Source organism: Thalassotalea psychrophila, assembly GCF_031583595.1.
GTDB lineage: Bacteria > Pseudomonadota > Gammaproteobacteria > Enterobacterales > Alteromonadaceae > Thalassotalea_A > Thalassotalea_A psychrophila.
Window position 1 is genome coordinate 403,700 of the sequence record NZ_CP134145.1, and the last position, 115,343, is coordinate 519,042.

Annotated in this window: 80 protein-coding genes, 3 tRNA genes and 6 rRNA genes (2 of these 89 running past the window's edge); 59 read left to right on the forward strand and 30 right to left on the reverse strand. The window is 40.3% G+C overall.

From position 1 onward, the window contains the following. The 7 genes from ggt to purD form a co-directional block, all read left to right on the forward strand. On the forward strand, window positions 1–464 hold the final stretch of the coding sequence (ggt, locus tag RGQ13_RS01820) for a gamma-glutamyltransferase (protein ID WP_348393364.1). The gene continues 1,207 nt to the left of window position 1, outside the view; 464 of the gene's 1,671 nt are visible here — the last part of the coding sequence; its start codon lies beyond the left edge, outside the window; it ends in the stop codon at window positions 462–464. A 147-nt stretch (window positions 465–611) separates the two neighbouring features. Next, window positions 612–1,496, forward strand: coding sequence for a 50S ribosomal protein L11 methyltransferase (gene prmA / locus RGQ13_RS01825; protein ID WP_348391860.1), 885 nt, complete (start codon window positions 612–614; stop codon window positions 1,494–1,496). Window positions 1,497–1,698: 202 nt separating this feature from the next. Continuing rightward, window positions 1,699–2,664 (forward strand): tRNA dihydrouridine synthase DusB, encoded by a 966-nt coding sequence (gene dusB, locus RGQ13_RS01830; RefSeq protein WP_348391861.1) that lies wholly within the window; start codon window positions 1,699–1,701, stop codon window positions 2,662–2,664. A 16-nt stretch (window positions 2,665–2,680) separates the two neighbouring features. Then, entirely contained in the window at window positions 2,681–2,968 is a 288-nt protein-coding gene (gene fis, locus RGQ13_RS01835; RefSeq protein WP_033075879.1) for a DNA-binding transcriptional regulator Fis, read from the forward strand. Between the two features lie 221 nt (window positions 2,969–3,189). Further along, window positions 3,190–4,776, forward strand: coding sequence for a bifunctional phosphoribosylaminoimidazolecarboxamide formyltransferase/IMP cyclohydrolase (gene purH / locus RGQ13_RS01840; RefSeq protein ID WP_348391862.1), 1,587 nt, complete (start codon window positions 3,190–3,192; stop codon window positions 4,774–4,776). A 129-nt stretch (window positions 4,777–4,905) separates the two neighbouring features. After that, a complete protein-coding gene (locus RGQ13_RS01845; protein WP_348393365.1) occupies window positions 4,906–5,715 on the forward strand; it encodes a class I SAM-dependent methyltransferase in 810 nt (269 codons plus the stop codon). A gap of 29 nt (window positions 5,716–5,744) precedes the next feature. Then, on the forward strand, window positions 5,745–7,028 hold the full coding sequence (gene purD, locus RGQ13_RS01850; RefSeq protein WP_348391863.1) for a phosphoribosylamine--glycine ligase: 1,284 nt from the start codon (window positions 5,745–5,747) through the stop codon (window positions 7,026–7,028). Between the two features lie 168 nt (window positions 7,029–7,196). On the opposite strand, the gene RGQ13_RS01855 is transcribed toward purD, so the two are convergent. Further along, window positions 7,197–7,643: an RNA recognition motif domain-containing protein gene (locus tag RGQ13_RS01855; RefSeq protein WP_348391864.1), complete on the reverse strand. Its 447-nt coding sequence runs from the start codon at window positions 7,641–7,643 to the stop codon at window positions 7,197–7,199. 837 nt (window positions 7,644–8,480) lie between these two features. Here RGQ13_RS01855 and RGQ13_RS01860 point away from each other — a divergent pair. The 10 genes from RGQ13_RS01860 to pssA all read left to right on the forward strand — a co-directional run bounded on the left by RGQ13_RS01860 (window position 8,481) and on the right by pssA (window position 22,891). Beyond that, window positions 8,481–10,025, forward strand: a 16S ribosomal RNA gene (locus RGQ13_RS01860). A 119-nt stretch (window positions 10,026–10,144) separates the two neighbouring features. After that, window positions 10,145–10,221 (forward strand) — tRNA-Ile (locus RGQ13_RS01865). Between the two features lie 101 nt (window positions 10,222–10,322). Then, window positions 10,323–10,398: transfer RNA gene (locus tag RGQ13_RS01870), tRNA-Ala, on the forward strand. Window positions 10,399–10,825: 427 nt separating this feature from the next. Next, window positions 10,826–13,716: ribosomal RNA gene (locus tag RGQ13_RS01875) — 23S ribosomal RNA — on the forward strand. Window positions 13,717–13,880: 164 nt separating this feature from the next. Continuing rightward, window positions 13,881–13,995: ribosomal RNA gene (gene rrf / locus RGQ13_RS01880) — 5S ribosomal RNA — on the forward strand. A 35-nt stretch (window positions 13,996–14,030) separates the two neighbouring features. Further along, window positions 14,031–14,115, forward strand: a tRNA-Tyr gene (locus RGQ13_RS01885). A gap of 1,416 nt (window positions 14,116–15,531) precedes the next feature. Next, window positions 15,532–17,076 (forward strand): 16S ribosomal RNA (locus RGQ13_RS01890). A gap of 533 nt (window positions 17,077–17,609) precedes the next feature. Further along, window positions 17,610–20,501, forward strand: a 23S ribosomal RNA gene (locus RGQ13_RS01895). 164 nt (window positions 20,502–20,665) lie between these two features. Next, window positions 20,666–20,780 (forward strand): 5S ribosomal RNA (rrf, locus tag RGQ13_RS01900). The 16S, 23S and 5S rRNA genes sit together here with 3 tRNA genes alongside, the layout of an rRNA operon. A 767-nt stretch (window positions 20,781–21,547) precedes the next feature. Beyond that, a complete protein-coding gene (pssA, locus tag RGQ13_RS01905; RefSeq protein WP_348391865.1) occupies window positions 21,548–22,891 on the forward strand; it encodes a CDP-diacylglycerol--serine O-phosphatidyltransferase in 1,344 nt (447 codons plus the stop codon). A 38-nt stretch (window positions 22,892–22,929) separates the two neighbouring features. Here the strand turns inward: pssA and RGQ13_RS01910 are convergent, their stop codons facing one another. Beyond that, window positions 22,930–24,498 carry an amidohydrolase family protein gene (locus tag RGQ13_RS01910; RefSeq protein ID WP_348391866.1) on the reverse strand — a complete coding sequence of 523 codons (1,569 nt, stop codon included), beginning with the start codon at window positions 24,496–24,498 and terminating at the stop codon, window positions 22,930–22,932. Window positions 24,499–24,511: 13 nt separating this feature from the next. Next, window positions 24,512–25,207 carry a 2OG-Fe(II) oxygenase gene (locus RGQ13_RS01915; protein WP_348391867.1) on the reverse strand — a complete coding sequence of 232 codons (696 nt, stop codon included), beginning with the start codon at window positions 25,205–25,207 and terminating at the stop codon, window positions 24,512–24,514. A 93-nt stretch (window positions 25,208–25,300) separates the two neighbouring features. On the opposite strand from RGQ13_RS01915, the gene RGQ13_RS01920 reads away from it, so the two are divergent. Further along, window positions 25,301–25,696, forward strand: coding sequence for an acyl-CoA thioesterase (locus RGQ13_RS01920; protein ID WP_348391868.1), 396 nt, complete (start codon window positions 25,301–25,303; stop codon window positions 25,694–25,696). A 58-nt stretch (window positions 25,697–25,754) separates the two neighbouring features. Beyond that, window positions 25,755–27,116, forward strand: coding sequence for an MFS transporter (locus tag RGQ13_RS01925; protein WP_348391869.1), 1,362 nt, complete (start codon window positions 25,755–25,757; stop codon window positions 27,114–27,116). A 6-nt stretch (window positions 27,117–27,122) separates the two neighbouring features. Here the strand turns inward: RGQ13_RS01925 and RGQ13_RS01930 are convergent, their stop codons facing one another. Then, a complete protein-coding gene (locus RGQ13_RS01930; RefSeq protein ID WP_348391870.1) occupies window positions 27,123–27,611 on the reverse strand; it encodes a hypothetical protein in 489 nt (162 codons plus the stop codon). A gap of 120 nt (window positions 27,612–27,731) precedes the next feature. On the opposite strand from RGQ13_RS01930, the gene RGQ13_RS01935 reads away from it, so the two are divergent. Genes RGQ13_RS01935 through panP form a run of 4 tightly spaced genes read left to right on the forward strand, consistent with a single transcriptional unit; the run spans window position 27,732 to window position 31,767 of the window. Further along, window positions 27,732–28,667 (forward strand): ABC transporter ATP-binding protein, encoded by a 936-nt coding sequence (locus RGQ13_RS01935; protein ID WP_348391871.1) that lies wholly within the window; start codon window positions 27,732–27,734, stop codon window positions 28,665–28,667. A 5-nt stretch (window positions 28,668–28,672) separates the two neighbouring features. Beyond that, window positions 28,673–29,443, forward strand: coding sequence for an ABC transporter permease (locus tag RGQ13_RS01940; protein WP_348393366.1), 771 nt, complete (start codon window positions 28,673–28,675; stop codon window positions 29,441–29,443). Beyond that, entirely contained in the window at window positions 29,443–30,105 is a 663-nt protein-coding gene (gene trmB, locus RGQ13_RS01945; protein ID WP_348391872.1) for a tRNA (guanine(46)-N(7))-methyltransferase TrmB, read from the forward strand. The genes RGQ13_RS01940 and trmB overlap by 1 nt, the downstream gene beginning before the upstream one ends. A 24-nt stretch (window positions 30,106–30,129) precedes the next feature. After that, the gene (gene panP, locus RGQ13_RS01950; RefSeq protein ID WP_348391873.1) at window positions 30,130–31,767 is read left to right on the forward strand and encodes a pyridoxal-dependent aspartate 1-decarboxylase PanP; all 1,638 of its coding nucleotides are present in this window, start codon (window positions 30,130–30,132) and stop codon (window positions 31,765–31,767) included. A 31-nt stretch (window positions 31,768–31,798) separates the two neighbouring features. Here panP and panC read toward each other — a convergent pair whose 3' ends face one another. The 8 genes from panC to RGQ13_RS01990 form a co-directional block, all read right to left on the reverse strand. After that, window positions 31,799–32,644, reverse strand: a complete 846-nt coding sequence (panC, locus tag RGQ13_RS01955; protein WP_348391874.1) for a pantoate--beta-alanine ligase — start codon at window positions 32,642–32,644, stop codon at window positions 31,799–31,801. 3 nt (window positions 32,645–32,647) lie between these two features. Next, window positions 32,648–33,442 (reverse strand): 3-methyl-2-oxobutanoate hydroxymethyltransferase, encoded by a 795-nt coding sequence (gene panB / locus RGQ13_RS01960; RefSeq protein ID WP_348391875.1) that lies wholly within the window; start codon window positions 33,440–33,442, stop codon window positions 32,648–32,650. Window positions 33,443–33,516: 74 nt separating this feature from the next. After that, entirely contained in the window at window positions 33,517–34,014 is a 498-nt protein-coding gene (folK, locus tag RGQ13_RS01965) for a 2-amino-4-hydroxy-6-hydroxymethyldihydropteridine diphosphokinase (RefSeq protein WP_348391876.1), read from the reverse strand. A gap of 10 nt (window positions 34,015–34,024) precedes the next feature. After that, window positions 34,025–35,479: a polynucleotide adenylyltransferase PcnB gene (gene pcnB / locus RGQ13_RS01970; protein WP_348391877.1), complete on the reverse strand. Its 1,455-nt coding sequence runs from the start codon at window positions 35,477–35,479 to the stop codon at window positions 34,025–34,027. 221 nt (window positions 35,480–35,700) lie between these two features. Beyond that, on the reverse strand, window positions 35,701–36,597 hold the full coding sequence (gluQRS, locus tag RGQ13_RS01975; RefSeq protein WP_348391878.1) for a tRNA glutamyl-Q(34) synthetase GluQRS: 897 nt from the start codon (window positions 36,595–36,597) through the stop codon (window positions 35,701–35,703). A gap of 19 nt (window positions 36,598–36,616) precedes the next feature. Beyond that, window positions 36,617–37,066: an RNA polymerase-binding protein DksA gene (dksA, locus tag RGQ13_RS01980; RefSeq protein WP_348391879.1), complete on the reverse strand. Its 450-nt coding sequence runs from the start codon at window positions 37,064–37,066 to the stop codon at window positions 36,617–36,619. A gap of 177 nt (window positions 37,067–37,243) precedes the next feature. Next, window positions 37,244–37,951 carry a DNA/RNA nuclease SfsA gene (gene sfsA, locus RGQ13_RS01985; protein ID WP_348391880.1) on the reverse strand — a complete coding sequence of 236 codons (708 nt, stop codon included), beginning with the start codon at window positions 37,949–37,951 and terminating at the stop codon, window positions 37,244–37,246. Beyond that, the gene (locus RGQ13_RS01990; RefSeq protein ID WP_348391881.1) at window positions 37,941–38,387 is read right to left on the reverse strand and encodes a MaoC/PaaZ C-terminal domain-containing protein; all 447 of its coding nucleotides are present in this window, start codon (window positions 38,385–38,387) and stop codon (window positions 37,941–37,943) included. The genes sfsA and RGQ13_RS01990 overlap by 11 nt, the downstream gene beginning before the upstream one ends. 122 nt (window positions 38,388–38,509) lie before the next feature. On the opposite strand from RGQ13_RS01990, the gene pepB reads away from it, so the two are divergent. Together pepB and RGQ13_RS02000 are read left to right on the forward strand one after the other, a co-directional pair. Beyond that, window positions 38,510–39,799, forward strand: a complete 1,290-nt coding sequence (gene pepB, locus RGQ13_RS01995; protein WP_348391882.1) for an aminopeptidase PepB — start codon at window positions 38,510–38,512, stop codon at window positions 39,797–39,799. A 209-nt stretch (window positions 39,800–40,008) separates the two neighbouring features. After that, window positions 40,009–41,616, forward strand: coding sequence for a mechanosensitive ion channel family protein (locus RGQ13_RS02000; RefSeq protein WP_348391883.1), 1,608 nt, complete (start codon window positions 40,009–40,011; stop codon window positions 41,614–41,616). An 83-nt stretch (window positions 41,617–41,699) separates the two neighbouring features. On the opposite strand, the gene RGQ13_RS02005 is transcribed toward RGQ13_RS02000, so the two are convergent. Then, window positions 41,700–42,599 carry a hypothetical protein gene (locus RGQ13_RS02005; RefSeq protein WP_348391884.1) on the reverse strand — a complete coding sequence of 300 codons (900 nt, stop codon included), beginning with the start codon at window positions 42,597–42,599 and terminating at the stop codon, window positions 41,700–41,702. A 56-nt stretch (window positions 42,600–42,655) separates the two neighbouring features. After that, complete coding sequence (gene thpR / locus RGQ13_RS02010; protein WP_348391885.1) at window positions 42,656–43,174, reverse strand: RNA 2',3'-cyclic phosphodiesterase; 519 nt, start codon at window positions 43,172–43,174, stop codon at window positions 42,656–42,658. 272 nt (window positions 43,175–43,446) lie between these two features. Between thpR and RGQ13_RS02015 the strand changes: the two genes are divergently transcribed. The 12 genes from RGQ13_RS02015 to RGQ13_RS02070 all read left to right on the forward strand — a co-directional run bounded on the left by RGQ13_RS02015 (window position 43,447) and on the right by RGQ13_RS02070 (window position 56,602). After that, window positions 43,447–44,916 carry a NarK family nitrate/nitrite MFS transporter gene (locus RGQ13_RS02015; RefSeq protein WP_348391886.1) on the forward strand — a complete coding sequence of 490 codons (1,470 nt, stop codon included), beginning with the start codon at window positions 43,447–43,449 and terminating at the stop codon, window positions 44,914–44,916. A gap of 19 nt (window positions 44,917–44,935) precedes the next feature. Further along, window positions 44,936–46,708, forward strand: coding sequence for a bifunctional protein-serine/threonine kinase/phosphatase (locus RGQ13_RS02020; RefSeq protein ID WP_348391887.1), 1,773 nt, complete (start codon window positions 44,936–44,938; stop codon window positions 46,706–46,708). Between the two features lie 308 nt (window positions 46,709–47,016). Then, window positions 47,017–47,316: a UxaA family hydrolase gene (locus RGQ13_RS02025; protein WP_348391888.1), complete on the forward strand. Its 300-nt coding sequence runs from the start codon at window positions 47,017–47,019 to the stop codon at window positions 47,314–47,316. Window positions 47,317–47,318: 2 nt separating this feature from the next. Further along, complete coding sequence (locus RGQ13_RS02030) at window positions 47,319–48,512, forward strand: UxaA family hydrolase (protein ID WP_348391889.1); 1,194 nt, start codon at window positions 47,319–47,321, stop codon at window positions 48,510–48,512. A 13-nt stretch (window positions 48,513–48,525) separates the two neighbouring features. Beyond that, window positions 48,526–49,548, forward strand: coding sequence for an aldo/keto reductase (locus tag RGQ13_RS02035; RefSeq protein WP_348391890.1), 1,023 nt, complete (start codon window positions 48,526–48,528; stop codon window positions 49,546–49,548). 11 nt (window positions 49,549–49,559) lie between these two features. After that, window positions 49,560–50,387 (forward strand): amidohydrolase family protein, encoded by an 828-nt coding sequence (locus RGQ13_RS02040; RefSeq protein WP_348391891.1) that lies wholly within the window; start codon window positions 49,560–49,562, stop codon window positions 50,385–50,387. Window positions 50,388–50,400: 13 nt separating this feature from the next. After that, the gene (locus RGQ13_RS02045) at window positions 50,401–51,177 is read left to right on the forward strand and encodes an SDR family NAD(P)-dependent oxidoreductase (protein ID WP_348391892.1); all 777 of its coding nucleotides are present in this window, start codon (window positions 50,401–50,403) and stop codon (window positions 51,175–51,177) included. 45 nt (window positions 51,178–51,222) lie between these two features. Next, the gene (gene fucP / locus RGQ13_RS02050; protein ID WP_348391893.1) at window positions 51,223–52,608 is read left to right on the forward strand and encodes an L-fucose:H+ symporter permease; all 1,386 of its coding nucleotides are present in this window, start codon (window positions 51,223–51,225) and stop codon (window positions 52,606–52,608) included. Window positions 52,609–52,631: 23 nt separating this feature from the next. Beyond that, window positions 52,632–52,970 carry an L-rhamnose mutarotase gene (locus RGQ13_RS02055; RefSeq protein ID WP_348391894.1) on the forward strand — a complete coding sequence of 113 codons (339 nt, stop codon included), beginning with the start codon at window positions 52,632–52,634 and terminating at the stop codon, window positions 52,968–52,970. Between the two features lie 69 nt (window positions 52,971–53,039). After that, window positions 53,040–53,888, forward strand: a complete 849-nt coding sequence (locus RGQ13_RS02060) for a fumarylacetoacetate hydrolase family protein (protein WP_348391895.1) — start codon at window positions 53,040–53,042, stop codon at window positions 53,886–53,888. A 68-nt stretch (window positions 53,889–53,956) separates the two neighbouring features. Continuing rightward, window positions 53,957–55,096 carry an FMN-dependent L-lactate dehydrogenase LldD gene (lldD, locus tag RGQ13_RS02065; RefSeq protein ID WP_348391896.1) on the forward strand — a complete coding sequence of 380 codons (1,140 nt, stop codon included), beginning with the start codon at window positions 53,957–53,959 and terminating at the stop codon, window positions 55,094–55,096. A 126-nt stretch (window positions 55,097–55,222) separates the two neighbouring features. Beyond that, window positions 55,223–56,602: an ATP-binding cassette domain-containing protein gene (locus RGQ13_RS02070; RefSeq protein WP_348391897.1), complete on the forward strand. Its 1,380-nt coding sequence runs from the start codon at window positions 55,223–55,225 to the stop codon at window positions 56,600–56,602. Between the two features lie 61 nt (window positions 56,603–56,663). Here the strand turns inward: RGQ13_RS02070 and RGQ13_RS02075 are convergent, their stop codons facing one another. Beyond that, complete coding sequence (locus RGQ13_RS02075) at window positions 56,664–57,569, reverse strand: GntR family transcriptional regulator (protein ID WP_348391898.1); 906 nt, start codon at window positions 57,567–57,569, stop codon at window positions 56,664–56,666. A 613-nt stretch (window positions 57,570–58,182) separates the two neighbouring features. On the opposite strand from RGQ13_RS02075, the gene RGQ13_RS02080 reads away from it, so the two are divergent. The 6 genes from RGQ13_RS02080 to RGQ13_RS02105 all read left to right on the forward strand — a co-directional run bounded on the left by RGQ13_RS02080 (window position 58,183) and on the right by RGQ13_RS02105 (window position 70,543). Further along, window positions 58,183–59,658 (forward strand): alkaline phosphatase D family protein, encoded by a 1,476-nt coding sequence (locus RGQ13_RS02080; protein WP_348391899.1) that lies wholly within the window; start codon window positions 58,183–58,185, stop codon window positions 59,656–59,658. A 293-nt stretch (window positions 59,659–59,951) separates the two neighbouring features. Beyond that, on the forward strand, window positions 59,952–61,088 hold the full coding sequence (locus RGQ13_RS02085; RefSeq protein ID WP_348391900.1) for a glycoside hydrolase family protein: 1,137 nt from the start codon (window positions 59,952–59,954) through the stop codon (window positions 61,086–61,088). Between the two features lie 66 nt (window positions 61,089–61,154). Then, entirely contained in the window at window positions 61,155–62,006 is an 852-nt protein-coding gene (locus RGQ13_RS02090; protein ID WP_348391901.1) for a DUF6807 family protein, read from the forward strand. After that, complete coding sequence (locus tag RGQ13_RS02095) at window positions 61,999–64,344, forward strand: PVC-type heme-binding CxxCH protein (RefSeq protein WP_348391902.1); 2,346 nt, start codon at window positions 61,999–62,001, stop codon at window positions 64,342–64,344. Before RGQ13_RS02090 ends, RGQ13_RS02095 begins: the two co-directional genes overlap by 8 nt. Before the next feature lie 96 nt (window positions 64,345–64,440). Next, entirely contained in the window at window positions 64,441–66,594 is a 2,154-nt protein-coding gene (locus RGQ13_RS02100) for a right-handed parallel beta-helix repeat-containing protein (protein ID WP_348391903.1), read from the forward strand. 136 nt (window positions 66,595–66,730) lie between these two features. Continuing rightward, a complete protein-coding gene (locus tag RGQ13_RS02105) occupies window positions 66,731–70,543 on the forward strand; it encodes a CBM96 family carbohydrate-binding protein (RefSeq protein WP_348391904.1) in 3,813 nt (1,270 codons plus the stop codon). Between the two features lie 597 nt (window positions 70,544–71,140). On the opposite strand, the gene RGQ13_RS02110 is transcribed toward RGQ13_RS02105, so the two are convergent. The 7 genes from RGQ13_RS02110 to RGQ13_RS02140 all read right to left on the reverse strand — a co-directional run bounded on the left by RGQ13_RS02110 (window position 71,141) and on the right by RGQ13_RS02140 (window position 81,047). Further along, window positions 71,141–73,645, reverse strand: a complete 2,505-nt coding sequence (locus RGQ13_RS02110) for a Calx-beta domain-containing protein (RefSeq protein WP_348391905.1) — start codon at window positions 73,643–73,645, stop codon at window positions 71,141–71,143. A gap of 9 nt (window positions 73,646–73,654) precedes the next feature. Then, the gene (locus tag RGQ13_RS02115; protein WP_348391906.1) at window positions 73,655–74,632 is read right to left on the reverse strand and encodes a carboxylesterase family protein; all 978 of its coding nucleotides are present in this window, start codon (window positions 74,630–74,632) and stop codon (window positions 73,655–73,657) included. Window positions 74,633–74,778: 146 nt separating this feature from the next. Beyond that, the gene (locus RGQ13_RS02120; RefSeq protein ID WP_348391907.1) at window positions 74,779–76,173 is read right to left on the reverse strand and encodes a hypothetical protein; all 1,395 of its coding nucleotides are present in this window, start codon (window positions 76,171–76,173) and stop codon (window positions 74,779–74,781) included. Between the two features lie 78 nt (window positions 76,174–76,251). Further along, a complete protein-coding gene (locus tag RGQ13_RS02125; RefSeq protein ID WP_348391908.1) occupies window positions 76,252–77,745 on the reverse strand; it encodes a hypothetical protein in 1,494 nt (497 codons plus the stop codon). Between the two features lie 104 nt (window positions 77,746–77,849). Continuing rightward, window positions 77,850–78,689, reverse strand: a complete 840-nt coding sequence (locus tag RGQ13_RS02130) for a sugar phosphate isomerase/epimerase family protein (protein ID WP_348391909.1) — start codon at window positions 78,687–78,689, stop codon at window positions 77,850–77,852. 9 nt (window positions 78,690–78,698) lie between these two features. Next, complete coding sequence (locus tag RGQ13_RS02135; protein WP_348391910.1) at window positions 78,699–79,865, reverse strand: dihydrodipicolinate synthase family protein; 1,167 nt, start codon at window positions 79,863–79,865, stop codon at window positions 78,699–78,701. A 30-nt stretch (window positions 79,866–79,895) separates the two neighbouring features. Next, window positions 79,896–81,047, reverse strand: coding sequence for a Gfo/Idh/MocA family protein (locus RGQ13_RS02140; protein WP_348391911.1), 1,152 nt, complete (start codon window positions 81,045–81,047; stop codon window positions 79,896–79,898). A gap of 536 nt (window positions 81,048–81,583) precedes the next feature. Between RGQ13_RS02140 and RGQ13_RS02145 the strand changes: the two genes are divergently transcribed. Continuing rightward, window positions 81,584–82,732, forward strand: coding sequence for a Gfo/Idh/MocA family protein (locus RGQ13_RS02145; protein WP_348391912.1), 1,149 nt, complete (start codon window positions 81,584–81,586; stop codon window positions 82,730–82,732). A gap of 48 nt (window positions 82,733–82,780) precedes the next feature. Then, entirely contained in the window at window positions 82,781–83,854 is a 1,074-nt protein-coding gene (locus RGQ13_RS02150; protein ID WP_348391913.1) for a Gfo/Idh/MocA family protein, read from the forward strand. A gap of 223 nt (window positions 83,855–84,077) precedes the next feature. Here RGQ13_RS02150 and RGQ13_RS02155 read toward each other — a convergent pair whose 3' ends face one another. From RGQ13_RS02155 to RGQ13_RS02165, 3 genes are all read right to left on the reverse strand, one after another. Next, window positions 84,078–84,290 (reverse strand): hypothetical protein, encoded by a 213-nt coding sequence (locus tag RGQ13_RS02155; protein WP_348391914.1) that lies wholly within the window; start codon window positions 84,288–84,290, stop codon window positions 84,078–84,080. Between the two features lie 544 nt (window positions 84,291–84,834). After that, window positions 84,835–86,523: a divalent metal cation transporter gene (locus tag RGQ13_RS02160; protein ID WP_348391915.1), complete on the reverse strand. Its 1,689-nt coding sequence runs from the start codon at window positions 86,521–86,523 to the stop codon at window positions 84,835–84,837. Window positions 86,524–86,762: 239 nt separating this feature from the next. Then, window positions 86,763–87,392 (reverse strand): TetR/AcrR family transcriptional regulator, encoded by a 630-nt coding sequence (locus RGQ13_RS02165; protein ID WP_348391916.1) that lies wholly within the window; start codon window positions 87,390–87,392, stop codon window positions 86,763–86,765. Between the two features lie 155 nt (window positions 87,393–87,547). Between RGQ13_RS02165 and RGQ13_RS02170 the strand changes: the two genes are divergently transcribed. After that, on the forward strand, window positions 87,548–88,729 hold the full coding sequence (locus RGQ13_RS02170) for a DUF4147 domain-containing protein (RefSeq protein ID WP_348391917.1): 1,182 nt from the start codon (window positions 87,548–87,550) through the stop codon (window positions 88,727–88,729). A 95-nt stretch (window positions 88,730–88,824) separates the two neighbouring features. Then, complete coding sequence (locus RGQ13_RS02175) at window positions 88,825–89,421, forward strand: hypothetical protein (RefSeq protein ID WP_348391918.1); 597 nt, start codon at window positions 88,825–88,827, stop codon at window positions 89,419–89,421. A gap of 103 nt (window positions 89,422–89,524) precedes the next feature. On the opposite strand, the gene RGQ13_RS02180 is transcribed toward RGQ13_RS02175, so the two are convergent. Next, window positions 89,525–91,009, reverse strand: coding sequence for a mannitol dehydrogenase family protein (locus tag RGQ13_RS02180; RefSeq protein ID WP_348391919.1), 1,485 nt, complete (start codon window positions 91,007–91,009; stop codon window positions 89,525–89,527). A 34-nt stretch (window positions 91,010–91,043) separates the two neighbouring features. Continuing rightward, entirely contained in the window at window positions 91,044–91,994 is a 951-nt protein-coding gene (locus RGQ13_RS02185; protein WP_348391920.1) for a sugar kinase, read from the reverse strand. A 426-nt stretch (window positions 91,995–92,420) separates the two neighbouring features. Between RGQ13_RS02185 and uxaC the strand changes: the two genes are divergently transcribed. The 4 genes from uxaC (at window position 92,421) to RGQ13_RS02205 (ending at window position 99,858) form a co-directional block, all read left to right on the forward strand. After that, window positions 92,421–93,836 (forward strand): glucuronate isomerase, encoded by a 1,416-nt coding sequence (uxaC, locus tag RGQ13_RS02190; RefSeq protein ID WP_348391921.1) that lies wholly within the window; start codon window positions 92,421–92,423, stop codon window positions 93,834–93,836. Window positions 93,837–93,866: 30 nt separating this feature from the next. Then, window positions 93,867–95,066: a mannonate dehydratase gene (gene uxuA / locus RGQ13_RS02195; protein WP_348391922.1), complete on the forward strand. Its 1,200-nt coding sequence runs from the start codon at window positions 93,867–93,869 to the stop codon at window positions 95,064–95,066. A 607-nt stretch (window positions 95,067–95,673) separates the two neighbouring features. Continuing rightward, window positions 95,674–99,216 (forward strand): immunoglobulin-like domain-containing protein, encoded by a 3,543-nt coding sequence (locus RGQ13_RS02200; protein WP_348391923.1) that lies wholly within the window; start codon window positions 95,674–95,676, stop codon window positions 99,214–99,216. Window positions 99,217–99,579: 363 nt separating this feature from the next. Then, on the forward strand, window positions 99,580–99,858 hold the full coding sequence (locus RGQ13_RS02205) for a PspC domain-containing protein (protein WP_348391924.1): 279 nt from the start codon (window positions 99,580–99,582) through the stop codon (window positions 99,856–99,858). 313 nt (window positions 99,859–100,171) lie between these two features. On the opposite strand, the gene RGQ13_RS02210 is transcribed toward RGQ13_RS02205, so the two are convergent. The 3 genes from RGQ13_RS02210 to RGQ13_RS02220 form a co-directional block, all read right to left on the reverse strand. Next, window positions 100,172–100,864 (reverse strand): DUF4386 family protein, encoded by a 693-nt coding sequence (locus tag RGQ13_RS02210; RefSeq protein WP_348391925.1) that lies wholly within the window; start codon window positions 100,862–100,864, stop codon window positions 100,172–100,174. A 96-nt stretch (window positions 100,865–100,960) separates the two neighbouring features. Continuing rightward, window positions 100,961–102,883 (reverse strand): TonB-dependent receptor plug domain-containing protein, encoded by a 1,923-nt coding sequence (locus RGQ13_RS02215; protein WP_348391926.1) that lies wholly within the window; start codon window positions 102,881–102,883, stop codon window positions 100,961–100,963. 132 nt (window positions 102,884–103,015) lie between these two features. Continuing rightward, window positions 103,016–103,921 (reverse strand): GntR family transcriptional regulator, encoded by a 906-nt coding sequence (locus tag RGQ13_RS02220; RefSeq protein ID WP_348391927.1) that lies wholly within the window; start codon window positions 103,919–103,921, stop codon window positions 103,016–103,018. Window positions 103,922–104,222: 301 nt separating this feature from the next. On the opposite strand from RGQ13_RS02220, the gene RGQ13_RS02225 reads away from it, so the two are divergent. From RGQ13_RS02225 to RGQ13_RS02260, 8 genes are all read left to right on the forward strand, one after another. Next, complete coding sequence (locus tag RGQ13_RS02225) at window positions 104,223–104,324, forward strand: twin-arginine translocation signal domain-containing protein (protein WP_348391928.1); 102 nt, start codon at window positions 104,223–104,225, stop codon at window positions 104,322–104,324. Window positions 104,325–104,337: 13 nt separating this feature from the next. Beyond that, window positions 104,338–105,813, forward strand: a complete 1,476-nt coding sequence (locus tag RGQ13_RS02230; RefSeq protein WP_348391929.1) for a sulfatase family protein — start codon at window positions 104,338–104,340, stop codon at window positions 105,811–105,813. Continuing rightward, on the forward strand, window positions 105,810–107,333 hold the full coding sequence (locus tag RGQ13_RS02235) for a sulfatase-like hydrolase/transferase (protein WP_348391930.1): 1,524 nt from the start codon (window positions 105,810–105,812) through the stop codon (window positions 107,331–107,333). The genes RGQ13_RS02230 and RGQ13_RS02235 overlap by 4 nt, the downstream gene beginning before the upstream one ends. 70 nt (window positions 107,334–107,403) lie before the next feature. Then, on the forward strand, window positions 107,404–109,080 hold the full coding sequence (locus RGQ13_RS02240) for a sulfatase-like hydrolase/transferase (protein ID WP_348391931.1): 1,677 nt from the start codon (window positions 107,404–107,406) through the stop codon (window positions 109,078–109,080). Window positions 109,081–109,093: 13 nt separating this feature from the next. Continuing rightward, window positions 109,094–111,010: an arylsulfatase gene (locus RGQ13_RS02245; protein WP_348391932.1), complete on the forward strand. Its 1,917-nt coding sequence runs from the start codon at window positions 109,094–109,096 to the stop codon at window positions 111,008–111,010. Window positions 111,011–111,154: 144 nt separating this feature from the next. Then, the gene (locus RGQ13_RS02250) at window positions 111,155–113,050 is read left to right on the forward strand and encodes an arylsulfatase (RefSeq protein WP_348391933.1); all 1,896 of its coding nucleotides are present in this window, start codon (window positions 111,155–111,157) and stop codon (window positions 113,048–113,050) included. A 128-nt stretch (window positions 113,051–113,178) separates the two neighbouring features. Next, on the forward strand, window positions 113,179–114,744 hold the full coding sequence (locus RGQ13_RS02255) for an alpha-L-fucosidase (RefSeq protein ID WP_348391934.1): 1,566 nt from the start codon (window positions 113,179–113,181) through the stop codon (window positions 114,742–114,744). Between the two features lie 360 nt (window positions 114,745–115,104). Beyond that, on the forward strand, window positions 115,105–115,343 hold the beginning of the coding sequence (locus tag RGQ13_RS02260) for a TonB-dependent receptor (RefSeq protein WP_348391935.1). It continues 2,695 nt past the right edge of the window; the window shows 239 of its 2,934 coding nt (coding positions 1–239); the start codon lies at window positions 115,105–115,107; its stop codon lies beyond the right edge, outside the window.

Sequence of the window (115,343 nt, forward strand, 5' to 3'; positions counted from 1 at the left end):
TCTTAAATGATGAAATGGATGATTTTAGCGTAAAAGCTGGTGTTGCTAATGTTTATGGCGCAATTGGTGGACAAGCTAATGAAATACAACCAAATAAACGAATGGTTTCATCAATGACACCAACCATTTTATTAAAAAATAATGAAGTGCAAGTAGTAACTGGCTCACCCGGAGGTACAACAATCATTACTTCGGTTTATCAGTCTATTTTAAATGTTGTAGAGTTTGGTATGAGTGCTGAGCAAGCGGTTAACACACCAAGATTTCACCATCAACTTTGGCCTAAAAACGAAATTCGTTATTACTCAGGAATAAATGCCAGTACATTAGCCGAGTTGCAAAAGTTAGGTTACAACTTTAAGCAAAGTAATTTTGGTGATGTTCAACTTATATCTAGAAAAAATGGTGTATTAGCAGCTGCGTCTGAAACTAACGGTAGAGGTAAATCGATAGTCATTAATTAGTGCCCTAAGTAATAATGTAGGGGGGATATTATTGCTCCGATTTTTCCTACCAACTAATCGTTACTGTTGCTGAAATTTGAATTTCATATAACCGACATTCTGAAGAAGTGATAAACTATACCTAATTAACGATTTTAGAGATAAAAAATGCCTTGGATACAATTGCGCTTAGCCGCAAATGAAGAAACCGCTGAAAAGTACAGTGATTGGTTAATGGCTTGTGGCTCACAAGCAGTAACATTTATAGATGCGCAAGACACACCTATATATGAACCTTTACCAGGTGATGAAGTGATTTATTGGAATAATACTGTAGTTATGGGGCTATTTGATGCCAGCCATGACATGGATAAGGCTATTACTTATTTAAAAAGTATCCATCCAGATAAAGAAGCGATGCAATATAAACTTGAGCAACTCGAAGATAAAGATTGGGAACGAGAATGGATGGATAATTTCCATCCGATGAAATTTGGCCAACGTTTGTGGATCTGCCCAAGCTGGCGTGATGTACCAGAGCCTGATGCTGTAAATGTAATGCTTGACCCTGGTCTAGCATTTGGTACTGGCACCCATCCAACAACAGCATTATGTTTAACTTGGCTAGATTCTTTAGATTTAACCGACAAAGTAGTTGTCGATTTTGGTTGTGGCTCAGGAATATTATCATTAGCGGCATTAAAGCTTGGTGCTAAAAAAGTTATTGGTATCGATATTGACCCACAAGCACTACAAGCAAGTTTAGCCAATGCTCAGCGTAACGGTGTTGAAGACAGGCTAGAGTTATTTTTACCTAAAGACCAACCAACATTAAAAGCTGATGTAGTGGTGGCTAATATTTTAGCTGGACCACTTAGAGAATTAGCGCCTGTTATTATGGGATATGTTGCTAAAGATGGCTTAGTGGCTTTATCTGGAATACTTGAAGAGCAGGGTAATGAGCTGCAAGGTATTTACAGCCAATGGTGCACAATGGATCCAATAACTGTACAAGAGGAATGGGTACGTTTATCTGGTGTTTGTAACAGGTAATTAGCATCTATTTAATTCGTATCAAAAAAGGCGTTGAATAATTCTTATTTAGCGCCTTTTTTTGTGCCATATGTGATTCAAAAAAAAGTCAATATAAAAAAATACGAAAAAATACAAAATTGTTCAATTTATATGCTTTTCTTTATCAGAAAAAACACGTAAACTTAGCGCCCTTTTAAGCAGTAGCTCAAAAAAGCATCACGTGAAAATAGGTTCTTATCAGTTAAACAATAATGTGATCCTTGCTCCAATGGCAGGAATTACAGACCAACCCTTCAGGCAGCTATGTTGTCAACTAGGTGCGGGTATGGCTGTGTCTGAGATGATGTCTTCCAATCCTAAGGTTTGGAATTCAGGTAAATCGAAGTTAAGACTTGAACATAGTGATGAAGCTGGTATTCGTTCGGTACAAATCGCAGGATCTGATCCAGACGAAATGGCTTTTGCAGCTAAGGTTAATGCAGAACACGGCGCTCAAATTATTGATATCAATATGGGCTGTCCTGCAAAAAAAGTAAATAAAAAGCTCGCGGGTTCGGCGTTATTAAAGGTGCCAGAGCAAGTTGAGCAAATAGTAAAATCGGTTGTCGCTGCTGTAGCGATACCGGTAACACTGAAAATTCGAACTGGTTGGTGTGAAAATACCAGAAACGGTATCGAAATAGCAAAAATCGCTGAAGCAAATGGAATTCAGGCGTTAGCTGTACATGGCCGTACTCGATGTGACTTTTATAAAGGTAATGCTGAGTACGATACAATAAAGGCAATTAAAAGTGCTGTAAATATCCCTGTTATTGCTAACGGTGATGTTAATAGCCCAGAAAAAGCTAAGCAGGTATTAGAATATACCAATGCTGATGCAATAATGATTGGCCGTGCAGCACAAGGTCGTCCATGGATTTTTAGAGAGATTAATCACTTTTTAAAAACCGGAGAGCATTTAGCACCTCCAACCGTGGCAGAGATCAGAGCTATATTAATGGCTCATGTGCAAGAACTGCACAAATTTTATGGTGAATTTATGGGCGTAAGGATTGCTCGTAAACACGTATCTTGGTACATGCAAACGCTAGACCAAGGAAAACAATTTCGTTCCATATTTAATGGTCTCGAGCAGCCTTTAGAGCAGCTTGAATCGTTAAATATATTTTTTGATAAATTAACTTAGAAAGAGTCTGAACTTTATGTTTGAACAAAATATTACTTCTCCATTTGTTATCGGTGACCTACAAACTCAGACAAAGGCATCACCTTTACGTACCCAAGCTAAAGTAGCAATTAAAAACTACTTATCACAATTAAACGGCAACGATGTTGATGACATGTATGACCTTGTATTATCAGAAATCGAAGCTCCAATGCTTGAAGAGGTAATGCAATATACTCGTGGTAATCAAACCCGAGCGGCAAACTTATTAGGTATCAATCGTGGTACATTACGTAAGAAGCTTAAAAAATACGGCATGAACTAAAAACACGCAGGTTCGCCTGCTATAAAGCACCTTCGGGTGCTTTTTTTAATTCAGGGAAGAATTAACTTAGAATTGCCATGGATGGATACAGTTTTGTTATAGGGATATAATTATACCCGACAGGCAGGACGCCTTTTAAGGGTACTTGTTTTATGGGCTTATAATTTCACCATAAAATATAACTTTAAATTAAAATTAAGCATACAAGGTAAAGAAAAACTATGGATACTCCACGCCCTATTAGACGCGCTCTACTAAGTGTTTCTGACAAAACCGGCATTGTTGAGTTCGCTCAAGCATTATCGGCACAAGGTGTAGATCTTTTATCTACCGGTGGTACAGCTAAATTATTAGCAGAAAATAACATCCCTGTTACTGAGGTTTCAGATTACACAGGTCATCCAGAAATTATGGACGGACGTGTAAAAACTCTTCACCCTAAAGTACACGGTGGCATTCTGGCTCGTCGTGATATGGATGAAGCAGTAATGGCTGAAAACAATATTCAAGCAATCGATATTGTTGTAGTTAACCTTTACCCATTTGCAAATACTGTTGCCAATGAAGATTGTTCATTAGAAGATGCGATTGAGAATATCGATATTGGCGGACCAACTATGGTTCGTGCCGCGGCAAAAAATCATAAAGATGTAACGATTGTTGTGAACGCATCAGACTATGACCGTGTTCTAGCTGAAATGGCTGATAACAACGGTTCATTAACGTATAAAACTCGTTTTGACTTAGCAATTGCTGCTTATGAACACACTGCTAGTTACGACGGTATGATCGCAAATTACTTTGGTAAAATGCTTCCGGCTTACAATGATAAAGAACAAAGCGTTAGCAAGTTCCCACGCACATTCAACAGCCAGTACATTAAAAAGCAAGATTTACGTTACGGTGAAAACTCTCATCAAGACGCTGCTTTTTATGTTGAAGCACAGCCTGAAGAAGCATCTGTTTCTACTGCTACGCAAATTCAAGGTAAAGCATTATCTTATAACAACATTGCCGATACTGACTCTGCATTAGAATGTGTTAAAGAGTTTAAGCAACCTGCCTGTGTAATCGTTAAACATGCAAACCCTTGTGGCGTTGCTTTAGGCGATAACATTTTAGGCGCTTATGAGAAAGCGTTTAAAACAGATCCTACTTCAGCGTTTGGTGGCATTATTGCTTTTAACCGTGAACTAGATGCTGATACTGCAGAAGCTATTGTTTCTCGTCAGTTCGTTGAAGTAATTATTGCACCAAGTATTTCTGCTGCTGCCGCACAAATTGTTGCCGCTAAGCCAAACGTTCGTTTATTAGAATGTGGCCAATGGTCAACCAAAACTACTGGTTTAGAACAGAAACGTGTTAACGGCGGTCTATTAGTTCAAGATCGTGACAACGGCATGGTTGGTTTAGATGACTTAACAGTTGTAACTAAGCGTCAACCTTCTGAACAAGAAATGAGTGATTTATTATTCTGTTGGAAAGTTGCTAAGTTCGTTAAGTCGAATGCCATTGTTTATGTTAAAAATGATATGACTATTGGTGTTGGCGCAGGTCAAATGAGCCGCGTATATTCTGCTAAAGTTGCAGGTATTAAAGCTGCCGATGAAGGTTTAGAGGTAGCGGGTTCAGTTATGGCATCTGATGCATTCTTCCCATTCCGTGATGGTTTAGATGCAGCTGCTGAAGCAGGTATTACAGCAGTAATCCAACCTGGTGGTTCTATGCGTGATAACGAAGTTATTGCTGCAGCTGATGAACATGGCATTGCTATGGTATTCACTGGCATGCGTCACTTCCGTCACTAATAATCCAAAACAAGAGCAAATTTATTTGCTCTTGTTTTGTTAGAAAATATTTTTACTATCCCTTAATATGATTATTTCTGCTATAACATATCTAGCAAAATAATCTTAAGGGATATAATAATGAAAAATATGAAATCTTTAATCACTACAGCAATTCTAGCTACTTCACTTTTGGCTGCAACCGCGGCTAATGCACATGCACCTACTCAATTAGAGCAAGCAATCGCTGGCGAACATCGCAGTGATAAAAATAAAGCTCGTGATATGTATCGTCACCCTGAAGAAACGCTAATCTTTTTTGGTTTTAAATCTACCATGACAGTTGTTGAAATTGCACCTGGTGGTGGTTGGTATACCGAAATTTTAGCACCGGCTTTAAAAGGTACAGGTAAGCTTTATGGGGCTCATTACCCAGATACTGGTGAAGATAACTATTACAGTAAGTCTCGTCGTAAACTGGAAGCAAAGTTAGCAACAAATGAAGTTTTTAGTGATGTCGAGTTAACTAACTTTACTCCACGCGTAGCGAGTGATATTGCTCCTGCCGGCAGTGCCGATATGGTACTCACATTTCGTAATTTGCATAATTGGAAAGTTGACGGTGTAAAGCAAATTTTTGCCGATAGTTTTAAAGCACTAAAGCCGGGTGGCGTATTAGGTGTTGTTGAACACAGAATGCCAACTGCACAAAGCTTAGAGACAAATGGCAAAAGTGGTTACTTCCCACAGCAATTAACCATTGATTTGGCAACGGCTGCAGGTTTTGAATTGGCAGCAAGCAGTGAAATAAACGCAAACCCTAAAGATACGGCTGATCACGCTAAAGGTGTGTGGACATTACCGCCAGTATTACGATTGGGTGAACAAGATAAAGCGAAATACTTGGCCATTGGCGAAAGTGATCGCATGACATTAAAATTTGTAAAGCCGGCTAAATAGCCACTTTATATTTCAGTTAGGAAAAATAAATGAACGTTTTAGTAATTGGTAGTGGCGGTCGTGAACATGCACTTGCATGGAAAGCTGCACAATCAAGTTCTGTAAGTAAGGTTTTTGTAGCACCAGGTAATGCTGGTACTGCAACTGAACCTAAATTGGAAAACATTGCTGTGTCTAGCGATGATATACAAGGTTTGATCGCTTTCGCGAAAGAAAACAGTGTAGCTCTAACAATTGTTGGTCCAGAGCAACCTTTAGTTGATGGTGTAGTTGATGCATTTCAAGCTCAAGGCCTAACTATTTTTGGTCCAAGCGCAAAGGCAGCGCAACTAGAGGGTTCTAAGTCTTTCACTAAAGATTTCTTAGCGCGCAATAATATCCCTTCGGGGAGTTATGAAAACTTTACTGAAATAGAGCCAGCGATTGCTTATGTACGTAAGCAAGGTGCGCCAATTGTTGTTAAAGCAGATGGTCTAGCTGCAGGTAAAGGTGTAATCGTTGCTTTGACTCTGCAAGAAGCCGAAGATGCAATTAAAGACATGTTGGCAGGGAATGCTTTTGGTGATGCTGGTCATCGCGTTGTTATTGAAGAGTTCTTAGAAGGCGAAGAAGCAAGCTTTATCGTAATGGTTGATGGTAAGAATGTATTGGCTATGGCGACAAGTCAAGATCATAAACGTGCATACAATAATGATGAAGGTCCTAATACTGGTGGTATGGGGGCTTATTCTCCCGCGCCAGTAGTAACTGCAGACATCCATCAAAGAATTATGAATGAAGTTATTCTTCCAACAGTTGAGGGCATGGCAAACGAAGGAGCCCCATACTCTGGTTTCTTATACGCTGGTTTAATGATCGCTGCAGATGGGACTCCAAATGTTATTGAATACAACTGTCGCTTTGGTGATCCAGAAACTCAACCAATGATGATGCGTTTACAGTCAGATTTAGTTGAACTATGTTTACTTGCTTGTAATGGCAAGCTAGATGAAGCGACTATCGACTTTGACCCACGTGCTGCCGTTGGAGTTGTATTAGCTGCGGGTGGTTACCCAGGTTCTTACGGTAAAGGTGAAGTTATTTCTGGTTTAGAATTAAATACATTAACTGATCGTAAAACTTTTCATGCTGGCACAGCTGAAAAAGACGGTAATGTTGTAACTTCAGGCGGCCGAGTACTATGTGCGACTGCTTTAGGTAAAACTGTGACTGAAGCACAAAAAGCTGCCTATGAGTTACTAAACCAAATTACCTGGAAAGATGTTCAATTTAGAACTGATATAGCTTATCGAGCTATTGCTCGTGAAAGTTAAAGGCTGATATAAGCCAACTTTAATAACATCCGTGTTAAGTTGGCATTCCATCATCCCTGATGTGAGCCAACTTTAATAACATCCATGTTAAGTTGGCATTCCATCATCCCTGATGTAAAAAAAGGGGCCATTGTTAATCAATGGCCCCTTTTTGTTTATTAAGTATATCTAGTCTTGATTTGGTTCTGGTCGTTCTTTAGCTTCACGAACTTTCAATGTACGCTGCTGAAATTCAGTATCGTTTAAAGAGTTTATTGCATTCGCCGCGTCCGCCGCTGCGATTTCTACAAATCCAAAGCCTCTTCTTTTGCCTGTTTGCTTATCTTTCATTAACCGTACTGAATGAACTAAGCCGTAGTCAGAAAATAAACTACGTATGGCTGACTCATTTGCACGATATGGAAGGTTACCAACATAGAGAGTTTTAACTTCGCCAGAAGCACTTTCGCTGCCAGACATGAGTTTAATAATTGTTGGGCATAAAATTGCACCAATAAATAAACCGACAGCTGTAGATGTTGCATCTAATTGAGCAATTTGATCTGACACTAAATAACCGACTACGGTTAAAGCGGTTGCAATAAATGCTGAAGTTAGGATAAGTGGAGATTTCATGATTAATACCTGATTTTTTTTATTGTTAATAGTTGTACGAAATTTATCTAATCAAAACCTATGTTAACTAGATTTTAACAAACTGCAATGGGCAAATATTAAAAAGTTCTGAATAACAGCCGATTAGAGCAAATTTATAGAGATTAATTACTGTTTGTTTTAAAAAAGCCGTAAATAAGGACTTTAATTTTTAACTGGCGTGTATTTAATCAAGCTCTTTAATTTTAAGTTAATGATTGAGTATTAATTGAGCGATCAAAAGTTAAATTCAATATTCTTTAAATAAATTGCAAAAAGGTGTTGACGGCAGCTCAAAAATCCCTAAAATGCGCATCCACTTCCACAGGGAATCTCGACAAGTAGCAAGATAGTTACTGACAGAGAAACCAGTGATAAGCAGTGTAGATAGTTTGTAGTGATTGACGTAGAAATTACTGAGTTACAAACGACAACAATTAAATTTAAAATTATTTAAATTAACTGTTGACTTCAACACTGAGTTGCGTAAAATGCGCATCTGCTTCAGGCAAGGCTACTAGCCGGATTGAAGCAAAGAGACTAACGAATGCGATTAGCTCTTCGTTCGAATAGAACGGTTCTTTAACAATTAGTTATCATGCAATTTGTGTGGGCACTCACATTAAGATTGATTTACAACATAGATACCTCGGTATCGAAATCACTTAATGATGAATGAACACACAAACAAATTAATTATCTTTATTTAGCGATGAAGTTAATTAGTACGTTTTAGTTTAACCAGCTTCTGGTTAGACGAAACATTCAGAATTCATTGAGTAGAAACAAGCTTGTCTTGTTTCAAATGTAACAACTTTTTAATTGAAGAGTTTGATCATGGCTCAGATTGAACGCTGGCGGCAGGCTTAACACATGCAAGTCGAGCGGAAACGAGAAGTAGCTTGCTACTTCGGCGTCGAGCGGCGGACGGGTGAGTAATGCTTGGGAATATGCCTTTGAGTGGGGGACAACAGTTGGAAACGACTGCTAATACCGCATAATGTCTACGGACCAAAGGGGGGGACGCTTCGGCACCTCTCGCTCATAGATTAGCCCAAGTGAGATTAGCTAGTTGGTAAGGTAAAGGCTTACCAAGGCGACGATCTCTAGCTGGTTTGAGAGGATGATCAGCCACACTGGGACTGAGACACGGCCCAGACTCCTACGGGAGGCAGCAGTGGGGAATATTGCACAATGGGCGAAAGCCTGATGCAGCCATGCCGCGTGTGTGAAGAAGGCCTTCGGGTTGTAAAGCACTTTCAGTTGTGAGGAAAGGTTAGTAGTTAATAACTGCTAGCTGTGACGTTAGCAACAGAAGAAGCACCGGCTAACTCCGTGCCAGCAGCCGCGGTAATACGGAGGGTGCGAGCGTTAATCGGAATTACTGGGCGTAAAGCGTGCGTAGGCGGTTTGTTAAGCAAGATGTGAAAGCCCAGGGCTCAACCTTGGAACTGCATTTTGAACTGGCAAGCTAGAGTATTGTAGAGGGTGGTGGAATTTCCAGTGTAGCGGTGAAATGCGTAGAGATTGGAAGGAACATCAGTGGCGAAGGCGGCCACCTGGACAAATACTGACGCTGAGGCACGAAAGCGTGGGGAGCAAACAGGATTAGATACCCTGGTAGTCCACGCCGTAAACGATGTCAACTAGCTGTCTGTAGACTTGATCTGTGGGTAGCGCAGCTAACGCGATAAGTTGACCGCCTGGGGAGTACGGCCGCAAGGTTAAAACTCAAATGAATTGACGGGGGCCCGCACAAGCGGTGGAGCATGTGGTTTAATTCGATGCAACGCGAAGAACCTTACCATCCCTTGACATCCAGAGAATTTTCTAGAGATAGATTAGTGCCTTCGGGAACTCTGAGACAGGTGCTGCATGGCTGTCGTCAGCTCGTGTTGTGAAATGTTGGGTTAAGTCCCGCAACGAGCGCAACCCCTATCCTTATTTGCCAGCGAGTAGTGTCGGGAACTTTAAGGAGACTGCCGGTGATAAACCGGAGGAAGGTGGGGACGACGTCAAGTCATCATGGCCCTTACGGGATGGGCTACACACGTGCTACAATGGCAAGTACAGAGGGCAGCAATACCGCGAGGTGGAGCGAATCCCACAAAGCTTGTCGTAGTCCGGATCGGAGTCTGCAACTCGACTCCGTGAAGTCGGAATCGCTAGTAATCGTGGATCAGAATGCCACGGTGAATACGTTCCCGGGCCTTGTACACACCGCCCGTCACACCATGGGAGTGGGTTGCAAAAGAAGTAGCTAGTTTAACCTTCGGGGGGACGGTTACCACTTTGTGATTCATGACTGGGGTGAAGTCGTAACAAGGTAACCCTAGGGGAACCTGGGGTTGGATCACCTCCTTACCTTAAGTAGACAACTTAATGGAAACTAACTTGTTAGTTTCGCGAGTGTTCACACAAATTGTATGATAACGAAAGATGAAGAAAATAGGTCGTAACTTAGGTTGCAGACCCATCATGATAGGTCTGTAGCTCAGCTGGTTAGAGCGCACCCCTGATAAGGGTGAGGTCGGCAGTTCAAGTCTGCCCAGACCTACCAATTTAACGTTTTTAGTGCGTTATTTCATGACTTGTGTAGGTGAACTACACGGCGTCATAAAATGCCTTCTAAAAAGAGTTAAATACCATTGGTAACACAATGGGGCTATAGCTCAGCTGGGAGAGCGCCTGCCTTGCACGCAGGAGGTCAGCAGTTCGATCCTGCTTAGCTCCACCATTTTCTTCTTAACGTAAGAAGCCAAACTTAAAACATCCCCCTTTATGATAAAGGATGATGCGTTAAGTTTGGTTTTTAACCAAAATCTGCACCGAATGCGTGTGTTGATTAACTCTTTAACAATTTGGAAAGCTGATATTAAACCCGATGATTTGTGTTTATGATCTCCAATCATAAACGTCAGCAAATCATCACGATAAACAACTTGTTGTTTATCACTGAGTTGTTTTATACAACAACTCAACATTATAACTAGCAACTCTTATCGTGTTGTTAGTTGTTCTTACTCAAGGCTCACAGTTTACTGTGGGTTTGGCAACGTAGGTTGCCAACATTCTTATTGAATGCGTGAAAATGTCAGACCTATAACTTAGTTCGGATTAGTCTCCGGACATTCTTGAAGTTGCAAGACTTTTTGGGGTTGTATGGTTAAGTGACTAAGCGTATGTGGTGGATGCCTTGGCAGTTAGAGGCGATGAAGGACGTGTTAATCTGCGAAAAGCTGTGTTAAGCCGATAAAAGGCGCTATAGACACAGATGTCCGAATGGGGGAACCCACCTGTCGTAAGGCAGGTATCGTATAGTGAATACATAGCTATGCGAGGCGAACCGGGAGAACTGAAACATCTAAGTACCCCGAGGAAAAGAAATCAACCGAGATTTCGTTAGTAGCGGCGAGCGAACGCGAATCAGCCCTTAAGCTATTTGGGCGTTAGTGGAATGTTCTGGAAAGGACAGCGATACAGGGTGATAGCCCCGTACACAAAAACAACCTAATAGTGAAATCGAGTAGGTCGGGACACGAGAAATCTTGACTGAATATGGGGGGACCATCCTCCAAGGCTAAATACTCCTAACTGACCGATAGTGAACCAGTACCGTGAGGGAAAGGCGAAAAGAACCCCTGTGAGGGGAGTGAAATAGAACCTGAAACCGCATACGTACAAGCAGTGGAAGCCGGATTTAGTCCGGTGCCTGCGTACCTTTTGTATAATGGGTCAGCGACTTATGTTCTGTAGCAAGGTTAACCGAATAGGGGAGCCGTAGCGAAAGCGAGTGTTAACTGCGCGTTTAGTTGCAGGGCATAGACCCGAAACCCGGCGATCTACCCATGGGCAGGTTGAAGGTTGAGTAACATCAACTGGAGGACCGAACACACGTATGTTGAAAAATGCGGTGATGACTTGTGGGTCGGAGTGAAAGGCTAATCAAGCCGGGAGATAGCTGGTTCTCCCCGAAATCTATTTAGGTAGAGCCTCGCACGAACACCATTGGGGGTAGAGCACTGTTAAGGCTAGGGGGTCATCCCGACTTACCAACCCTTTGCAAACTCCGAATACCAATGAGTGATATGCGGGAGACACACTACGGGTGCTAACGTCCGTTGTGGAAAGGGAAACAACCCAGACCGCCAGCTAAGGTCCCAAAGTCATAGTTAAGTGGGAAACGATGTGGAAAGGCATAGACAGCTAGGAGGTTGGCTTAGAAGCAGCCATCCTTTAAAGAAAGCGTAATAGCTCACTAGTCGAGTCGGTCTGCGCGGAAGATGTAACGGGGCTAAACTATGCACCGAAGCTGCGGATTTGAACTTAGGTTCAAGTGGTAGGGGAGCGTTCTGTAAGCCGTTGAAGGTGAATCGTAAGGTTTGCTGGAGGTATCAGAAGTGCGAATGCTGACATGAGTAACGATAAGGGGAGTGAAAAACTCCCCCGCCGAAAGACCAAGGTTTCCTGTCCCATGTTAATCAGGGCAGGGTAAGTCGGCCCCTAAGGCGAGGCGGAAACGCGTAGTCGATGGGAAACAGATTAATATTTCTGTACTTCTATATATTGCGAAGGAGGGACGGAGCAGGCTAAGCAAGCATGGCGATGGTTGTCCATGTGAAAGTATGTAGGCTGAAGAATTAGGTAAATCCGGTTCTTCTTAAGGCTGAGATACGAGACGAGACTCTACGGAGTTGAAGTTGTTGATGCCATACTTCCAGGAAAAGCTTCTAAGCTTCAGATATATAGGAACCGTACCCCAAACCGACACAGGTGGTTAGGTAGAGAATACTAAGGCGCTTGAGAGAACTCGGGTGAAGGAACTAGGCAAAATAGTACCGTAACTTCGGGAGAAGGTACGCTCTCTATTGTGAACTCTTTACGAGGTAAGCAGCGGAGAGTCGAAGTAACCAGGTGGCTGGAACTGTTTATTAAAAACACAGCACTGTGCAAAATCGAAAGATGACGTATACGGTGTGACGCCTGCCCGGTGCCGGAAGGTTAATTGATTCGGTTAGCGTAAGCGAAGCTGATGATCGAAGCCCCGGTAAACGGCGGCCGTAACTATAACGGTCCTAAGGTAGCGAAATTCCTTGTCGGGTAAGTTCCGACCTGCACGAATGGCGTAATCATGGCCACACTGTCTCCACCCGAGACTCAGTGAAATTGAATTTGCGGTTAAGATGCCGTATACCCGCGGCTAGACGGAAAGACCCCGTGAACCTTTACTATAGCTTGACAGTGAACATTGCTCCTACATGTGTAGGATAGGTGGGAGGCATTGAAACCGCGTCGCTAGATGTGGTGGAGCCAATCTTGAAATACCACCCTTGTATGCGTGATGTTCTAACCTAGGGCCCTAATCGGGCTTGGGGACACTGTCTGGTGGGTAGTTTGACTGGGGCGGTCTCCTCCCAAAGAGTAACGGAGGAGCACGAAGGTTGGCTAAGTATGGTCGGACATCATACGGTTAGTGCAATGGCATAAGCCAGCTTAACTGCGAGACAGACACGTCGAGCAGGTACGAAAGTAGGTCATAGTGATCCGGTGGTTCTGTATGGAAGGGCCATCGCTCAACGGATAAAAGGTACTCCGGGGATAACAGGCTGATACCGCCCAAGAGTTCATATCGACGGCGGTGTTTGGCACCTCGATGTCGGCTCATCACATCCTGGGGCTGAAGTCGGTCCCAAGGGTATGGCTGTTCGCCATTTAAAGTGGTACGCGAGCTGGGTTTAGAACGTCGTGAGACAGTTCGGTCCCTATCTGCCGTGGGCGTTTGAGAATTGAAGAGGGCTGCTCCTAGTACGAGAGGACCGGAGTGGACGAACCTCTGGTGTTCGGGTTGTCACGCCAGTGGCATTGCCCGGTAGCTACGTTCGGAACTGATAACCGCTGAAAGCATCTAAGCGGGAAGCAGGCTTTGAGATGAGTTCTCACTGGGACTTTAAGTCCCCTAAAGGGTCGTTGGAGACTACAACGTTGATAGGTCAGGTGTGTAAGTGCTGTGAGGCATTGAGCTAACTGATACTAATTGCCCGTGAGGCTTAACCATACAACACCCAAGCAGTTTTGCTTTGAGTGATTGTATGGTCTGATACTCTTTTAAAGAGATTCACGCATTACAAAGAATACTTGAGATACAGGTTTAATATCGATTTTTCCAAATTCGTTATTCGATACGTCGAATAACAGGTTCGAAAGAACCAACAGTTTTTGTCTGGCGACAATAGCACTGTGGCCCCACCTGATCCCATGCCGAACTCAGAAGTGAAACGCAGTTGCGCCGATGGTAGTGTGGGAGTTCCCATGTGAGAGTAGGTCATCGCCAGGCTTCTAATTTAGATTAACGTAATACGTTATATCTTTGGAGGGGTTCCCGAGTGGCCAAAGGGATCAGATTGTAAATCTGACGGCTCAGCCTTCGGTGGTTCGAATCCACCTCCCTCCACCATCATACTTAAAGCCTGCTTTCGAGCAGGCTTTTTTGTTTCTGTATTATTATTTATTCCAACCCCTGGGATAAGCACATTTCTTTATATGACGTGGTGTAAATGAACTATCAATGCACTTAGAAAAAAACACCGTCATCCCATCATGCTTTTGGATGGGACCTCCTCAATTTACAACGTGATCTTAAACAATAATGCTCTCGTGTAAATTAACGAGCATCTCTTATATTCAACAATATATAAAAACACACCGTCATCCCATCATGCTTTTGGATGCGACTTCCTCAATTTACAACGTGATCTTAAACAATAAAGCTCTCCTGTAAATTAACAAGCAGTGCTTATATTCAACAATATTCAGAATAAATACACCGTCACCGATAGAAAACTCTCATCCATGAACCTAAAGGCGTTTGTATATCCATATACGTCATCCCAATACGATCACTAGTGAGGGTGCGGCCCCTTAAATTGAAAACGTGCTTATAAAAAATCGCTCTTTAAATGCTTAAACATTAATCTAATTGAATGTCAGCCCATCACGAGTATCTACGCAATATAGGATCACTTCATTCAAATGTTCTTGTTAATAAAGTCAGTATCACATTTACTCAAATGCTCTAAGAAAAACAGCAATTAAATTAGTCCAAAAGACATTATTAATTTGAATAAGATTAAAGGTTTTGGGCGTTATAAAATAAATGCTATAATATTCGGTCATTAAAATAGTTTATATCCCTGTAATCATCAGTATTTTTAAGTTGTAAATGTATTTTATTGATAGATCTATCTTTGTTTTTTACCTGCCAAAAAGTAATCAATTGTAATGAATAGATTATGTTTTAATCGTTATTATACAAAGGCTGTAGAAAGAATAGGCAATATAGAATTAATTCAATTAATTTCAAAATAATGCTTGATCTTATTTATAAAGTGTCTAAAATGCGCTTCACTTCTTCGGGACATCCCAACGAAGTGTTTTAATAAGTTAAGTTATCCATTAGATGTCTTAACTACCGATGAAACGTTTAAAAATAAACTTTTAAATAATTCATAAAATCGGTTGACATTAAAACTGGGGCGCTTATAATGCGCATCCACTTCAAGCAAGGCTACTAGCCGGATTGAAGCAAAGAGACTAACGAATGCGATTAGCTCTTCGTTCTAATAAGAACGGTTCTTTAACAATTAGTTATCATGCAATTTGTGTGGGCACTCACATTAAGATTGATTTACAACATAGATACCTCGGTATCGAAATCACTTAATGATGAATGAACACACAAACAAATTAATTATCTTTATTTAGCGATGAAGTTAATTAGTACGTTTTAGTTTAACCAGCTTCTGGTTAGACGAAACATTCAGAATTCATTGAGTAGAAGCAAGCTTGTCTTGTTTCAAATGTAACAACTTTTTAATTGAAGAGTTTGATCATGGCTCAGATTGAACGCTGGCGGCAGGCTTAACACATGCAAGTCGAGCGGAAACGAGAAGTAGCTTGCTACTTCGGCGTCGAGCGGCGGACGGGTGAGTAATGCTTGGGAATATGCCTTTGAGTGGGGGACAACAGTTGGAAACGACTGCTAATACCGCATAATGTCTACGGACCAAAGGGGGGGATGCTTCGGCACCTCTCGCTCATAGATTAGCCCAAGTGAGATTAGCTAGTTGGTAAGGTAAAGGCTTACCAAGGCGACGATCTCTAGCTGGTTTGAGAGGATGATCAGCCACACTGGGACTGAGACACGGCCCAGACTCCTACGGGAGGCAGCAGTGGGGAATATTGCACAATGGGCGAAAGCCTGATGCAGCCATGCCGCGTGTGTGAAGAAGGCCTTCGGGTTGTAAAGCACTTTCAGTTGTGAGGAAAGGTTAGTAGTTAATAACTGCTAGCTGTGACGTTAGCAACAGAAGAAGCACCGGCTAACTCCGTGCCAGCAGCCGCGGTAATACGGAGGGTGCGAGCGTTAATCGGAATTACTGGGCGTAAAGCGTGCGTAGGCGGTTTGTTAAGCAAGATGTGAAAGCCCAGGGCTCAACCTTGGAACTGCATTTTGAACTGGCAAGCTAGAGTATTGTAGAGGGTGGTGGAATTTCCAGTGTAGCGGTGAAATGCGTAGAGATTGGAAGGAACATCAGTGGCGAAGGCGGCCACCTGGACAAATACTGACGCTGAGGCACGAAAGCGTGGGGAGCAAACAGGATTAGATACCCTGGTAGTCCACGCCGTAAACGATGTCAACTAGCTGTCTGTAGACTTGATCTGTGGGTAGCGCAGCTAACGCGATAAGTTGACCGCCTGGGGAGTACGGCCGCAAGGTTAAAACTCAAATGAATTGACGGGGGCCCGCACAAGCGGTGGAGCATGTGGTTTAATTCGATGCAACGCGAAGAACCTTACCATCCCTTGACATCCAGAGAATTTTCTAGAGATAGATTAGTGCCTTCGGGAACTCTGAGACAGGTGCTGCATGGCTGTCGTCAGCTCGTGTTGTGAAATGTTGGGTTAAGTCCCGCAACGAGCGCAACCCCTATCCTTATTTGCCAGCGAGTAGTGTCGGGAACTTTAAGGAGACTGCCGGTGATAAACCGGAGGAAGGTGGGGACGACGTCAAGTCATCATGGCCCTTACGGGATGGGCTACACACGTGCTACAATGGCAAGTACAGAGGGCAGCAATACCGCGAGGTGGAGCGAATCCCACAAAGCTTGTCGTAGTCCGGATCGGAGTCTGCAACTCGACTCCGTGAAGTCGGAATCGCTAGTAATCGTGGATCAGAATGCCACGGTGAATACGTTCCCGGGCCTTGTACACACCGCCCGTCACACCATGGGAGTGGGTTGCAAAAGAAGTAGCTAGTTTAACCTTCGGGGGGACGGTTACCACTTTGTGATTCATGACTGGGGTGAAGTCGTAACAAGGTAACCCTAGGGGAACCTGGGGTTGGATCACCTCCTTACCTTAAGTAGACAACTTAATGGAAGCTAACTTGTTAGTTTCGCGAGTGTTCACACAAATTACATGATAACTGACTGAGCGGTACGCTCTGTCATCCCGTACTTGTTGCGGGATCCAGTGTGCCGAAATAAGAAATCAAAGATAAGCGCCCTTAGCAATAAGAGCAGTTATCTTTGGTTTTTTAACCAACAATGATGCCGAATGCGCGCATTAATGTACTCTTTAACAATTTGGAAAGCTGATATTAAACCCGATGATTTGTGTTTATGATCTCCAATCATAAACGTCAGCAAATCATCACGATAAACAACTTGTTGTTTATCACTGAGTTGTTTTATACAACAACTCAACATTATTAATGGCAACTCTTATCGTGTTGTCATTAGTTCTTACTCAAGGCTCAGCAGTTTACTGTTGAGTTTGGTAGCGAAGCTACCGACATTCTTATTGAATGCGTGAAAATGTCAGACCTATAACTTAGTTCGGATTAGTCTCCGGACATTCTTGAAGTTGCAAGACTTTTTGGGGTTGTATGGTTAAGTGACTAAGCGTATGTGGTGGATGCCTTGGCAGTTAGAGGCGATGAAGGACGTGTTAATCTGCGAAAAGCTGTGTTAAGCCGATAAAAGGCGCTATAGACACAGATGTCCGAATGGGGGAACCCACCCAGCATCAGCTGGGTATCATATAGTGAATACATAGCTATATGAGGCGAACCGGGAGAACTGAAACATCTAAGTACCCCGAGGAAAAGAAATCAACCGAGATTTCGTTAGTAGCGGCGAGCGAACGCGAATCAGCCCTTAAGCTATTTGGGCGTTAGTGGAATGTTCTGGAAAGGACAGCGATACAGGGTGATAGCCCCGTACACAAAAACAACCTAATAGTGAAATCGAGTAGGTCGGGACACGAGAAATCTTGACTGAATATGGGGGGACCATCCTCCAAGGCTAAATACTCCTAACTGACCGATAGTGAACCAGTACCGTGAGGGAAAGGCGAAAAGAACCCCTGTGAGGGGAGTGAAATAGAACCTGAAACCGCATACGTACAAGCAGTGGAAGCCGGATTTAGTCCGGTGCCTGCGTACCTTTTGTATAATGGGTCAGCGACTTATGTTCTGTAGCAAGGTTAACCGAATAGGGGAGCCGTAGCGAAAGCGAGTGTTAACTGCGCGTTTAGTTGCAGGGCATAGACCCGAAACCCGGCGATCTACCCATGGGCAGGTTGAAGGTTGAGTAACATCAACTGGAGGACCGAACACACGTATGTTGAAAAATGCGGTGATGACTTGTGGGTCGGAGTGAAAGGCTAATCAAGCCGGGAGATAGCTGGTTCTCCCCGAAATCTATTTAGGTAGAGCCTCGCACGAACACCATTGGGGGTAGAGCACTGTTAAGGCTAGGGGGTCATCCCGACTTACCAACCCTTTGCAAACTCCGAATACCAATGAGTGATATGCGGGAGACACACTACGGGTGCTAACGTCCGTTGTGGAAAGGGAAACAACCCAGACCGCCAGCTAAGGTCCCAAAGTCATAGTTAAGTGGGAAACGATGTGGAAAGGCATAGACAGCTAGGAGGTTGGCTTAGAAGCAGCCATCCTTTAAAGAAAGCGTAATAGCTCACTAGTCGAGTCGGTCTGCGCGGAAGATGTAACGGGGCTAAACTATGCACCGAAGCTGCGGATTTGAACTTAGGTTCAAGTGGTAGGGGAGCGTTCTGTAAGCCGTTGAAGGTGAATCGTAAGGTTTGCTGGAGGTATCAGAAGTGCGAATGCTGACATGAGTAACGATAAGGGGAGTGAAAAACTCCCCCGCCGAAAGACCAAGGTTTCCTGTCCCATGTTAATCAGGGCAGGGTAAGTCGGCCCCTAAGGCGAGGCGGAAACGCGTAGTCGATGGGAAACAGATTAATATTTCTGTACTTCTATATATTGCGAAGGAGGGACGGAGCAGGCTAAGCAAGCATGGCGATGGTTGTCCATGTGAAAGTATGTAGGTGGGTGACTTAGGTAAATCCGGGTCGCTATTAACACTGAGATACGAGACGAGACTCTACGGAGTTGAAGTTGTTGATGCCATACTTCCAGGAAAAGCTTCTAAGCTTCAGATATATAGGAACCGTACCCCAAACCGACACAGGTGGTTAGGTAGAGAATACTAAGGCGCTTGAGAGAACTCGGGTGAAGGAACTAGGCAAAATAGTACCGTAACTTCGGGAGAAGGTACGCTCTCTAGTGTGAATCCCTTGCGGAGTAAGCACAGGAGAGTCGAAGTAACCAGGTGGCTGGAACTGTTTATTAAAAACACAGCACTGTGCAAAATCGAAAGATGACGTATACGGTGTGACGCCTGCCCGGTGCCGGAAGGTTAATTGATTCGGTTAGCGTAAGCGAAGCTGATGATCGAAGCCCCGGTAAACGGCGGCCGTAACTATAACGGTCCTAAGGTAGCGAAATTCCTTGTCGGGTAAGTTCCGACCTGCACGAATGGCGTAATCATGGCCACACTGTCTCCACCCGAGACTCAGTGAAATTGAATTTGCGGTTAAGATGCCGTATACCCGCGGCTAGACGGAAAGACCCCGTGAACCTTTACTATAGCTTGACAGTGAACATTGCTCCTACATGTGTAGGATAGGTGGGAGGCATTGAAACCGCGTCGCTAGATGTGGTGGAGCCAATCTTGAAATACCACCCTTGTATGCGTGATGTTCTAACCTAGGGCCCTTATCGGGCTTGGGGACACTGTCTGGTGGGTAGTTTGACTGGGGCGGTCTCCTCCCAAAGAGTAACGGAGGAGCACGAAGGTTGGCTAAGTATGGTCGGACATCATACGGTTAGTGCAATGGCATAAGCCAGCTTAACTGCGAGACAGACACGTCGAGCAGGTACGAAAGTAGGTCATAGTGATCCGGTGGTTCTGTATGGAAGGGCCATCGCTCAACGGATAAAAGGTACTCCGGGGATAACAGGCTGATACCGCCCAAGAGTTCATATCGACGGCGGTGTTTGGCACCTCGATGTCGGCTCATCACATCCTGGGGCTGAAGTCGGTCCCAAGGGTATGGCTGTTCGCCATTTAAAGTGGTACGCGAGCTGGGTTTAGAACGTCGTGAGACAGTTCGGTCCCTATCTGCCGTGGGCGTTTGAGAATTGAAGAGGGCTGCTCCTAGTACGAGAGGACCGGAGTGGACGAACCTCTGGTGTTCGGGTTGTCACGCCAGTGGCATTGCCCGGTAGCTACGTTCGGAACTGATAACCGCTGAAAGCATCTAAGCGGGAAGCAGGCTTTGAGATGAGTTCTCACTGGGACTTTAAGTCCCCTAAAGGGTCGTTGGAGACTACAACGTTGATAGGTCAGGTGTGTAAGTGCTGCGAGGCATTGAGCTAACTGATACTAATTGCCCGTGAGGCTTAACCATACAACACCCAAGCAGTTTTGCTTTGAGAGATTGTATGGTCTGATACTCTTTTAAAGAGATTCACGCATTACAAAGAATACTTGAGATACAGGTTTAATATCGATTTTTCCAAATTCGTTATTCGATACGTCGAATAACAGGTTCGTAAGAACCAACAGTTTTTGTCTGGCGACAATAGCACTGTGGCCCCACCTGATCCCATGCCGAACTCAGAAGTGAAACGCAGTTGCGCCGATGGTAGTGTGGGAGTTCCCATGTGAGAGTAGGTCATCGCCAGGCTTCCAATTTAGAAAAGGCCCTTCGCTTACGCGAAGGGCCTTTTTGCATTGGAAACCTGGCTCGACCTACTCCATTGCAGGCAGAGCACTGAGTATCCAATAGATGCACGCTACTTCCGAATGAGGTCCCGGACATCGCTGCTCGGCAATTGCTCCTGCATTGCTCTACCTCCTGCATCCATGCAGTCGTCTTCCGGGATGACGTGGTTAAATTAATTAGCATCGCGGTTACGCAACTATAATAAGAAAAAGTACACCGTCACCGACATAATGCGTTCATCCCTGAACCTGTCGGCATTCGTACTTCCTGTACGTCATTCCGTAATGCTTTTGTACGGAACCTCCTGACGTGTATCGTACTTTGAATATTTAAACTTTTATAACCACTGCACGCTCAATGAGGTCCCGGACATCGCTAAAGCTCTTCCGGGATGACGTGGTTTAAGTTAATTAGCATCGCGGTTACGTAACTATAATAAGAAAAAGTACACCGTCACCGACATAATGCGTTCATCCCTGAACCTGTCGGCATTCGTACTTCCTGTACGTCATTCCGTAATGCTTTTGTGCGGAACCTCTTGACGTGAATTGTGCTTTGAAAACTCACGTCTACTTCTTTGTATGCAAAACTCAACAAATATAACTAAGGTATTAAAGTTCTCGTTACTATACATTTTATAGTCTTAACGCATATTTTTATTGCCATGCTATTACAATCTTCACAAATCCGTTTATAATCAGATTATAGATAATAAATAACATGACTCGATGATTCTATCCCGTAGAAGCAAGCTATCTCTTAAAGATGCTATTCCCTTTAAAGCTGATGACTTTGAAATAATAAATTCAGCTAAACAATTCAGAACTGAATTATTAAATTTGATTAATACGGCAACTACTCGTATATACATCACTGCCTTGTATTTACAAGATGATGAAGCGGGTAGAGAAGTTTTACATGCACTTTTTGCTGCGAAACAAAAAAATCCAGATCTGGATGTATGTGTATTTGTAGACTTCCATCGGGCGCAGCGAGGTTTGATTGGAGCAGAGAAGTCTCTGGGTAATCGGCAATTATATTTAGATCTTACCGAGCAATATGAGCATGATATTAATATTTATGGTGTAGCGGTAAAGCGCAGGGAATTCTTAGGCGTATTGCATTTAAAGGGATTTGTTTTTGATGACATGCTCCTATTTAGTGGAGCCAGCATAAATGACATCTACCTCAATGTTGGAAATAAGTACCGTTGTGACAGATATCACAAATTGCATAACAGCAACCTTGCGGACAGCTTTGTTAGCTTCTTAAAAACGAACTTTGTTCGAAACGGTTGTGCTCCAAAGTTAAATCAAGATGTAGTGCCAGATAAAAAACAAATAAAGCCTTTAATAAGTAGGTTAAAGGCCTCAATTAAACGTACACCATATAAAGTAGAAGGGGCTGCTACTGCTAAAGCTGATTTATTTGTTGCTCCTATGGTTGGTTTAGGTGCACGGGGTAATCAACTTAATATAACTGCTAGAAGAGTATTTAAAGCAGCTTCACAATCTTTAGTGGTTTTTACGCCTTACTTTAACTTTCCTAAATCATTAAGTGCTGATTTACGTAGAGCACTAAAAAGAGGTGTTGAGGTAACAATTGTAGTTGGCGATAAAAAAGCGAACGATTTTTATATTTCAGAGCCAGACAAGTTTTCAACTATCGGTATTGTGCCTTACATTTATGAAATGTTGTTGAGAAACTTCATTAAACGTAATCAGCAATATATAGATAAAGGCCAACTAAATCTGCACCTTTGGCTTGATGGTGCAAACAGCTATCATCTAAAAGGCATCGTTGCTGATGATACTTATCATCTTATTACTGGTAGTAATTTAAATCCTCGGGCGTGGAGTTTAGATCTTGAAAATGGTCTATTAATTTGTGACAGAAATCAACAACTCAAAGCCGGATGGCAGCAAGAATTAGAAGGGGTTTTGGCTAATACTACTCGCGTTACTTCAATAAATAACATTGAATCGGTTCATGATTACCCTGATAAGCCAAGGGAACTATTACGAAAAATTAAACTGACTCAAATAGATCGAATATTAAAGCGATTTCTATAAAACCGCTTTAAATTCTATATCAATTAAGCACATTTACTTTACTGTTGAGTATGGCTAGCAGCTTGTTCTGTTTTAGCCTTCTTCACCAGATTACGTACATCACTTAATAAAGATTCTGCATCATAAACGATACCATCCTTTATCGTATACTTAACTCCGCCGACTCGGCTTGGTTCATTACTTTCATTAAGTCTAAAGTGCTCAGTACCGTAAAGAACCTTGAAATTCGCTAATGGATTTTCCTCAACTATAACTAAATCGGCTTTTTTACCTATGCGGATAGAGCCAATTTCATCTTCCATACCTAAAGCTTGTGCACCGTTGTATGTCGCCGATTTAACTACTTCTAATGCATTAAAGCCAGCTTCTCTAAGTAGTTCTAGTTCGCGGATGTAAGCAAACCCATAAATTTTAAAAATGTAACCTGCATCTGATCCTGTAGTAACTCTACCGCCATTGTTTTTGTAGTCGTTTAAAAAGGTCATCCACAATTGGTAATTTTTTTTCCATGCAATTTCGTTGTCTGTTGTCCAATCGAACCAATAAGAACCATGTGCATATCGACTAGGTTGAAAGAATTTCCAAAGTGTTGGTAAGGTATATTCATCATGCCATTCAGCACGCATTTCTTTCATTAAGTCTCGACTTGCTTCATAGATAGTCATGGTAGGGTTAATAGTAAAATCAAGACTGATTAATTCATCTCGGACAGAGTTCCATTTAGGGGAGTATGGTTTAGCTGCTTGCTGCCATAATTGTCCGGCTTCACCAAAACGGTGTTGTTCATTTTGATAAATGTAATTTGGCGAATAGTTTTGAATTTTTTGCTTTTCAAATAATGCTTCTGGTAGCCCATACCAATGTTCCATGGTTGTTAAGCCTAAACGCGCAGAGTCGATAACATTCATATGAGTAACATCTAATTGCGCGTGATGCATCATACTACCAAGCCCATGTTTTTTAGCTTCGCTCAATGCTGCAGACATTATCTCTGGTCGTGCACCAAAAAATTTAATCCCTTTCGCACCTTTTGCGGCAACTTCTTTAACCCAAGTTTTAGCTTGTTTAGCTGTATTAATTTGGCCTTCTTGGCCCATACCAAACCCCACATAAGGTACAATTCTCGGGGCCGCTATGGAATTTTTATCACTTCTTTTAACGTGATTCATAACCCAATCAATACCGTTAAAACTGCCAGGCTCCCTAACTGTGGTGATCCCGTGGGCCAGCCACAGCTTTAATACATATTCTGCTGGAATACCTTTTGCGCTGCCTCCAATATGTCCATGCATATCGATAAATCCAGGCAAAATGTAGCTGCCATTTAGCTCTATCTCTTTATCTTCTGGATTGGCAACAGGACGTTTTTTACTTTTAATGGGGACACCTGGGTTACCTACCACAACAATGTCACTAATTAGGTCATTTTCAATGACGATATCAACAGGCCCTTGTGCTGGAGCTCCTTCGCCATTAACCATATAGCCATTACGTAAAATTAGCCTTTTATAAGGGCCGTCACCTTGCTCTCTTTCAGGAGCTTTAGGTGGGGCTGCTATTGCATTTAACGATATAAATAAACTTAGTACTAATAATATATGTTTCATATATATTCTCTCTTTATTTGGTATAGATTTTTTCTGCAGGGTTATATAAAACCCAAGATGTTAATACGTACTTATCCGATGAAATAGGAACATTACCTCTGTGGGTATGGGTAAATCCACATGGAGCAATAACAATACTCCCTGCTTTCGGTTTTATACTTTTTTCTTGATAATAAAAGTCAGTCTCGCCGCCATCTTCAACATCGTTTAGATAAATTAAAAATAGCAAAACTCTGTGCAAAGGCTCATTACCATTTAGTTGTGGATAAATTTCAGAATGCCAATAACCATAGTTACCTTTCCCTTGTTGATACTTTTGTGCATTGACGGGCGCTAAGCGGAAAAGATAGCGCATCAAGTTCATTGCTTGGGGCTTTCCAACTTCATCAAAATTATCTGCTGTTAGTAATGTAGGAATACCTGTTTTTGGATGGTTCAGAGTAAGACTGATACCGCTTATTAAACTGAAAAAGTATTTACTCACATAATCACTTACGCATTGTGTTGTAGCTTGTAAAATAGTTTGTAATTGCTGATGAAACTCTGGATGTTCATTTAAGTAAATATCTTCACTTAACTTTTTTCTTGTGTCTACACCACTGCCTGTTCTGCCTGGATTTTTGTGCGGACTTGACTCAAATTGGTTTATAAAGTTTGAGCAAAAATCTTTGCTTAGAGCATTATTGTATACTTCGATAAAATCTGTCATAGGTAATAATTTATTAACAATCGAATAGAATAAAGCTACTATGCATTAATTCTAAAATTTAGCCTATTATTTTATTTATTTACAGGTGTTTGTATGTTTTCAGAGATTATAAAACCTAGATTTAGTGATACCGATGCACTAGGTCACATTGGCAATACTGCTATTCCTGTTTGGTTTGAAGGTGCTAGAGATCCGGTATTTAAAATGTTATCACCTACTTTGGATTTACAAAAGTGGCCAATAATTTTGGCGAAAACAGAAATAGAATTTCATGCGCAATTATTTTATGGACAAGATATTGAAGTAAGGACTTACCTTGCTAAAGTAGGTAATGCATCTTTTCACGTATACCAAGAAGTTTGGCAGCAGGAAATAAAGTGCGCATCAGGTACAGCTACAATGGTTTATTTTTGCTATGACATGCAAAAATCAAAGCCTATACCCGATGATATTCGCAATAAATTAACCGAGCATCTATATCAAGCGTAGTTTGCTCATTATCTTCATGTTAAAATAACGTGTTTTTTATTCCCCAAATGATACAAGTATGAATGTTACCGGTTTAAATAGTATTGAAAAGAAAGCCTCGTTGTCGCTAGCTACAGTTTTTGGCATGCGGATGTTAGGTTTGTTTATGATTTTACCTGTCTTTGCTGTTTATGGAGTTCAACTAGAGGGTTATAGCCCAATCTGGTTAGGCTTAGCAATTGGTGCTTACGGGTTTACCCAAGCAGTACTGCAAATTCCTATGGGCATTCTTTCTGATAAATATGGCCGCAAGCCGGTGATCATTTCTGGTTTAGTGGTATTTTGTATTGGTAGTATTGTGGCGGCAATGGCTGACACTATTTATGGCGTAGTGTTTGGTCGAGCTGTACAAGGCATGGGGGCCATTGCCAGTGCAACGCTAGCCTTAGCTGCAGATCTAAGTAGAGAAGAGCAGCGGCCTAAAGTTATGGCGACAATCGGTATGTTCATTGGCTTATCATTTGCTGTTGCTATGGTGCTAGGGCCAATAGTTGCTGATAGTTTTGGTTTAGCAGGGTTATTTTACCTTACTGCTATATTCGCAGTGGTTGGTATCTTGCTAGTCGTATATGTTGTACCAAACTCAATAAATACTGCACCGAAAGGCGATTTAGTTGCCGCACCAAACAAACTACTCAAGTTGATTAAAGAGCCACAACTATTACGCTTGAACCTTGGTGTGTTTATTCTTCATTTAGCCCTCACCGCGATGTTTGTATCATTACCGTTAATGCTTACCAAAGTTGGCTTTGTTATAAGTGACCATTGGCAATTATATTTGCCGGCATTACTTATTTCTTTTGCGTTAATGGTGCCATTTATGATTTGGGCGATTAAGAAAAACAAAGAAAAATTAGTGTTTTGTAGTGCAATTGTTTTAATGACCCTAAGCCTGCTGTTGCTTTGGCATAAACATGATGACTTTTATTTAATGTTTACCTTTGTGGTGATGTTTTTTATTGCCTTTAATTATTTAGAAGCTACTTTACCGTCAACATTGTCGCGTATTGCTCCTGCAGGAGAAAAAGGCTCGGCAATGGGCGTATATTCAAGCAGTCAGTTTTTTGGAGCATTCATCGGTGGTCTGTTTGGTGGTTTAATTCAAACTTACTTTGACCAAGCTAGTGTATTCTTATTTAGTGCGGGTTTATTATTTCTTTGGTTTATTATTGCCTTAGGAATGACCGAGGCCAAGCGTTCAAAAAGTATCAGCTACAATGTAAAATTTACCGATGAGCTACATGCTCAGCAGGTAGCTCAACAGTTAGCTAAAATGACTGGTGTATTAGAATCAACAATTGTTTATTCAGACGCTGTCGCTTACTTAAAAGTAGACGAGAAGACGATTGATTTTGAAAAGGTAAGAGCTTTACTTAATTAATCTAAATTAAAATATTTCGACAATTTCCAACTCATTTTCTTTAGGACTAGGCAGGGAAATGAAATCAAATTGAGATTTCCCTATTAATTCTTTTGCTACTGGTGCCTGAGGAGTTATTAGCATTACTTTTAAGTTATTGAGTTGTATTTTCAATCCACCGGCACTTGGACCAATAAAATAATATAGTTCAGTATTGTTAAGCGTGTTTTTAAGTTTAACTAAACTGCCAATATTGATCTCGTCATTTCGATCAAAATCTTTAGTTAGCAAATCTTGATATTGCTTTATTTGTTGTTTTATTTGCTCTGCGCGTTCAGATTGTCCATGAGCTAAATAAGATGCCTCTAGTCCCAAAGTATCGTATTGAGTTTCTGCTACGCTTTGATCATCTGTAGCGGCCTGTCTTGCCATATCTGCTGAATTAATTGCATTTATTAATTCTTGTTTAAGTTGAATGATAATGGCATCTATTAGAAGTTTTTTATCGGTCATCATTTAATTATTAAGTTTCAAACATTACTCTATAATACATTGATATTTTGATGTTTGCCCATATATCAGCACTACCTGAAGGATTGATATCCTCCATGAACATTTATTATTAAGGTACTATACATGCAGCCAGCCCTAGAAATTTTCGGTTTAAAAAAAACATATAAAGGCGGCTTTCAAGCAGTAAAAGGTCTTGATTTGCAGGTGTCTCAAGGTGATTTCTTTGCATTACTTGGACCTAACGGTGCGGGCAAGTCAACAACCATAGGTGTGATAACTTCGTTAGTAAACAAAACTGAAGGCCTAGTAAAAGTCTTTGGTCATGACATCGATAAAGAAATTGATCTGGCTAAAAGTTTCATCGGTTTAGTACCGCAAGAGTTTAATTTTAATCAGTTTGAAGCACCCTTAAAAATATTAGTAAACCAAGCTGGTTATTATGGTGTACCACGTAAGATCGCCGTTGAGCGAGCAGAGAAGTACCTTAAGCAGCTTGATCTTTGGCAAAAAAGAAATGAACCATCTCGTAACTTATCGGGCGGCATGAAGCGACGTTTAATGATCGCCAGAGCATTAATGCACGAACCAAAAATGTTAATCTTAGATGAGCCTACTGCTGGTGTAGATATCGAACTTCGTCGCCATATGTGGAACTACTTACGCGAACTAAATGCGAAAGGCATCACCATCATTTTAACCACGCATTATCTGGAAGAGGCTGAAATGCTTTGTCGTAATATTGCGATTATCGATCATGGTCGGATTGTTGAGAACACCAGCATGAAAGCATTGCTGTCAAAATTAAATGTTGAAACTTTTGTATTAGACATAAGCATTTCAGAGCAGCAGCCTAAGTTAAATTGCTATCCATATAGAATAATAGATGAACATACCTTGGAAGTTGATGTAGAAAAATCGCAATCAATTAATGAAGTATTTAGTGAACTAACCGAACAAGGGATAAGCGTTAAAAGTATGCGCAATAAATCAAATCGTCTTGAAGAATTATTTGTTACCTTAGTGGCTAACAAAGAAGAACAATCAGTAGAGGCTAGCTAATTATGATGTCTTTCAGAAACCGCATAGCCTTAACGAGCATCTTGCATAAAGAAGTACATCGTTTTTTACGGATCTGGGTGCAAACGCTTGTACCACCAGCCATTACCATTAGTTTATATTTTGTTATTTTTGGTTCATTAATTGGCTCTCGAATTGGCGAAATGGGCGGCTTTGATTATATGTCGTTTATTGTTCCAGGGCTTATTATGATGTCGGTAATTACCAACTCATATTCTAACGTAGCGTCTTCTTTTTTTAGCGCGAAATGGCAGCGCAACGTTGAAGAAATGCTAGTTGCTCCTGTACCTAATTGGGTTATTGTTGCTGGCTATGTTGGCGGTGGTATGACTCGCGGAATTTTAGTCGGCTTAATTGTAACGTTAATTTCTTTGTTATTTGTCGATATCCAAATTCATAATGTTGCGGTGATTATTATCACTGTTATGTTAACTTCTGCAGTATTTGCATTAGGTGGCTTAATTAACGCCATTTTTGCTAATAGTTTTGATGACATATCAATAATTCCTACTTTTATTTTAACGCCTTTAACTTACCTAGGCGGGGTGTTTTATTCTATATCGTTATTGCCTGAGTTTTGGCAAGGTGTATCCCAAATCAATCCAATAGTTTATATGGTTAATGCTTTTAGGTATGGATTTTTAGGGATTAGTGATGTGTCGTTAACCGTTGCATTTAGCGTTATATCGGCATTCATTATTACTCTTTATACGGTAGCGATGATATTAATTTCTAAAGGTATAGGACTGCGTAGCTAATGTCATTTGGTGATTCGAAAGCAATTATTACTAATCAGCCAGGGATACATGAAAATCTTGCAGCTATTGTAAATACGCATTTAACTACAGAATTTCAAAAGCCAATTTCAGCTCATACTAAGCAAGCATTTGACGAAGTTGATCGTTTGGTTAAGGCATTTGATGGACCAATCATTCTCGATTCTTGCTGCGGTGTTGGGCAAAGCTCACGTATAATCGCTAAGCAAAATCCTGAAGCATTGGTTATTGGCGTGGATAAATCGGATAATCGAATAACACGTAATGTTGAAGAGAAATGGCAAGTAGATAACTTTCATTTAGTGCGCGCCGATCTTAATGATTTTTATCGACTTGTACATGCGGCCAATTGGTCAGTAGAAAAGCATTACATTCTTTACCCTAACCCTTGGCCAAAAGCCAAACATGTAAAACGTCGTTGGCATGGCAGTGCTGTTTTTCCGTATATTTTCAAAATTGGAAAAGAGTTAGAATTAAGAAGCAATTGGCGTTTGTATTTAGAAGAGTTTCAAGCTGCATTAGCCATTGCTAATATAACATCCACATTAGATGAAGTAGATAGCAGTGAAGAAAGTTTAACGCCATTTGAAGCAAAGTACCAAGCCAGTGAGCAACAATGCTGGTCATTAACAGCAACACTATAAAAGTTAGTTTTTCAGGTTTTAATTATGATCCATAAAAAACGCCAAGCACAAGCGACACCTGAGTCGTTGCATCAAATATTTACTATTCCAGAAGCTCCTGATTCAACTCTTGGTCGTATAGAAGCTGAGATCTCGCAAAATTTAAATGGCTTTTTGGCTAATCATATTGTTGCCACAGAAAAGCCATTAGCTGAAATTGAAAAAGACTTTGCCGATTCTAAAATACCAGAGCAACCGCAATACGTCTCGGATCATACCCATCATTTACTTGATAAATTAATCTCTCAATCGGTTCATACTTCAGCACCAAGCTTTATCGGTCATATGACTTCTGCATTACCTTATTTTCAATTGCCACTATCAAAATTGATGACCGGTTTGAATCAGAATTTGGTAAAGATAGAAACATCGAAAGCGTTTACACCATTAGAAAGACAAGTTTTGGGTATGATGCATCGTATGGTATACCAACAGAATGATGGATTTTATCAGCAGTGGATGCACAGTGCAGAGCATTCGTTAGGGGCGTTTTGTTCAGGCGGTACAGTTGCTAACATTACTGCTCTTTGGGTAGCAAGAAATACTTTATTGAAACCTGAAGGTGAATTTACTGGAGTGGCCAAGCAAGGATTAGTGAAAGCACTTAAGCATTATGGCTATGATGATATTGCAATTTTAGTTTCTGAGCGTGGACATTACTCGTTAAAAAAAGCAGCTGATATATTAGGAATCGGTCGAGATAACGTTATTGCCGTTAAAACTGATACGAATAACCGAATAAATTTATCGGCCTTAAAAGCAGAATGTAAACGCCTAAAAGACAATAACATTAAACTAATGGCTATTGTTGGAATTGCCGGTACAACAGAAACTGGAAGTATAGATCCCCTAACTGAAATGGCAGAAATCGCCAAACAATACCAATGTCATTTTCATGTTGATGCAGCGTGGGGCGGGGCCACATTACTTTCTAATAAATATCGATCTTTACTAGCGGGAATTGAACTGGCTGATTCAGTTACTATTGATGCACATAAGCAAATGTATGTACCAATGGGTGCTGGTTTGGTTGTATTTAAAAACCCTGAGTCAGTAGCTGCAATCGAGCATCATGCAGAGTACATATTACGAAAAGGCTCAAAAGACTTGGGAAGTCATACCTTAGAAGGATCGCGACCAGGTATGGCAATGATGGTGTATGCAAGTATGCACATAATCTCACGTCCAGGTTATGAGATGTTGATTAATCAGAGCATTGATAAAGCGAAATATTTCGCCGATTTAATTGATTGTGAAGCCGATTTTGAATTAGTTTCTAAACCAGAGCTTTGCTTATTAACTTATCGATATGTTCCGCAAGTAGTACAGCAATATTTGCAAACCGCTAATTCACAACAAAGATCAGAGATTAATGATTTGCTCGATCAGTTAACTCGTTTTATTCAAAAGCGTCAGCGTGAGTCTGGAAAATCTTTCGTATCTAGAACTCGTATAGAGGTGGAAAAATATGATGGCAGTAAAGTGTCAGTATTCAGAGTTGTACTTGCTAACCCACTAACGACCAATGAAATACTAGATGAAATACTGAAGGAGCAAAAACTTCTTGCTGCAGAGAGTTTACAGTTTTTACCACAAGTTCTTTCTAAGGTATTAAAAAGCTAACCTATTAGATGCCGCTTTATATGGATTAGTATTATAAATTTACTTGGATGTTATCTATTAGCCTAGCTTTACCACAATGTGCCGCAGCTAAAATCACTAACTCTTTATCATCAGTCGTTGCTGGATTTAGTGTACGTGCATGACAGATATGAATGTAATCTGTTCTCATCCCTGAAGAATTTATAGACTTAATAGCTGTTTCAGTTAAAGCATTATAATCTTTACTAATAGGCAATTGTTTAGCTAACCAACTTAATGCTTTATGTAGATTCGCGGCTATATTTTTTTCATCAGCAGTTAGATAATTATTGCGCGAGCTCATTGCTAATCCTGTTTCTTCTCGCATGGTTTCGACAGGAATAATTTCTATTGGTAACGATAAATCTTCAACCATGGTTTGTACCACTTGCACTTGCTGATAATCTTTTAAACCAAAACAAGCAACATCAGGCTGCACTAGGTTAAATAATTTACAAACTATTGTTGATACACCACGAAAATGGCCAGGACGTGACTCCCCGCAATAGCCATCAGATACGTTAGGTACTTCTACATAGGTTTGTTTATCTAAGCCTTTTGGATAGATAATGTCTGGAGTAGGGGTAAATAACAAATCGGTTTTGGCAGCGATAAGTTTTTGCTTATCATCATCCATTGTACGAGGATAATTACCGATATCTTCATTGGCACCAAATTGCATAGGATTCACAAATATACTCGCAACTATTTTGTCGGCGTGTTTATGAGCTTCTTCTACTAAAGAAATGTGACCTGCATGTAAATTACCCATAGTAGGTACAAATGCCACTTTTAAACCATCTCTACGCCAAACGCTTATTTGCTGACGTAATTCGGTAATATCGCTAACAGTATTCATTTATTAATTAAAGCTGTGCTCAGGCCCTGGGAAAGCACCTGTGTTTACGTCATTAATATAAAGCGCTACTGCTTTTTCAATATTACCTGTTTCAGCTAAGAAATTACGCGAGAACTTAGGGATTTTACCAAAAGAGATACCAAGGGCATCATGCATAACTAGTATTTGGCCATCGGTAACATTTCCGGCGCCAATGCCTATAGTAGGAATAGAAACAGCTTCGGTTATAGCTTTAGCTAATTCTGTTGGAATACACTCTAACACCAGTAACTGAATACCAGCTTGCTCTAAGCCTTTAGCGTGCTCAATCATCTGCAGAGCTTTTTCATTATCACGGCCTTGCACTTTAAAGCCGCCAAACACATTTACTGATTGAGGAGTTAATCCTAAATGACCACAAACAGGAACACTTCTGTCAACTAAACCTCGTACGGTCTCATATAGCCATTCACCGCCCTCAAGCTTGACCATATTCGCCCCTGCTTGCATTAACTTGGCTGAATTGGCATAGGTTTGTTCAGGTGTGGCATAAGACATAAATGGTAGATCAGCAATAACTAGAGCGTTATTAACGCCGTTGCGAACGCAGCGGGTGTGGTAACAAATATCTTCAACACTTACGGGTAAAGTATCTGATTGCCCTTGTAATACCATCCCTAATGAATCGCCAATCAACATTGCATGTATTCCTGCAACATCAAATTGATGAGCAAAGCTGGCGTCATAGGCGGTAATAGTGGAAATTTTTTCTCCAGCATCTTTCATTTTTTGTAAGGTGCTAACAGTTACTCTACTCATAATATTTATCTTAAAACTGAAATATAGTTTGTGCGCTTGGCGCATACATAAATTTTTTGTAGATTGTCACAGAATTAATTTAAGTGCAACCGACGGACAACAAATAAGCCGTTATCATCTAGTTGTATCTTTAAATTAGTTACATTTGTTCCGTCAGGAAGAACTAAATTGCTGTTTAATTCAGCTAATGGGTAAATAACAAACTCTCGAACTTTCATTCCGTAATGAGGAATGGTTAGACGCTCATTATTTACTATTTTATCGCCGAATAATAAAATATCGAGATCCAGTACTCTAGCACCCCAACGTTCATCTTTGCGTACTCGCCCAAAACTTAATTCAATGTCTTGTAGCTGATCAAGTAACTCAATAGGTGAAAGTATAGTATCAATACAGGCTACTGCATTCATATAATCAGGCTGATCCTGCGGCCCCATTGGCTTACTAGAGTATAACGAAGAAACAGCAATACATTTAGTTTTTGTTATTTGACCTAACTGAGCAACTGCTTGTTCTATCTGAACATCAGGATTATCTAAATTGCTACCAAGGCCAATATAAACAATTGTCATTATTGTATGGCTATTCTTTGTTAGCAGGTTTACGGCGTTTACGTGTAGTACGTCGTTTACTGGTTTTATTACCTTTAACACTTTTCAGCATTTGTTCTTGCGTATCAGGCGTGGCTTCTTGAAAATGTGTCCACCAATCGGCAAGCTCTGCTAAGTAACCACCTTCAACTTCGCCGCGTAATAATAAGAAATCGTAACCAGCTCTAAAGCGCTGATGTTCTAGTGCTTTAAAAGCACGAGAGCCTTCTCTACGGTCTAGTTTTTGTTGTAAAAACCAGATATCTTTCATCGGTTGTTGAAAACGTTTTGGAATAGCTATACAGCGTTGTTGCTCGCTCATGATCTCACTCATTGCCGCAAAAAATGCATCTTGGTATGCCATTGCAGAGTTATCGAGGATATCTTTAACACTGCCTTCTAATTTATACCAAATGACTGCTGCTAATAAGAATGCAGGCGTAACACGCTTGCCTTCGTTAATACGCTTGTCAGTATTTATTAATACTCGTTCTACAAATTTCAGTGCAATCGAATCAGGTTCATTTTTAACTGTTTCGCTTATGTGCGGGAAAAAGTATTGCAATAAGTCGTATTTAGCCAACATATGGAAATTTTGTTGAGCTTTACCACCAAGGAATAATTTCAAATACTCTTCAAACATACGAGCTGCAGGAATATTTGCCATTAACGGGGCAAGGGCTTTAATAGGTTGTTCCGTTTCAGCTTCAATAGTCATATCAAGCTTGGTAGCAAACCGTATGGCACGTAACATACGAACTGGATCTTCTCGATAACGAGTTTCAGGATCACCAATTAAGCGAATCACTTTATCGTTAATGTCTTGTACGCCATCAGCGAAGTCATATACTTTAAAATCTTTAATCGAATAATATAAAGCGTTAATGGTAAAGTCACGACGTTCAGCGTCTTCATCTATACTGCCATAGATATTGTCACGCAATAACATGCCATGCTCTGATTGTTTTGAAACAATTTTATCTTTGTTTGCTTTAGTATGCTCTATTTTCGGAGCATTATCGTGATGTCCCCTAAACGTTGCAACTTCGATAATATCTCGGCCAAATACGATATGGGCAAGGCGAAACCTTCTACCAATTAAACGACAATTTCTAAACAATGCTTTGATTTGCTCGGGAGTTGCGTTGGTTGCAATGTCAAAATCTTTTGGATGTTCACCCAGTAAAATATCACGTACACCACCGCCAACAAGGTAAGCGTCAAAGCCACCTTTATTTAAGCGATAAAGTACTTTTAAAGCATTCTCACTGAAATCTTTGCGAGAGATATTATGTTCTCCACGAGAGAACACAATTGGAAATTCAATATTTGAGTTTTTTGCTTTATTTTTGTTTGCTTTTTTGTCTTTAGCGAACATCGATTTAATAAGCCTAGTAAATGCGTTAATAGCAGTTTCCTTAATAATTGTAGCTAATACCAAGTCCATTAATTATCTGCTCATTTTTAATGGTTAAAATGAATAACTACTGCGTTATAAAATCTTTAAGTAACATAACTACTTACAAAATTTTATGCCTTGTATTTATCCATTTTTCCTCAATAAAAAGTAGATCAGATAATTAATGGAATTGATATAGGCGTCGAATATGGGCGCAATAATATATTAAAGCGGTTAAAAAGAGAACGAAAACCGTATCTTATCTTGCTTTAAAGCATAATTTCTCGCTGCTTGGGAATATTTCTAAGCTGCCAATGCTGTATAGCCCAATTTATGATCGTTTCTACAGGTTCTAATTCTAAATCTTTAACTGGATTTTGCCCTAAAAACTGTAATGCTTTTATGAGCGCAGGCTGGGGATTTTTATTATTTATTGCAGGCGCCGCATTTTGTTTACTTAGTTTGTAACCCTGTTCAGTAACAGCTAAAGGCACATGCACATAATTTGGAGCGGTTAACCTTAAGGTTTTAAATAGAGAGAGTTGTCTGGCTGTAGGTTCTAGTAAATCACAACCTCGAACAACTTCAGTAATACCCTGCAAAGCATCATCTACAACTACCGCAAGTTGGTAAGCAAACAGTCCATCACGGCGATGAATAATAAAATCTTCAGCGGCGAGTGCTTTATCAACCGCAACGGTTCCTTGTATGCCATCAGAAAATTCAGCAAAAGGAAACTCATTGATTAAGCGAGTTGCGCAGCCTGCAGCATCAAGGTTTAAAGTTTTGCAGGTTCCCAAATAAATGCCACCAGTTTTTTTGATTTGACCGCGGGTACATTGGCAATAATAGCTCTTATTTTGTTCGTTTAAATAGGTGAGTACATCGTAATAAAGTGATGCTTGCTGGCTTTGATAAATAACTTGCTCATCCCAATGCAAGCCGTAAGCATCTAGCGTGGTTAAAATCGCTTCACTGGCGCCAGGCATTTCTCTAGGTTTATCGATATCTTCAATACGAACAAGCCATTTACCTTGTAAACTTTTCGCTTGTAAATAACTCGCTAACGCTGCTACTAAAGAGCCGAAATGAAGTAAGCCTGAAGGGGAGGGAGCAAAACGGCCACGATAGGAACTAGGTGGCCGTTGAGAAATGGGGTTTTGCATAGAATGCATTATTGAGGAATTAACCTGCCATTTGGCGTTCTTTAATTTCTGCTAATGTTTTACATTCAATACATAAATCTGCAGTTGGGCGTGCTTCTAAACGCTTGATACCAATTTCAATACCACAGGTATTACAGAAACCAAAGTCACTCTCTTCAATAAATTGTAGAGTTTTTTCAATTTTCTTAATTAGTTTACGTTCACGATCTCGAGTACGTAATTCTAAACTGAATTCTTCTTCTTGTGCTGCACGATCAACCGGATCAGGGAAGTTTGCCGCCTCATCTTTCATATGAGTCACAGTACGATCTACTTCTTCACGAAGCTGAATGCGCCAAGCTTCAAGAATCTTCTTAAAGTGATCTTCTTGAGCTGGGTTCATGTACTCTTCACCAGCTTTTTCTACGTATGGCTTAACACCGGCTAAGGCCAGAATACCTATTGCTTGACTTGCTTTTTTCGTTGGCATGCCGAATCTCCTAAATACTACTTAATTCGAAAAGCTAAAATTTGATTGAATATCTATAACAGAATGTTTAAATGCTGGCAACGTTTGTATTACATTTACCAATTTTTTCTTCATTAAAAAATAAATATACATCCTACTAGACAGGCTATATAGGGGTTAAAATTTCAATATCAAGGTTTAATTGGAAATAAAATTCAACTTATGATCTATTTCAATACTGTTTTCATTGATTTTACAGCCATAACAGATAACTTCAACACCAACATCAATAGCTTCATTTAACAAGCTAGCATACTTTTTATCAATAAAATCAGCGACTTTAACTTCATTGATACCAGTATGCTGTACACAAAAAAATAACACAGCACGTTTTCCCTCAGAAATTAATGACATTAACTCTCTGATATGTTTTTGGCCGCGAGTAGTGACCGAATCTGGAAAATAGCCACAATCATCTATAAGCAAAGTTGTTGATTTTATCTCTACATAACAATCTGGCTTATTGTCATCACTTAAATATACATCTATGCGAGAGTTTTCTTTGCCATACTTTACTTCGGTTTTACAAAACTGGTAACCGGCAAGCTCAGTTATGACATCATTCTGTATGGCTTCCACCACTAAATGATTTGCCCGGCCAGTGTTAATACCGATTAAATGCCCATGGTTATTCTGCGCTAGTTCAAAAGTTCCTGGGTATTTTCGTTTTGGATTATCAGATAACGAAAACCACACTTTAAAACCTGACTCTGCACAGCCAGTCATAGCACCCGTATTAGGGCAATGAATGGTAGTAATGTCACCGTTAGGTAATTCGATATCAGCTAAAAAGCGTTTATACCGCTTAATTAAAGTCGCGGGATATAAGACTGGTTCAAATTTCATCGGATACATGCACTAAAGCTGAGCTGAGAAATGTCATTTTTAACTCACCATCTTGATTGGTGACAAACATTTTTTTAGTTATCACACCTTTATTGGGCTGACTTTTAGATAAACGTTTATCAATTAACTCAATCTTCAAACTTAGTGTTTCACCTGCAAATACGGGCTTGAGCATTTTTAATTCATCTATGCCTAACCCCGCAACAGCTTCAACCTTAAAGTATAGGTTGTCATGAGCGAGTTTTGTTGCAATTGCAATAGTATGTACTGAGCTGGCAAACAACTTACCTATCTGGTGTTGCTTTGCTGCTTGTATACAAATATGAAAAGGCTGTGGATCCCATTGTCGCGCAAACTCAATTAGTTCTTGCTCGCTTAAGTAATAACTTGAGCTAGATATTAAAGTTTCGCCAATTTGTAACTGATGGTAGTGCAATTTAATTCCTGAGCTATGCTATATAGAAAATTTGGCTTATCATACCTTGGAATTAATGATGACAGATAGGCAATATTTCATCATATAAAAGAATGACAGAATAAAATTTAACAGGATTAGTAATGACACAATCAGCAATTATCAAACTTACCGATAAAAAACCGAGTAACTGGCAAGCATCGTCGAATCTTAGTTTTCATGGTGATGAAATTCATATTTATGTTGAAGAATCAAAGCTTAACTTACGAAAAATTCAACAGGCTGGCCGAAAAATTGAAGGGCTAGGCGTAATCAACGCAAGCTTACAAGGCGACAGCTGGTGCGAGCATAGTCAATGGGCCTTTGCGCAGGGCTTCAGTAAAGTTGGTAAATTGGAAGCGATAGAATTTACCGGAGATGAAGCAACGGTTAAGCGCTTAAATGATAAGCAAAGTGCATATGCATGGGCTCGAGATTTAATAAACCAAACACCATCACAATTAGTACCTGAAACCTTAGCGCAAAGTGCACTAATGTATCTTAAAGATTTGGCACCTGATCATGTTAGTGGTGAAATTATCAGTGGTGATAACTTAGAGCGTGAAGGTTGGACCGGAATTTATAATGTTGGTAAAGGCAGTATCAATGATCCTGGTATGTTGATTGTTGACTACAACCCATCTGGAAACCCAGAAGAGCCTATATTTACCACCTTGGTAGGCAAAGGTATTACATTTGACTCAGGCGGTTATTCAATAAAGCCAAGTGCCGGTATGTTTTCAATGAAATGTGATATGGGCGGCGCTGCAACAGTAACAGCTGCGCTTGGTTTAGCGATTAAAAGCGGATTATCTAAACGGGTAATGTTAATTCTTTGCTGCGCTGAGAATATGATCAGCAGTTATGCTTATAAACTTGGCGATATTTTAAAATATAAAAATGGTGTGAGCGTAGAAATAGCCAATACAGATGCTGAAGGTCGTTTAGTACTCGCTGATGGCTTAATTGCTGCAAGTGAATTCGGTGGTGAAATGATTATCGACGCTGCGACATTAACCGGTGCAGCCATGGGAGCAACTGGTGGCGAATATAACGCTTTATTCGCACTAGACAACGATATAATTGCTAAAGCACAACAAGTTGCTGTCAGTGAGAATGATCCTGCTTGGCATTTACCATTAGAAACATTCCACAACGCTAAATGCCCATCTGCATTTGCCGATACTGCCAACAGTACAACTCAAAAAGGTGGCGGCATGGGCGGCGCAAGTAATGCTGCAGGTTTCTTATCTCGCTTTGTTGCCAATGAAGGTAAAGGTTGGTTACACATGGATTTATCTGCTTGTTATAACGAACATGGTAGTGGTATGTGGGCCGCAGGCGCCACAGGCTCGGGCATTGCAACAATTACCGGATTGCTTTTAGAACAATAACTTAAGCAAGTTAATCTTAACTTGTTCATTTAAAAGGCGAAACTTAGGTTTCGCCTTTTTTAATTCAAGGATGAATTAACTTAGAATTACTAAGGATGGTTTAAATTCTGTTAATTCAAGGATGAATTCTATAGTTAGATTGCAGTTTTGCATTTATACAGTTATGCAACTTTAATTAAGAAAGTGTTTAATCTTAATTGGGTTCGTTTATGCAAAAATCAGTATCAACTCTACTCTTGAAAGGGATAGTTTGTTTATGCTTTTTAATTAACGTACCTGTTGGTGCTCAGGAGCCTACCCTAAAGCAAGTAAAAGAAAGACAAGAGTTGGCTAAGCAAGCCTTAGAAAATGCCCAGTTATCACCACAGAATATAGCCAAAATAGGTAGCACGCCTTTATCTTCATTATTAGCACTTGCTGAAGCAATTAATGCTAATGATTATGTAGAAGCTTCTAAATATGTTGATTTTCGCCATGTATCAGCTGGCGTAACAGCAGAACAAAAAGAGCAACTGATAAAGCAGTTAAATATAGTTTGGTCACAACATCATTCGTTAGATATTACTACTTTAAGTGACGATCCCCTTGGCCATACAGATGATGGCTTGCCTAGCTATCGAGATTTACTTGGTGTAATTAAATCTCAAATAAAAGATATCCCAATATATTTACAGCGGGTAAAACTTGAGAATGGCAAACAAATTTGGAAAGTATCGAGTAACACCGTCGCTAAAATTCCACTCATGTGGCAAGAATTTGGCTATCACCCTTTAGCTGAGTCTGTAGGAGAGTACTTACCTGATTTTACTGTTTTTGAGATGCATAATTGGCAATTTGTGAGTTTTGTCATCATTTTTATTTCATCTTGGTATATCACGGGGCTAATTCGTTTTTTGTTGATAAAACTAGTCGCTTACTCTGAAGTTTATCGAAGAACCATGCGCCGCTTAATTCGTGTGCCTTTGCGATTATTCCTTTTCTTTATTTTGCTGCAGTGGGCGACGGGACATTTAGGATTATCGTTAAGTGCTCGAGTATGGCTAGATACCGGCACATTAAATTATATGGCGACAATTTTTCTTTCGATGGGGATTATTGAATTTTGTTTTGCCTTATATGTAAGCCGCCAGAGTCAAGAGAATAACAGTATTGCCATTTTAAAACCTATGGTTACCACGTTAAAAATTATCACTGTGATAGTGATTGGGTTAAATTGGTTTAAAGATGCTGGCTTTAATATTACCGCAATAATTACCGGCTTAGGTATCGGTAGTTTGGCAATCGCTTTAGCCGCGCAAAAGTCGCTGGAAAATGTATTTGGTGCATTTACCTTATTTATTGCCAGGCCAATAAAACCTGGAGATATGTGTAAATTTGGTAATACCCAAGGCCGGGTTGAAGAGATAGGATTAAGATCAACAAAAATCAGAAAACTCGATAGAAAGGTTGTACATGTTCCAAACTCCACCATAGCATCAATGGAACTTGAAAATATTTCAGAAATAGATAATCGTCGTTATTTAAAGCGTTTTCGCATCCGTTTAAATACACCCACGGATAAACTAAAAGCACTGGTAGAAGCGATACGAAAACTTGTTGACGAACATCCTAATACTATCGATCTTGAAAGGTACGTAAGGTTTGAAGACATTGAGGATGATGCATTTATCGTTGTCGTCAATGCCTATTCAACAGTGCCAGGAAGAGTACAATATAAGGAAATAGAGGAAAAACTTAACTTTCAAATTATGCAGGTAATTGATCAGCATGAAGTCGAACTTGCCATCCCTGAACAGCGTTTATCTATAAAGCCGTAAGAATTCAAAACTTAGGGCTATAATGCCTTGAAGCCTTGAAGCCTTGAAGCCTTGATGCCTTACAGCCTTGAAGCTTTGCAACCTTATAGCATTAAACCAATTACAAATAATATCCAAAAGGCAAAGCCCGTAAATATAATTTTGCTTATTTGAGTTTGTACAACGTCTTCTTCAGGCATATGTTTAACTGTCATAATTGAGCCAATAAATGACGGTAGGGTGAAGATAAATAACCCTGAAAACATCGGTAATTGGCCTAAGTAAATAATGCCTAAAACTGATATAAAAACTATTGCCACTATTATCAATTGAACATTCAATAATAACTTAAATGCTGGCGTTAAATTTTCACTGGTAATGGTAGGGTCCACTTTTATTTGCTGTTTGCTATTGCTGATAAACAACATGGTTAACGTTAATAAACCAGAGCAGAAAGCTAACCCGGCTATATTATAGTTGAGCTGCGAGGTATGTAAGTAATAACTAATTAATGTTGGCAAAAAACCAAGTAACAATACATGAGCCAACATAGCAGTGATCGATATTGCTTTTATATCACCTGGTTGCCTTGTTTTTATACGCAGTATCATCAACATTAAAATTGCCGACAATGTGGTTAAACCATAAGCTATAAAACTGCCATCTGTAGTCATTTTACAAAGAACTATTAACCCTATGGCAAACACTAAGAAACAACCAAGAATTAACTTTAACATTTGATGGCGTACATGCATTTGTTTTTGGCTTGACGGGCTTTGCTGTTTCAATGCTTGCGCATTAGTTATGAATGCTCGTTGGTAATCATCCGCCAAGTTCACAGTAACTTGTGCTAATACAGCAAGAGTTAATAATGAGATAAATAAAGAGCCATCAACCACACCGCTATGCGCTGATAAGCCAGCGCCTAATATAATTGCTGCACAAGGTAGGAAAAATGTAATTGGCCGAATGGCAGATAAAAATAAATTAATGGCTACAGGCATATAGTGTTAAGGGTATCTAGAAAATCAGAGCACTATATTACACAAAAATGAACCACTCAACTACCGTTTAATGGCCAAGTCTGTACAACCTTATATTGAACACCTCTGTCTGTTGAAATTGATTCATATAAGCAAAAGTTATTGAACTCAATTTCAAAATTAGGCTTCGCTAAGATATTTGGCAATGCTTTGGCTTTTCTGCATAAAGTTAAATGTGGAATATAAGGTCTTTGTTGTAGCTTAATGCCGTTGTTGATAACAATATTTGTCAGATTGTTCACTAGAATTGAAAGGGTAACAGCCACATCGTCACTCGCTAAAAACAATACTTTCGGTTTCGGCCAAAACCCAACGCTGTTTAATAAAATTGAAAACCTATTAGCGCTTATATTATTAGTTTCTGTAATGCATCGCTGAATTGTTTCTTGCTCAACCATGCCTAGAAATACCAGAGTGATATGAAAGTTTTCCGCTATTACCGACTTAGTATCATTCGGTAAATGCAACTCACGCCAATTTGTTATTTCTTGTTTAAATGCACTTGCTAAATTCAAGCCAAAAAAATATCTACCCACAGTTTCTCTCTAAAAAATATTGTCTTACTCATTTTGGCGTAAATTAACGGCAAAGCAAGCCTGCATTAGCTTAATTTAGCTGTGATTTTAGTAATGTTTAGGTCGCACTTAAAACGTGCAGAAGTTCATATAGGGTGCAATTAGAGGTTTGATATGATTTTTCATTTATCACTACTTTATTGTTTTTAATAGCTATTTTGTTGTTTTAGTAGTTGGCACTGGCTTTGCAATATTACTGTTAATTGCAGTATTAAAAACATATGGAGTTAACAATGAGTGAGCAGGCAGGTATCAAACTGTGGTCATTTACAGGGAAAATGAAAACCCTACATTTGAGCTGGATGGCTTTTTTTATCACCTTCGTCGTGTGGTTTAACCATGCCCCGTTATTGGCTGTTATTGGCAATAGTTTAGGATTAACTGCAAGTGAAATAAAAACCTTATTGATTTTGAATGTCGCATTAACCATTCCTGCGCGAGTTATCATTGGCATGCTTACCGATCGTTACGGACCAAAATTAACATACACTTGGGTGCTGGCGTTATGTAGTATCCCTTGTTTTATGTTTGCTGCAGCCAGTAATTTTGAACAAGCCGCCATAGCTCGCTTTTTACTTGGCTTTATAGGTGCTGGTTTTGTGATCGGTATCCGCATGGTTAGTGAATGGTTTCCTGTTAATGAACTTGGCACTGCAGAGGGTATTTATGGTGGTTGGGGTAACTTTGGCTCAGCTGCTGCTGCCATGTCACTACCTGCAATCGCTTTGTTATTTGGTGGCGATGATGGCTGGCGCTATGCCGTTGGCTTGTCTGGCTTACTAAGTTTGGTATTCAGCGTTATTTGGTATTTTAATGTGTCAGATACACCAAAAGGTTCAACATATTTTAAACCTAAGCAAACCGGTGCAATGGAAATTACCAGTAAAGGCGATTTTTGGTTATTACTGCTAATGAAGTTACCTATGTATGGGGCTTTATCATTACTTATTTGGAAGCTTTCGCCAAGTGGCGTAAGTTTATTGGCAGAGCAAAGTGCAATTATTGCTTATATTGGTTTAGTGCTGTTATTTATTTTTGAAGTAAAACAAACCTATAAAGTAAATGGTCACGTATTTAAACAGCCAGTTCCAGAAATTCATCAGTATAAATTTAAACAAGTAGCTGTACTTAATATCTTATATTTTGCCACCTTTGGTTCAGAATTAGCTGTTATCTCGATGTTGCCATTATTTTTTGCTGAAGTGTTTTCATTAGATATGGTGTATGCCGGTTTGTTGGCATCACTCTATGCCTTTATGAATTTAATGTCTCGTCCAGGTGGTGGCTGGATCAGTGATAAGTTTGGCCGTAAAAAAACGCTACTTATATTAACGGCTGGTTTGGCTGCAGGTTACTTAACCATGTCGACTATTGATAGTAGCTGGCCTTTAGCCTTGGCGGTATTAGCTGCAATGGCATGTTCGTTTTTCGTACAAGCTGGCGAAGGTGCGGTATTTGCTGCAGTGCCATTAATTAAACGTCGCTTAACAGGTCAAATTGCCGGTATGACGGGTGCATATGGTAACGTTGGTGCTGTTGTATATTTAACGGTATTATCAATGGTCAGTTATCAGCAATTCTTTTTAGTTATTGCGGCAACCGCTGTAGTTGGCTTTATTACTTTGTTGTTTATGGAAGAGCCAAAAGGCTCGATGACAGAAGTACGCGAAGACGGTACGATTGAACTTATTAATGTTACTTAAGTATTAGTAGAGCTATATAATGTCGGCAAATGAAGTAAGAGATATAGAGAAGAACCAAAGTGCAAATAGCCAATTGCAACTGCACTTTGGTGGTTTTTCTTGTGCCGGAAAAAAAGCTGAAAACCAGGATGCATTCGCAGCATTTATCCCCAAAGCTAGTGAACTGTCATCCAAAGGAGCTGTTGCTGCTATTGCCGATGGTGTATCAAGTGCCACCAAAGCGGCAGAAGCTGCACAGCTTGCTGTTACTCAATTTATTGAACAATATTATTCAACCCCACAAACTTGGTCTACTCAAAAATCGGCAGCGAAAGTATTAACCAGTTTGAATCAATGGCTGTATTCTCAAACCGACTCGATAAGTGGCCAGGCACAGCAATGGTTAACTACTTTTTCAGCATTAATAGTTAAGTCATCAACCGGATATCTATTTCATCTGGGTGATACACGGGTGAGTGTTTATAAAAACCAGCAATTAGAAACAATAACCTGTGATCATAATCGTAAACAAGGTGCGAACAATGCTGTACTTACCCGTGCTCTTGGAGCCGATTCAAGGCTACAAGTTGATGTTCATCAAGTGGATATTCAAAACGGTGATATTTATGCCTTAACCTGTGATGGTGTACACGATTATGTATCGGCTAAATATTTAAAACAGCAACTAGCTAGTCTACCTGAACACCCCAGTAATCTGGAACTTGAGCAGCTTAGTAAGCAAATTGTCGAACAAGCAATTGATCAGGGCAGTGATGATAATGTTAGTTGTCTTTTGGTATATATTCACGCTACTCCTAATCGACAAACTGAAGAAATTGAACGTAATTTATTGAGTCGGAGAATTCCTCCTGCCCTTAAAGTAGGTACCAAACTTGATGGCTACAAAATCGCTAAAGTTATTCATGCCAGTATTCGCTCGCACTTATATTTAGCTGAGCATGACGATGAATCTACGCCGGTAGTATTAAAAGTCCCATCGCAAAACTTTGCCGACGACACTGTTTATTTACAAGGATTTATGCGGGAAGCTTGGGTAGGAGAACGCATTAACCATAGTAATGTTATGCGAGTTAAAAGCGATCAAAAAGATAGCCGCTTCCTATATCATGTGTGCGAATATATTGAAGGCCAAACCTTAAGTGAATGGATGCATGACAATCCCAAGCCAAGCATTAATGAGGTAAGAGAGATTGTTAACCAAGTAATTGCAGCATTAAGAATGTTCAAACGCTTAGAGTTGGTGCATCGAGATCTTAAGCCCGACAACATCATGATCGACAAGTTTGGTCATGTAAAATTGATCGATTATGGCACTGCTCTTATCGCCTCTCTTGATGAGAATAACGACACATTAACTGAAACTGTACCGCAAGGGTCTTTAAATTATATTGCGCCAGAAACATTGTTAGAGTTAAGTGCTACCAATGTAAGTGATTTATTTTCATTAGGAGTTATTTGTTATGAAATGCTTTGCGGAGAGTTACCCTACAAGCCCATGCAAAATACTACAATTACCCAAACAAATTACCAACAGTGGCAATATCGCAGTATAAAGCAATTCAGACCTGAACTGCCGCTTTGGATTGACCTAAGCCTGCAGCAATGTACACAGGCTGATCCCAAGGCAAGGTATCAGGCCTTCTCTGAATTAGCCGCAGACTTAACAAAACCCAATTTAGTCGCAGTAGAAGAATATAAAAAACAGCCTATTCTACAGCGCAATCCAGTTAAGTTTTGGCAAGGGGTATCTTTATTTTTATTTGTTGCACTTATCTTGTCAATGACCAACTAACACAAGCAATTCCAACCTTTGAAATCTTGCTCAAAGCAAGTCCTTTTATTATTTTTATACTTTAAAAATGTTCTTTTTTCATTGTCTATATATTTATAGTTGAGTTCATTATTTTGCCCTTATCGGGTGACTTTGCATCATAAAGAATTATTGGTGTATATTTTATATATAAAAATACATAAAATGTATTGACCTTGATAGATGTTAATGTTTAAATAAATTTATGTTTTAAAAGCCCTCATTTTTTGCCTTTTATTGTTATGGCGATAAATAATTGGGTAAATGATTCTTATAGGTTTATTTAATAAATGATTGATCAGCGTTTTGTTTTATTAAGCAAGGAAGATAATGTTTTTGTCTGTTGTGAACAGGTAAAAACTGGTGTTGAAGTATGCTTAGAGGAAAGAGTGCTGACCATTCAGACCGACATTAATGTGGGTCATAAAATTGCCAGATTTGACTTAATTCAAGGTGATAAAGTGATCAAGTATGGTGCTCCAATTGGTTCAACAACTGAAAATATAGCGTTTGGTGAGCATATACATATGCATAATATGAAAAGCGACTATATCGCCAGTCATACTCGTCAAAATCGAGCTGGAGAATAATAATGCAAGGATATTTAAGAGCAGATGGTCGCAAAGGTATTCGTAATATAGTTTTAGTTACCTATTTAGTTGAATGCGCTCATCATGTCGCACGAGAAATTGTAAATCAAAGTGAATCAGAAGATGTGCAATTAATCGGCTTTCCAGGGTGTTACCCTAATGAGTATTCCTTAAATATTATGGAAAACCTTTGTTCTCATCCGAATGTTGCTGGCGTATTGGTTGTTTCATTAGGTTGTGAAGGGTTTAATCGAGAGCAGTTGTCACAAACAATAGCAGCCAGTGATAGACCTGTTGAAACCTTGGTCATTCAAAAATCTGGCGGTACCAAAAGTACAATAGCAGCTGGACTAGATAGAGTTAAAGACCTTGTAAGTGCAGCACAAAAATGTGAAATGGTTGCCATGGATATAAGCGAATTAATCGTTGGTACCATTTGTGGTGGCTCCGATGGCACGAGTGGTATCGGTGCAAACCCTGCCGTTGGACATTGTTTTGACCGATTAATTGAGCAAGGCTCTGCATGTATTTTTGAAGAAACAGGCGAGTTGATTGGTTGTGAACAAATCATGGCTGACCGTGCAATAACGCCAGAGCTTGGTGAAGAAATTATGAAGTCGGTTGAGAAAGCTGAAAACTACTACACCTTAATGGGCTACGGCAGTTTTGCGCCAGGTAATGCTGAAGGGGGCTTAACAACTCAAGAAGAGAAATCCATGGGCGCCTACGCTAAATCGGGTAGTTCTAAAATTCATGGATTAATTAAACCTGGCGATATCCCTAAACAGGGGGGGCTGTATTTAATGGATGTTGTACCAGATGACGCTCCGTTATTTGGTTTTCCTAATATCTCAGACAATGCAGAAATTATGGAAATGATAGCATCTGGCTCTCACCTTATTTTATTTACTACCGGCCGAGGCTCTGTTGTTGGCTCTGCTATATCACCTGTAATAAAAGTGTGTGCAAACCCTGAAACGTATGAAAATTTATCTGAAGACATGGATATTAATGCAGGTAAAGTTATTACTGGTAACGCTACTATTGCTCAAGTGGGCGATGAAATATTTGATTTAGTTGCCCAGGTTGCTGCTGGCAAGCAAACTAAGTCAGAAGAGTTAGGTCACCAAGAGTGTATTATCACCTATAAAAGGTTTGAAGCGATTGGACCTTCATGTTTGCCTACTGTCAGATAATTGAGAAATAAAAATGTTTAAAAAGAGACAAATAGGAAACACTAACTTAATGGTAACTGAGTTAGGGTTTGGTGCAGCAACATTTGGCAATTTATACCGTCCTATGGCTGATGAAGCAGCACAGCTGAGTATTAAAAAAGCCATTGACCTTGGGCTGAATCAATTTGATACCGCGCCTTTTTATGGCTTTGGTTTAAGCGAACGTCGAGTTGGCAATGCCTTAAGAGAATATGATAGCAATGATTTTGTTCTTTCCACCAAAGTTGGTCGAATATTAGAGCCTTGCGCCAAAGCCGAAGACAAATATGGCTTTTGTTCACCAATGCCTTTTGAGCCAAAATATGACTACTCATACGACGGCATTATGCGTTCATTTGAACACAGCATTCAACGACTCGGATTGTCAAAAATTGATATTTTGTACATGCATGATATTGGCCGAGTAACACATGGTGATGACCATGAACGATTATTTAAAATAGCAATGGAAGGTGGCTATAAAGCCATGGATGAGCTTCGCTCGCAAGGCTTGGTCTCTGCTATCGGTTTGGGCGTTAATGAATATGAAGTATGTGAACAGGCAATGGATCACGGTTACTTTGACTGTTTCTTACTTGCCGGTCGTTACACCTTATTAGAGCAAAAATCGATTGAAAGCTTTCTCCCACGCTGTTTGAAAGAAAATAGCTCTATTGTGCTTGGTGGACCATACAATTCAGGTATTCTTGCCACTGGCGTTAAGCATGAAGGTGTTATCCCTCATTATAATTATGAACCGGCGAGTAAAGATATTATTAATACAGTCGCCAAAATTGAAAGTATTTGCCAAGAGTATAATGTACCTCTCGCTGCCGCCGCACTACAGTTTCCTTTAGCTCACCCAAGTGTGGTCAGTGTAATTCCTGGGTTAAGCTCAGCAAACCGAGTTGAAACTACGGTTGCGCAAATGCAATATGATATCCCTAGCGATTTTTGGTCAGCGCTACAAAGTTCAGGTTTATTGTCCACTGATGTGCCAGTGCCTTCGGCTAAATAGAGTAAAAATTTATGCGTATAGATTCTCATCAACATTTTTGGCAAGTATCTCGAGGTGATTATGAGTGGCTAACACCAGAATTAGATAGCTTATACAGAGACTTTCAGCCAATCGATATTAAACCATTATTAAGTGATGCAAAGGTTAGTAAAACCATATTAGTTCAAGCGGCCGAAACAGCTGCAGAAACCGAATATTTGTTAGAACTCGCAGCTGAAAATGATTTTATCGCGGGTGTTGTCGGTTGGGTAAATATGGAAAGTGAGCAAGGCTTACTCGATTTACAACGCTTTAGTCAAAATCCTTTTTTTAAGGGAATAAGACCAATGTTGCAAGATATTGACGATGTTAACTGGATACTCAAGCCTGAGCTTGCACCTGTTTTTGACATGTTAATTGCTAAAGAATTAACTTTTGATGCCTTGGTTTTGCCTAAGCATTTAGATGTTTTGTCTATCTTACTTAAGCGATACCCAAACCTTAAAGTAGTGATAGATCACGGCGCCAAACCTTCTATAGAGAGCGGCTTAACGGCACAGTGGTATGAAAGAATAGCTAGCATTGCGAGTAACCCATCAGTTTACTGTAAATTATCAGGTTTAGTGACTGAAGCCGGACTTAATCCTGAACTTGATAAAGTCAGCCCTTATATGCAGCATCTTTTATTATGCTTTGGCGCTGAACGATTAATGTGGGGAAGTGATTGGCCCGTTGTTTACCTTAGTTCAAATTATTCAAGTTGGACAAAACAAGTAGAGACATTCGTTAAGTCATTAAGCACAGAACAACAAGAAAATATTTGGGCTGCTACGGCGCAAAAATTCTATGCAATTAAATAGTAAAGGTTTTTAGATGAGTAATAAGTTTGATGGAAAATATGCATTAATTACTGGTGCAGGTAGCGGAATTGGTCAAAGCACAGCGATAAAACTTGCTCAGCAGGGGGCATATATAATTATTGTTGATCTAGATATTGATGCTGCCAATTCAACAAAAAAAATGATTGAGGAATTTGGCGGCAACGCTAGTAGCTACCAATGCGACATCGCTAATAATACTCAAGTAAAAGACGTAATTGCCACAATATTAAAGAAAAATGCCATTGATATTCTTATTAACAATGCTGGCATTGCCCATGTTGGAAATTTAGAGAATACTAGCGAAGACGATTTAGACCGTGTTTATAATGTGAACGTGAAAGGTGCATACAATATGATGTCGGCAGTTATAGGCTCAATGAAAGAGCGCAAGTCTGGCGTTATTCTAAACCTGGCATCAATAGCAGCATCGGTTGGCATAGAAGACCGATTTGCCTATTCAATGAGTAAAGGCGCAGTGCTCACCATGACTTACTCTGTTGCCCGAGATTATATTAATGACGGTATCCGTTGTAACTGCATCTCTCCAGGTCGTGTGCATACTCCGTTTGTCGATAATTTTATCGAGAAAAATTACCCAGACAATCAAGAGGAAGTGTTTGCCAAGTTATCTAAAAGCCAGCCTATTGGCCGTATGGGAAAAGTGGAAGAAATAGCCGCTTTAATTAGCTATTTATGTTCTGATGAAGCAGCATTTATCACCGGTAGCAATTTCCCTATTGATGGCGGTTTTGTCACTCTGAATAACTAGTTGTTTAATACAAAATAAAAATAATAATAAAAATAAGGATTTATAATGACAGAGCAAGCTATACCAAGCAGCGACGGAGTTAGCAGTATTCAAGACAGTACTATTGATACAACTCCAACTGAAGTGGTACCAAAGAAGTATTTAATCTCATTTATATTAATCACCTTATGTTTTCCTCTTTGGGGGTTCGCAAATGATATTACCAACCCGTTGGTAAAGGCATTTTCAAAGGTTTTGCAAATGTCAGCGGCTGAAGGCACTTGGGTACAGGTGGCTTTCTACGGTGGTTATGGTGCTATGGCGATTCCTGCGGCTATTTTTATTAAAAAATTCTCCTATAAGGCAGGTTTAATGATGGGGCTCGGTTTTTATGCATTGGGCGCCTTGCTGTTTCTCCCAGCGGCAGGCGCGCAATCATTTACTGCATTTTTATTAGCCTTTTTTGTGATGACATGTGGCTTATCATTTTTAGAAACCAGTGCTAACCCTTATGTATTGTCTATGGGACCGGCGGCTACAGCAACACAACGTTTAAATTTGGCGCAAGCGTTTAATCCGGTAGGTTCGTTACTTGGTATGTTTGTCGCCACGCAGTTTATTATTCAAAAATTAAACCCGGCAACAGATGCTGAGCGCAGAGAGTTAGCAGCGCAAGGCTCACAAAGTGCTGTAGATCAGTTATCGCTAATAACGGCAAACGACTTAGCGGTTATTCGCGACCCTTATTTAGCAATTGGTGCAGTGGTTATTTTAATGCTGGTTATTATAGCGATTAAAAAAATGCCACGCACAGAAGAGAAATCTACAAGTTTAGATATTAAAGGAACCTTCAAACGCCTACTGGCTAATCAAAATTATCGTGAAGGTGTTGTTGCGCAAATGTTCTATGTGGGCGCACAAATAATGTGTTGGACCTTCATCATTCATTACGGTACTGAAGTGTTTATGAAACTTGGCATGAGTGAGCAAGCGGCAGAAGCTAAATCACAAATGTTTAATATTTATGCCATGATCATTTTTTGTTTAAGCCGATTTGTCTGTACGTTTTTATTAAAGTACATCAACCCAGGTAAGTTATTAATGGTCCTTGCTGCAGGTGGTATGTGCTTTACTGGCGCTACTATCTTCCTTGAAGGCATTATGGGCATGTATGCCTTAGTCGGTATTTCTGCTTGTATGTCACTAATGTTCCCAACCATTTATGGCATTGCTTTAACCGGCACTGGGGATGATGCTAAGTTAGGCGCAGCTGGGCTTATTATGGCAATTGTCGGTGGTACATTCTTACCAATGGCACAGGCAACAATTATTGATATGAACGTTGTATTCAATAGTTTTTCAGCAACTAAAGCATCGTTTATATTACCGCTACTTTGTTTTGTAGTGATCGCGATTTACGGTAAACGTTCTCAGCAACATTTACCAAATTAAATCAAATTAAGGTACTAGGTTAAATGACCAAACGACATTGTTTTGCTCTGGATCTAAAGGATGATCCAAACTTAATTGCAGAATATAAAAAGTACCATAGTGCAGAGCATATTTGGCCAGAGATAGTTGCCAGTATCAAAGGCTCAGGCATTGAATCATTAGACATATACCTCATTGGTAACCGTTTATTTATGATCATGGAAGTCAACTCAAGCTTTTCTTTTGAAGATAAACAAACAGCCGATGAAAGTAATCCTAAAGTGGTTGCCTGGGAAGACCTAATGTGGACATTTCAGCAGCAATTACCTTGGGCAAAAGGTGATGAAAAATGGCTGTTGATGGAACAAGTTTTTACGCTGTAACACTAAATTAGAGAGACTAATTTAGTATTAAATGTGAAGTATTATTGACGTTGTAAATAGGATTAAAAAATGAAATTATTACGAGTAGGTGACTTAGGTCAAGAAAAGCCTGCAATTTTAGATGATGCTGGTGTTATTCGCGATTTATCTGCTCATGTTGCTGATATTGATGGAGATTTTTTTGCAAACGGCAACCCTGAAAAAATTGCTGCGCTTGATCTGAACTCATTGCCTGTGCTTGATAATAACTTACGTAAAGGCGCAGTTATTTCCAAGGTAGGCAAGTTCATTTGTGTTGGATTAAATTACGCTGATCATGCTGCAGAGTCCGGAATGGATGTACCTTCAGAGCCGGTATTGTTTATGAAAGCGACGTCATCAATCATTGGTCCAAACGATACTGTATTAATGCCGCCAAAGTCAGAGAAATCTGATTGGGAAGTAGAGCTTGGTGTTGTTATAGGTAAAGAAACAAAATACGTATCTGAGGCTGATGCGTTAGATCATGTTGCCGGTTACTGTGTAGTGAATGATTTGTCTGAACGTGAATTTCAAATAGAAAAAGAAGGTCAATGGTGTAAAGGCAAAGGATGCGATACTTTTGGCCCAATTGGTCCTTATCTGGTAACAACAGACGAAGTAACAGATTCTAATGAATTAGATATTTGGCTAGAGCTAAATGGCGAACGTGTGCAAGATGGAAATACACGCACGATGGTTTACAAAGTACCATTCCTAGTTTCTTATATTAGTCAGTTTATGAGCTTACAACCGGGCGATATCATTAGTACCGGAACACCTCCTGGAGTTGGTTTAGGTTTTAATCCGCCTAAGTACCTTAAAGAAGGTGATGTTATGCGCCTTGGTATTGATGGACTTGGAGAGCAACAACAAAAAGTAGAGCGATACAAAGCTTAGTAATACCAATTCTTATTATTATGAGCCAATAATTATTGGACTTGGTAGAACCATTAGGAAAAGTAAAAATGATTATTTCGTCCCCTAGCGATTACCGTGCTGCTGCTAAGAAAACCCTACCACCATTTTTGTTTCATTACATTGATGGTGGATCTTATGATGAGCATACACTTCGACGTAATGTTGATGATTTAGCTGATGTTGCACTAAAACAGCGTGTGTTAAATAACATGACCGGTTTAGACTTGTCGACAGAGCTATTTGGTGAAAAACTTAACCTTCCTATCGCACTGTCTCCCGTTGGTTTAACGGGTATGTATGCTAGGCGGGGGGAAGTACAAGCAGCAAAGGCAGCTGAAAACAAAGGCATTCCGTTTACCATGTCTACTGTTTCAGTTTGTCCTATAGAAGAAGTGGCGCCAGAAATTCAAAGACCTATGTGGTTTCAGCTTTATGTGCTTAAAGACCGAGGCTTTATGAAGAACGTCTTGGAACGAGCAAAAGCTGCAGGGGTTAAAACACTTATCTTTACCGTTGATATGCCTATTCCAGGAGCGCGTTATCGTGATATGCATTCTGGCATGAGTGGCTCATTTTCTTCTGCTCGCCGCATTTTTCAGGCAATGCGACATCCAAAATGGGCATTTGATGTTGGTGTATTTGGTAAACCCCACGATTTAGGAAATGTTTCAGCTTATCGTGGAGAAGCTACAAATCTTGAAGACTATATTGGTTGGTTAGGTAATAATTTTGACCCGTCAATATCATGGAAAGATTTAGAGTGGATCAGAGAGTTCTGGGATGGCCCAATGGTGATCAAAGGGATCCTTGATGTTGAAGATGCAAAAGATGCAGTGAGGTTTGGTGCTGATGGTATTGTTGTTTCTAATCATGGTGGACGTCAATTAGACGGTGTATTGTCATCAACCAAAGCATTACCAGCCATTGCTGATGCGGTAAAAAACGACCTGAAAATTTTTGCAGACTCTGGTATTCGTTCTGGGCTAGATGTTGTGCGTATGCTTGCTTTAGGGGCAGATTGCGCCATGTTAGGTCGATCATATATCTATGCGTTAGCAGCCCAAGGGCAAGCAGGCGTTGAAAACTTACTTGACCTTTATGAGCAGGAAATGCGAGTAGCAATGACCTTAACTGGCGCGAAAAGTATTGGCGATATAAATCAAAACTCGTTAATGCAATCGCTTTAGTGCAATCGTTGTAATTGAAAATTAATTAGCGCTATAATTGGCTTTATAGCGCTATTTTTTTGTAGTTTTTCAAAGCATTTATACCAATTCCATTAATTATTACCTAGCAACTATGATCAAGCAGTTATGATAACTATTAAGAATTTTCATCATCCTAAACTAAGTATCAATCATTGGCAGGTCACTCATAATGATGCGTGGTGTGTATTGGGGCGAAATGGCTCCGGTAAACAGTATTTAAGCCAATTGTTTACGGGTGAGTTAACTGATGCAACTTCTAAGTTGTGTCAATTACCCCATTTTGACAAAGTGGCGCTAGTGTCATTTGAAACACAACAACAAATTTATGAAAATGAACTTAAAATTGATGCCACCGATTACCTTGATATTAATGATGTAGGCACCAAGGCTAAAGATTTTCTCCCAGAAGACAAACTTACAGATCCACTTATTAGTGAGCTAGGCTTATCACATTGTCTCGACAGTGGTTATCGGCAATTAAGCACTGGAGAAGGGCGCAAATTACTTATTCTGCAAGCCATATTAAATGGCGCTGAGCTTTTAGTTTGTGACAATCCTTTTGATAGCTTAGATGAAGACTCTTGCTTAGCTTTATCTACAGCTTTAAAGCGTTTATCTGCTGGCGGGATTACTGTGTTTTTGATGCTGAGTAACCGCCAAGATATCCCAGACTGGTGTAATAAGGTTGCCTTTATAGAGCGGGGACAGCTTGATGTTATCGGCAGCCTTAACAGCTCTGATACTAAACTGCAGTTAGATGCTTTATTAGCCCCTGCACTTGACGAGCTGGATTGGCCAAAATCTAGCAATCAATTATCAGACTATCAGCATCCTTATTTAGTTAAATTAACGCAGGGAAAGGTGCATTATAACGGTACTAACGTTTTTTCTGGGTTAAATGTAGCTATTAAACCTCTGCAACATACCTTGATAACCGGCGCCAACGGCAGTGGAAAATCTACCTTAATGCAATTGATTACCGGTGATTGTACCCAGTGTTACAGTAATGACATTCAAGTTCTTGGGCATAAGCGAGGCTCTGGCGAAAGTATTTGGGATCTAAAAAAACACATGGGCATTGTTAGTTCGGAATTGCACCGACAATATCGAGTAAACGGGGAGTTGTTAACCGTGGTGACCTCAGGCTTCTATGATTCAATTGGCCTTTATAAGCAACCAGAACATTATCAAATTGATATCGCGCGACAATGGTTAAACAAAGTGGGTTTACTTGATCATCAATACACTAGCTTTAAAGACTTGAGTTATGGTGAGCAACGACTTGCGCTTATCGCCAGAGCCTTGGTTAAATCACCCTATTTATTAATTTTAGATGAACCAACCCAAGGTTTAGACGAATTAAATAGGCATCGAGTGCTGAATTTTATAGAGCATTTAGCCGAGCAAAAACACAGTACTATGATTTTAGTAAGTCATCGAAAAGATGAGCATTTGTCAATATTTAAGCAACATATAAGCTTGTAGCTTATTAGAAATAAAAAAGGCAATTTTAAAAATTGCCTTTTACTCAATTCGTTTATACAAACTAGCTTTCCAAGCCATGAACACAGCGCAGCAGAGTGGTTTCAGCACTGTTTAAATGCTTTTCCATACTCATAATAGCGCCAGCATTATTATGAGTGATCAAATTATTTAATAAATCAATATGCTCATCAATGGCAACGGTAAATCGTTCTAACTCACCTGTTTTATCCCATTGGTAATGATAGTGGCAAACAAATGATACTATGTCGAAAAACTGTTTAGTAAAGCGGTTTTTTGCACAGCTTTGAATAATAAGATGAAGCGCTCTATCTAAATCAGGAAACTCCTGGGAACGATTCTCCATATCAGCCCTAACTTCTTGATGTTTAGTAAGAAGCTCTTTTAGTTCTGGCCAAACAGAATGATCTTTAGGCAGTTTTAATAGCTCAGTAATAGCTTTCATTTCAACCATTTCTCTAAATGAAATCAGCTCTCTGGCAAATTCTTCATCAAAGGTAACCATTACCCAACGGCCACGAGGAATTTTTTCGATTAAACCGTAATTTGAAAATTTTATTAAAAATTCGCGAACCGTAATGGTTGTGCAACCTGAATTTTTCGCTAGGCTTAGTTCTGAAAATCTATCGCCGGGTAATAATTGACCAGTGTTGATCAAATTTAGAAAATACTTTTCTATTTGCTCATCTTTGGTGGAGTTTTTATTTTCAATATCATAATAATCTTTCGTATTAGGCTGGCGTAAAACAACTTTATCTGCCCCATCTCTGGTTACAATACCTGAATCACATAGATGCTCAACGCATGCTCTAACCGTTGTTCGGCTAATACCTAGTAATCGAGTCAATTCAATATCGTTAGGCATAACATTTTTTCCGTCAGTAAGATCAACGATTAATTTAAGCATGCTGTTTATTGATTTTTTGAATAAATAAGTTTTACTATTCACAAATAGGTCCTTTCAATACAGATAATGACGATTAAATAACTAAGGGGTTATTATAAGTAATATTACTAGTATTTGTGCTTATAAGTATAGTTTTACAAGAAAAATATATTCTTTTGGAAAAACTAGTACAGCTGCCTGTTTAGTTTATCGTGATAAATATTTCATAATAATTATAAGTTAGCTGAAAAGAAGATCTTCCCAACAGTAAAATTTAAGCCCATTCAAAGCCTCTCCCGTTATTCTTGCTACTTAAAAATATGTTTTAGGTTTTTTTATATAAAAGTATTGCTTGTATGGCTTTTTTATCTTGATTGTAAAATTTATTGGCTGGCTTTACTTGTTGTATGTTTGTTGCAGGTTATAGTCATTTTTAAATTGATAGTCATTTTTAAATTGATAGGTGTTTTTAATTTTACGTGTATTATTAAATGTAAAGTTTTGTAATTGTTTGGGTTTTGAATTGATAAGTTATGTCAGAGATGTTTAAGTTATTTGCACAGACCAATTACTTTAACAGCTATCATTATTGAACTTTCGACTAGATTTTACCTTAGGTCTAATGAAAGATAAGTTAGGCTGACTGATCATATCAATATCGATAGGAAATTAATTTATGAAGTGCAATATTTTACAGTATCTTAGTATGTCCTTTGTATTAATAGCTAGTTTCTTTTGCTTTAATCTAATGGCAAATGCTGAACAAAATGTACAAATGGCTAATGGCATCAAAATTGGTGAAGTTACCCCAAGCTCTGCGGTAATTTGGACTCGTCTTACACAAAATGCTGAGCGAAATATCAATGGCAAGCCGTTTCCTTATAATGTAAACAGAAAAAAGAAAAAATCCCTTCATTTTGACAACCTAAATATTATGGAAGGTGCCACGCCTGGTGTTAGTGGTGAGGTGCGTATCGCTTATTGGCCTACTTCAAGCAATGACTCGAATTTAAGCAATGGCAAAAGCGAGAAAGTATGGTCAAATTGGCAGCCAGTCAATGCTCAACTAGATTATACCCATCAGTTTACTCTTTCATCTTTAGGCGTTGGAACTGATTATGCTGTTGTCGTAGAAGGGCGTCCTTTAGAAGGTAAAACTGCGACAGTTGAGGTGTTAGGTAGCTTTCATACTGCAGCAAAGTCGCAAACAGCATCAAAGGTTACCTTTGCTGTAGTCACAGGACAAGATTATCCACGTCGAGATGACAAACAAAATGGCCACAAAATTTATCCGCAAATGCAAAAGCTCGGCCTCGACTTTTTTGTTCATACCGGTGATATCGAATATTACGACAAACCGGCACCCTATGCCGATAACTTAGAACTGGCAAGGTTTAAATGGAGCCGTCTCTATGCCATGCCATTCCAACGGGATTTTCATAATCACACCGCCAGCTATTTTATGAAAGATGATCACGACACGCTGAAAAATGATGCCTGGCCGGGACAAACCTACGGTGATTTAACTTGGGACCAAGGTCTTGCGCTTTTTAAGGAGCAGGTACCGATGGGTGAAAAAACGTATCGAACAATCCGTTGGGGCAAAGATCTGCAAATATGGTTGGTAGAAGGGCGAGACTTTCGCAGCCCTAACAATATGAAAGACGGTCCTGATAAAACCATCTGGGGAACAGCACAGAAACAATGGTTTTTTGATACGGTAAAACAGTCTGATGCAACCTTTAAAATATTGATCTCGCCAACTCCCATTGTCGGTCCGGATAGAAAAAAAGGGAAAAATGATAACCACGCTAATTTAGCCTTTAAACATGAAGGAGATGAAATTCGCACATTCATCAGTCAACAAAAAAATATGTTTACTGTAGTAGGTGATCGCCACTGGCAATATGCGTCGGTTGACCCCGCCACTGGTTTGAAAGAATTCTCTTGTGGTCCTACTGCTGATGCACATGCTCAAGGATTTAGCCAGAAAGAGAAATCGAGCATGCATAATTTTTTGCGAATTAAAGGTGGATTTTTGTCAGGTGTTGTTGACCGTATAGAAGGTGTTCCCACCGTAACCATGCGCCACCATGGTGTTGATGGCACGGTTTATTACGAAGATATTATCAAAGTCGAAAATTCAACCTAATGCTTTGATTTCTTATAAAAAAGGCAGTGGAGAATTGGTTGCAGATGAAATTTAAATTTACCGAAAGGTTAGTCGCAGACGCAGAGCAGTTATAGTTTAGTGCTACTCTCGATTGTCAATTTACTCACTGATTTTCTCCTGCTTCCATTAGCCATTTATTTCTTGATTGAGTTACTTGCTTGCAGGTGAATAATGGGATAGTATTTAATAAATAACTATTTGGTTACTTAGTGTGATTTGTTAACCTTTCACACAATAACTTCAACGAAGAATAAAAAATAAAGAAGAGTCTTATGCAACTAGGTAAACTTTTAAATTTTGCTATCATCAGTGCAGCAATCGTAGGTACAAGCGGCTGTGTTGAGTCAGACAATGCCATGTCAGAAAAAGTAAAGGCTGAACTGAAACCTGAATCTAAGCCATTACAGCTAGCGTATGAGTATGTCGGTCTTGCTGTTCAGAAAAAAGATACACATGTCTGGGGCACTTCGCCGGTATTGGGCAGAGATGGCAGGGTACATCTTTATGTTGCCGAGTGGCCGCAGCCAAAAAAGAAGACCATGAGTTTTCGCGGTTATTTTAGCACGTCAGAAATAGCTCATTATGTTGGCGATACACCAGCAGGGCCTTTTGAATTTGTTCGTATGGCTGTTACCGATCAAAACGATAATTTTAACGCGCCTCATAATCCAACTATTCAGTTTATAGATGACCAATATGTATTGACCTTTATCGTTAACGAAAACGACGACCGTGGTAAACAGCGCATTATTATGTATGTCTCTGATGATCTTAATGATCAGTGGCGACCAGCAAAAGGTGCCGAGGCAGATGGCACTATTTTGCGTAAACCTTCAGATAGTAAAATTTGGAACCATACCTCAGTTAGAGGCGTGGCGAATCCGACGTTAGTAAAACATAACGGCGAATATGTCCTTTATTTTAAATCGGCTATCCCTGATCCGAAAAAAGATCTTAATGATTTTAAAAACCGAGAGTTTGGTTATGGCGTAGCAACGGCAAAATCAATAGAGGGGCCTTATACCATTCATCCTGAGCGTTTAACCTCAAAAGAAATGGAATTAGAAGATGCCTATGCATTTTCTTATAATGGCAGCATGCATATCATCAGTCGCGATATTGTTGGCACTTTAGGTGATAAAGAAGGTGGCTTGCTTTGGACATCACAAGATGGTTTTTCATTTTCAGCAGAAGATACCCAAAGATCTTTTGAATCTTTAGTAAGCTATACCGGCAAAGAGGCATTGGCGGGTGCTAACGTTTATCGTGGTAGCGATAAAGGCCAATTAGAAAGACCTCAGTTATTAATTGAGAATGGTCAACCTACTTATATGTATGTCGCCACAGGTATCAATGCTAACCAAGGATATGGCAGCAGCTCGCACGTATTTAAAATAAATGTAAAGTGATTTGAGAAATTCAACATGCTAAAGAAATTGATTCAGCTAAACAAACAGCTCAAGCTAAGCAAGATAATGATATTAGTTTTAGTACTTGTTTGTCCGACAGTATTTTCCGCTATTCACATGGAAAAACAAACGGATGGCGTGTGGATTTTAGAAGATAATCGTAAAATTTTCTTTTATCGTACCGACGGCAGTACCGGACCACTGAAAGAGGCAGGGCGTAATCATTATATTCATCCGTTAATGGCACCCGATGGTGTTACTGAGCTCACTTTGGATGCCCCTAGTGACCATCTGCATCACCGTGGATTATATTGGGGGTGGAGTGAGATTTTTGCTCATGATAAAAAAGTTGCTGATGGTTGGAAATTAAAGGATATCACTTGGCAAATTAAATCAGTTGTTTTCGAGCCTAAATCAAATACTTTAGAGATTAAAGTAAATTGGTTAACAGGCAAAACCAAAGAAGCAATCATCGCTGAGTATATGCGTATTAAGGTGTCAGATAGCAATAACGGTGAGCAGAACATTAGTTTTACTGTTGATTTAACTGCTTTAGTCGATGGCGTATCTATTGCGGGTGTTCAAAATAGCAAAGGATACGGCGGTTTTTCAGCACGTCTGATTAATACCCGAGATCTTAGTTTTGAAAGTGATGGCAAGAGCATAAAAGCGACTAAAGATCACCTTGAAGCCGGCGCATCGTTAACCTTCCAATATAGTGCCGATAGTGGACTTCCTAACTTAAAAGTAAGCTGTGCAGCTCAAGATAAGCCAGTTAACAAATGGATTTTGCGCAACAATAAAAGCATGCAAAATTGCGTATGGCCAGGACGCGAGCACTTGCCGCTGGAGAAGGGAGAGGTAACCTCGATAGCGGCAACGATAACATTATCCCAAGGATCTTATATTAATGACTAAAGTTAAATGGTTTTCACTTCTTTTATGTATTTTTTTGCTTGGCGCTTGTCAACATCATGAAGACGAAAACTCTGATGGAGAGCATGTTCATGGCGCTGGTTATGCTGATTGGATCAACGGCCCAACATCGGATCCTCTATCACCGGCAGATGCGCTAAAATCCTTTAATATTCAAAAAGGTTTAACCATTGAAACTTTTGCGGCAGAGCCTCTGGTACAAGATCCTGTCTTAATCAGCTTTGATGCAAAAGGTCGTGCCTGGGTTGCCGAAATGACCAATTTTATGCTGGATGTGGCTGGTACTGGGCAAACAAATCCCGAGGGCAATATCGTTATTGTTGAAGATACTGATGGCGATAACATTGCCGATAAGCGTACCGTATTTCTTAATAACATCGTTTTACCACGCACTATTGCCCATGTTAAAGGCGGCATATTGTTTGCTGATAATGAGTCGTTATATTTCGCGCCGAATGTAAATGATAAAGCTGGCAAGGTGGTGATGGTTGACCCAACTTTTGCCCAAGGTGGTAACGTTGAACATAAAACCAATGGCTTAGTGCTTGGGCCTGATAACTGGTTATATAACGCTGAAAGTGATAAGCGCTATCGGGTATATCCGCTATCACAAGAACTTCCTATTCACGCTAAAGAACTTTATCGTAACAAATATTGGAAAATTGCCTTAAGTAAAACCGATTATCGTGGTCAATGGGGCATTAGTACCGATGACTATGGCCGCTTATTTTACAACCGAAACTCATTCCCGATGATGACGGATAACTACCGCCCAAATATCGCCGCGAGAAATAAAAACTTCATCATAAAAGAGAAAATTCAAAGTAATGTTTCTGGTCGTGAGGTATACCCAAGTCGAGAAACTCCAGGTATTAACCGCGCTTACTATACTGGAAAGCTTGATGAAAATAACACTATGATGACGGCTGATGCTGCTAGTGGGCCGGTGATATTTAGAGGTACAGCCTTACAGGCATTATATGGACAAGCGATATTTCCTGAGCCTGCCGGACATCTGGTTAGCGCCATTCGTCTAAGCGATAGTGATGGTCAAGTAACGGGTAAGCCTTTTTATCATAAAACTGAACTGTTAACTTCTCAAGATGAACGCTTTAGACCGGTTAATACTCACACAGCGCCAGACGGTAGTCTGTTTATTGTCGATATGTATCGGGGCATAATCCAAGACAGAACCTATTTAACCCGCTATCTGTCGGAATATATTCTAAATAAAAAATTAGATGAAGGGGTTCATATGGGGCGTATCTATCGAGTACGTCAACAAGGATCAAGCTTAACCCCGATACGTGATCTCAGCGAACTTTCATCAAAAGCGCTAGTTGAAACCCTTAATGATGAAAACGGTTTCTATCGTGATACCGCAAGACGATTATTGATTGAACGCCAAGATAAAAGCATTATTACTGCTTTAGAGCAACTCGCGTTAAGCGCCGATAAAGATTATATGCAACTCGGCGCTTTATGGTCCTTAGAAGGCCTTGATGCCATTTCGGTTAATCTCTTAGCTCAACTTATTAAAGACCCATCAAATAAAGTAAAAGTGCATGCGATCCGCCACGGTGAAATGCTTAGCTCACAAGCTCAGCAAACACTGCTTACAGCTATCAAGCGTAACGGCTTATTAGAAAGTCATTCTTATGAGATTGCCGCTGAACTTATTGCTGCTTTACCTTTATATCAAACGCAAGACTCGTTACCACTTTTAGCTAGTTTAGCGGCAAAATGGCAAAAACAGCCGATGACCAATGCTATTGCTTTAAGCGGCTTAGAAGGAAAAGAGCAAGCATTTATCGCAAGTTTAACTGATATTAAAACTCAAGAAAAAATGAAGACCTTATTTGCGAAAAAGCCTAAGAAAGTAAAAGCAATGAAAACCCACTTAACAGGGACAGACCTTGATATTTATAAACGTGGTATGAAAATTTATAAATCTAAAGGTGCTTGTAATGGTTGTCATGGCACAAATGGTGAAGGTATTGCTTTTGCTGGCCCACCACTCGCAGAAAGTGAATGGGTTACCGGTTCGCCTGAGCGGCTTGCGGCTCTACTGTTAAACGGCCTGACAGGGCCAGTTCATGTTAAAGGAAAATTGTATGATCCCGGTATTGCTATGCCAGGCATTAAGGATAGCTTTGGTGTTTCACTTGCAGAAATGACCGCCTTAATGGCTTACTTACGCAATAGTTGGGGCAATAAAGGCAGCTTACTTACTATTACTGAAGTTTATAAAGTCGACGCGCAAACCAAAGACCGCAAAGGCCCTTATACTGAAGCAGAGTTAATAAGTGAGTTTGATTAATGAATTATTGCATTAACTAGCTGTTACAGGGCTGGAAAAATAATGCTTGTAACTTTACTTAAATAAAAAAAACTTATGAAATACGAAACGAAAATAATGAAACCATATTTTAGCATCAGACAGCTAGTGTCTCAGTGTTGTTTAATAGCAATTTGTACACTAATACCTAATGGACAAGTGTTTGCGCAAACCTATTATGTCTCACCATTGGGTGATAATAGTAACAGCGGTACTTCTGAGTTGCAGGCGCTACAATCTGTGCAACAAGGTATTAATAAGATGGAAGCTGGCGATAACTTAGTTGTGCTTGATGGTATTTATACTGGCACGCTCAAGCTTAAGTCGGGCATTACCATCAAGGCGAAAAATCCGAGAAAAGTTGTTTTTAGTGGCATTGAACCGCTCAATGCTCAGTTTGAGCTTTATAAGGGGAACATATACAAGACTGAGATTAACCCTCAAATTAAGGACGAGCTCAAGCAACTGTTCTATCAAGGTATGCCGATGACTTGGGCAAGATGGCCTAATGCCAGTTGGCAAGAAAACAGAATTCATGAGAAAAAATGGGCAACAGTCAAAGATGGCACTGGCCCAGGTGTGGTTAAATCTGATGAATTAGCGCAATTTGCAAATAAAAATTTAACTAATGCACAAATTTTTATTCGTTATGCTAAAGGTAATAGTAGCTATAGTCGCGCGATTAAATCGATTAAAGATGATGCGTTACTTTGGGATGATAAGAAATTTTATAGTAGCAAATTCACCGGCGAAGATGGGCGCAAGGGCTCAGTGGAAGCGCTAAAACATAAAAAGTTTAACAATAAAGATCACATCATTCATCCGAACAGAACGTTATTTTTTCTTGCTGGCTCGTTAGACTTGCTAGATGCGCCCGGTGAATGGTTTGTTAAAGACAATACTTTGTATTTTTATCCTCCTAAAACTGCTGATGGACAAGCACCTGATCTGTCTAAACTGTTTTATAAGACCACCGATTACACTTTTTCAGAGCAGCAAACCATTTCTGATTTGACGATTGAAGGGATAGATTTTTTAGCTACTTCTATTCAATTGCCATCAGAAAATAATCGCAATATAACCTTTAGGAACAGTCAGTTTAAATATATTGGTGCTGAGTTGTTATTTAAAGATCGAATGCATGTTAAAAAAGGTGCCGATAAGCCGCTTTATTTTGCCGGTACAAATATAAACTTTGATCGCTGCCTATTTGCTGGCGCACAAAATTCAGCATTGAAGTTAAGAGGCAGCGATCTAACGGTGAAAAATTCGGTTTTTATGGAAAACAACCGCCATGCTAATTTTGAAAGTAGGGCATTACTTATCGAAAATACTGGGTACTACAATATCACTCGTAATACCTTTTTTAATAACGGCTCTGACTCAATATACCTAAAATCTTGGTATGACCTAGGTAAAGAGAAAGCACCTTACTCGGAAGTATCCTATAACCATATTTTTAATGGCGGCAAATATAATACCGATGTTTCTGGCTTTTATATGCCTTCTAGATCGCAAGGCAATGCGCAAGTTCACCATAACTGGATGCACAATGTTATGTACGCCTATCGATTAGATTTGGCCGGTAAAGATTTGGCGTTACACCACAATGTGTTCTGGTCTTCTAAAAGAGGTATGAGCGTAGAGGGTTATGAAAATTTCAGTATTTATAATAATACCGCAATCCACAATCTTGAACCTAATGAAATTATCCGAAATGTGATGGATCACTCCAATATTAAAGGCAGTCAGGAGCTTGATTTTCCACCGATTGAAGACTGGAATGTGTTGAACAACCTCTTCGCACAATTCGTCGATCGAATTGGACCACGAGAAAGGATCAAGCAATTGGCACAAGGGCGAAAAGGCTTGCTTCACCCTGAACGTGCGAAGAGCTGGTTAATCCCTATTGTCGATAGAGGCGCCATGCAGGGTAATATCACTGGTTTTGATAACAGTATATTTGTTAACAGCGATTTAAATAACCTGAATTTAATGCCTAAAGCGAATGCAAATATTAATGGTGGTGTTAAGCAAAGCAAAGCACTAGCAGAGGCAGGAGTATTACAACTTAGCAGCTATCGAGGTGCATATGATATTAATGGCGAATACTGGTATCCGGGCAGTGATTGGATGCCCAATGGTTTACCTGTTATTAAAACCATGGCCGAGGCTGAGCAGTTTGCTAGAAAGTACAGCACCATTTCCATCGTGCCTGAAACAAATCTATAGGTGGCTGTCTGGAGCGGTCCACAATGTTAATAAACAAGATGTTTACTCGCTATAGCTTGGTTTTTGGATTTATGTGTTGTTTTCTGACACTGTTTTTTTTGATGTTTTAATAATAATTTAATAAATAGAAGACGTTATGAAGAATCTTAGTATTATATTTAGTATTGCCTGTCTAACAACACATATGGGGCTACAGGCAGCCGATTATTTTGTCGCCAGCGATGGACTCGATACCAATTCTGGCACCATTGAATCACCATTTCTTAGCATATCGAAAGCCACCGAGCTTGCTACAGCAGGAGATAATATTTATCTGCGTGGTGGTACCTACACACAAACCATCGATATTAGCGGGCTAACCGGCACCGCACAAGCGCCTATTACCATTAGCGCTTATCAAGATGAACAAGTACAATTTGATGGCACTAAAACAATCACTGAGCTTGGCGGAGGTACTTGGACACTAGCAACAACAGAGTTTCCTGGCACATCCAACATTTATAAAACCACACTAACAGAAGATACTTGGCAACTCTTTGTTGATAAAAAAATACAAATCCCTGCCCGTTGGCCCAATGCTAATACCCATCCAACCGACCCTATAGAGTGGCAACAAGATGGCTATGAGCAAGGAGAAGCAAGTGGCTATCTTGCCGTTGAAGGCAGCTGGTGGCATAAGCCGAGTACATGGGCTAATGCCGATGCTCCAGGTACCATAGGCGATCTTGGTGAAATAGGTTTGGGTTATAATCAGACAGAAAACAACCCAGGTACTAATGATGACCCCCATTTTGACCTTGCTGCTACCGGAAAAAGTTTTGCTGGTGGCACCTTAATATATTCTTTTCTCAGACAAGGCGGCGATGGCAACCAAGAACGACTTATTGAGACGCACGCTGCCAACACCAATATTTTAACTCACGCCGGATATACCGGGCCAGGCAAAAAGAAAGGTCACGCCGTTCAACATAAATATTTCATTATTGAGCATTTAGAAGCCCTAGATAAGGCTGGTGAATGGTATTACCTACCAGAGAGCAAAACCCTTTATTTATGGCCTGAAAATAATCAAAACCCTTCCAGCCTAAATGTTCATGGACGAGTAAAAACGCATCACCTCGTTGGTGCTGGCAAACATGTAACGATAAAAGGCCTTAATTTCTTTGCGGGCACTTTCCAACTAAGTGGTGACAACCTAAGCATACAAGATAGCCACTTTTCCTATCCGGATGCAACGAAACGTATCTTAGGCCTATATGCCGATAGAAGTGAATATGCTATGGACGATTACGGTAGTGTACTTACCTCAGGCGACCACTTCCTTTTTCAAAACAATATCTTTGAACACTCAGAAATGGGTATAGTGCTAGGAACAAATGTTGCCTTAGAAGGGCAATTTATTAACAATTTATTTCAGTATATTTCTATGTGGGGGTTTGGCAATAACGCGCTGATAGAATTTGCACCTAAATACGTTAGAAATACCGTCAGGTATAGTGGCATGCGTAGCCCATTTAAATCAACGGGCGCGGGCTTTGATGCAAGTTTGCGCGATCAAAGTTACAACCGGTTAAATCACTGGGGACTTTTGCAGGTTGATGACGGCTCGGGTTTACAAGTAGCCGGTGATTCCACCCAGCAAACGATTCGTAAGCATAACTGGTTTTTAAGAACCCCTATGTATGGTGCTCGTTGGGATGGTCAACCCGCTAATTTTGATGGGGTCAATCGTCACTCAGTCTCTATGGGCATGCGCGGTGGTTTCCAGGTGAAAGGGGATCGCCAATCCACTTACAATAATACCGCCTTTAATAGTGTCAGGGACATTGGTAAAAATATCAGTCAGCCCATAGAAATAGGCTTGTTCAAAAACGATATTATTGTTGTCTCCAATATCAATTATGGAGGTAATGACAACAGCATCACTCAGAATAATCTGGCCGATAGTATTGCCGGTGAACGTACAGGACATGTGGATGAGTACCCGATTCCGGGTACCCACAACCACAATTGGAACGGCTACCTCGAGTCTGGCTTGGTAGAAAATATGCTGGTTGACCCCGAAAATCTCGATTTTCGACCAAAAGCGGGTAGTCCAATGATAGATGCCGGCTTGATTATTCCTGGCATCACCGATGGTTATTTAGGCGCAGCGCCGGATATAGGGGCTTACGAGTACGGTAGTGATGAATATTGGATTGCTGGTTATCAAGCACCGCAAGCATCAACACCTATTCCTGGCGATGGTGCTGTAAATCAGCCGTTAACTCGTGATTTGATGTATTTACCGGGTTATGAAGCAGATGAGGTGAAAGTGTATTTTGGCACTGACATTGGTAGTTTGAGTTTGATTGCAACACGAAGCAACCCAGATAAAAATATCCTTGTTGCCGGGCAAGATTTCACCCTAAACTTTGAAGAAACTTATTATTGGCGCGTCGATACTATTTTAGCTGACAGCAGTATTATTACAGGAGATGTCTGGACATTTTCTACGTCAGGTACGCTAGCCAATGGGCTAATGCTGGCACCAGTACACGATACATTTGTTAATGGCAGTAATGGCACAGCTAACTACGGATCTGATGGCACAATGCGCATCCAAGGTGCTGGATACCTAGCTTATTTGAAATTTGACGTGTCGGGTATAGGCACTCGCACGGTAAATTCAGCGACCTTGAGACTAACCGCTAATAGCACAGATATTCCGGATACTTCAGTCTATTTGGTAACAGGTAGTTGGGATGAATCAAGCTTAAACTCGGATAACGATACATTAGTATGGGGACAAGAGTTAGACACGGTTTCATCAATCCTTGCAGATTCACCTGTTGATTTTAACGTGCTCAGCGCCATTAACGGCGATGGCACTTATTCGTTTGGTTTGAGTACCACAAGTCAAGTGAATGGATTGAAATATCTCAGTAAAGAAGGCAGTGTTTCACCTAAACTTATTATTCAATATGAAGGGATAGACAATACACCTCCTGTTTGGAACTCGACCTCTTTTTCTGTAGCAGACGGGTCAGAAAATGTGACATACAGTGGCGATATTGGAAGTGAAGTAAGTGATAATGAAGACGATGTTATCACTTATAGTAAAGTTTCTGGCCCTGCTTGGTTAGTGGTTAGTGGTAACGGTATATTAAGTGGTATGCCGGCAACATCAGACATCGGCTCAAATGTCTTTACGATTAGAGCCTCTGATTTTAATAGTGGGTCAAGTGATGTTTTGATGACGATTAACGTACTAGCCACCCCCTCATCGTTTTGGATTGCGGCGTCTTTTGTTGCAACAGACGCCACAGCAACCGAGACATACAGTGGCAATATCTCAGATCAAGCAAGCGATGAAAGAGATGATAATACTTTCAGTAAAGTTTCAGGCCCCGACTGGTTATCTGTAAATAGTGACGGTAGCTTGTTTGGTTCTCCGGCAGAGTTGGACACCGGCGCAAATAGTTTCATTGTCAGGGCCTCTGGTTTAGATGGTGCGGCAAGTGATGCATCGATGACTATTAACGTGCTAGCCAACCCCCCACCGGTTTGGAATTCGGCGTCTTTTGTTGCAGCAGACGCCACAGCAACCCAGACATACAGTGGCAATATCGGGGATCAAGCAAGTGATACCAGCAATGTTATTGCTTTCAGTAAGGTTTCAGGCCCCGACTGGTTATCTGTAGCTAGTGACGGTAGCTTATCTGGCTCTGCACAAACATCAGATACAGGCGAAAATAGTTTCATTGTTAGAGCCACTGATTTATATGGTGCGTCAAGTGATGCATCGATGACGATTAACGTAAAAAGTGTTGATGCAAGCTGTAATGCAGGTGAATGTTCTGATAATAGTTCTAGTGATAGCTCAAGCGGAGGTTCTATGGGAGTATTTGTAATAATGTTCTTAATAATACTATCTGTTCATCGTTTTTATACCAAACGGATTAATTAATCGGCCAACTTAAAGCCCCTAAGGCCGAGTACCTAATAAAAAGTAAAGGCTTATATATTGCGTTTCCCTACATGGATGTAGGGTAGGTGACAGTACAGGAGCACACTGTCTTTATTGATTTTGACAAGGTTGCCATAGGGATGTGGCTCATTAGAACAACGAATTAGTGCTAGGACGCACGTAAGTATAATAATGCAGGAGCAAATATCGGCGACGCAGTTGTCGTGAATAACCATTCTCGGCTTTGTCTCCTGAGTCGCTCTCGGCGTTTGTTCCTGACAGCACTCTACCTCCGATATCCGTATCATCGTAACTCCACCATCCATGGAGTCGTCTTCAATCAATGCCTCGTCTACATGGATGTAAGTGCTTAGGTTTAGTCTGGAACTATGAACCTGTGCCTCTAAGCCTTTTATACCAATTGAATTAAGTATGTGACCTATTTTTCGGTGAAAAAAAATGCATAAATACCAAGCTTGAAATTTTATAGGTAGTTGTTCTACCTATAAATTTTATAACGCAGTAGTTATTCATTTTAGCCAGCGAAAATGATCGGAGAATTAATTCACTTGGTACTACACCCGATCTCCGGATTATTCAGACACCTAACATGCGACGACGAACAATCAAGAGCATAGCTATCATTAACCAATAATCGAACGAGCCACCACTGGATGAATTCGAGTCATCGTCATTACTCGCTGGAACATCATTATCAATAATGGAAACATTTGCCGTTTGATTGTTGCCTAATGTGGCACTTATTGGATTAGATAAAATCACACTAAAAGTTTCAGTATTTTCATCTAAGGTATCATCAGTGATATCGATGTTAATGGTTTGACTCATTTCGCCGTTACTGAAATAAAGGGTGCCATCAGTCACTGAGTAATCATTGCCGTTGATCCCGCTGCCATTGGCCACGGCATAATCCACACTTACATCCCCATAATCACCATCGATTCGTTGAACCGTGATGGTTACACTGCCAGCACTTTCATTAACGGAATAACTTTCACCGCTAAACTGTAAAATACCTGCTGGCGGTACCGCGTCAATATCAATGATGGTGACAGTTGCTGTGGATGGATTTCCAAGTGTCGCATCACCCACTAGATTCGATAAGCTAATGTTAAAGGTTTCATCGCCTTCATAAGTTGAATCATCAACAATATTAATGATGATTTGTTTTGATATCTCACCATCAGTAAAAGTTAAAGTGCCTGCTTGATATTCATAATCTGATGTTGCTGTTGCAGTTCCGTCCTGTAATGAATAGTCAACCTTTAGCTCACCATATTCACCATCAGTTCGAGTGACAGTGATGAGTACTGAATCTTCATTTTCTGACACCAGATAGTCGATTGAGCCAAAGTTTATTTGACCTGCATCAGGTATCTCTCCCTCATTGTTGCTTTCGACTACTTTGTAGATCCATTCTGCCAAGTTCGGCATTCTTACGCCAGTATCAGTACCATCTCTTGAATCTAATTCCCAGTGGCCATCTATCCATACTTGCTCAATTTGATCATACGGGTCTTCGTAACCAATTGCTGATGGATGTTCTTTTATTGCTTTAAAAAATGTCCCTCGGCTTCCGGCCTGCCAATTAGCGCTAGCATGATCAAAAGCGTCCAGGGCACTATGGGAGTTGTCGTTTGGGTAAAGATCGGGATGGCCATGGACAACAGGTATAGCAACGTTTGCAAGAAGTTCCTGATCTTGCAGGTTCACGCTCTGGCCTTCGTTTCGGTATAAATTCCACTGCCATAACCCCTTGATACCAGCTACTTTTTGCTTATACGTAATATCATTCATTATTATGCCGCCAGCAGAGCCGCCCCCTAAAAATATCTGATCAGGGTTAATTTTGTACTTTTCTTTATTTGTTTTAAGGAACTCTAGCAGGGCAACCACATCATTTATCGCGTCAGTTATGCCTTCAGAGGTTCCACCGTGTAAGCGATAGTTTGTATCAACATAAACCACATTATCATTTTGAAGTAGCGGTCCCGAAAGAACCATTCTCCTTTTACTCCCGCCGGTAAAACCTCCACCATGAGCATAAACATATACAGGGAAGGGGCCAACGCCATCTGGAACCCAAACATCAAATAACTGATTATCACCTACGTTTGAGACACCCGAAGGCAATTTGTCGGGATCTACTAAAACCTCAGGACCATATGCTTCGTTGGGGAAGGTAGGCTCTCCGCCTTCCTGCCAAAACCAGTCTATCTGATCTGCTGTAACCCAGTCTTCCGGTTGGTGTGAAAGAGTAAACTCTAGCATAAAATCCACCAACTCCACGGCACTATACACTTCTTGGCCCCCCGCATTATGACCCGCCCCTGAATAGGACCTATAATCTACATTCTCATTCCCCAATGCCTCCAAATGGTCCGCAAAAGCTTTCACTTTTGTCGCACGCTGGGCACTGTCATTATCAGCGCTGCCTACCGCCGTCCAAATCGGTAAATTCTCAAGCATCGTCAAATCGTGGGTTTCTCTATACGAACTAAAGCCCGTAGGAGCCGCCGCCGCAAAACGATCCCCCGATTGACGGATCCAATCATAAGTACCGCCCCCGCCTCTGCTGTAGCCCATCACATACACACGATGCTTATCAATATCAGAAAAATTTTCCAACACATAATCAAGCATCTTATCAAGGGTGTCCGGCTCCCAGCCTTCGTGAATGCTAGGATCAAGAAACATGACTTCCTTATCCACAAGCTCCGCCAAATTCCAGCCCCGCGGCACATCCATCCCAAGCTGCGTTTCCAAATTCAAGTTTTGAAAACTCTCTCCTCCACCATGCAAAGAAATAATCAACGGCAGCTTCCCCGAACTTTGTCTAGGCCGCGTCACAAAAGCAAATTTATCTATTTTTCCAAGTTGATTATGTAAGTCACTAGGCCACTCAAAAAGCTCCAGCTCAACATTCGAAAGCCCCGCATTAATCCCCGCTAGCGTCTCAGCAAGTTCCGCTTCGGAGGCTTGAACAGCATGCACATTAACGCCAAACATAAGTATTCCTATAAACGCTAGCAGTTTATTTATCGTCTTGCGGCTTAACCCGCTTGTTTTAAAAATACTCATAATTATTCTCTATTGTTTATGTCGCTTAAACCCTAGCATCCAATCCACTAGTTCCACTGTACTAAACACTGCTTTGCTTCCCGAGCGATGATCTGCCCCTTCAAACTCCGTATGCTTCACGTTCATATTTCCCGCCGCGTTCAATCGCTTAACCATTTTTCTAATTCCAGCGGGGTTCTTGCCATCATCGCCGCCCGCCATGCCCCAAATCGGCAACTTGGCAAGCTTCTTCACATCGTCCTTAGCACTGCCACCTGTAAAACCAGTAGGTGCTGCCGCAGCAAAACGATCCGCCGATTGATTGATCCATCTCCAAGTCGCGCCACCCCCTGCGCTGTAGCCCATCACATACACACGATCCTTATCAATCTCTGGGAAGGTTTCCAACACATAATCAAGCATGGTATCGAGGGAATCCGCAACCCAACGTTCCGCCGTGTTAGGATCGAGCACAATCAGCCCCTTGCCCGCAAGCTCCGCCAAATCATACCCCCGCTTCATCCCCATCTCAGCCGAAATGTCAAGCTGCTGTTGAAAATTCTTGTCCCACCAACGCTGTCCTCCACCATGCAAATTAATAAGCAACGGCAGCTTGCCTTCAATCTTCTGAACAGGCCGAGTCACAATTGCAAGTTTCGTCATTTTTCCAAGTTTCGCATGTAACTCACTAGGCCATTCAAAAAGCTCCATCTCAACATTCTTAAACCGCGCATTCATGCCTGCCAGCGTCTGGTTAAGTTTCTCATCTCCAGCCTGCGTAGGTTGCGGTGCTGCGGACGGGTGCGTATTCCTCTTCCTGGATTGGCGTAACTGTTGGAGCTCTTTCGTGTCCAGTTTGCCGTCCTTATTTGTGTCCGCGTCAGGAAAGCGTTTGAGTATTTGCGCCAGTTTCTCTTCTGAGGGCTGTTGCGCTTGTGCATTCGAAAAGGGCGCCGTCGCCAATAGAGCTAGGATCACGAAGAGTAGTGTGGTGTGTTGTTTGTTCATGGTTGTATGACTCCTTATTTCAAATATTCATCAAAAAAATATATCGCTTTTTAATGTGTGTGGACTAAACGTTGCCACATGTTTGTCAAACGGTTCTGGTGTATTGGAATCGCACAAACGCTCTGAATCGAGCATTTTGAATTCACTTAATTTGTCAAATTGGTATTAGGTGTCAGTTTGAAAGTGGTTATTTGGCCTTCACTGTCAGCTCCGCCCATGTCTTCGGAATGAAAGCTAACAAAACAGTATAAGGCTCCGTCGACTTCAATAAAGTTTGAAGCACCCATGCTGGTAGGATCTGCATGAGTTAAACCATTAATGTCGCCACCACCATTTGCTGTTTTAACCGCTTGATAAATTTCAGCTGGATCAAGTGCCACATCAAAAATAACTTGGTTGTTAGCACCTCGTACCACGTCCCAATCATCCCAGTTAGCAGATGACGTATCTAACATCACTCGGTAAAGGTGGTTGTAGGGATCATCAATACCGAAAATCTTTTTAGTATCACCTCTAACCCAGAAAAACACTTCGAGTAAGCTATTAGAGCGTTGAAAAATACCAACATGATTTACTCGGTCATTTTTACCGTTTGAGCTAATGACTTTTCCCGGATGTGGGTTGTTTGGATGAGTAGCAAACTCACTGCTGGCAAACCAAGTAGCTATCGCTGAATGGTATATTTTTGCGTTTTTACGGACTTGTTTGTTATATAAATCATTGGCTTTTGTTTGGCTAACCCATTGGTGGCCAAAAGGGGCTCTTTTGTTGATTTGCCACGGAGCACTTTGCGATTTAGGCTGTTGTAATAAACCTTTTCTGCTGATTGTAAACACCTTGTCGTTGATAAAGAAAAAACGTGCATAGGGCTTCATCATATAAACGGTACGGGTTATGTCTCCATGCTGTGCTTCTATAGGGCCATAACCCTTAATACCACCGCCGGTTTCAGCATCATTAAAATTAAGGCCGTTAGGACTAAAAGCGATAGCGTTTCCATGGTAAGCTTCGGCGGTTTTCCCCTTAGATGTTAATTTTTTTTTAAGTTTGCCATGAAATGACATAATAAAACGTTGCTGCTCTTCATCAATAAAAACATCAGGGGAGGCAAGGTGTTTCCAAGTATTATCACCTTGATTACGATCAGTATCTGCAGTGAAATCCAGAACCCCTTTACGTGAATCTGAAACATTATAGGGTGTCCATGGTCCTTCAATATGCTTAGCCCATTTCATTTTGATCGCCATGCCGTGATGCTCTCCATAATATAAGTAATACTTGGCATCGGGGTGGGCTCTATTTTCTTTAGTAACCCATTGGGGTACTTTGATCACACTTGGGAAGGTTTGATCGTCTTCCCCTTCAGATTGAGACACTACCAACTTACCATCACTAACTAACTGCCACTGGTAGCCATCAGCTAAAGCTGAGGCTTCGAGCGAAGCAGCAGCTCTGCTCGCTTGAGGTTTTGATGGCTGAGAATTATCAGTGCTTACACAAGCTGATAAAACGATACTCGATAATAAGATAAGATATTTCATAACTACTGTGGTTACTCGTTATTTTCTGAAAAATGTCCACTGCACAACAGCCAACATAGCCGGCAGCATGCATCCAGTTTACGGGTTAAGGGGAAGTTCCACTCGCGTATAAGGGCTTGAAAGATAATGTTTGTAGCCGTTAACCTTGAGTCCATGATTACTGAAGAAATCAATTCGGGAAAAACCTTGCTGTAATTCAATATCAGCGGTCCAAACACCGGTCTTGGCGTCAAATTCCATCTCCATCGATTGCTCTTCAGGGATTGGCGCGTGCAAGAAGGGGGCAGAGCCTTCAGGAGCGCGGTCATACATCCACCATATACGTCCGTTTATCGGCTGAGTGCCTTGCTCAAAACGCACACTAACATTTAGCTTGTTCTGGTTGACTTTATGGCTCGACGTTGGAGGCTTCAGCAAAGACTCGCCGCCAAAGAAATGCTGCCACAGGAAAGCTTCTTTATTCTGTTCGTCTTTTTCCGAGTCGTCATGCGGCGTTTGATCATGTCCGCCATTGGGTTCGTAATAGACAGGCAACTGAGCATGGTTTTGCGCTCCCCAGAGAATATCATAGGCAACATAGTCGTGTGTTCCTGGCTGGAAAAAGATATCAACGTCGCGCTTCATCAGTTGGTCCCAATGCTTGGTTATGTACAGCTTGGATCCAAAGCAATTCTGCAAATTCTGTAATTCGTCCATGGATTTTCCCGCTTTCTGCGCCCTCTTATACATACTGCGCTTACCTGCCACCATAACGCTCTGATACCATTTCGCGCGTTTTTGCTTCAGCGCTATATCGCCGGCCTTAACAGCCTTGAAGAATGCGTTATTTGCAGCATCCACTTTATCCACTTCTTGCCTATCGCCGCTACGAGTCGGCGAAAAGTAAGCAAACGCATGGTCTGAGTGTGTCGCGGTAAAACGCTCGTCGTTGATCAAGGCGACCGCAGGCGATATGCCGTTCTTAGAGCTACCCGAACCGGCCACTTTACCTTTTTCAAAATACTCGGTTTCCGCATAAGCGGCGGTTGTGGCTCTCATTAACGTCATCGGCCAAATCCAAACCGTTGTGTATCGCGGATTAAGTTCTTTTATAAACAGACGCTCCATTTTTCCTTGCAGGCCCTTTTTACCCGGAATCGCTCTGGGGGCCTTGACATGTGTTTTAACGATACCAACGCCACCTGCCAGCAGTTTTGCCTCAAAGTCGCTAGGTTTCGAACCTTTCATCAATCCTTCATATGGATTTGCGCCTGTAATATGAAAGCCTTTAGCTTTGCCTTTAAGCGGCACTATCATGCGCACGGGGATCCGATAGTCTTGCCCTGGCGCCCATTCGGCGACATTAATTTCGATCAGCTTCTGGCGTGTTGTGCCTGTCAGCTTGTCTACGTGCCAATCTTTCAAGACCTTTATATTCAGTGTGCTTTCGTCAAGGATCTCTGCGCTATTGAACAACTCGCATTGGCCAGCAGAATTTTGTGTATCATTGGCGGCAGATACTGCGATTGTCATAAAGGCCGAGAGCAGGGCCAGTGATGCTGTTATGCCAATTCGATACTTTTTAATTTTCATGATCTTTTCCTTGCAGCACTTGATGTCACTTAGTGCATCGTTGTTATTATTTAAAGGCTAAGTAGTTAAGATATTTCAAATCATATAAACACAAGAAGTTTTGCTTAAACCACACTTTGATGACGTTCAATACAGGTTTGTAAAACGATTTCAGGATCTTTTTTCCACCAGTTATTTTCTGAAAAAATTTCTACTTCACAACAGCCATCATAACCAGCCGCTTCCATCCAGCCGCGAATTTTTTTCAATTCAACAATGCCTTCACCCATCATACCGCGATCAGTGAGCATGTCGTTGGTTGGTACCAGCCAATCACACACATGATAAGCAAGTAGTTGTTTGTTTTTACCCGCTCGAATAATTTGTTGTTCTAAATCTGGATCCCACCACAGGTGGTAAACATCGGCGGCAACGCCAGTGCCTTCGCCAAGACGGTCACAAATATCGAGTGCTTGTTTCATCGTATTGACGCACGCTCTATCGGCAGCATACATAGGATGTAACGGTTCAATGGCCAGTGGCATATTGTTTGAACGGGCATGTTCAAGTATCGCACTCATACCATCAAATACTTGATTGCGAGCACCAGCGATATCACGAGAGCCAGCTGGCATACCGCCAACGACTAGTACTAAACATTCAGCGCCAAGCACAACCGCTTCATCGATTGCTTTGCGATTGTCATCAATATTCGCTTGTAAACCTTTTGCATCGGCAGCAGGAAACATACCGCCACGACAAAGACCAGTTACTCTAAGGCCGGCACCTTTAATTCGTCTGGCCGCTTCATCTAAACCACAAGCGGCAACTTGATCGCGCCAAGGTGAGATAGCACCAATTTGATGGCGTTCACAGCCATCGATTATTTGCTTTAAGTCCCACTGCATTTTCACCGTAGCGGTGTTTAATGAAAGTAGGGCAGTGTCACTTGATAAGTCGCGCATAACTTTATTTTATCCTTGAATACCATGTGTGGCTAAAACTGCTTTCATTCGTGAAACAGCTAACGCTTGATCGGCAAACATGCCAGCTTGATCAGCAAGTTTGAACAACTCTGCTAGATGAACCAGCGAGCGTGTTGATTGCTGACCGGCGATCATAGTGAAATGATCTTGGTGACCATTTAAATAAGCCATAAAGACAACACCGGTTTTGTAAAAACGCGTTGGCGCTTTAAATATATGACGTGAAAGTGGCACTGTCGGTGCTAAAATATCATTAAAAGTGGCGTTGTCACCTCTACCTAATGCTTGTAGTGCAGCACATGCGGCAGGCGCTATGGCATCAAAAATACCCAACAGCGCATGAGAATAACCTTGCTGGTCACCTTCAATTAACTCGGCATAATTAAAATCATCACCGGTGTACATTTTTACGCTTGCTGGTAAGCGTCGACGCATAGAAATTTCTTTTTCCTTATTTAAAAGGGAAATTTTTATTCCATCAACTTTGTCAGCATGCTCTTCTATAATGCCGAGACATACATCCATAGCTGCATCATGGTCTGGCATTCCCCAGTATCCTTTAAGGGCTGGATCAAACATTTCACCAAGCCAATGCAGTATAACTGGCTCTTTAGATTGGGAGAGTATGCGACCATATACTTTGGCATAATCTTCAGGAGATTTTGCTGCCATCGTTAACGCGCGGCTTGCCATCAGAATATGTTTGCCACCCAAGCTTTCGATATATTCCATTTGCTCTTCGTAAGCACGAATTACATCATCTATGGTTACATCAGCACTAGGAACAAGATGATCTGTGCCACAGCCAACCGCAATAATGGCATCTGGATAATCCTTGGCCGCATCAAGGGAGTGACGAATAAGCTCTTGTGCGCCTGCCCAGTCGAGCCCCATACCACGTTGCGCTGTATCCATAGCTTCGGCAACACCGAGGCCAAGATCCCAAAGATAGCGACGAAAATTAATGGTGGTATCCCAATCAATCGCAGGGGTCAGCCATGGGTCAACATCCGCTAATGGATCTGCGACCACATGCACGGCAGAATAAGCGATACGTGGTAAGGCTATACCCTTTTCAATAACAAATGATTTTGCCGGTGATAAGGTATAGTTTTCAATTTTTCCGTTAACATTGGGTAACTTGATCATAGTCATTTTACTAAATCTCTACTCTATATCTGTAATCTATATTTCTAGGTCTGGAACATCTAACCACTTACGCTCAGCAGAGCTTTTATAGCCTAACTCGGCAAGTTGAACGCCTTTAGCGCCAGACGATAAATCAAATTCATAAGGAGCATCTTCCATTACATGGCGAATAAACTCTTCCCATTGCACTTTAAAGCCATTGTCATATTCTGTATTGTTTGGTAATTCTACCCAGTCTTCTTTAAATTCCATTGATTGCGGTGTATCTGGATTCCAAACAGGTTTAGGCGTATTCACTCGTGACTGAACTTTACAGCCATGGAGGCCTGCAACAGCTGATCCTAAGGTGCCATCAACATGGAAAGTAACTAGATCTTCACGATTAACACGGGTACACCAAGAACTGTTCATTTGCACCACTATGTCGCCTTCGAGCTCAAAGGTAGCGTATGCAGCGTCATCTGCATCGGCTTTATATTCAACACCTTGTTCATCAAAGCGCTTGTCGATATGAGTTACACCAAGACAGCTTACTGATTTAACTTTGGCAAATGTATAGTCGAGCACATAACGCCAGTGGCAAAGCATATCAAGGATCATGCCGCCGCCATCGCCCTTACGGTAGTTCCAGCTTGGTCGTTGCGCATCTTGCCAACCGCCTTCAAAAACCCAGTAACCAAACTCACCGCGAACTGAGAGTATTTCGCCAAAAAAGCCACTATCGCGTAATGCTTTAAGCTTCATTAAACCCGGTAAATAAAGTTTGTCGTGTACTACGCCGCTCTTAACACCTTTTTCTTTGGCATAACGTGCAAGATCGATAGCCTCATCAAGTGTCTCTGAAATAGGTTTTTCGCTATAAACATGCTTACCCGCGTCCATGGCTTTTTTAAGAAAGGTTCCGCGCATCTGCGTTGAGCCAGCGTCGAAGAAAATAGTATCATCAGGATTGGCTAAAGCGGCATCCATATCTGTCGTCCAGCGAGCAACATTATGTTTCTTAGCTAACTTTTCAATTTTCTCGGCATTACGGCCAACAATGATAGGGTCAACCACTACCACATCACCATTTGATAGTGATACTCCACCTTGCTCTCTTATCGCAAGGATAGATCGAATTAAATGTTGATTCATGCCCATACGACCAGTTACGCCGTGCATGATGATGCCAAGTCTAATTTCAGCCATTGTTGTTCCTATAATGTTATTTAAAGTGTTAGTTACTTCGAATTTTTATATTTTTGCGTGGTGATTATTGCAAACCACCTTAAGTAACTATTTAGTTATTTATTAAATGTTATCTCATTGTTAACGCGCAAGCAAGTCATTAGAGAGATAATAGTGATAGGTTAATTTTGATGGTCTATTAAGAACCTGAACATCGAGTGATGTCTTTTTGTCATTTTTGAATTTTCTATATTTACACAAAGCCACTAATTTTAGCGGTCTTCGCTATAGTCGACGTGCTTCAGGTACCATTAATTGATTATTCAATTAAAAAGATGTGGTAAAAAATCTTGGATCAAATATCCCTTACACAACTCAAACGATAGAAAAACTTTATCGAAGTAAGCTATAGCAAGTTGATGTCTATTAATAAATAATAGTGATCACTTCTCCATGAGAATAAGCAAACCAGCTTTGACTAGATTGGTTTCACAAAAGCGATATACTGGCTTTAAATTTGGTCAGACAAAATTCGAACTTTTATAGGTTAATAGGATATGACAACAGAAATACGCCTAGGCGTTATAGGTTTAGGTAACATTGCCCAGCAGCACATTAACAATGTAACTACTGGTGCAACCAAAAATTGTAAAATTACCGCATTATGTTCTCGTTCTGCTGGCCCTCAAGCTGCTGAATTAGGTGCAGATCATTTTACCCGCTACCAAAGCCTTATTGACTCAGGCTCTGTTGATACCGTATTAATTGCGACACCCACACTTTCTCACTTTGAAATTGCCAAATATGCCTTAGAAAAAGGTTTACACGTAATGCTTGAAAAACCCATTGGTTTATCAAGTTTTGAAGGTGAAACCCTGGTAAAAATAAAACCGAATAATGTTAAATTTGCTTTAATGTTAAATCAACGTACAGACCCTACCTTTAAAAAAATTAAAGCCGTGGTTGATAGTGGTGTCTTAGGTGAAATACAACGCACCCACTGGACAATGACTAACTGGTTCCGCCCTGACATTTATTTTCAAGTGAGTGACTGGCGTGCTACATGGAAAGGTGAAGGCGGTGGTTTATTGGTAAACCAATGCATTCATAACCTAGATATATTCCAATGGATTTGTGGTGTACCGAGTGAAATAACCGCCTTTTCTGAATTTGGTAAATACCACAATATTGAAGTTGAAGACGAAGTGACGGCTTACTTACGTTATAACAATAAAGCGACTGGCGTATTTGTCGGTTCAACAGGTGAAGCACCCGGTGTTAACCGTTTTGATATTATTGGCGACAAGGGTAGCTTACATTTTGATTCTGGTATTCTAATACAAAAATTAAATGACCAAAGCACGGCGACATTTTGTGCTAATACTGATGAAATGTTTGGCTTGCCTACGGTTAGCCAAAGTGACATCAGCACCACTGAAACAGTGAACCAACATGCAATTATTATGAATAATTTTATTAATGCCATTATTTCTGATGAAGCATTAATTGCACCTGCTCAAGATGGTTTAGCTTCACTTGATATGGCTAATGCGATGTTGCAATCAACATGGAACAAGCAAACAGTGACATTGCCAATGAACAGACAAGCCTATCAAGCACAGTTAAATGAAAAAGCAGCAGGTTCGCAATTACGTTCTAAATCAAGCACTAAAGCAAAAATAGATATGAATGCATCATACCGATAAGTTAATTCCGATAAAACAATGTTAAAAAGAATAATAAAGAGATAACAAATGACAGATATGAAAGACGGCGCTAATTATGCCCCCGTTGGAAAATCGGTGAAGGTGGTTGAGCCCAATGAATTTTTCTTTTCAGTTGCCTATTTAGATCATGGCCATATTAATGGCCAAACTAATGGTTTATTACAAGCGGGTGCCACCTTAAAATATGTATATGAACCTGATAAAGAGCGCTTAGCCGCTTTTTGTGAAAAACATCCACAAGCTATTGTTGCTAGTAGCTTCGAGGAAATATTATCTGACGATGAGACACAATTAATCGCTAGTGCCGCCATTCCTAATCTTCGCGCAGATATTGGTATTAAGGTGATGCAAGCCGGTAAAGATTATTTTACCGATAAATCGCCATTCACTACCCTTAATCAACTTGAACAAGTAAAAGCAGTAGTTAAAGCTACAGGCCGTATTTATGCGGTTTATTATGCTGAACGTTTACATAATGAAGCGGCTTTTCAAGCCGGTGAATTAATCAAACAAGGCGCTATCGGCCGTGTATTACAGGTAATTAACTTAGCACCGCATCGTTTAGCAAAAGCGACACGTCCGGATTGGTTTTTTGACAAAGAGCAATACGGCGGTATTTTAACCGATATTGGTTCACACCAAGTTGAGCAGTTTCTAACTTATACTGGGGCAACTGACGCTAATATTAATTTTGCTCGAGTTGAAAACTTCAATAACAGTGATAAACCTGGCTTAGAAGACTTCGGTGAAATATCATTCACCGGTGATAATGGTGCGTCATTTTATACCCGCGTTGATTGGTTTACCCCTGACGGGCAAGCCACTTGGGGGGATGGTCGCACGATAATTATTGGTACCAAAGGTAACATAGAATGCCGTAAATATAATGATGTAGCACGCCAAGCACCGGCATCAAAACTCTTTATTACTGACAGTGAAAAAGAACAAGAAATTGATTGCTTTGGACAATCAAGTTTTCCCTATTTTGGTGAATTAATATTAGATGTTATCAATCGCACAGAAATCGCGATGAGCCAAACGCACACTTTCAAAGCCGCAGAGCTAAGCATGAAAGCACAAGCTTTAGCTGAGGGTAAATAAAGGTTATTTTTCAGCGATTATTTAATCGGTATAAGTCAGCGATGAGGAGTTGGATTTTAGGAGGAAATGTAATATACCCGCTTCCAATCAAAGTGCACTTTGAAATAGGCATCTTGATTGGTGATGGGTATATATTATACCTATGAGTCAACACCTCTTGCTATTAGTGTCCCTTTTCTATTAGCAAGCTGAGGCAAATTCATCAGCATGTATAAAAAAGCTGTTATAGACCTTTGGCCACACATTTTGCCTTTCTATTTGCGGTTGTTTTTATTTTTTTAGCGTCGCCTGTTTCTTCGGCTTTTTTAATTTGTGTGTCGATTTTACTGCATGTTTTTTCTGTTGGCGCCCATTTGGCTTTCTTTTCCTTGGCTTCAACAATTGATAACGATGAAACGGATAATAACAGGGCAACTAGTGCGATATTTCTATACATATTAAATCTACTTTTATATAAGTTAATTAGGGTCTTTGCAAATTATCATATCTGCTCGTGTTTGATTATATATATATAATCAGGTAACTCCAAAATATCATGATAGACTAATACTTTCAACTTATCATTAATACGCTGTTTTATTTGTTGTTTATCACTTGGTATTTAACTTTTGGTTGGTATTGTTTATGTAAAAATACATGTTATTAAGTGTCAAAGTATTTATTTTTCGATCATACAAAGGCGTTGTGGGAAAATTGGGTGGCCCTTTAAAGGATGCACGAAAATCTTTGCCACAGCAGACACAGATTATGGTGTTGATAATGTGGTTACTATGGTTACTATGGTTACTATGGTTACTATGGTTTCATGTGTGCAAACGGTGCCAGATGATTTAGCAACATTTGTAAAGGGTTGTTTTGTTGTTCTGCATGGAAGTAGAGAAAGGTGACAGTTCAAGGGCACACTGTCTTTATTGATTTATTTAAAGTGTTATTGACCCATATTGCCCAGACCAATAACACCTATCAAATTATTTATAACTTCATAAATTTTCGTTCAACTGCATTAACTTAACTTTCTTATGTTTATTACGCATATACAATTGTCCTGCTATTGCTAATAAAACAAAGGCAATAACAAAGTATTGGCCTATAGGAAAACCACCCAACATTTTACCCCAAGCACCATAAGGCCCTAACGCGGTATAACAGGTAAATATTATCGCGCCACCCATTAATAAATTCCACATGGTACGTGATTTACCCGTGGGGGCATTTTCACCCATGGCTTTTTTAGAGTTTAGTAACATAAAAAATGCGATATAAGCGATAGGGAGAAAAATAAAGCCAATGGTGCCGGTTATTGCTGCCAGGTAGGGCGCAGAGCCCCCAGTCCAAACAACAAACCATAATAACCCGGTTGTGGCGAGTAAGGTTCCTCTTTTATGCTCTTTTCCGCCATGCTTATAACCACCCAGTTCACAGACACAAAATCCGGAAATTAGCATCAACATAACTATAGTAGAAAGTCCCATAGCCAAAACACCTAAACCAAAAACAAAATGCGCCATTTCTGGCCCCATAATCCGCTCTAATGCTTTGATGAAAGAACCCGTATCTCGTTTGATCAAATATGATGCCATTACTTTTTCTTCATCGCTTATGGCTATCTCGCTAATGGCTTGGGAGCGTTGCTTTAAGCTATTCTCCAATCCAGATATCACTTTTTGAGAGGCTTGTTGATTTACTTGATAATGCCCGTTAACCTCAATTAATGAGTCTTGAGATTGACCGTGAAAAGTAGCGGCTGAAGCAATAACAATACAGCTAGTAGCCAGTACAAAAGGAATTAACATACCCGTTGATAAATCAAATATGGCTAAGCCACGAAAATTTTTATTCCAACCTCTAGCCATTAAAGATGATGGCATCATAAAGGTCATGTTAACGCCAACAGCAAAGGCTGCTGCAGCAATTAATACGGTTTGTTGAATATTAAGTATTTGTGCTCGCCAGTAGGGTTGAACACTTGCATCGAGTTTTGCTAGCTGCTCTGCTATAGCCCCTTGTGGACTAGTAAAGTGATCGCTACTTGGCACAAATCCCGCAGCAATATCGCTAAGCGAATAAACCTCGTCAATAAATACTATTTTAAATGCAACGGCCATAAAGGTGAGTACTATTGCTGCAACCACTATCTTAACCGTTAAGTCGAAGAATTTTTGACCTTTAGAGCCTTGTCCATAGGTCATGACTATAGCGGTACAAATAGCAAATATTACTAAAGAAATAATCGCTTTTTCAGCTATTCCTCCACCTAAACTCAAACCAAGGTTTTCAGTAATGGCTGAATAAGATAAAGCATATTGAGGCATTACCCAGATCATATTTGCCAGCAGTGCGGAAATTAACCATCCCCATGCCATAACAGGGTTTATTTGATCTCGAATTAATTTATAAGGGGATTGTCCAGAGCTTAAGGTCACATAAGCAATGGCACTGAGCATAATTACACCAATGATCATGGCAAATAGCTGCACCCATAAAAAGTTTAAGCCACCAATAACACCGACAAATAAAGCGCCAGCTAACGAGCCTCCACCAAGAGTTAATGCACTTTGTAGCCAACCAGGACCAGACAATGACATATAGGCTTTTAACGTAGCTGTATGACCTTTTGCTTTAGCAGCTAAAAGTCTTTGCTCATCAGTTGGTAAGATATTTTCTTGCATTTTATTTTCTTCTTATAATTAAATACTTATACAAATTGAAATAACTATCGTTAAGTGGTGAATTTATAATTTCAATTGGTTGTATATATACAGCTAATATTTTTCCCATCTAGAGCACACCGCGATCACTTATTAGTGAACGCCAATCATTAAACGGTAAACTTAACTAACTAACTAGTTACTTATCATAACCAGAAGTCTTGTCCAATGTAAATAACAATAAAAGGCGTAAACAATAATTAAGGGCGTAAATAGCCAAGCACCACTTCTTCGCAGTGACTTAGCCTTTCATTAAGTGCTTTTTCTTCCATTAGCGACCGGCCGAAAACAGTTTCTAAGGTATAAGAATTAGAAAGATAGAAATACCCAAGCGATGCTACGGTAATATAAAATTGAGTTGGGTCCACCCCAGTTCGAAACAGCCCACTTGTACCACCACGATTTAACACATCTGTTATTTTTTCAATTAAAGGCGAACGCATAGCTAGGATTTTCTTTGACTCTTTGATATGTGCTGCTTTATGCAGGTTTTCACTATTAAGAAGATGGATAAATTCAGGGTTTTCAACGAAATAATTAAATGTAAAGCGCACCAATGTTCTCACAGCTTGCTCAGGCTCAATGTCTTCTAGATGCAGTTCATGCTCTTGGGTTCTGATCTTTGCGTAGGCTTGTTCAAGCACGGCGAGGAACAATTGATCTTTATTTCCAAAATAATGATAAATCATTCTCTTATTCGAATTGGCTCGCAGTGCAACAGCATCTACCCTAGCGCCACCAAAGCCTTTCTCGGTAAATTCATCGGTTGCCGCTTGTAGTATACGCTCGGCTGTTTTTTTCGAGTCACGTCTAATTATGGTCTCTGTCAAGAGAGCTCCTTGGCTGCTTTATTTAATCTCAAGTTACCAGTATATTCGATTTATTGGGTGGGTCGTCAAGATATAATTACCTATTTAGTTACTTAGGCGGTAATTTGTTGATAAGCTATTACTCAACTAATTAAGCCCAGTAGAGCGTAGACAATATGAATCACCTGCAAACTTCCCCGTCGTCATTACAGACGTCACTAAATACGCCAGAAGCACAACTGCTAACCAAATTTTTTTCGGCAGGCGTTAAGGCGGTAATGGGTAAGCAAGCCGTTATTCACGCTATGAGCAAAAACAAGCCTGTAACAGCTGACCTTATCGTGGCAGTTGGCAAAGCTGCGAGTAGCATGTGCTTAGGTGCGTTGCAAGAAATGGAAAAGCCATGTGAAGCGTTAGTGGTGACAAAATATCAGCATGCTAATCAAACATTACTCGATGATCCCGCAGTGACCGTGATTGAGTGTGGCCATCCTGTTCCCGATGAAAATTCTCTACAGGCTGGAGCTATGCTTTTAACCGCAATTAAGCAAATGCATCCTGCTAGCAAACTGATCTTATTGGTTTCTGGTGGTGCATCAGCCGTTGCCGAGTGTTTACCCAAAGAAATGACCTTGCAACAATGGCAAGAAATAACCAATCAAATGCTAGCGCAAGGCGCCAACATCGGACAAATTAACAGCCAACGTAAACAAACCTCTTTAATTAAAGATGGCAAACTATTAACGCATTTCAAAGGCAGTGAGGTTCAGGTGTACGCGATATCGGATGTAGAAGGGGATGATATTGCAGTTATTGGCTCTGGCATCGGTAACATTAATCGTTTGCAATCCAAAGACATCAAAGCACAAGTAAAGCTGATTGGCACTAATCAAGTTGCGCGCGATGCGGTCGCTTTATCGGTTTCTAATGCTGGCTATACCGTACAACTCAATGAAGAAACGCTATATCAAGATGTTAATGAAATTGCGCCAACAATTGCCAAACAGCTGATTGAAGGCGAAAAGGGAGTTTATATCTGGGGAGGTGAGCCTACTATTATATTACCCGAGCAGCCTGGTGAGGGCGGCCGAAATCAAAGTCTCGCGCTTATGATCGCTCAGCATCTGGCAGGCCATGATAATATTACCGTGCTGGTTGCCGGTACAGATGGCAGTGATGGACCCACAGACGCAGCGGGTGGCATTATTGACGGTAATACGGCGCTTGAAATGGACTTAGTAAAAGATGCATTAAGCAGAGCTGATGCGGGAACTTTCTTACGCCAAAGTGGCAATATATTTATTACTGGCCCGAGTAATACCAATGTTATGGATTTAGTTATTGCGATAGTGGATTAGTGCTTTGATTGGTGGAAGCAAGTTGAGCCAAGCATAATGTCGAATAAAAAACCTAATAAAAACCTAATAAAAACAACTAATAATAATTTCTAACTATGAAAACAAGTTTATCTATAAATAAAATATTTCTTATTTGCTTTTTTGTGTCTTTGGTTTATGCCGTTATTCGTTATCATGTTTACAATGATATCTCATGGCTGCAATTGCCTTTATGGACTACCAATAAAGCGTGTGGAGTTACCGCACTTATGCTTATAGGTTTATCGGTGTCATTACCGAATCATCATCCTCGTCGGAAAATTGGCTTATTCGGTGTTTATATCGCTTTGCTGCATGTATTGTTGAGTTTGATTCTTTTAAAGCCTGCTTACTACCCTAAGTTTTTTCTTATCAATGAGCAGTTCTCTCTAGTTGGTGAACTGGCCATTTTAGCCGGAATTCTTAGCTTTGCTGTGCTGATTATAGCTGTGCATAAGAGTTACCCAAAATTTAATTCAGCTGAGAACGCTAACTTAGCTGTAATTAAGCAATGTAATATTGCGTTTTTATTATTTAGCATACTTCACATGATCGCAATGGCGACAGACAGTTGGTTTTCTATCTCGAATTGGCCGGGTTACTTACCACCGATCAGCATGTTGTCGGCGCTGCTATGTTGTTACTTTCTCCTTTATCTAAGGATTAAAAAATGAGCTCAGGAGTCATAGTTCGCTAATGAAGTTCTAAGTTACTCATTTAATTAATCCGTTTAGTATTTAACCTTTCTTAGCCACTTGCTTTTAGCTAAAATTGACTCTAAAGCGAATTTACAAGCGTGCTGAGCTTTTTCGCCGGGGTATTACGTATGCTCGTTAAGTGCTTAATTAATTGTTTTTTAATGATGACGTTATTGACCAAGTCTTGTTCAAAGATTGCATCAATCGATAAAAACCCAGTCACTACTTTGGTCGTATCGTCACTTAGAATTTCAGCGGTTTGGTAAAATATATCGGCCATAGGGTCAACAATTTCTTCATTGTTTTTTACTGCCCGAGAGATAAATTCAAACCAACTTGCCAGTGAAAAGCAAAGTAATGTAGTAGAACGGTCGAGTTTAATATTATCTCGAATGATCGGTAATATTCGCATTTGTAATTTCTGTGAGCCATCCCAGGCAATTTGCGCTAATAAATGACGAATCGAAGGATTTAAAAAGCGTTGTATGATTTCATTGGCATAGATATTTACATCCAATTCTTTTGGAGGTACAAAAGAACCAATAATTTCATCAGCAGCAAGTTTGCAAATAAATTGATAAAAGCCTTCGTCACTGGTGGCTTCAAATACGGTTACAAAGCTCGCTAAAGATCCACAGTAGGCTAAAGTTGAGTGCAAGCAATTGAGTAATCTTAATTTTGCTTTTTCAAATCCTTTAACATCATCGGTAAATATTACCCCTACTTTTTCCCAGTCAGGCCGTTCACCTTGCCAGTTGTTATCGATAACCCATTGGCTGAATTCTTCTCTTTGTATTGGCCAGTTATCTTGGGCATTAATGGCTTTTGAAACAGAATCAACGGTATAACGTTCAGTTTTAGGAGTAATACTGTCAACCATCGCATTGGGGAAGGCGACGTTGTTCGCAATCCACAACTGAAGATTATGATCAAATTGCGCAGCATAATCTAATACGGCGCGACGAAGTTTATCACCATTACCAGAAACGTTATCGCAGCTTAAAACATTAAAGGCTTTTACACCGTTAAGTTTTCTTAGCTTGAGTGCTTCGACAATAAAGCCAATAGCACTGATTGGCTTCTCTGGATTGGCTAAATCATGTTTGATGTCGTCATGGTTTAAATCCAATGAGCCGTCAGCAGCTAAGCAATAGCCTTTTTCTGTAACGGTAAGGGTGACAAGTTTGGTAGTTGCTGTGGAGAGTCTAAAAATAACTTCATCACTTTGCTTATTGGCCACTAAAACTTCTTTTATTGCACCGATAACTTGATAACTGGTGCTTTTGTCTAAAATAGCCAGTGTATATAAGTAGTCTTGTTTTTTTAACACCTCTTGAGCGGTTGCACTGCGTAGTGATACGCCACAAATGCCCCAATGTCCACCAGAAAAATTCATCGCATTTTCGGTATATACTGCTTGATGAGCCCGATGAAAAGCACCTGGGCCCAGATGAACGATACCAATTTCAGTACTTTCTCTATCGTATGTTGGGATGGCGATAGCTGATGTGCGTGCTAGTTGCATCATTGTGTCTTTGGATAACTTTGTTTGAACTAATGTCATGCTGTTAAATTCATTTGTTGGTTATAGGAAAAAATCAAAGTGTCATACCAATTTTACTGTTTAGGCTTGCTTTTAATTCAGACAATTGTTTCGATTGAAGTACACCACCTTTAATCATTAATATTTTACTTGCGGCTTTAGCTGCAAAGTTTATTGCATCAATAGGATTAAGGCCTGATAAGCGTGCGCCAATATAACCACCATTAAAGGTATCACCTGCACCTGTAGTATCAACAACGTCTGTTGAAGGCGTTACCTCGACATTTTCAACGTGATCGTTATTGATTAAAATGCAATTTTCAGGACCATTTTTTATCACAACCTCATCAACCCCAGTGGTTAATAAGCGCTTAACCGCACCGTCAGGTGATGTAGAGCCAAATAGACACTCTTCTTCCTCAAATCCGGGCAAATAAATATCTACATACGCTTGTATTTCATCAGTAGCGCTAATGGCTGCTGCTTTGTTTAGCCACAATTTAGAACGATAATTGGGATCAAAAATGACTTTCCCCCCTTGAAGCCTGTAATCAAGCAAAAATTGCTGGAACATCGAACGACACGAATCGTTCATCAGTGCCAAGGTGATACCTGAAAAGTAGAGGTAACCGTGTTTTTCAACTTGTTTCAATAACGGCAATAGTAAGTTCTCATTATTCAATAAAGCTTTTGCTGCCGAATCATTGCGCCAATAATCAAAAAAACGCTCACCGGTTTCATCATTGCTGATCATATAAAGGCCAGGAGATTTATTCTTGACGGCTTGCGGCTCCAGTAAATGAACGTGTCGGTGATAGGCATGCTGACGAATAATATCTGCTGATTGCCCTTCACCTAAACTGGTGATGTAGGTGGTGCTTATCTCAAGCCCAGCGAGAGTGCAGGCTGAATTATAGGTATCACCAGAGACCCCTAAGGTAAAGTCTTTGCCAGTCAAAGGAGAAAACTCAAGCATTACTTCGCCAATAATAGCAATATCAGCCATCGGAGCGCCTATTTAGGTTGTTAACAAAGGCGATGTTTTGTTCATATCTCATCGATAATCACTTTTTAGCCGTGATGATTAAAATATATAATAAACTAAAAATAATTGGCCTTACCAGTTATTTGTTTTATTGCTTTGATATATAAAATACTCCAATACTGTTGAAATATAGAATGACCGACGATGTTGTTAATTATATGTTTTTTAATGTCTTATTGTATTTACTGGACCATTTAATAGTTCGTATCTATATATTGTACGAATTTATTGGATTTACCAATATATTTGTTAGTATGTTTTTCTTAGCTGGTATGTTTGTATTATTATCTATAAAGTTATAATTAGGGTGTTCGAGGAGAGCCTTAGTAAGTCTAAAAGTTAAACTAAGCTTTAGTGAATGGTATTAGTAGTAGGAAGACAGTGACTATGATTAAAAAATTAGTACTACATCCCGACAGATTATTTTCTAGCGATGAAAAAACTCGAGAAGTTGCTCGGGCTTTATACCACAAGGTCAAAGAGCTACCTATTATCAGTCCTCATGGCCATACCGACCCGTCGTGGTTTTCTAAAAACCTGCCTTTTAAGAATGCAACCGAGTTGCTGATAAAGCCTGACCACTATGTATTTCGTATGTTATATAGTCATGGTGTCACATTAGAAGATTTAGGCCTTTCGAGCCGGGAAGGTAACGATGTTGAAACTGATGACCGAAAAATTTGGCATATCTTAGCTGAAAAATATTATTTATTTCGTGGTACGCCATCGAGAATGTGGCTTGATACGGTATTTTCTGAAGTTTTTGGCTTTGATGTTGAGTTGTGTGCTGCTACGGCAGATCACTATTACGATACCATTAATGCAGCGTTAGCTACCGATGCCTATCGACCTAGAGCATTGTTTGAACGTTTTAATATAGAGTGCCTATCTACGACAGAATCACCTTTAAACGATCTGACTGAGCACAAAACGATTAATAACAGCAACTGGAATGGCCGTGTTATTTCAGCTTATCGACCTGATCCGGTCGTAGACCCTGAATTTGAAGGTTTTGTTAGTGCAATTAAAACTTTTGGTGAGCTCACCAGTGAAGACACCTCGACATTTTCAGGCTATTTAGCAGCCCATAGAAAGCGTCGTGCTTATTTTAAAGCAACCGGAGTCACGTCAACAGATCACGGTCACCCAAGCGCTAAAACCGCCTACCTTGAACAAAATGATATAGAAGCGTTATATGCCTTGGTTATTTCAGGTGAGGCTTCCCCTGAGCAGGCAGAGTTATTCCGTGCCCATATGTTGACCGAAATGGCCTGCATGAGTATAGAAGATGGTTTAGTGATGCAACTACACCCAGGCGTTTCTCGTAATCATAATCAAAGCGTTTTCAAGCGTTTTGGCCGAGATAAGGGCGCTGATATCCCCCTGCAAACGAGTTATGTTGAACAATTAAAGCCCTTACTTGATAAATATGGCACTGACCCTCAATTGACGTTAATTTTATTCACCTTAGATGAAACATCTTATAGCCGAGAATTGGCACCTTTAGCCGGGCATTACCCTTGTTTACGTTTAGGCCCACCGTGGTGGTTTCATGATAGCCCTGAAGGAATGCGTCGATTTCGCCAGCAAACAACTGAAACAGCAGGGTTTTATAATACCGTTGGTTTTAATGATGATACCCGAGGCTTTTTATCTATTCCTGCCCGTCATGACGTAGCCCGAAGAATGGATTGCAACTGGTTGGCTGAACTCGTTTGTGATCATCGTCTAACATTAGACGAAGCAGAAGAACTTGCGGTTGAGTTAGCGTATACGCTAGCAAAAAAAGCATATAAATTGTAATGGAAAAATTAGAAAAATGGAGGATTTATAATGCGTGAATCTTGGCGTTGGTTTGGTCCCAATGATCCCGTAACAATTGCGGATATCAGACAAACGGGTGCAACTGATATTGTCAGCGCTTTACACGCTATAGCTACGGGTGAAGTTTGGCCTGAGCAGGACATTGTTGCGCATCAGCAGTTGATTGAACAGCATAATGAGCCGAAATCATCTTTAGTATGGTCGGTCGTTGAAAGTATCCCCGTTCATGAAGATATTAAGCTCGGGCGTGACAATCATCAACGCTACGTTGATAGTTGGATAGCATCGATGGAAAATCTGGCAAAGTGTGGTATTAAAACCATTTGTTATAACTTTATGCCAGTGATTGATTGGACTCGCACTGATTTAAAATTTCAACTGCCTAATGGTGCTTATGCCCTTAGGTTTGATCAACAAAAATTTGCCGCTTTTGATTTGTTTATTTTAAAGCGTGAAAATGCCGAAGCAGATTATAGTGATGAGGAGTTGGCACAAGCAAAATCAATTTTTTCTTTAATGTCAGCAGATGATATAGCCTTATTAACTAAGAATATTATTGCGGGTTTGCCCGGAAAGATGACCGATGCTTATACCATAGATAACTTTCGCAACATGTTGGCGATGTATAAAGATATCAGCAAGGATATTTTACGTAAAAATCTATTTTCGTTTTTATCACAAGTACTACCTGTCGCTGAAAAATTAGGGGTTAAGTTAGCTATTCACCCTGATGATCCACCAAGAGATATGCTCGGTTTACCACGTATTATTTGTACCTCTGCGGATCTGGAACTTCTCTTTTCAGCACTACCGAGCCCTGCCAATGGTATTACCTTATGTGTAGGTACTTACGGTAGCCGACCTGATAATGATTTGCCGGCAATGGCTAAACAATATGGCTCACGTATTCATTTTGCCCATCTAAGGGGGGTGAGTAGGGATGAAGATGAACAACGTTCATTTTATGAAGCTGAGCACTTAGACAGCGGTGTTGATATGGTCGGGATAATATCAGCGTTATTAAAGGAAGAAAAATCGCGCGACATTAGCCAAAGTGGTGATGAAATATTCATACGGCCCGATCACGGTCATCAAATGTTGGACGATATTAATAAGTCAGCAAATCCCGGATATTCTTGCCTAGGTCGCTTAAAAGGCTTAGCAGAAATTCGTGGTGTGATTAAAGCATTGAGTGTCAATTTTTTCTAATATTTCGTGTATTTTATATGTAAATGTCTAGTTGGTGTGTTTGTCTAACATTAATGTCTTGACCAGTTTAATGGTTGTGTAAATAAACTTTAGCCATTAAACAAAATATTAAGCTTGCTATGCATTGTAGTGCGACAGGAATGAAAAAAGGCGTTGCCGATAATTCATCGCACTGTTGAATCCCTTCGACTTACTTTAAAAGATTACAGACAATAACTTTTATTGGTTGCTTGCTAATGTTTCAATAACTAAAGCCCGTGGCACTCCTTATACGCTTGGCTGTAGTAGTGAAGTGGTTAGCTAACTCCTAATAAGTCTGTCCAATCTGTAGCAATAATCACTTTAAAAAATAAACGATAAAATTAACTTAATAAAGCAGAGACTAAAATGAAAAATCAACATACCTTAGAAGCTTTGGCAATTATTTTCACTTCAACAGATCTTTTAGTGGACAAAAAACAAACATAGGGATATGTTATATGTAATAATACAGTGAAGGGCGTGTAAAAATACTGTAAAGCTATAAAGCTATAAAGCTATAAAGCTATAAAGCTATAAAAATATAAAAATATAAAGTTCTAGATGAACATCATCAATGGGGAATACAATGTCGAATAAATTTAAATATAATAAAAACCATAAGGCTAGTAAGCTTGCGGGGGCGATAACGCTGGCTTTACCACTTTCCCTGTTGTCTGTTGGCTCGGCAAATGCGGCTTTTCCGACATTTGAGGACGAAGAGAAATATTACAACCATGTTGCTTCAAGCGTGCCAGGTAAAAATTTAATTGTTAACCCGTCTCTTAGTATTGCGAATTGTGACGAATATGAAGATGCGGTTAAAGCTGCCGTTTCTGTTGCTTGTACAGGTACAGACGGAAAATTGTGGAGCTGGACGGAAGACTTAACCTCTGCATCAGGAGGAAAAGATAATGGTGAGCATTATGCTCCTCCAGGAGCAACTGTTGATATTGCTAAATTGGGTAAACTGGGTAAAAATAAAACAGCCAAACTAAGCGAAGCTATCGCTGTACAAGGTGTTAGCGAAATTTATGTTGAATTTTACTTACTTCATAATGACTTAAACGGCGACGAGGGGGCAAAGTCTGAAGTTAACTTGGTACTCGATGGTGCCGTTATTCCTATAACAGAGTATACAGTTCATAATACAAAGGACTTTACAGCATGGGCTTATACTGTTGATGCTAATGATGGACTCACATTAGTTGATGGCAAGTATACCGGTTCAGTTAACGTCGAATTTATTAATTCTAACACTAATAAAACACTTTTCGATAATGTCTTTTTAAGTACCGATGTAGTTATTCCTCCTGCATTTATTAATACTCCTCCTGTGATAAGTGGTGCAGCTAATGTTACGGTGCCTTCTTCAAGCCTTGACAGTGCTTTAATTACTGATACGAGCATCGTTGACTTTTTAGCCGCGGTGAGTGCGAGCGATGTTGATGACGGTACGCTTACCGTTACCAACGATGCCCCTGATGTTTTCCCCTTGAGTGATACAGTAGTTACCTTCACTGTTACCGATAATAATGGTAGTACGGTTACCGAGCAAGCAACCGTTACTGTTGTAGACACGGCGCCAGTAATGACCCTAAATGGTAATGCTTCTGTATTTACCCAACAAAATATCACTTATGAAGACCAAGGCGCTACCGCTGTAGATAATGTTGATGGAGATATCACCGAAAATATTGTTACTACTGGTACGGTTGATACAGCAACGCTGGGTACTTACACCATTACCTATACCGTCTCTGATGGGGTCAATCCTGATGTGGTGAAAACCCGTACAGTTAACGTTGGAGGGCTGGATACCGATGGCGATGGTGTTTCCGATGATGACGATGACTTCAAACTCGATGCCGCAGCCAGTGTAGACACGGATGGTGATGGCTTTCCAGATGCGTGGAATGAGAATAAAAGTGCCGATGATTCAACTACAGGCCTTAGCTTAGATACCGATATCGATGGTGACGGCGTATTAAATGAAAATGATGCCGATCCCTTTGTCGCTGTTGCTCAGGCAGACGATCTCGATAGAGACGGTGTCCATGATGATGTTGATACCGATGGGGTGAATATTACAGATGCTGCCACAGCGTTAGAAGCGGCTATTTTAGCCAATGGCGCGATAAGTCTTGATGCCACAGACATTGACACAGATATTATTCCAGTTGTTACCGCCTTTGTTAGCCAGGTATTAGCTGATGCGAATGTAACTGACGTCGCCATTGATGCTATTAGCGGTGATGCGATAAGACGATCAGGATCTCATGAGCTAATGGTAGACCTTATTAACACCGTCGGCTCTTTGACGTCTTTTGACCTAGTATTGAACATCACGCCGAATGTGACTATTCCGCAAACTGTATGGGTAAAAGCCGATGAAGAGATTGCCATTAACCTGACTTTATCTGGTGATGCAATATCATACCCAGTAACCTTTGATTACCGATTCGAAAGAATCGTCGATGAAACTGTTGTAGAAGCTGATGAAAATGCAGAAGCTGATTTGGATGCAAATTTGATTGAAGCAGGTGCTTTATCAATTGAATCAGGTCAGGCGCATATGTTGAAGCTACCAGGACAAATGGATGGCGGTTATCAAGTGGTATTCTCTGAAGGTATTGATAGGAACGCGGCCATTGTTGGCAATGCAGTTACTGTAATTAATGCGGTAGAAAATATTGCTCCGGCATTAGATTTTGCTCTAAGAAATGATGATTCAGTGGTTACTGTACTCGACCAAACTGCAACTGATGCAGAAATTGCTATCACTATCACCGATGTTGATATGTTCACTGAGCATAACGTGGTAGTTACCCTAAATGGCGAAGAAGTGTTTACAGCCATCAATGATATTAATAACCCAGTGATCCTTGTTCCCCTTGATATAGCAACATTAGGTGCAGGTGAACACGAGTTGCAAGTTGTAATAACTGAAATTGCAACCGATGAGTTATATAGTACTCCACTAACCATTCCATTGACTATTTTAGCTGCCTTACCTGTGCTAGAAGACACCATCCAAGTTGAGCTAGAGGATGGTAGCTTTGAAGACGTAATTGTTGATACAGATGGTGATGGTATCTCGGATGCAGAAGAAGGTTTTGGTGATAGCGATAGTGACGGCATTGCCGACTACCTAGATGGCACAAATGGTGTTAATGAGCAAACTCTTTCTGTCGCTGTTGTTACTACCGATGATAATGGAGAAGAGGTAGTAACAATAGAGGAAACTAGCATCACGGTTGAAGATGGCTTAACCATTGCGATTGGTGATACCTTAAAAGCGTTGGAGTCAGGTTTATCTGCTGATATTGGTGCTGAAGTAAGCGTTGAAAACTATGCTGAAGTGTTGCAAGTAACTAATGATGCTAAAGCAGTTGTTGAAGCTTCGTTAGAGGATGTTAGAGGGTTCTTGATTCCTTTAGTTGACTTTAAAATAAAAGGTGTTGATGCGGGCGCTACGGTGAACATGAACATCAAACTACCTACTGCGCTACCGAAAAAATCTGCTTACCGTAAAGTTCAAGACGACGGAACGTTAGTCGACTTTGATACCACTAATGGTGACTCTATCATGTCGGCAATGAGTGATAATCAGGGGGACTGTCCTGCAGCTGATTCAGCTGATTGGCAAGCAGGATTAGTTAAAGGTAACGATTGCGTGAAAGTTGCCATTGCTGATGGTGGCCCTAATGATGCGGATGGTAGAGTCAACGGTGTTATTGTTGACCCGGCAGTTTTAGTTGAGGTGAAGACTGCGCCAGCAACGACAGTAAGTGCTGATTTGTCTACTATTAAATCTGGTGATTTAGTTACATTAACGGCAAGCTCAGCCAATCCCGAAGGCGACGAACTAACTTACACTTGGGTCGAAACTTCCGGTGCAGATATAACGCTTACTGGCGCTGATAGCAAAGTAGCAACCTTTACCGCCCCTAATGCTAATGCTACGTTAACGTTCGAACTTACCGTGAGTGGTCCATTTGAACCAACTACGACAAGCTTGTCAGTAGATGTTACCAAGGCTAATAACGACAGTGGTGGTAGCTTAGGTACCAGCGCGTTATTGCTCTTAGCTGGTTTGATTGGTTTGCGTAGAAGAGTAAAGCGTAGCTAAAACAAGTCAAGTTTAAGCGATTAAAAAGGAGCCTTAGGGTGGCCTGATAACAAATTAGGGACCTACAAGGTCCCTTTTTTATATTCAAATAGAAATAAACTATATGTTTCAATCAGTTAAAAACACCGAAGCACATTGCCACGTAGTGTTAGTTAACATTCTATATTTAAAACAATTAGTTAGACATATTTGACAACTATTTGAATATCATTAGGATATAGATATAGATATAGATATAGATATAGATATAGATATAGATATAGATATAGACGCGTGGTTCTACTTCAGCTTTGAGCGATTAAGCGACATACGCTGTTGAATATACACCTGCATTTTACGCAGCGAAGTAGGCGTTTCCTATTAATGAAATTGTTAGATGCTAGGGCATATGGAGAGCCAATGGAACACTCAGGTAAGTTAACACTAGGAACAAGTCCATTTATCGCAGGGGTTTGCGATGGATTAGCAAATCAATTAACGGTCGGCGTATTTTCTGTTCGATTAGTGTTTATATTATTTTCATTCTTTTTAGGAGGAGGTTTACTTGCCTACCTCTTGCTTTACATACTTATGCCGCGACATGAAAGTGTTGGTGATATTCGTAGAAAAGAGTTGAAAAAAACAACTAACAGCCTGTTGTGAGCGATTGAGAGACGTACACAATTTAAGAAAATATTCACCGTCATTGCGGCGTAGGCCGCAACCTCCAAACGCATGCTGTGGATCTAAAAAATAAATTATAAATATTGAAACCTTACACAAGCTCCTGAAACATAATTCTTTCAAGGCACGCTATATCCGAAAGGGGGTTGCGGCCTTCGCCGCAATGACGTGGTTAATTGTTTCTGAGTATGCCCTGATGCTTGAAGGTTAAACGTCTCTGATTGGCACTTTTGAGACGTTCAATAGATTCTGAAACAAGTTCAGGAAGCTGCATTTTTTAATCAACTTGGTATTACTCCAAGTTACCTTTGATAAGAAAAATACCAATCAATATAGACCAGATGGGGCCAAGAAGAATATTAGCAGTAAGGCCAAGCAGGCTTAAGGCTTCAATATTGAAAACGTTCCCAACGGTATTGAGAACCAAAAACACACCGATTGCAAAAGCGAAGTTCCCGACGCCCATGTGTTTTGAACGGAGCAGGTACCCAATACCAAGGAACCAGATTGCACCAGCTAGGTTTTGAAGGACGCCATGAAGGCCCTTTTCCGCAATAGCGTTAACCACTTGAAATTCAATTACAAGAAATTCCCTGGCTGCTGTTGAAGCGACTTCAAATTGGTCAATTAGAAAAGGCCATGTGGCTGCTAAGATCGCTGATCCGGTAGCGCCCAGGATAAGATAAATCAATCCACTGAGAGTATACAATTCTGCAAAGGAAGAATTGACCGATTTAAGCCACTGGAAAAGTAATAGAGCGAGCGGAATAAGTAGGAGATAATTGCCTAGCATATTAAACCAGTAACTCCAGCGAATAGCATTCCCTGCCGTCGAACCAGCCGCAATCAGGGAAGACGTATCTGAAAAAACCTCAAAATCATAGTTAACACCGGACAAACCAACGACCAGGCTGAGAAGGGCAAGTACACCAGCCGTAATGGCAAAAATGGCGGTTAACTTTCGAAACGAGTTATCAATATTCATTTAAGATCCTTTAAAGAGCAATTTATGCGGGACTTACGCAAATTACTGTCATCTATTCCTTTAACCATGCCTTTTGTTTAACGTTAAGTCAGTACTTTAGAATTCCTTACTTAAGCTTAAAGTCAGACTACGACCGGTGTTATTAAAGCCAACGGCTTGTTCTTTGTCATTATCCAGAATGTTTTTTGCATGTAAGCGAAACATCAAGCTGTCAGTTGGCGTCCAGGCTGCAGATAAATCAAGGTGGTTGTATCCTGGTAATTCAATCATTCCTGTTGGAACTGAACTGTCGTAATAATCATCATTTGCCACCAGACGACCAGTAAATGAAAGTTGCTCGGTAGCTTGGTAGTTAGCTGTCACACTGGCTTTTAATTCTGGTCGTCTCCTTAATACCACTCCGACTTCATCGATATCGACCTTATTATACGTAAATTGTCCAGAGAGGCTTAATTGCTCATTCGCTTGATAAGCTAAGTAGGCTTCAACACCTTCAGCGGTGACTTTAGAGCGATTGACATTGGTAAATGCAATCGGATCAAAATCGACTAGGTCGGTGAAAGTGTTTTTGTAGATGCTGAACCGAGTAGTCAAATTACCAGTGAAGAAATTACTGTCAATGCTGAGGTCATAATTTTCACTTTGTTCAGGTTTCAACTCCGGATTGCCAACAAAAGGGTGCGCTACAGCGAAAAAACTAGGAAGTTTAAATCCTTCACTATATTGTGCAGATATTGTGCTCGTTGAGCTTAGTTGATAACGACTGATCAAACGAGCGGTAGTCACATCGTTTTGCTTCGTGTTGTCATGACGAATACCTAAAGTGAAATGAAGTGATTCAAGTGGGTCAAGTCGGGCCTCAACAAAAACAGACTCGGTTTCTCTTTCCAGGGTATAGTCAGCAGGCATAGGGAAACCAAAGTCGATGATACTCTTCATATCGCCATCCTCTTTTGCATAGGCTGCTCCTAAGGCGATAACTGCGCTTTCTGATATCCCATAGCTAGCCGTTGCACTGAGATCCAAGCGTTCATAATTACTTATACTGTCTATTGCCGGAACACCGTCAAGTACGCCTGGTGCTATTCCTGGATTTGAAATATCTTCCTCACGCTTGGACCAGGCACTATTGAAATCCAACTTAATAGATTCACTGAGGCTATGTTGCACCTTAGCATTTACATTGGTTTGACTAAAATCACGTATTTCAGGATCACGGATCACGGCAAGACGATCACCGCCACTATCTTCAGGGAAAGTGGCAGCTTCGCCATCTGCATAGAAAAAGCCCAAATTCCATTGGCTATCACTGTCAGCCATTGAAGCAAGGGAGGCGATGACTTCCTGGCGCTCAAAGGCATCGCCAAAGGTGCTGTCGTCACCGTCTTGAACTGAACCAATCACGCTTAATTGGGCAATTTCAGCAAGCGCTACACCAAAGTGAACGGAGCCGCCATACATGCCATTTGAGCCAACTTTAATACTGGCTGTTCCGTTGCGCTGTTCAGAAAACTTTTTGGTTTCGATACTAATCACACCTGCTAAGGCATCACTACCATAAACGGTTGATAAACTGCCATAAAAAACATCAACCTTGTCGATTACCGTAGGATCTATGGTACCCAGATCAAAAGCGCCCCCTCGGCTGTTCGTCGGATCGTTTACCTTGACGCCATCTATCAATATCACCACAAAGTTTGGATCGCCACCACGTACAGACAAAAAAGTTAGTCCGCCCACGCCGCCTTGTTCAAAGATATCAATTCCGGGGACGCCGGCGAGTACATCGGCAAAGCTGTTGGGTGCTAATGCTGCAATTTCTTCGGCAGAGATGGTAAATTTTGGCAGACTGGCGGTATCACTAGTATCGGGAATATGGGTGCCGGTTACGGTAAATACTTCTATGCTGCTATTGTCTGTATTAATGCTTCCTGTGTTATTAGCTGTGGCACTTAGTGCGATAGGGGAGCAAGTCAATAGGAGAGTGCCGGTTAAACGGGTAAATGATAGATATTTCATGTTCTCAAAAAGATTCCTGGAAAGTTATTTAGATTTATTTATTATTGTTATTTAGATTTATTATTATTATTTAGCAGCAGTCAAAGGCTTGAAAAACTTCGCCTTAGTCTATGCGTTTATTTAATTAAACATCTAGCTTTCTAAGCCATGAACACAACGAAGTAAGGTCGTTTCAGCAGATTGTAAATGCCTTTCCATACTCATAATTGCACCTGCGGTATTGTGGGTGACGAGGTTATTTAATATTTCTATATGCTCATTGATCGCAACAGTAAATCGTTCAAGTTCACCGGTTTTATCCCATTGATAATGATAATGACAAACGAAAGAAACTATATCGTAAAATTGATTAGTGAAGCGATTTTTGGAATTCTGTTTGATTTTATAATGTAACGCTTTGTCTAAATCGGGGAATTCATGATAGCGGTTTTCAATATCATCTCTAACTTCTTCATGAGCAGTAAGTAAATCTCTCAACTCCTGCCAAACCAGATCATGTTTAGGTAATTTTAATAATTCAGTAATAGCTCGCATTTCAACCATTTGTCGAAATGAAACTAGTTCACGAGCAAAATCTTCATCAAATTTCACCATTTTCCAACGACCACGTGGTATTTTTTCAATTAAACCATTGTTCGAAAATTTGATCAGAAACTCTCGAACCGTAATCGTGGTACAGTTAGAATTTTTAGCTAGACTTAACTCAGAAAATCTATCACCAGGTAATAATTTTCCAGTATTAATAAGGCTTAGAAAATACTTTTCTATTTGAATATCTTTAGTGGAGTTTTTATCTTTAATATCAAAATAATCACCTTCAATAGGTTGGCGTAATACCACCTTATTTGCGCCATCTCTTTCTACAATGCCCTGTTCACATAAGTGTTCAACACAGGCTCTAACAGTTGTTCTACTAATACTTAACAACTTCGTTAGCTCAATATCATTTGCCATGATGTTTTGGTTCGCTGGCAAAGCAGATATATGCTGAAGCATCTGATTTATTGATTGCTTAAATAGATAGGTTTTACCACTCACACTTGCTTCCTTGTTTCTTTTTAATTTCACTTGTTTGATATACTAAAACACTTCAGATTTGAATTTGTATGATTATATATCAAAGTGTATTTTATATTAAATTCTACAGTGATTTTTCGATTAAAGCATAGGATTGTTGCAAATGCACTATATTTTTAATAAAAAAATACAGTTCAAATGTCTTGAAATTGACATAGCTTTACACTGTTAACGGTTGACTTGTTGAAATAGCTACGGTAGTGTTTATTTTTCTATATATAAATAAACACTATGCAGTTGGCTGTTAGTCATTAGAGGGTACATGAAGAATTTTAGTCGTAGAGATTTTATCCAATTAAGTGGTGCAGGCATAGCTGCAACGGCATTTCGTGAAATTGGTCGTCGTCGCGCTCAAAAAGCCTAAAGGAAGTGTGTAGGTGAATAGTTATATTAAGCTTTTTGTTCAGTGCGCTTTTCTTACCATAATAAGTTGGCCAGCATTTGCAGTTGGTACTAGCAATAATAAGCCTAATATCATCCTTATTATGGCTGATGATCTAGGTTATGGTGATACCGGTTTTACCGGTAACAACATCATTAAAACGCCAAACCTAGATCAAATGGCGAAAGAAGGCGCCATCATGACTAATTTCCATGCTGGTGCTCCAGTATGCTCTCCAACACGTGGCACTTTTCTCACCGGCCGACATCACCATAGATACGGTATTTTTTATGCCAACGTTGGTCACCTGCCAAAAGAAGAAATTACTCTTAGCGAAATTCTTAAAGAAAATGGCTATACCACCGGCCATTTTGGTAAGTGGCATTTAGGTACCCTCAGTAAAGAATTCTCACCTAAGGGCAAGAAACGAAAACCATTAGAAAATTTCTCTCCGCCAGCCTGGCATGGCTATGATACTTCCTTTGTTACAGAGTCAGCGATTGCACTATGGAACCCAGGACAAGGGCGCCGAGCTGTCAACAATCCGTTTTGGCAAGATGGTGTAGCACTTGAACCGTCCGATCCCAGTTTAAAAGGGGGCGCTAGTAAAGTAGTGATGGATAGGGTTATGCCTTTTATTAAGCAAGCAGTAACAAATGAACAACCATTTTTTACTGTTATTTGGTTTCATGCGCCGCATATGGATGTGGTTGCTGGACCTAAATATTTGGCACAATATAAAGGCTATGGTGAAGCGGCACATTATTATGGCGTGGTCACTGAAATGGATGAACAAATAGGACGTTTACGTGAAGAATTAAAGCGTTTAGGCGTTGATAAAAATACCTTAATAACTTTTACCAGTGACAATGGCCCGGAAGGTAAAAAAGCAAAAGGCAGAACCGCCGGTGTTACCGATGGTTTAAGAGGTCGAAAACGAGATTTATATGAGGGTGGTGTTCGTGTTCCAACCCTTGCTCTATGGCCTGACAATATTGCAGCGGGCAGTGTTATTACTACTGCCGCCTCTACTTTAGATTATTTGCCTACTATTAATGAAATTATCGGCTACCAAATGCCTGATGAACGGCCGATAGATGGTGAAAGTATTTTGTCATTATTGGTCGGTGATAAAGCTAACCTTGTAGGTTCATCGCCAGTACAGCAAGTGTCTAAGCGTTCTAAAGCCATTCCTTTTTATGCCAAAGGTAAATTATCACTCCTTGATGGCGACTTTAAGTTAGTCACTAGTGTTAACAATATCGATAAATCAGAGCTGTATAACTTAGCGACGGATCGCCGCGAAATCAACGAAATATCCGCTAAACACCCACAACAAGTTAGCATCATGACTCAATACCTAAAAGACTTTATCGCTTCGGTAAAAGCGAGTCATCGAGGGGAAGATTACCCTAAACAAAATTTCATACCGGTTGATAGTTGGCCAAAATATAAGAAGAGTAAAATATGAAGATGGTTCAGCTGGTTATGGTATTTATTCTGTTTGTCAGTCATTTGGCAAATGCTATTGATGGTAAAAGTGATAAGCCACTCAATGTCTTATTTATCTTAACCGATGACCAAGCAATAGATACCATTGGCGCCCATGGCAATAATCGTATTTCAACGCCTAATATAAACAGTTTAGCTAAAAAAGGAATGAGTTTTACCCATGTATTTAATCAAGGTTCATGGTCACCAGCCGTGTGTGCACCTTCTCGTCGGATGATAAATTCAGGTCGCCATATCTTTCATACCGGTATGGGGCCGAATAACCATAAGCAAGGTAATGATGCTAAAGACTTTAAAATGTTTGGCGAAACTTTTAAAGAAGCAGGCTATACCACCTTTATGTCGGGTAAATGGCATTTACCCATGCCGATTTTTGAACGAAGTTTTACCGAAGGAAAAGCAGTATTTAAAGGTGGCATGGCTCATTTAAAAAATGGTGGTCAATGGCAAGCTGACTATGTTGATTATAATGATAAAGCCAAAGGTGATGAAAAATATCATGCTTACAAAGGCGATAAACACAGTAGTGAAATGATTGCAGAAGCGGCGATGGACTTCTTATATCAGCAACAAGCAGCAAACAAAAAAGCCAATCCGTTTATGATGTATGTAGCTTTCTTAGCGCCTCATGATCCGCGTCAGTCACCTGATAGTTATGTTGCTCGTTACCCTGGCAATTCAATTAATTTACCGATCAGTTTTTTACCCGAACATCCCTTTGATCAAGGCGATCATTATATTCGTGATGAAAACTTAGCGGATTTTCCCCGCACACCGGCAGTGGTAAAAGAATTTATTGGTGAGTATTATGCGATGATAGAGCACATGGACAGCCAGATTGGTCGCGTGCTTGAAGCACTTGAAGCCTCTGGTCAGGCTGATAATACCTTAATTGTTTTTACCTCTGATCATGGTTTAGCAGTGGGTAAACATGGTTTGTTAGGTAAACAAAATCAATATGATCATAGTGTCAGAGCGCCATTTATTGTCAAAGGTCCGAATGTGCCACAAGGTAAAACGGCCAAAGGCATGTTTTATATCAGTAGTGCGTTTCCAACGGCGGTTGACATGGCAGGGCTTAAAATCCCTGAATCGGTACAAATGCCAAGTGTCGCTGCCTTAATCAGAGGCGAAAAGGTACGTGGTGACAAAGACACTATGTTCGACAGCATCTATAGTAGTTACCGTCATTTTCAGCGTATGCTCAGAACAGATGATTATAAATTGATTTATTATCCTCATCTTAAGAAAACTCAATTATTTAATATGCAAACTGATCCTAATGAATTGGTTAATTTAGCAGACAATCCTGAACATACAAAACGCATATCAGCAATGATGGTTAAGCTTGAATCATGGAAACAAATCGTTGCAGATCCCCTAGATAATAATGATATTGAGAACAGTTTTAAAGTAATGGGTGGTGTTAAAGACAAAGACCATCGTTCGAGAGATAGGAAAAATAAAGCAAATCATTAAATCGCTAAAACAGACACTTAGATGTTAAAACCGCAATACGAACTTATAAAAATAAAAACGGAAAGTATTTATGAAAATAGATAGAGCAAAATTATTAACGGTAGCAGTTTCTTTAGGACTTACTTTAGGGTTAAGTGCGTGTAGTGAATCAGCAAACTCTACTAAAGTAGCTGCGTTAGATAGTCCTACAGCAAATACGTCAGCAAAAGAGACAATTCGCCCTAATGTTATAGTAATTCTTGCTGATGATATGCAACGCGGGGTAACAGGCTTTGAAGGCCATCCCATTATCAAAACCCCGAATATAGATAAGCTGGCTAAAAACGGCACTATCTTTAATAAAGGCTTTGCCACCAGTGCTGTTTGTACCCCAAGTAGAACAACGCTGCTGACCGGGTTATATGAACGCCGTCATGGTATCAATTTTAACTCTAACTCTAGTATGACCGAAGATGCTTGGTCACAAACTTATCCAATGCTTTTGAAAGAAGATGATTACTTTGTCGGTTGGGTGGGGAAAAATCATACCCCTATTGGTAAAAATGAAGCAAAGGGCTTTGGCTATAAAAGTGGCGTAATGGATACCAGTTTTGATTATTGGTATGCCAGCCATAAACATTTAAGTTTTTATCCAAAAGATAAAAAAGCACATCGTATTTTCAAAAATGCTAAAGCGGATACCCAGATAGAAATTATCGAAGAAGGCTTAGAAAACTTCATGGAGCCTAATGAAGCGTTTCAAGCAGGTTATAACTTCCTTGATAGCCGCCCTAAAGATCAACCGTTTGCCTTAATGATCAATTTCAATGTTCCTCATGCCAATAGTACCGGTTCTATGCAAATGCGCGAGAGTGATTTAGATCTTTACAAAATCACTTACCGAGACAAGTTGAGCGAGATAACAATCCCTAAAACCTATGTTGCCGCTAAAGATATTACTACGCCGAAATTACCGTTAGCCGTGTATAACGGTGAATATATTCGTACCTATAACTATGTTAAAACACCTGATACGTTAAAAGAACGTAAAATCAGAGAGATGCAAACAATATCTGGTATCGATAAATTATTGGGTAAGTTAGTTCACAATTTAGAAAAACAGGGCATTGCTGATAATACTATTATTGTCTTTACCTCAGATCACGGTTTAATGCACGGAGAGTTTGGCCTTGGTGGCAAAGTACATCTTTACGATCCATCAGTGCGCATCCCGATGGTGGTTTATGATCCCAGAATGAAAAATAAAGCCGATCAAAGTAATGAACTGGTTGCTTTAGTTGATATTGCGCCAACCTTACTTGAGTTAACTAACACGCCTGTTCCTGTAGAAATGCAAGGCAAAAGCTTAAAACCGCTGATGCAAGAAACGCAAGCTAAAGATGTTGAATGGCGTCAAGAAATTTTCTTAGAAAATATGATGACCATTCAAAATTACCCTCGTATGGAAGGCGTTAGAACCCATCAATGGAAATACGTCCGTTATTTTGATAAGCAAAAAGATGGTCTTTATGAGCCGATGAGTGTTGCCTCTATAAATGGCGAGCAGCCAATTTACGAAGAGTTGTTCGACCTAGTCAATGATCCAGATGAAATCAATAACCTTATTAATGAACCGGCCAATCAAAAAATTGTTAAACAACTTAGAGCAAAAAATGCTGAGCTTGTAAAAGAATATCGAGGTGATAAGCCACTCAATACTCACCTTAGTGAAAAGAAAATGAAACCTATTGATATTTTGAAAGGATAATTTGGGAACAATTATGAAGTTAAGAATTTTTTCAAACAAGGTTAAACCTTTAAGTATTTTATTGGTCGGTTTGTTAGCTATTGCTGGCTGTAGTCAGCAAGAAAGTGCTAGCGAAGCCAAAGATACCAGTGCTAAGCATTCAGCCGAAAAACAGCCGCGTCCAAATATCATTTTAGTGATGACAGACGATCAAGGTTATGGCGATTTTGGTATGCATAATAATCCAATAGTGCAAACACCAATTTTAGAAGAGTTAGCTAACGAAAGTCAGCGTTTTACCAATTTCCATGTTGACCCAACGTGTTCACCAACCCGTGCAGCATTGATGAGCGGAAAATACTCATTACGCGCTGGCGTTTGGCATACAGTGATGGGCCGTCATATGCTCAACGACCAACATCATACTTTACCTGAAATATTATCTGATGCTGGCTATAACACTGCAATGATTGGTAAATGGCATTTAGGTGATAATTATCCGTTTCGTCCACAAGACCAAGGCTTTGACCATGTTTTAAATCATGGTGGTGGCGGTGTCGGTCAAGCGCCTGATTATTGGGAAAATGACCAATTTGACGATACTTATTTCCTTAATGGCAAAGAGAAAAAATATAATGGTTTTGCTACCGATGTTTGGTTTGATGAAGCGATAGACTTTATTCACCAGCAAGCCAATAAAGAAGCGCCATTTTTCTTGTATTTATCTACTAATGCACCTCATGTTCCTTGGCGCGCACCAGAGCAATATATTGAACCTTATAAAGCCTTAGGCTTGAACGATGACATGGCGAAATTTTATGGCATGATCACCAATATCGACGATAATATCGGTCGATTACGTAACGCGATGCGCAGTGATAACATTGAAGATAATACCATTTTTATTTTTATGACTGATAATGGCTCATCAATGGCACACAAAAGTAATGGCGAGCCATTAACCTGGCTTGATGACGATGTCATCGCAGCCATTGAAGCGAAAACCGGCAAAAAACTAGACAGCTTAAACAACTATATGCGCGCAGGTAAATCATCTACCTATGAAGGTGGTCATCGCGTGCCATTTTTTATTCGGTGGCCAAACGGAAGTCTGGGTCAACCGGGCGAATTTAATGACTTAACCGCGCATGTTGACGTACTTCCTACCTTACTTGATTTAGCCGGAATTGATGGCCAAAACATCGAAACCGATGGCATCTCACTGGTACCAGCGCTTAAAGAAGGCAGTGCCTTACCAGATAGAACTTTGATAGTGACTAACCAAAGGGTATTAAATCCAGATCCAGAGCGCCCATATTCTGTTATGCAAAGCAATTGGCGCTATGTTCATGCCGAGCAAACTGGCGGTGTAGAACTCTTTGATTTAACTAATGATCCCGGGCAAACCAATGATATTAGTGCTCAACATCCTGAAAAGGTAATTGAGTTAGCCCAAGCTTATGAGCAATGGTGGCTCCATGTAATAGGCAAAGGCACACCAACAACACGGCCAGTTATTGGCAGTGAACATGAAAATCCTTCAAGATTAACCGGTATGGACTGGTTATCACCTAATACTGACCAAGTACCTTGGTGGCCTGGTTTTGGCGATGACAAATGGGGTAAAGGTCATGGTTGGATTGGTAATGAAGACAAATTTATGGTGTCTCCTTGGGCGTTAAAAGTTGCCGAAAATGGCAATTACACCCTGACCCTGTATTTACACGATATTCCAGCGAAAAAAGTCATTGGTAAAAGTTTTGCTCATTTACAACTTAATGGCGAAACCATAACACAGCCTATTGCAGCAGGTGCTACATCTGTTGAGTTTAAAGTGCCATTGGTACAAGGCGATATAGATATTCGCGCTTGGTTTGATGAACAAACTGACGACAGCGCTTTAAGTACTGGCTTACCTGCCTTCTATATGTATGTAGAAAAACAAAACTAACCGAAACTTTCTGTTAGTAATTTAACCACAGAGGCTTCGCGACACAGAGAAAAGATAATGATTACATGCGTTTTCTCGGTGTAGTGCGTAGCACCTCGGTGGTAAATTTTTAAGTTTAATCAATAAAATTAATGAATGAGAATAATGATGTTAGAGAAGTTTAGAAAATCACCAATAGGTAAACAAATTATCAAGCCTTTTGTGATCAGTATTTTTGCTATGAGTACATTTTCCATATTTTTATATGCTAATGCAAACCAACATGAGAAAGATACCGTACAGTCTAGTCTTCCTAATATCATTTTAGTGATGACCGACGATCAAGGCTATGGCGATTTTGGCCATAATAACAATCCGATTGTTCAAACACCGGTTATTGATCAACTTGCTAATAAAAGTATTCGCTTTACAGATTTTCATGTCGACCCTACGTGTTCACCAACGCGAGCGGCATTAATGAGTGGTCAATATTCTTTACGCGCAGGCGTTTGGCATACCGTGATGGGTCGTCATATCTTATCTGATAAAATTAACACCTTACCTGAAGTGTTAAAAGATGCTGGCTATAAAACTGGTATGGTAGGCAAATGGCACTTAGGTGATAACTATCCTTTTCGTCCGCAAGATCAAGGTTTCGATCATGTACTGATGCATGGTGCTGGAGGCGTAGGTCAAACACCAGATTATTGGGGCAATACTCAATTTAATGATACCTATTTTCTAAACGGCACACCAAAAAAGTATAACGGCTATGCTACCGATATTTGGTTTGATGAAGCCATCGATTTTATTGATAAAAATGCCAATAAAGCGGATCCCTTTTTCTTATACCTAGTCACAAATGCGCCTCATGCGCCATTTCGTGCGCCTGAAAAATATATTCAGCCCTATCGTGATTTGGGCGTGCCGGAAACTCTGGCACTTTTTTACGGCATGATCACCAGCATAGATGACAACATGGGAAAACTACGCAAAGCGATGCAAGATAATAATATCGTTGATAATACCATCTTTATTTTTATGACAGATAATGGTTCAGTGATGGGCGTACAGTCTAAGAAGTTAGTTTCTGATGAAACTCGCTCGATCATTGAGAAAAAATTAGGCCAAAAAATACCTAGCCTTAATTATGATATGCGCGGCGCTAAGAATTCTAGCTACGAGGGTGGCCATCGAGTACCATTTTACATCTCTTGGCCAAATGGCGGCTTAATTGAACCTGGCAGCATTGATGGTTTGTCAGCACATTTTGATGTCATGCCAACCTTGTTAGATTTAATCGGCGTTGATACCAGTACACTTGATACCGACGGTATCAGTTTCAAGTCGGCGTTGAAGCAGGGGACAGAGCTTCCTGACAGAGTGCTGACGGTCACTACTCAACGGGTGTTGAACCCAGATCCTAATCGTCCTTATGCGGTAATGCAGGGTAAATGGCGTTATGTTAAGGCGAGTGGTAATAAAGATGCCCTCGAGTTATTTGACTTAAGTAAGGATCCTAGCCAAACAGAAAACGTGAAGGATAAATACCCTGAAGTTGCTAACAACATGGCCAAGCAATATCAACAGTGGTGGCAGTATACTACCGCTAAAGGTTTAGATACTACTCGAGCAATTATTGGCTCAACTCATGAAAACCCATCACGTTTAACCAGTCACGATTGGTTAGCTCCTAACACTAAACAAGTAGGGCATACTACCGGTTTTGGTGACGATAAATGGGCCAAAAAAGGCTGGTTAGGAAAAGAAGAAAATTTTCAAATATCTCCTTGGAAAGTTAAAACGGCAGCAAAAGGTTTATACCAGTTTACGGTGTTATTTCACGATAAACCTGCCAATAAAGTGATCCCAAGACAATACGCCCATTTAACCATCAATGGTCAACCATATGTTAAAAAACTAGCCAAAGGCGCAACCCGTGTTAGTTTTGAATTGCCATTAGAGAAACAAAACCTAGATATTAAAGCTTGGTTCTCGGACAGTAAAAATAATTCAGATAAATCGTTAGCCGCATTCTTTATTTATGCTAAGCGAATTTAAAAGCAAAACTAATTTTAGGTCAGGTTGTAACCTGATAAAAAGAACAATATTGAAAGATATCAGGATAACCCCCTGAGCCATATTTAAAATATTTTCATGAAACATTAAAAATAATAAACGAGAAAATTATGAATAAAAAAAATATCAGTAAAGCTATTTATGCTGCATTATTTAGCCTGCCTTTAATATCGATGTCGGCACAGGCGTCACAGGCGGAAATTGGCTGTACTAGTGAAGAACTAGCTGTACATAATGCGATGTCTGAAGGCGAAAAACAAAAGTTCTACGGCTTTGAAGGCTCAGGTATTCCTTGCTCAACCGAAATGAAAACGCTGACTAATGAATGGCAGGAGCTCAATAGCTCGGCAGCGAAACAACGAGGCCGTGATCGTTTTAGAGAAAACAAGTACGGCATGTTTATTCACTGGGGACTGTATTCAACGTTGGGCGGAGTTTACCAAGGTGAAAAAATGGAAGATGGCGGCACAGGGCCATCGGTTGCAGAATGGATAATGCGCCGTAAAGAGATCCCACGCTCAGAATACGCTAAACTTGCTAACAACTTCAATCCAGTCAAATTTGATGCTGAACAGTGGGTGGACATTGCTAAGGCAGCAGGCATGAAATATATAGTGATCACTTCAAAGCATCACGATGGGTTTGCCCTGTTTGACTCTAAAGTCAATGATTTTAACGTGGTTAAAGCCACTCCTTTTAAGCGTGATATTATCAAAGAGTTGGAGCAGGCCTGTAAAAAAGCCGGACTGGCTTTTGGCGTATATTATTCGAATGCATTGGACTGGCGTGATGGTGGCGATAGTGGCCTAAAAGATTATGGTCCGGGCCCTGGAATAAAACCAAGACGCGGCGCTTTTGTCAACAAGTTTGATCCATCTCCAGTCACTTTTGATGAGTATATTGAAAATAAATCACTGCCTCAGGTTAAAGAGTTATTGGCTAATTATGATTTAAGCCAAATTTGGTTTGATACTCCAATTTATATTCCGCCTAAGCATAGTATTGATTTTTACCGCACTGTGTATGACGCCAATCCTGAAATTTTAATTAACGCACGCATTGGTAACGGCTTTGCCGATATTGGCACTCCGGGTGATAACGTAATACCTGATAAAGCAAGTGCCAACACTTGGGAAGGCATAGCCACCACCAATCATTCATGGGGGTATAAATCGTATGATAACGACTGGAAGTCGCCTTTGGAGACCCTTTACTGGTTAATTGCTAACGTTAGTAGAGGCGGAAACTTCTTGTTGAATGTCGGCCCCATGGGCTCCGGTGAGATCCCTGCCCAGTCGGTGAGCAACTTAGTTGCTGTGGGTGATTGGTTAAAAGTTAACGGTGAGGCTATTTATGGCACTGTGCCCTGGACCTTAGATCATGAAGGTCCAACTCAGATCATCAGGAAAGGTAAAAATAAAACCGGTAATTTTGATTTCACTAACAAAGATTTTTGGTTTACCCAAAAGGGTGACAAAGTTTATGTTATATCGTTATCGCGTCCTGCGGCAAACAACATAACCGTAGCATCTCTTAAAGGTTTAGGTATCAGTTCAATACGGTTGTTAGGTCAACCGGATGTGATCACTTGGCAAGAAGGGGTTGAGGGGATTGACATTAAATTACCAACCTTAACCAATAAAGGGATCGGTTACGCACTAGAGGTTTCATTTTAATTCTCTTTCCATATAGCCCCTATTGCAGATCTTTAGGGGTATTTATAATTTTCAGTTTTTATTAGATTATTAATGCCTGTAACGATTGTTGGCAGGCATTTTTTTATTAAAATTTTATATAAAACTACATGAGAATCGTTCTTGTTACTGTATTTAAATAGGAAAGTAACACATACTGACAATATCATTTAAATATATATTTGTTGAATAATTCTATATTTATCAATCTGTTGTGTTTATTTTTGAACTATTGAAAAGTTTTCAAATGATTTGCTGGACAAAAACTGAACGGTGTTGTTATTATATGTAAAGATACACCGTATAAGGTGTACTTATTATAATAAATTCAGTGAGGATTACATGTCTATAGTTACAGGTCATAAAAGCATAGCATTCGCGAAAAATAAAATTTCAGTTGCCATATCCATCGCTCTTCTTCCGTTCATGTTCGGTACGAGTATGGCTGCAAACGCTGCAGAACCTGTAGCTCATAAAGAAGTAACAGAAGCGAGCAAAGAAACTAAAAAGGTTGAGGCTGAAAAGGTTGAGGCTGAAAAGGTTGAGGCTGAAAAGGCTCAATCTACGCTGGAAGACGAAAC

Coding starts and splice junctions, on each gene's coding strand:
- uxuA (WP_348391922.1), top strand. CDS start 93,867: ATGCGTGAATCTTGGCGTTGGTTTGGTCCCAATGATCCCGTAACAATT.
- RGQ13_RS01940 (WP_348393366.1), top strand. CDS start 28,673: ATGTCTTTCAGAAACCGCATAGCCTTAACGAGCATCTTGCATAAAGAA.
- RGQ13_RS01910 (WP_348391866.1), bottom strand. CDS start 24,498: ATGAAACATATATTATTAGTACTAAGTTTATTTATATCGTTAAATGCA.
- pcnB (WP_348391877.1), bottom strand. CDS start 35,479: ATGGACTTGGTATTAGCTACAATTATTAAGGAAACTGCTATTAACGCA.
- RGQ13_RS01925 (WP_348391869.1), top strand. CDS start 25,755: ATGAATGTTACCGGTTTAAATAGTATTGAAAAGAAAGCCTCGTTGTCG.
- pssA (WP_348391865.1), top strand. CDS start 21,548: ATGATTCTATCCCGTAGAAGCAAGCTATCTCTTAAAGATGCTATTCCC.
- RGQ13_RS01930 (WP_348391870.1), bottom strand. CDS start 27,611: ATGATGACCGATAAAAAACTTCTAATAGATGCCATTATCATTCAACTT.
- lldD (WP_348391896.1), top strand. CDS start 53,957: ATGATTATTTCGTCCCCTAGCGATTACCGTGCTGCTGCTAAGAAAACC.
- RGQ13_RS02170 (WP_348391917.1), top strand. CDS start 87,548: ATGAATCACCTGCAAACTTCCCCGTCGTCATTACAGACGTCACTAAAT.
- RGQ13_RS02160 (WP_348391915.1), bottom strand. CDS start 86,523: ATGCAAGAAAATATCTTACCAACTGATGAGCAAAGACTTTTAGCTGCT.
- RGQ13_RS02140 (WP_348391911.1), bottom strand. CDS start 81,047: ATGGCTGAAATTAGACTTGGCATCATCATGCACGGCGTAACTGGTCGT.
- RGQ13_RS02000 (WP_348391883.1), top strand. CDS start 40,009: ATGCAAAAATCAGTATCAACTCTACTCTTGAAAGGGATAGTTTGTTTA.
- RGQ13_RS02060 (WP_348391895.1), top strand. CDS start 53,040: ATGAAATTATTACGAGTAGGTGACTTAGGTCAAGAAAAGCCTGCAATT.
- panP (WP_348391873.1), top strand. CDS start 30,130: ATGATCCATAAAAAACGCCAAGCACAAGCGACACCTGAGTCGTTGCAT.
- RGQ13_RS02105 (WP_348391904.1), top strand. CDS start 66,731: ATGAAGAATCTTAGTATTATATTTAGTATTGCCTGTCTAACAACACAT.
- RGQ13_RS02240 (WP_348391931.1), top strand. CDS start 107,404: ATGAAAATAGATAGAGCAAAATTATTAACGGTAGCAGTTTCTTTAGGA.
- fucP (WP_348391893.1), top strand. CDS start 51,223: ATGACAGAGCAAGCTATACCAAGCAGCGACGGAGTTAGCAGTATTCAA.
- RGQ13_RS02045 (WP_348391892.1), top strand. CDS start 50,401: ATGAGTAATAAGTTTGATGGAAAATATGCATTAATTACTGGTGCAGGT.
- RGQ13_RS02020 (WP_348391887.1), top strand. CDS start 44,936: ATGTCGGCAAATGAAGTAAGAGATATAGAGAAGAACCAAAGTGCAAAT.
- RGQ13_RS02210 (WP_348391925.1), bottom strand. CDS start 100,864: ATGAATATTGATAACTCGTTTCGAAAGTTAACCGCCATTTTTGCCATT.
- RGQ13_RS01845 (WP_348393365.1), top strand. CDS start 4,906: ATGAAATCTTTAATCACTACAGCAATTCTAGCTACTTCACTTTTGGCT.
- RGQ13_RS02200 (WP_348391923.1), top strand. CDS start 95,674: ATGTCGAATAAATTTAAATATAATAAAAACCATAAGGCTAGTAAGCTT.
- RGQ13_RS02040 (WP_348391891.1), top strand. CDS start 49,560: ATGCGTATAGATTCTCATCAACATTTTTGGCAAGTATCTCGAGGTGAT.
- RGQ13_RS02070 (WP_348391897.1), top strand. CDS start 55,223: ATGATAACTATTAAGAATTTTCATCATCCTAAACTAAGTATCAATCAT.
- RGQ13_RS01935 (WP_348391871.1), top strand. CDS start 27,732: ATGCAGCCAGCCCTAGAAATTTTCGGTTTAAAAAAAACATATAAAGGC.
- pepB (WP_348391882.1), top strand. CDS start 38,510: ATGACACAATCAGCAATTATCAAACTTACCGATAAAAAACCGAGTAAC.
- RGQ13_RS02255 (WP_348391934.1), top strand. CDS start 113,179: ATGAATAAAAAAAATATCAGTAAAGCTATTTATGCTGCATTATTTAGC.
- RGQ13_RS02115 (WP_348391906.1), bottom strand. CDS start 74,632: ATGAACAAACAACACACCACACTACTCTTCGTGATCCTAGCTCTATTG.
- RGQ13_RS02080 (WP_348391899.1), top strand. CDS start 58,183: ATGAAGTGCAATATTTTACAGTATCTTAGTATGTCCTTTGTATTAATA.
- folK (WP_348391876.1), bottom strand. CDS start 34,014: ATGACAATTGTTTATATTGGCCTTGGTAGCAATTTAGATAATCCTGAT.
- RGQ13_RS02225 (WP_348391928.1), top strand. CDS start 104,223: ATGAAGAATTTTAGTCGTAGAGATTTTATCCAATTAAGTGGTGCAGGC.
- prmA (WP_348391860.1), top strand. CDS start 612: ATGCCTTGGATACAATTGCGCTTAGCCGCAAATGAAGAAACCGCTGAA.
- RGQ13_RS02130 (WP_348391909.1), bottom strand. CDS start 78,689: ATGCGCGACTTATCAAGTGACACTGCCCTACTTTCATTAAACACCGCT.
- RGQ13_RS01920 (WP_348391868.1), top strand. CDS start 25,301: ATGTTTTCAGAGATTATAAAACCTAGATTTAGTGATACCGATGCACTA.
- RGQ13_RS02245 (WP_348391932.1), top strand. CDS start 109,094: ATGAAGTTAAGAATTTTTTCAAACAAGGTTAAACCTTTAAGTATTTTA.
- uxaC (WP_348391921.1), top strand. CDS start 92,421: ATGATTAAAAAATTAGTACTACATCCCGACAGATTATTTTCTAGCGAT.
- RGQ13_RS02185 (WP_348391920.1), bottom strand. CDS start 91,994: ATGGCTGATATTGCTATTATTGGCGAAGTAATGCTTGAGTTTTCTCCT.
- gluQRS (WP_348391878.1), bottom strand. CDS start 36,597: ATGCAAAACCCCATTTCTCAACGGCCACCTAGTTCCTATCGTGGCCGT.
- RGQ13_RS02090 (WP_348391901.1), top strand. CDS start 61,155: ATGATATTAGTTTTAGTACTTGTTTGTCCGACAGTATTTTCCGCTATT.
- RGQ13_RS02150 (WP_348391913.1), top strand. CDS start 82,781: ATGACAGATATGAAAGACGGCGCTAATTATGCCCCCGTTGGAAAATCG.
- RGQ13_RS02030 (WP_348391889.1), top strand. CDS start 47,319: ATGCAAGGATATTTAAGAGCAGATGGTCGCAAAGGTATTCGTAATATA.
- RGQ13_RS02120 (WP_348391907.1), bottom strand. CDS start 76,173: ATGAAATATCTTATCTTATTATCGAGTATCGTTTTATCAGCTTGTGTA.
- RGQ13_RS02155 (WP_348391914.1), bottom strand. CDS start 84,290: ATGTATAGAAATATCGCACTAGTTGCCCTGTTATTATCCGTTTCATCG.
- RGQ13_RS02145 (WP_348391912.1), top strand. CDS start 81,584: ATGACAACAGAAATACGCCTAGGCGTTATAGGTTTAGGTAACATTGCC.
- RGQ13_RS02015 (WP_348391886.1), top strand. CDS start 43,447: ATGAGTGAGCAGGCAGGTATCAAACTGTGGTCATTTACAGGGAAAATG.
- RGQ13_RS02180 (WP_348391919.1), bottom strand. CDS start 91,009: ATGACATTAGTTCAAACAAAGTTATCCAAAGACACAATGATGCAACTA.
- RGQ13_RS02135 (WP_348391910.1), bottom strand. CDS start 79,865: ATGACTATGATCAAGTTACCCAATGTTAACGGAAAAATTGAAAACTAT.
- RGQ13_RS02250 (WP_348391933.1), top strand. CDS start 111,155: ATGATGTTAGAGAAGTTTAGAAAATCACCAATAGGTAAACAAATTATC.
- RGQ13_RS02235 (WP_348391930.1), top strand. CDS start 105,810: ATGAAGATGGTTCAGCTGGTTATGGTATTTATTCTGTTTGTCAGTCAT.
- panC (WP_348391874.1), bottom strand. CDS start 32,644: ATGAATACTGTTAGCGATATTACCGAATTACGTCAGCAAATAAGCGTT.
- RGQ13_RS01855 (WP_348391864.1), bottom strand. CDS start 7,643: ATGAAATCTCCACTTATCCTAACTTCAGCATTTATTGCAACCGCTTTA.
- RGQ13_RS02035 (WP_348391890.1), top strand. CDS start 48,526: ATGTTTAAAAAGAGACAAATAGGAAACACTAACTTAATGGTAACTGAG.
- RGQ13_RS02025 (WP_348391888.1), top strand. CDS start 47,017: ATGATTGATCAGCGTTTTGTTTTATTAAGCAAGGAAGATAATGTTTTT.
- purH (WP_348391862.1), top strand. CDS start 3,190: ATGGATACTCCACGCCCTATTAGACGCGCTCTACTAAGTGTTTCTGAC.
- RGQ13_RS02110 (WP_348391905.1), bottom strand. CDS start 73,645: ATGAGTATTTTTAAAACAAGCGGGTTAAGCCGCAAGACGATAAATAAA.
- RGQ13_RS02100 (WP_348391903.1), top strand. CDS start 64,441: ATGAAACCATATTTTAGCATCAGACAGCTAGTGTCTCAGTGTTGTTTA.
- RGQ13_RS02095 (WP_348391902.1), top strand. CDS start 61,999: ATGACTAAAGTTAAATGGTTTTCACTTCTTTTATGTATTTTTTTGCTT.
- dksA (WP_348391879.1), bottom strand. CDS start 37,066: ATGCCAACGAAAAAAGCAAGTCAAGCAATAGGTATTCTGGCCTTAGCC.
- purD (WP_348391863.1), top strand. CDS start 5,745: ATGAACGTTTTAGTAATTGGTAGTGGCGGTCGTGAACATGCACTTGCA.
- RGQ13_RS02055 (WP_348391894.1), top strand. CDS start 52,632: ATGACCAAACGACATTGTTTTGCTCTGGATCTAAAGGATGATCCAAAC.
- sfsA (WP_348391880.1), bottom strand. CDS start 37,951: ATGAAATTTGAACCAGTCTTATATCCCGCGACTTTAATTAAGCGGTAT.
- fis (WP_033075879.1), top strand. CDS start 2,681: ATGTTTGAACAAAATATTACTTCTCCATTTGTTATCGGTGACCTACAA.
- RGQ13_RS02085 (WP_348391900.1), top strand. CDS start 59,952: ATGCAACTAGGTAAACTTTTAAATTTTGCTATCATCAGTGCAGCAATC.
- RGQ13_RS02005 (WP_348391884.1), bottom strand. CDS start 42,599: ATGCCTGTAGCCATTAATTTATTTTTATCTGCCATTCGGCCAATTACA.
- RGQ13_RS02175 (WP_348391918.1), top strand. CDS start 88,825: ATGAAAACAAGTTTATCTATAAATAAAATATTTCTTATTTGCTTTTTT.
- panB (WP_348391875.1), bottom strand. CDS start 33,442: ATGAGTAGAGTAACTGTTAGCACCTTACAAAAAATGAAAGATGCTGGA.
- RGQ13_RS02205 (WP_348391924.1), top strand. CDS start 99,580: ATGAAATTGTTAGATGCTAGGGCATATGGAGAGCCAATGGAACACTCA.
- RGQ13_RS02215 (WP_348391926.1), bottom strand. CDS start 102,883: ATGAAATATCTATCATTTACCCGTTTAACCGGCACTCTCCTATTGACT.
- RGQ13_RS02125 (WP_348391908.1), bottom strand. CDS start 77,745: ATGAAAATTAAAAAGTATCGAATTGGCATAACAGCATCACTGGCCCTG.
- RGQ13_RS01915 (WP_348391867.1), bottom strand. CDS start 25,207: ATGACAGATTTTATCGAAGTATACAATAATGCTCTAAGCAAAGATTTT.
- trmB (WP_348391872.1), top strand. CDS start 29,443: ATGTCATTTGGTGATTCGAAAGCAATTATTACTAATCAGCCAGGGATA.